Origin of the sequence: Terrimonas ginsenosidimutans, from assembly GCF_022012415.1 — a bacterium.
GTDB classification, from domain to species: domain Bacteria; phylum Bacteroidota; class Bacteroidia; order Chitinophagales; family Chitinophagaceae; genus Terrimonas_A; species Terrimonas_A ginsenosidimutans.
The window spans coordinates 173,015-264,880 of record NZ_JAKLTR010000011.1 but is presented as its reverse complement, the minus strand read 5'-3'; the positions used below and the strand labels follow the sequence as shown (position 1 = coordinate 264,880).

The window sequence follows — 91,866 nt, the reverse complement described above, 5'->3', positions numbered from 1 at the left end:
AATCCCTCGAAAAAAAAGCGCCCTTGCCCGCCCGGCAAAACTACAAACAGAGATTTCGTTGCAATCCGGCAACCCAGTACCTTTACCCTGAAACTGAACACTATGTACACCCAAGATGCAACCAAACAATTGCAGCAACAAACCGTCGCCCTATTAAAAAGCAGCGCTACACACCAGGTATCACCGATGGAGATCCGCGAACTTCGGGATGTTCTGCGGTTTCATGAATACCGCTATTATGTATTGAATGATCCATTCATCGCGGATGGCGAATATGACCAGCTGTTCAAAGAGCTGGAACGTCTCGAAAAAGATGATCCGGCCATTGTAACGGCAGACTCTCCCACTCAGCGCGTTGCCCGTGGTCTTACCAAAGACTTTCCCGCGGCTCAGCATCTGGTGCCCATGCTTTCGCTGGATAACTCTTACAATGCAGATGACCTGATCAGTTTCGACCGTAAAGCAAGAGAACTCACCGGACTCAATGAAATAGAATATTGCGTCGAACCAAAATTCGATGGCGGCAGCATCTCGCTGATCTATGAAGATGACCTGCTCGCCCGCGGCGCTACCCGCGGTAACGGCGTGGAAGGCGATGAGATCACGGCCAATATCAGGCAGATCCGATCTATCCCTTTATCGGCGCAGTTCTCCAAATACGGAATACAAACCGTTGAGATCAGGGGTGAAGTATTGATCAATAAAAACAATTTCGCAAAGTATAACCAGCAACTGGTCGATCAGGGCCTTGCCCCGCTCGCCAATCCACGCAATGCAGCTTCCGGAACATTGCGGATCAAGGACCCTGCCGAGGTGGCCAAACGCGGGCTGGAAGCATTCGTATATCATATCAGTTATTACACATCTTCCGCTACAAAAGAGCTTCCCTTTACAACACATGCTCAATCGCTGGACCTTCTCTGGGATCTCGGTTTCCGCAGCCCGAAACAGGAGAAACGCGTGTTCAGCGGCATTCAGCAGGTGATCGATTACTGCAATGAATACGAACAGGGCCGCGATGCCCTTCCCTATGAGATCGACGGAATGGTGGTAAAAGTTAATGATCTCGATCTGCAGGATAAACTCGGCATGACTTCCCATCACCCTCGTTGGGCTATTGCTTTTAAATTCAAAGCCCGCCAGGCAACCAGCAAACTATTGGGTGTAGAATTCCAGGTGGGACGTACCGGCTCCATTACGCCTGTTGCTAAAATCCAACCGGTGCCGATCGGTGGCGTAACTGTTTCCTCCATTTCTTTGTTTAATGAAGACGTGATCAAAGAGAAGGATCTGATGATCGGCGATACAGTACTGGTTGAACGAGCCGGTGATGTGATCCCTTATATCGTTAAATCCCAGGCAGAGCTTAGAACAGGCGAAGAAAAGCAGATCGCGTTTCCAAAAGACTGTCCTGTTTGTGAAAGCAAATTATTCAAAGAAGAAGGAGAAGCGGTTTGGCGTTGCATCAACATCGAATGCCCGGCACAGGTAGTTGAACGTATCATTCATTTTAACAGCAAAGACGCGATGGACATCCGAGGTTTTGGAGATGCTAACGTCCGGAAATTCTTTGATCTTGGTATACTGAAAGACATTCCCGGTATTTACCGGCTTGACTTTGAAAAGATCGGAACACTGGAAGGCTTTGGGAAAAAATCGATGGACAATCTTCAGACTGCTGTTGAAAAATCCAAAGCACAACCTCTTCACCGGCTGATCTTCGGGTTAGGTATACGCTTTGTCGGCGAAACAACAGCGAAAACCCTTGCGCATGCGGTAGAACATCTTATGGACTTCCGCAAATTCTCCAAAGAAGATCTGCTCAATCTCGAAGATGTCGGACCTAAAGTAGCCGGCAGCATTCATCATTTCTTCAGTAACGAAAGTAACATTCACATGCTCGAAGAACTGGAAACGCTGGGTCTGTCTTTAAAAAATGAAAAGAAAGGTCAGCCTGCGGGAGACGGGAATTTTACCGGACAAACATTTCTTTTCACCGGCACTTTACCTACACTTAAACGCGATGAAGCGGAAGCAATGGCGGAAGAACTGGGAGGCAAGATCGTAAGTGGAGTAAGCGCTAAACTAAATTATCTCGTTGTTGGAGAAGCAGCGGGAAGCAAGCTGGAAAAAGCAAAGAAGATCAATACGATTAAGATCATATCTGAAGCCGAATTCCTGCAATTGATTGGAAAAGGATAACAATATTCCTTCCCGTTTTAAAAAATAATCCTGGTTTTTATTGAATCATTTTATGTTACAAACATCAACACTTCAGTTCTTAAAAGGTCTCAGGAAAAATAATAACAAGCCCTGGTTTGACACGAACCGCTCAAAATATGATGAAGCAAAATCAGACTTTATAAAGTTCGTACAACAGCTGATCGATACACATGCGAAGAAAGATCCGTCTATCAGTCACCTTGTAGCAAAGGACTGTCTATTCCGTATCAATCGCGATATCCGTTTTTCAAAAGATAAGTCTCCCTACAAAACAAACTTCGGCGCATCGATCAATAAAGGTGGCAAGCAATCGATGAATACAGCCGGTTACTATTTTCACCTCGAACCAGGCCAGTCATTTACCGGTGGCGGGATCTGGATGCCGGCAGCAGAAGATCTTAAAAAAGTGAGACAGGAGATCGATTATAATTTTGACGAATTTAAAAAGATCATAGGATCGAAAAAATTTAAGTCCGTTTACGGAGATCTTTCTCACGAAGCTGAATATAAACTGACGCGTTTGCCAAAAGGTTATGAAGCAGATAATCCTGCCGGCGAATATTTGAAATTAAAAAGTTTTATCGCGCAGATCGCTATCAGTGATACAGAGCTGACAGACAAAGAAGGGATAAAAAGAACGCTGGCGGCATTTGAGGCTTTACAGCCGCTGATTGAATTTATTAATGAGAGTATGCAGGGATGATGATGGATAAGTCCATTCGTTAGGCTTCCGCTGAGTTAAGACTTGTATCTCAGGCTGAATGCCTGATGGCCGCATTGGCCTGATATGACCCAACCAAAGTCAGGGGGTTACCCTGACCAACTTGCTCTGATTCATTTCCAGATGCCCGCGCGCCTGGTTTTCAAAATGAAGTCGCTGAAGGTGGCATTTTGTCATGCCTGCCAACTGATGAATTCCCCAAGTATTCTTGATGTGTTGTTGTGGATGATCAGATGAAGATCTGATGAAGCTTCATGATACCGGTAGATAGCGACCTTAACAGAGTATGTTTTTCGTCTTCTATCCGGCTGAGTTCTAAAAACAGCCATTCAGACATGTTTTGCCTTCTTCCTTTCCCGGAAGAGCAGAGCAGTGCAGGTTGACGCAGGCAATCTCCACACACTATTCTCCTAATGAAATTGTCTCCCCCTTCCAGCGCGACGCTGATAAAATCCCCATCTGCCTTTTATTGGCCGTTCAAGAATACACCTGCTTGTATATAGTGCCCAAACACGATTGATGATCAATATATTAAAAAGGTTAACAATTTTAATTTGGAAGTATCAATGTTTAAACATTAAATTTGTATTCTAAATTCAAAAATCATGGCAACTTGGACTATTGACACCGCACACTCAGAGATAGGTTTTAAAGTAAAACACCTTGTAATCTCTACAGTATCTGGAAAATTCAACGCATTTGAAGGCAAACTCGAAGGCGAACCAGATGATCTTCTTAATTCAAAAATTTCTTTCTCTGCTGACATAGAAAGTATCCATACCGGCAACGAGCAGCGCGATGGCCACCTGAAATCAGGCGACTTCTTTGATGCTGCTGCACATCCTAAACTTACTTTCCAATCTACTTCGATTGAAAAGAAAGGAGACGACTATAAAGTGAATGGCAACCTTACATTGAAAGGCGTTACCAAACCTGTTACGCTGAATGTAGAATTCGGTGGTGTACAGAAAAGCCTTTACGGCCAGACTGTAGCTGGTTTCGAAGTAACCGGTAAGATCAACCGCCAGGATTATGGCCTTACCTGGAGCGCTGTAACCGAAGCAGGTGGAGTGGTAGTAGGTGATGAAGTGAAACTGGCAGCTAACCTCGAGCTCATCAAGCAAGACTAAGACGTAAGATTGTTTAAAAGTTTAAAGGTTTAATAGTTTTAAAGTTGCATTCAGCAATGAACTTCAAAACTATTAAACCTTTAAACTTTTAAACAACTATTACAGCAGGCCTTTGCCCGTCAGGTACTCCGCAATCTGTACCGCATTCGTTGCAGCCCCTTTACGCAGGTTATCCGACACGATCCACATGTTGAGGGTATTTGCCTGTGACTCATCTCTTCTTAAACGACCGACGAATACTTCATCTCTCTCATGTGCGTCTTTGGGCATTGGGTATTGAGCATTGGCGATATCATCTACCAATACTACGCCTGGAGCAGATGACAGCAATGACCGGACATCATCCAGCGTATAGTCTTTTTCAAACTCAACGTTTGCACTTTCGCTGTGACCACCCATTACAGGGATACGGACCGTGGTTGCGGTAACACGGATCGATTCATCACGCATGATCTTCATGGTTTCTTTCACCATTTTCATTTCTTCCTTGGTGTAACCATTTTCAAGGAACACATCTATCTGGGGTATCACGTTCAGATCGATCGGATATTTGTAAGCCATTTCACCGCTTACACCCTGGCGCTCATTCATCAATTGATTTACCGCTTTCACGCCTGTACCTGTTACGCTCTGGTAAGTACTTACCACCACACGCTTGATACCATATTTTTTATGCAAAGGATTCAATGCAACCACCATCTGGATTGTCGAACAATTTGGGTTGGCAATGATCTTATCACCGGCTGTTAGTATATCCGCATTGATCTCAGGTACGATCAATGGTTTTGAGGGATCCATTCTCCAGGCCGAAGAGTTATCGATCACCGTAATACCTGCTTCTGCAAACTGAGGAGCCCATTCCAGGGAAGTACTTCCTCCTGCTGAAAACAACGCTACGGCAGGTTTCGCTGCAATCGCATCTTTCAGGCCGACAATCTTGTATTTCTTGCCTTTGAACTCCACTTCCTTGCCAACTGATCTTTCTGAAGCGACCGGCACCAATTCAGTTACCGGAAAATTACGTTCTGCAAGAACCTGCAACATTTTTGTGCCAACCAATCCTGTAGCACCTACGACTGCAACTTTCATTTTTTTTGTTTTTGCCCCGGATTGATCCGCTTTTACATTGGACTTTATTCCGGATGTCATCCCGGACCTGATCCGGGATTGATTAATAATAAGGGTTAAAATAAAACAGGCCCTCCGTAAGGAAGGCCTGCTAAGTTTTTATGTTACCACACATAACGCTGCAAACCTTCCTAGGAACGTTTCTTAATGCGCTTTGTGTGTTTCATTAATTTCATATCTGATCGCTACACGTTTTTCGGCAGCGGAGCAAAAATAATCCCCGGTTTTATTAACTCCAAATAATGTTTTTTTCCCATTTCCAGGTTCCAACACCTGCCGAAATTCATGGAATGAAGGTCCTCTTACTTTTGTTATGCACCATTATCCCTGTCCTGGCTGACGCCCAAACCCGGTATTCCATAGTCATTAATGAAATAATGGCCGATCCGGCGCCACGGGTAGGTCTTCCTGATCACGAGTGGATCGAGATCCTGAATACAAGTGAGCACCCGATCAATTTACGGGGATGGAGGCTGGGAGATAATACAACCTTATCCGGCTATTTTCCTGACCAGACTCTTGCCGCGAAGCAGTATCTGATCCTCTGTGCATCATCTGCACGAACCGCCATGCAGCCATATGGGGAGGTTCTTGCTGTACCCTCTTTCCCATCATTGGATAATGCCGGAGAACAACTATACCTGCTATCTCCTGATAACAAAGTCATTCATGCCATCCGCTATGCCGATAACTGGCATGATAACACGCTAAAGAAAGAAGGAGGCTGGAGCCTGGAAATGATCGACGCGCAAAATCCATGCTCAGGCCAGTCTAACTGGAGTTCTTCCAACTCTCCGGCTGGCGGAACACCGGGTCAACCAAACACTATTGCCGGCATCAATACAGACAACTCAGCCCCTGTACCGCTTCGCAGCTATCACTCCACTTTAAACCGTCTCATAGTTGTTTTCAATGAGCCACTGGACAGCATTACTGCTGTGAACCTTTCAAATTACCGGCTTATACCCGCCATCAATATCATAAAAGTGGTATGCCGATCGCCGTTATTTGAGGAAGTTGAACTGGAAACAGATCAGCCGCTCGACAGCCTGACCGTGTATGAACTCATGATCAACAACGTCAGGGATTGCCAGCAAAATGAAATGCTCCGTCCCATCACAATCAAGGCAGGTATTTCCTCTTCTTCTGCTGCAGCAAAACCCGTCATTAACGAGATACTGTTTAATCCACGCCCGAATGGCTACGATTATGTAGAGATCTTCAACCCTGGCCCACTGATCATTGATGTGAATCAGCTCTATCTTGCAAACAGGAACGCATCGGGCCTCGTGAGCAACACAGTAAGAATCAGTTCAACGCCTTACACACTGTTTCCCGGCGAATATCTTGTTGCGACGGCAAACCCATCGGTATTAAACACTCAATACTTTGTCATGTATCCAAACAAAGTGCTTGAAGTGTCATTGCCCTCTTATCCCGATGACAGGGGAACCGTAATTCTCATGAGCCTACAGGGCGGGATACTTGATGAAGTAAATTATTCAAAGGACTGGCATTTCAAGCTCATTGCGGATCCCGACGGAGTGGCCCTTGAGCGCGTCGATCCGCAGATGCCTGCGGCGGCGGGGTCTAACTGGCATTCAGCCGCATCAACCGTTGGTCACGGAACGCCGACCTATCAGAACTCTCAGTTCATGACCACACCTGTGATGAATGCTGAAATAGATCTCTTACCCAAGGTCTTTTCTCCCGATAACGACGGCATTCATGATCAGGTGCAGATCATATACAGAACCGCAACCTCCGGATTGATGGCGAACGTGATGATCTTCGATATAGATGGACGGTTGGTCAGGGACCTTGTCAGAAATCAGTTGCTCGGTGCCAGCGGGTACTGGAACTGGGACGGCATCGATGACCGTCAGCAACTTTTGCCTGTTGGCAGGTATATCATACAGGTTGAACTGTTTACCCTGTCTGGAGAAAACCGGAGAATCAAAAAGGTTGTTGTATTAGCGAAGAGGTTACGCTAAATCCAGATATCTTAAATGGATAAACATTACGATCTGTCCGCAAGTTCATTAATGCCGCAAACACTGACGCCGTCGGAAGGAAAAGAGAAGCTGCCCGTAATTTAGGATTCCCTTTACATCAAATACTTTATCTTCCTTTCATGAAGCGCCAATACAATCTGCTATTGCACCCAGCTTTTATTATTAGCCTCTTTCTACTCCTGCTGAATGATATCAGCCTCAAATATCAGTTTGCTAATGCTTTTACCGGTAAGCTATCGGACTTCACCGGGTTGTTTGTGTTCTCTTTGTTCTGCTTGACATTTCTTCCTTTGTACAAAAAAAGCATCGCCCTTATGGCGGCTATTCTTTTTGCCTGGTGGAAGTCACCTCTGTCGACATTCTTTATTGAATGGTGGAACGGTTTGCCTTTTATCTCTATTACAAGAGTGATTGATTACAGCGATCTCCTCGCTCTGGTTGTTTTACCATTCGCTGTGGTTATTGCTGAAAAAAATGTCAACCCGGTAATAAAATACAAAAAGCTATTTATTCCATTGATCGGATGCATCACTATCTTTTCGTTCTGCTTCACTTCAATGTCCCGATACGGCTATCGCTCTTATGCCCCGGATGAAATCGCCTTCGACCATACTATCGATACGCCGCAATCGGAGCAACAGATATTGGATAACCTTCGCCAACAGAACATCCCTTTCACAGCAGATTCCCTCAGTTATTATCCTGCCCGCGAATTCGGTCCTCCCTACACCTACGTTATGCGGATCACTACTGCGGGGCCGGATAGCGTTAAGTGGATTCCGATAGATAATCGGGCAGACTCTGCATTATATGTTCGCCGGAACGAAGGCTTATACTATACGCTTTCGAAATATAACTTTGATGGCATAGAACTGGAAAACGTAAAGATCTTCATCTTTAAAAAGAACTTCGACAAAGACACCCGGATACGCATCGAGAGATTCCGGTGGACAAAAAGCCAGGAAGACTTTACCAATAAAGCCCGGCGAAAATTAAAAAAGCATTTTGAAAGGTTCTTTAAAAAATGAACCCTCAGATCTTGTTGACGCCGGGAACCTGACGGCGTTTTAATAACCACGCAATTGTAAAAGAGGGAATAAAGTCAGTTCCGGGTAAGATCTCTTCTATAAAGTTGAATGCACCACCCAGTATTCCCTTCCATCCACCAAAGCTGATCATAAAGATCACGGCGGATATGGGTGCCCAGAACAAGTCGCCAAACTCCCCCAGAACGGGGATCGTATAAGTGAGATAACCAGCCGCATCCATCAGCAGGCAAAAAGCAAGCGATGGTGAGTTGTGTTTGTTATTCATGCATGCAAGATCAGGGAAGTTTTGCAAGGGTTGCATTCGGTGGGAAACTTGCGGATCCGGGCAGGGTGCAGGTAGATCCTCACCGAAATGGCAGTTTGGGATCGTAGGACAGGGCCGGGGCTTGACGAACCCACCAGCGCAAACCCGGCTAACCGGCAGTGCCGGCCGCAGTTCGGCTGCGCTCTCAAACATATAGACAGAATCCTCGTAATCCCGGGACCGGGGGCGAAGAGAATTTGCTCTTCAGGTTCGAAGGAGGATAGATCGTACTGATCCAGGCTTTGCTGAAATGGCAAAGCACTTGTAAACTGATTATCATCACTCAGGTATACACTTTATCCTGCCCTCTTTTCAGGCTACTTTCAATTCTTATATTCCTTTCTTTTATCTATCCATATTTCTCATTTTTTAATTTCATCGGCCTCATGGCAATAAGAATTAGTGTTCTCCGCTTATAGCGGACAATCACCCCCTCCCCCTATCCGCTATAAGCGGAGAACACTAATGATGCAACCTGCTGGTTATAGCCTGATGGTTGATGATGTAAACCCAGAACGGGAAATGAGCCCATGCAATGAGCCTTAAAAGGATCAATAAGGCGATGGACCTTTCACTGAATGAACCCAGATCAGGCATCCGCCATCGTTTATCGGCCATCGAACAACGATAAACCTATAACCAGCAAATTGAGTTAAGTAAGATATCTCGATGTAAATATCGCCACTGGCGGAGCCAAACCCATGGGTAAAACACAAAACTTAAGGGGAAAATAACGCCGGAGATCAGTGAGGAAAAAGATCTGATAGAAAGGAGTCATGTTTGGTCATCTCTGGTCAGGAAACGATGGCGGGAATAGGTCATCGATACTAAGCAGTGGGCAACGGCATCCCCCGGGTACCTGCTGTTTCCGAACACGTTCAGCCCATTTAAGTGTAGGAAATAAAAAAGCGCCGGTTATTCCCGGCGCCTTATGATTATGTTAAAGGCACAAAGCCTTTAATGCTACTAAACCAGTTCAATCTCAAAGCTCACCAGCTGTCTGAACTGCTCGATCCTCCTGTCAATATCCTCTTTGCTCACTTCTTTTAACCTCGTAGGTCCAAATTTCTCGACGCAGAAGCTCGCCAGGGCTGAGCCCACAATGATGGCTCTCTTCATGTTCTCAAAAGAGATATCACCCGTTTTAGCCAGGTGACCGATAAAACCACCAGCAAAGGTATCGCCGGCACCAGTCGGATCGAAAACCTCTTCCAGCGGCAAAGCTGGCGCAAAGAACACATTATCCCCGTGGAAAAGCAGGGCTCCGTGCTCCCCTTTCTTAATGATCAGGTATTTAGGTCCCATCGCCATGATGGATTTTGCAGCTTTAACAAGAGAAAACTGGCCGCTGAGCTGGCGCGCTTCCGCATCATTTACCATCAGCAGGTCAACATGCTTAAGCACTTCCTTCAGATCGGGCATTGCCACTTCCATCCAGAAATTCATCGTATCCATTACGATGAGCTTTGGTCTTTTCTTCATTTGTTTGATCACACTGAGCTGGATGGCAGGAACAAGATTACCCAGCATCAGGAACTCCGCACCCTGGTACGAGTCAGGGATCTGGGGGTTGAAATCAGCCAGAACGTTCAGGTCGGTCACCAGCGTATCACGGCTGTTCATATCTTCATGATAGCGGCCGCTCCAGAAGAACGATTTTTTATCTGCGACGATCTCTACTCCTTCCAGTTGCACTCCCCGGCTTTTCAGCTCATCCATTTCTTCCTGGGGGAAATCATAACCTACAATAGAAACCTGTTGCACCGGCTGAACGAAGTTTGCCGCAGCATAGGCAACATAAGTAGCGGAGCCCCCTATGATCTTGTCGGTTTTACCAAAAGGGGTTTCGATCGCATCAAAGGCCATTGTGCCTACTGTAATTAAAGACATAGATTAAAATTAAGTTCTAAAAAAGCCGGAAAAGCCCTGCTGGCATAGCTGGGAGGTTATGAAACGGCGTGCAAACCTACATGAAATTTCAACATGAATTGCAGGAATAAAACCAGATCAGGGCTTATCTTTGGGTATGGCCAAAATACAGCGCAGAAAGGCATCTAAAAAAGACCTGATCCTGCAAAAAGCAGCTTTGATGTTCCGGGAAAAAGGCTTCGCCGCCACGTCCATGAGAGATCTTGCCGAAACGGTAGGGATCGAAGCTGCCAGCCTGTACAATCATATCCAGTCAAAATCCGAGATCCTTCAGGATATTACTTTTCGCATGGCAACCGATTGTAATGAACATCTCGCCAGCCTGGATAATAACGGGATGAACTCTACCCAGAAAATAGAGTCCCTCATCCGCTTTCACGTTCAGATGATGATCAACCGCTTCGAAGATTACTATGTAATGGTCAATGAATGGATCCATCTTTCCGAACCACACCTGACCGAGTTCAGCCTCCAGCGGCGTAACTACGTCCAAAAAATGGAGGATATCATCCGGCAGGGCATAGACAACAAAGAGATGAAAGCGGTCATTCCTTATGTGGCCGTACTCACCATCCTCTCTTCCGTTAGAGGATTGGAATTCTGGCACCGCAGCCGCCAACACATCACTCCTGTCGAAATGGAAGACAATATGGTCAACCACCTGATCAACGGACTTAAAAATTAAAAAGTAAAACAAAGACTCCCGAATCGAAACGTTCGTCTGTATTCAGTAAAGTACTTTTTACTTTTGATTTTGAATTTATGCACTTGCCACTTCGAAAACCCTACAACCCATGTCCATTCATTTTCATAAACTGCGGATAAAAGATATCCGTAAAGAAACGGATGACTGCATCTCTATCAGCTTTGCAATTCCCGAAGAGCTAAAGGATACTTTCGTTTTCCAGCACGGCCAGAATATTACACTGAAACATGATCTCCAGGGCGGGGAAACACGTCGTTCCTATTCTATTTGCACTTCTCCTTTTGACAACGAACTAAGGGTGGCTGTAAAAAAAGTAGAAGGGGGGCTTTTCTCTGGTTTTGCACACTCAACACTAAAAGCCGGTGATGTAGTGGACGTACTGCCACCAACAGGAAAATTCAATACAGGTCTTCATCCCGGACAGGCAAAAAAATATCTTGCATTTGCTGCCGGCAGTGGTATTACGCCGGTGATCTCGATCATTAAAACGGTATTACAGACTGAACCCGCCAGCACATTTACACTGGTATACGGCAACCGTAGCAGGCACTCCATCATTTTCTTCGAAGAACTGGAAGCGTTGAAGAATAAATATCTCCAGCGCCTGAACATCATTCATATACTAAGTCGCGAAGGCACGGATACCAGCATACATGCCGGCAGGATCGACGGCAACAAACTCAACGAACTTTCCCGCCTGATCAATTATCCATCAATGGATGAAATCTTTATCTGTGGACCGGAAGAAATGATCTTCACTATAAAGGATTTTATGGAGGCGCAGCAGATCGACAGTAAGAAAGTTCATTTCGAATTGTTTACTACCCCCGGTCAGAAAAAAAATACAAACCCCATGTTTTTTAGTAAGAAGAAAGCTTCGGACAAAAGTCATATAACCATTAAGCTCGATGGAAGAACGCTGGAGTTCGAGCTGGCACCTGACAGCGAAGATTCTATTCTTGACACGGCGCTCAAACTCGGTGCAGATCTCCCCTACTCATGCCGTGGCGGCGTTTGCTGCACCTGCAAAGCCAAACTCACTGAAGGAAAAGTAGAGATGGAAATGAACTGGGGATTGGAAGAAGAAGAGGTAAAGCAGGGATACATCCTGACCTGCATGAGCCACCCACGCTCCGCTAAGGTAGTTGTCGACTTCGATGTGAAATAAGTTTGCATGGCATAACGCAAAGGACGCAATGTAATTCCCAATGAATGAAGGATTACATTGCGTCCTTTGCATTCGTTAGGTTACGCCTGCGATTTACTTAAAATGGATCCGGTGCAGAAGTTTGGGGAGTTCTTCAGCTTATGTTACCGGTCGTTTACTCACCGTCATGCTTCCGTTATTTTCCCGGAAAATCCTGTCTTTTTCCCATGGATTCGCTTTTGCATAAAGCGATATTTACAACAGAGAAATTTCTTAGTCACCGTCATTTTCAGGACTGGTGGAGGAGGGCAGTCCTGAAAAGGGCGGTGCGTTTTTTTTCATTTATTAGTATGATCAAAAAAAGGGATAGTGAGATAGAAATTGTGGAATTATACAAATGAAAATGGGCAACGACAGTCAAACGCAGCAATGCGATTGCTGTCGTATGCCCATTTCCGGCCTGCGCGCGCAGCGTTCAATGAAACAAGCGCGCGGCGGCGGATGGATCATAGCGCGCGACGGCTATCTGACCCGAAGCCTATGGAAGACATACCGCCCGGACTTACTAACCTTTGCGCGATATCAACCTATGGAACCACCAAAACCAATGAAACCTCTGGAACCTATGAAACATTGGAACCTCAGAACCTTTGGACCCCATAAAACCTTCAACCTTTCACCCACCCAAACGCCCCTCTCTTGCTCCTGACCCCTAAAACACCAGTGTTGCAATAGAATGCGGCTTGCTAATGATCTCTACCGCCTTTCCGCCGATCCATAAATTGTATGGCAAAGACTTGCTGCCTTTATTCATCACCACCACGGCAACTTTGCCATCTTCATTGACAAACCCTGTCGTCAAAAGATCGGTTCTGTTTGAAGACGCAATGATCCTTCTTGCCCCGGGTTTAATGAACTTGGAAAAGTGCCCGATATAATAGTACGAATTTGTGTAATGAACCTTCCCGGTTTTTGTATCTCCATGCACGGGCGCAAAGCAGAAATTTCCCACATGATTCGGACCACCGATCTCATCAAGCAACACATTCCAGTCAGTCCAGCCCACAGTGCCTGCATTAAAATCATTGATCATTGACATGCCATACCTTTCACCCAATGCCCATGCTGACAACCGAGTCGGGTTAAAGCTTTCCGCACATCCTTCTGTAAACAATAAATGCTTGTCAGGGAAGGTCTCTGCCACGCGCTTCAGGTTCTCAAACATCATATCACTACCCGTCCAGGTTTCATACCAGTGGTACCCAATACCCCAAACATATTTCGCTACCTCAGGATCACTTAATGTGGTGCTTACCCGTTGATAGATCAGATCGCGGTTATGATCCCATATAATAACTTTCTTATCCTTCAGACCTTCTTTCTCTAAAATCGGCCCAAGACTTGTTTTCAGGAATTCACCTTCCTCTTCCGCTGTATAGATGCAAGACTCCCATGTTTGCTTCGCCATCGGCTCATTCTGAACGCTTACTCCCCAGATAGGAATACCTTCTTTCTCATATGCCTTGATAAACTTCGCGAAGTAATTCCCCCATGCCTGGTAATATTCAGGTTTCAATTTTCCACCCTGCAGCATATGTGTACTGTCTTTCATAAAACCGGGAGGGCTCCAGGGGCTCGCATAAGTGGTAAGCTTGCCACCTGCCAATGCGATTGCCTGTTTGATCATGGGAATGCGATATTGTTTATCATGATCAACGCTGAAAGATGCCAACTCCTTGTCACCTTCCTTAATATAAGTATAGCTGCCACTTGAAAAATCACAACTGTGGATATTCGTACGCGCAAGCGTATAGCCAATTCCATTAACCGGATCATAATATGCTTTCATGATCTCCTCCTGCTTGTCCTTCGGTAATTTAGCAAGCGTTTCTGCTGAAGCGTCAGTGATCGCACCACCAATACCAAGCATTGTTTGAAAGGTTTTTGTCGGATCAACGAATACGCAAACCTGCGTCTCCTTTGGTTGTCCAAAATCAGTAAACTGCAGGCTGCTATCCGTGCGTGAGAGGCGAAGATCGCTACTGTCTGCTGTGGTATAAACAGTAACAGTTTTGCCATTCACTGAATAAGACGAAGTTGAAGAAGCTGCACCTGTTGCCGGCGTCTCCTTCTTATCATTATTGCACGCAAACAAAACAGCGGCAAAAGAGGCAAACCATATTTTTTTCATTGTCTATTGTTTCGGTTTATAAAACAGATGTTGATTACCAGATATAGGTGCCTACACTATTTGCAGGCATCGTTGTCAATACCGCCTTGTCTTTAAATTTAAGATTGAATGTCGTGTTTGCATTTCCTTCATTCAATACGATCAGCACCTTTTTATTTGCCGGAGTAACAAATGCGACGGTGTATAGATTGGCTGCAGACAACTCATCACTCGCAATTCTGACAGAGCCAGCCGGCACAAACTTGGCTGCGTGAGCGATGATATAATAGGCTACGTTCCGGGAATAAGAGCTTCCATTGATCGTCAATCCTCCTTTACAGGTAGTGCAACCTCCTACAGTATGCGGGCCATAGGCGGGATCGTTGGCAAGGTTCCATTCCAACGCATTCCTGCTCCAGTTGCGCATTGATCCAATGATCACATTTTTGATATGCCATTTCAGATCACCACCGAAATCACCATTAGAGGCAGTGTACTGTTCCGTGAAATAAATATTCTTGTCGGGATATGCGGCATGAACGCCGGATAATGCGGTGATGTTCCCCGCATACAGGTGAAATGCAGAGCCATCAACAAAAGGGCGTGCGGCAGGATCATTCAGGATATCAAGTGGATATTGCGGCATATCGCAGTTATGATCCCAGATAATGATCTTTGTTGTTAACCCCGCCGTTCTGAAGGCCGGACCAAGATGATTTTTGATGAAATCACCCTGCTGCACAGACGTCATTTTCATGCTGGGGTTATTGCCATCATGCATAGGTTCATTTTGTGGAGTAACGGCATCGATCGTGATACCTTCCGCTTTCATTTGCTGGATATACTTCACAAAATAGTTTGCATACACGCTATAGTACTCCGGCTTAAGACTTCCTCCCTTAAAGTTGCCGTTATCTTTCATCCAAACCGGAGCACTCCAGGGTGTTGCCAGTATTTTGATTTTGGGGTTGATAGCCAGAATTTCTTTTAACAGCGGAATTAATCCTGTTCCGAATGCCCGGTCTCCATCAAGACTGAAATTAGCCAGGGGAAGATCTGTCTGGCCAGGGCTGATATCGTTATAACTATAGGTCGTCGAACTCAGATCAGACGCGCCGATACTGATCCGAAGATAGCTTACGCCGATGGGCGCGGCTTCATCACCATTACCAAACAACTCCTGCAGTAACGTTGATTTGGCAGCTGCCGGCAAACCAGAGATCAATGAAGCACTTCCACCCGTAAGAGTATAACCAAAGCCATCGATCGTTTGAAACTTCTGCGTACTATCAACTGTGATAGTTGAACTTCCATTCGCCGTTGACGTGAACGTAAGTACGGTTGATTGCTTTTGCAATAAAGCCGTCTGATCACCTTTGGTCAACCAGAAAGCCACATCGTTTGTACCCGTTACCGGGGGCGGGTCCGGCGGTGGCGGAGTGGTTCCACCTCCATCTCCACCCGATTTTTTACCACAACTGGTTTGGGCAATAGCCATCCAGGCCAGCATGACCAGCCATCTTTTTGATTGCATATTTTTAAGGTGTTAGTTTGTGTGATCTGAAATTCGTCTGCCCGTTGTCCGTTCACCGGCTGTATTCCGGCGAACGGTCAACGGACAACAATATCTATCCTTACTTCATCCACTTCACATTCGCTCCCTTTACATCCCTCGAATTCCCTCCGATCATGATCGTGAAGTCACCTGCTTCCCAATCATATTTAAGGTCATAATTATAAAACTTCAGGTCTTCAGGAGTGATGTTAAAGGTAACAGTACGACTCTCTCCTGCTCTCAACTCGATCTTCTGAAATCCTTTTAATTCTTTTATGGGACGGGTACTTGTCCCAACAATGTCACGGATATAAAGCTGAACAACTTCTTTCCCTGTTACCTGACCGGCATTCGTAACGGTAACGCTCGCTTTCAACGTCTGAGCACCTTTCAGCGAAGTGCTGCTTAACGTAATATCGCTATAAGTGAAATTTGTATAGCTCAAACCAAATCCGAAAGGATAAAGCGGATCATTACTTACATCAAGATAATTGGAACGGAATTTTGAGAACCATTTGCCTTGTTCCAACGGACGGCCTGTATTCTTATGATTGTAGAACAATGGGACCTGCCCAACATTCTGCGGGAATGTTGTTGACAGTTTACCTGATGGATTCGCATCACCGAACAATACGTCAGCGATGGCTGAACCCGCTTCTGATCCACCGAACCAAACATTCAAGATGGACGGAACATTCTCCTGCTCCCACTTCAATGCCAGCGGGCGACCGGTAAATAATACCAGTACTACCGGTTTTCCTGTTTTTAGCAAAGCAGCCAGCAGCTCCTTTTGTATCGCGGGAATTTCAATATTCGTACGGCTTGATGCTTCTCCACTCATTTCGGCAGATTCGCCCAATGCAGCAACGATCACATCCGACTGATTTGCGATTGCCAGCGCTTCCTGCAGAATTTCCGCAGCAGGACGACGATCACGATTCAAACTTTTTCCGAACAGAGTCGAGTTTGTTTCCAGCACACTGTCGGCATCCAGGTTAGAACCTTTTGCATACAGGATCTTCGCATTCGCCCCTGCCACTTCTTTGATACCGGCAAGCAGTGTTGTTGACTTGGTATTATCCGCAGCAACGCTCCATGTGCCCGTCATATTCTCCCTTGCATCCGCGAGTGGTCCGATCAGCGCAACCGTACCCGCTTTTTTCAATGGAAGAATATTGTTGCTGTTTTTCAGTAAGACAAAACTTTGTGCAGCGGTATTGCGTGCGATCTTGCGGTGAGCATCGGTGAAGATCTCTGTTGCTGCACGTTTTTCATCGCAATAACGATATGGATCATCAAATAAACCAAGCTTATACTTTGCCTCAAGTATTCTTCTGCAGGCAGCGTCTATCTGTGCCTGGGTAACTTTTCCTTCTTTGAGCGATTTTGCAAGCGTTGTCAGAAACCCTTCTCCGACCATATCCATATCAATCCCCGCTGCAAGCGCACGTCCCGAAACAGTTTGCAGATCACCCAGTCCATGGTCAACCATTTCATTGATACCGGTGTAGTCTGTAACGATAAATCCGCCAAACTTCCATTGGTTACGCAACACTTCCGTCATCAGCCACTTATTGGCAGTAGCCGGAACACCATCCACTTCATTGAATGAGGCCATCACACTTCCAACACCTGCATCAACCGCAGCTTTATACGGCGGGAAATACTCATTGTACATCCGTACCCGGCTCATATCTGTTGTATTGTAATCACGTCCTGCCTCTGCAGCACCATATAGCGCATAGTGCTTTACACAGGCCATGATGGTATTATTTTTCGAAAGATCATTTCCCTGGTATCCGTGCACCATTGCTTTGGCGATCTGTGAACCCAGGTAGGCGTCTTCTCCATTCCCCTCGGAGACACGACCCCAACGCGGATCTCGTGCAATGTCTACCATCGGGCTGAACGTCCAGTTGATACCATCCGCACTCGCTTCAATGGCAGCAATGCGTGCACTTTGTTCGATCAGTTGCATATCCCAGGTACAGGAAAGGCCGAGAGGGATCGGGAACACTGTCTGATACCCGTGTATAACATCCATTCCAAAGATCATCGGGATCTTTAAGCGGCTTTGCTCCACTGCAACTTTCTGCACGTCCCTGATCTTTGCAACTGATTTGATATTGAACAGACCGCCTACCTTTCCTTCTTTGATCTTTTTTGCGATATCTGAATTACTTGCCTGACCGGTAGTAATATCACCGGCACCCGGAAGATTCAATTGCCCAAGCTTCTCCTCTAATGTCATTTTCTTCATCAGTGTGGAGATGAACGTGTTCATCTTCGCATTCTGTGCCGTTTGTGCATTCAACTGCACAGACGCTACGACTGCCACACCGACCATTAATCTTTGTAACCTTTTCATTGTACTCTTCTTTTATTTTTTCATTAAATGAGGCTCCATTACTTTCTTCCAGATTGCATATCCCTTTGCATTCATGTGCAAATTATCGTCTACAAAAAGATCGGCTACCGGCTTTCCTTCATCATTGATCATCTCTTTGTACACATCGATAAAAGCGGTGCGTTTTTGCTTTTTTAAAAATGCTCTGATCAATGCATTTCCTTCTATCACCTTTGGCTGTATCAATTGCCTGCTCGGACTCGGCTTCATGGAAATGAAAGCAACAGGAACATTAGGCAATTTGCTCCTGATGAGGGTAAAGAGTTCCTTAAATCTTCTTAACACCACCTGTGCCGTCACACTGTCATGAGACGCCATATCATTTTCTCCGCAATAAATGATGATCTGCTTCGGCTTATAGGGAAAAACGATCTCATTCACATACCGGACCTGGTCTGGCAATTGTGACCCGCCAAATCCACGATTGAGGATCGGATAAGATGGAAAGTACGACTGCACATCCTTCCATTTCGTAAAGGAAGAACTGCCTATCAGAAGGATCTGGTTGGATGCCGGAAAATGCAGGCTATCCTGCCTTTTAAACTCCCTTATCTCCTGCGCAAATGGTTGTGCCTGCAAATTCGTTGCAGAGAAGAATAAGCTTGCTAAAAGAATAAAACAATTGAGGGTCTTTTTTACTTTCATATGCTGTTTTTGCGTCCGCAAATGTACACTACACATCCACGCTTCAGTCTGCCCTGGTCACATTTGTACGTTCGGAAACGCCGTTTTCGCTGATCGCTTCTATAGAGAAATAATATGATTTTTGTTTATCCATTACTTTGAACCAGTATTCAATCGCATCATGCACCATTACGCAATTGTATAATTTATCAGGCTCTGTGCCATAATAGATATTGTAGGCATATGCATTGTTGACCGGCCCCCATTTGATCCACGCGCTGCGCTTATCCTTTTCTGTCCGCAGAATGATCAATTGCTTTACCTGCTCAGGCTTTGGGCCATCGGCGTTTCCAAACACACGTAAGCCGCTGATCGCGAACATGCCTGTAGGCATGTGTACATTTTCCAGGCGGATAAATCGGGCCCGGACCGGCTTCTCCAACTCTACATAATCATGCGGAACATCGGTCTTATTAGCACTTTTGTCCTTCAGAATACTCCATTTCTTCCCGTCTATTGAATAAGACAGTTTATACTGGTGAAAAGTACCAAGCTGCTTCCCCAAAAATGCACTGTCAACGTCCTGGTCAGCATAATTGATCTGTACCGCCCTGACCGTCGAAAGGGTTCCCAGGTCCGTTTGGATCCATTCCCCCTTATTCCCGGTAGACGCACTCCAGTAGGATTTAATGTTCTCATCCACGGCATTATTGGCTGAATAACCGCCCATTGTGGAGGAAACCTGTACGGGTTTTTTATAATTGAGCAGCATCCACCCCGTGAATTCGCCCCGGCGCTGGTTTTTTACATAGGGCAAAGCAAAATACCGGGCCATCGGTAAATAATGAGGATAGTCGCCGAACGCCGTATTGGTATACATTACGCCTTCCTGGTCGAAACCGGCCGGCCAGATACCGATCCTCCTCTCAAAATTATTTTTCACCGCAACAACCATTGTTGACACATGCCAGTAATTTTTATAGCCATCCTGGAATGTTGCTCCATGTCCCGCTCCTCTTGCAAAACCGCCAGGCTTAAAGCTAAGGGGGTCCGACTGTGGAGAGAACGGACCAAGCGGACTATCACCCACCACCACTCCATCCGCGTACCCGCTGAACTCGGTCCCGGGTGCGCCATATTGCAGGTAATATTTCCCATTATGCTTTGTCATCCAGGCTCCTTCCATAAAAGGATCAAGGAATGTATCATCCATGTATTCACCAAAACGCTGCCAGCCGTAACGCCAGGAGTCCAGCAGATACATTTCCTTACGCGTACCAATTGGTTGCATGGTCTTGCGGTTCAGTTCGATTCCATATAAAGGGAACCGGTTGCTGCTGCCATTGTAAATATAAAAACGTCCGTCATCATCGGTAAAAAATGCGGGGTCCCATCCACCGATCTCAAATGAATCCACCAACGGCTTCCACTCATTTGCTTTCGGATTGGTACTCATCCAGATGGAGAACTGACTTGTATACGTTGATCCAAACACGAGCATCGTATCACCAATGATCCCGACAGCAGGTGCACATAATTCATCATAACCCTTATTCCAGGGGCGCAAAAACTTCTTCGAAACGAAATTCCAGTTGAGCATATCGCTGCTCCACCAATAGCCCCATTGATTAGTGCTGAAGAGATAGTAATCCCCTTTGTAATTCACGATCACCGGATCGGCGGTTGCACGGTGGCGGCCCCATTCGGAAAAGTTCGGGATAGGCGTGTATCCATAATCGATGTTGATCGGATTGCAATAGGTGTTCTGCTGTGCAAGGACAGGGCTTTTCAAAGGCGCTATAAATAATAATATCAGTAGAAACTTCTTTGGCATATATTCTTTTTTATCAGGAAATCAGCTTCTATGGTATCAACATTTGTTAATCTCAGGATGGCGTGGAAGGAACGCAACGGGCGCGGCGATACGCGGCGAGCGCAACGAAATACAATTTCTTCACTGGCTGTTTCGCCGCGCATCGTTGCGTCCGCAGCGTTCCTTCTACGCCAGACTATTCAGCGTTTATTTACCAAGCCAGGGACTGCTGAATCCCAACTTTTTTAACCCCTCTTTGATCTCGGGCGAACTCATAAACAACTTCCACAATAACCCCGTTCTGTGATTTTCCATCATCACTACCGCAGGCCCCTGATCGATTGCCAGGTAATGCGGCGGAAACCAGTTCGCCGTTTCACTGAACGCATCATAAAAACCATACTGCCCCCATATCTTACCTTTCAATTCACTATTGTACCAATGCTTCATCGCTGCCATTGATTGTTCCGGCGTATACGGGAAAGATGATAGTGCTGCTGTCGGAGAGATCACCCCCAGATCACTGGAGGAGTCAGGTGCATGCGCCGCATATCCATCAACAGAATAACTTGCCGTCAATCCCCAGTTATTCGGACCATATCCTTTATATTTTTTGGGATTGTCCACGCACCATTGATAATTGATCAATGCCTGGTTGCGTGTTTCCTCTTCATAGTTGCCATACTTGTCTTTCAATCCACGTGGATCGAGACCGAGATAGGAATAATGCGCCCAGAACAACGGGCCGCCATGAGGAGGATTGCCCTGGTAATGCATACCGAGTTTGTAACCACCATAGGAGCTTGAATCTTTTATTTTACCATTCTCCGCCCAGCCCTGATGATATACTTCAGCGGGCACACCATGCGTTGGCGAAGAGGCCGCCAGTACGTACATGATCAGACATTCATTATAACCATGAACCGCGAAATTCATCTTCCAGCCAAGATCAGGACTCCAGTGCCAGTACAATACGTTCTTCCCATTTCTGAACCAATCAAATTCCACCGCTTTCCATAACGCATCCATTCTCGCTGCCAGCAACTTCTCCGCTTCATTTCCTTCCGCGAAATATTGTCTGGCGCATAATAGTCCCTGCACCATGAACGATGTTTCTACCAGATCAGCACCGTTATCATTTGGACTGAACGGTCTTACTTTACCGGTTTCTCCATACCACCAGTGCGGCCAGGCCCCATGGAATTTATCCGCCTTTTCCAAAAAGCCAACGATCTTCTCCAACCGTTCACGCCCCTGATCGCGCGTGATAAAACCTCGTTCGATACCGACAAGCAATGCCATTACGCCGAAGCCGGCGCCACCACTGGTAACAGTGCTTTTATCATTCTGCGGATACTTATCATCTGTATGAAAACGTTCGCGCGCTAACCCGCTGACAGGTTCAGCCCCATCCCAGAAATACTGAAAGGTCTGTTGCTGCACCAAACGGAATAATGCTGTATCCGGTAAATTGGGCGGGCCGGACACCACCTCTTCGTTGTTTCCTGATGACGGCTCACCGGAATTACAGGATCCGATAAGAACTGCTGCGAATAATAAGAGACCTGCAACTTTCATGTTCTCTTGTTTAAGTTATAAATAGGGCGCTGTGAACCCGAGATTCTTCATTCCGGTTTTTACTTCCGGGCAACTCGTAAAAAGATTCCAGAGTAATCCTGTTCTGTGATTTTCGATCATTGTAATGATCGGCCCCTGGTCGATCGCGAGGAAAGAACTGGCGAACCAGGGATTGGTTAAAGAGAAGGCATCAATAAATCCATATTCCTTCCAAAGTTTGTCCCCTAATACATAGTAAAAGAATTTCAACGCCTTCATTGATTCAGTGGGCGTATAGGGAAAGGACGCAAGCGCCGCTGTAGGTGCAATAAATCCTGCATCATCAGAAGGCGAACTTGCTTTATATCCACCCTGTATATCACTTGCCGTAAGCCCCCACACTGAATCGCTGTACCCATAAAATTTCTTAGGATTTGTTACGCAGTAACTGAAATTGATCTGTGCATGATTTTTTGTTTGAACAGCATAATCTGCATAGACATCAGACAGACCATTCGGATTGATGCCGAGAAAAGAATACTGGGAAAGAAACATCGGTCCGCCAAGATCCGGCCCCAATGGTAATTGAATACCATAAAAGGTCTTGCCATTCTTCATACTGCCATTTCTCGCCCACCCTGTCTCATACACGGTTTTGGGAATGCCATGCGAGGTGGAAGACGCAGCGAGCACATAGGTTATCAGGCATTCGTTCCATCCGCGGATCGGAAGATTCAGCTGCCATGTTTTATCAGGGCTCCAATGCCAGTACAACTGATTTTCCGCAGTTTCTTTTCTGAACCAACTCCATTCCACACGATTCCAGATCACGTTGATGTCATCACGCAAGGTTGCTTCAGCCCCACCTGCAGTGAAATACTGACGGGCAGTTAACAACCCCTGGATAAGATAGGATGTTTCAACAAGATCAGCGCCGTTATCATTTGCGCTGAAAGGGATCACGGCTCCCGTTGTACCGTTCAACCAATGCGGATAGGCACCATGAAAAGTCTGCGCTGTGTTCTTAAGAAATGCAACGATCTTTTGCATCCGCGCAAAACCCTCCGCACGTGTTACAAATCCGCGTTCTATCCCTGTGATGATCGCAAGAATTCCAAAACCTGACCCACCGGAAGTAACAAGATTATTATCTCCGTTGCTTCTTTCACGTGCTAACCCGGAAACCGGATGACCGAAATCCCAGAAATACTTGAACGTCTGCTGCTGTACTTTGGTCAGCAATTCGTCGTCACTGATCGCAGGAAACTTCCGGGATGAATCAAGCGATGTTGCAAAGTCGATCTGTACATTCGTTGTTAATATAGAGCCGGCTTTGGATCTGAGATTCGCAGAAACAAGACTGGTGAATTTCGAAAGGAAAGGGATACTCGCCGACGGAGTGATAAGCACCACACTGTCACTTTTATCATACCCGATATCAAATGTATAAGACTGGGCATTCGCATCTTTTAGTGTAAAGGCAGAGGCAGTTGTGGCGCGATCCACCGGCGCGTTGAACGCAAAGCTTAATCTGAGATTCTTCGGATTGACCGATATAAATGTTGTGCCATTGGAATTATTCAGTGTCGTTGCCGTTACACGGAAGGGTGCGGGCGGCGGTGTTGGTGGTTCCGTATCTCCGGGGCTCTTGCCACACCGAACAGACAGTAAGGAAGAAACAAACAGTAGAGACAGGAGCGCGGTATTCTTATTGCACATTTTGATATTGGCTAAATCCATGATCACTTCTTTTCTTTCATTAAATTACCAAGGCTGACAACGGCTTTGGCTGTTTCTTCAGGATACACTTTTATATAATGTGTCCGCATTCTTATTGCAGCGGCAGCATCAGCTCCCTGCAAAAATACGGCTATTGCCCTTGAGGGCTGTTTTGGCATGTGACAATCTATACAATTCCCCGTTAAATCTGCCTTAACTTTACCTGCAAGGGTGCAAAAATTGTCGTGTGATTCACTATGACAAGTCATGCACTTCCGGGAAAATTCTTTTAAGTTATTTTTTTCGTTACCATGCGGGCTGTGACACGAACCGCACGTCATGTCACTTTGTTTGAAACATTCACTGGCTGAAAGTAATCCATACTGGTTGCCATGAACATCTATATCAGCCGCATTTCCATTTGCTGTGTCTAAGATGAAATGATCGGTGAGTTTCGCGCCGGATTGATAAGAAAAAGAGGGCTGTGTCTTCCTGAGGCGTCCGCCATGACATGAAGCACAAAGATCCAACTGTTGCTGACGTGAGAACAAGCCTGGCTTTATTATCTCCTGGCCCACTGTATCCGTTGGATGTGCCTGCTGAAATTTTATATGTTCAGCGCCCGGACCATGGCATTTTTCACAGCTGATCGTTAATACCGTTTGCATTCTGTCAAATTCTTCCGGCTCCTTTCCCTGTGGTGAAGTAACCTTCGCAAATGTTGCATGACATTCCAGGCAACGTGAAGTGATCGGCCGGTTAAAGACGATCCTGTTTGGAAACCCGGGACTGTTCGACCATTGCGATGCAGGAGTAAAGTAACTGATGGGAAGCTGGAACAAACGGTTCTCCATCCAATAAAGATATGTTTGCCCCTTATTACCCGAACCGATAGTAATATCAAACCTGCGGGCCTTCGTTTCCCTGCCATCTTCAAATGCCACCTGGTAAAAAGAAGAGTCTCTTTTCTGCATCTCTATCGCGGCATGACGGGTATAGACGAAAGAATTTGCACCCGCGTCGAAACTTCCTTTGATATTATCTGCGGAAGAGAAAGCTGAACTCGAAAAATGCGCACTCCTCAGATGTTGCTCATATACGTCCTTATGGCAACCTGCGCAGGCAGTGTACCCGGCAAATACCTCTCCATTATTGTCCGTAATTATTGTTGCATCATGTCTTGCCCCACCAGAGCATTTACAAAGAATAAAGATGCTGGCCGTCAGAATAAGAACAATAATAACAGATCGTCTATGCATGGAACAAGATTCATGTTTTCGTTAGTAAACATCTGAATGCATGAACAACTGAGCTGCACAACAGATGGTGTTGCGTAAGTTCCCGCAGATTACGCAGATGGTCCATTCATCAAATTAAAGGTTGTTCATTGCTGTATGGCCGGATAAAAAGATGTTTCGCAGGTTACGCTGATATCAGCGTAACCTGCGAAACATTCAATGTATAAGGAGGTACTTTGAATAAAGTAATATCAAAACAAAGGACGTATCATTTGCGTAATCTGCGGAAACTTACGCAAAACCATTATTTTGTTTGCTCCTGTTTTTTATTTTTTACTATCGAACAGGCTCTTCACTTCTGCAGCACTCAATGCGACACCGTACAATCTGAACTGATCGATCGCGCCGCCGAAATTGCCCATCCATCCATCAGGAGTTTTACCAACAGCAAAGTGTCCTGGACCACCCACTACTATACCTGCGCTTTGAGAAAAATCAGGTTTACCTCCATCATTGTTGAATTTGCCAAAACCAGCTGGCAACCCTGTCAGCTCTGCGCCATCAACATAAGTTGTCAGCATAGAAGTAGATGCATCAAAACTGAAAGCAATATGGTGCCATTGATTATTCAGAATGTTCGGAATTCTTTTGGCGCCGGTAAACTCGAACCACTGATCTCTCAGGTAAAATTTCGCTGAAGCCAGATCTGCACTACTGGGATTCCCTGCATCTTCAAATTCCAGGAACATATCCATTCTTGTCCAGATATCTTTTGTAGTAGAAAGACCGAATACAAAAGAAGTTCCTCCACCTGCCGGATTCGGACCATTTTTCTTGAGCCAGAATGCGACGGTCATACTCGTTGACTTCTTAAAGTCATTTGCGGAAGGATACACCACATATCCGTTTGCGCCTCCCTGTATGGCCATTCCAGTGATCCCCTGAGTGAAGGTGGTATTTGTTTCAGAACCAAAATTTGCACGTATGCTGTCAACGCTTGTATTTTCATAAGCGGCGTAGAATTTCAACGGACCTCCGGGAGGATTTGAATCCTTTGGATAATCACCCAATGCAGGGCGTTCTTCTTTTTGACAACCTGTACCCGCCAGTGCGATCATCAGGATCAGCAAAGCGCTTCCGGTAATTTTATTTTTAGTAAACATAACTATAGATTTTTTGATGAACAGAAAAAAGCGGTTCAAAGGATGAAATCAAAATTTCCTCTTGGCCATCAGATCGTTTTCAGGATCCAGGCTGTAAAATTTTAAGCAACAGGGCCTTTGAACTTTGTAACGTTCAGACATTTCTACCATTCAGGATTTTGTTTCAACACTCCTCCCGAAAGATCGATTGCCTTTTGCGGGATCGGATAATAACGGCAACGGCTGGTGTAACCGAGACCACCCAACACTGATTGTGCGTCACCCCAGCGAACAAGATCATAGAATCGATAGCCTTCCATGGCGAATTCAAATCTTCGTTCTGCCTTGATAGCGGTCCTCATTGCTTCTTTGGTTGTAAAGAGGATCTTGGGAACAACCGTTCGCGTAGCACCCAGGTTACCGCTCGCCCTGTTGCGGATCAATTCAAGATTTGCCTCTGCTGTTGGCCCGTCATTCATTTCATTGGCCGCTTCAGCGAGCATTAATATCACATCCGCATAGCGGAAGATCCGGTGGTTGATCCATCGCGCAGCTCCATTGTTATTGATCATACCAGTAAAGGAACGCATGGAAGGATCAGAATATACTTTCTTATTCCAGTACTTCTGTGCCAGCCCACCAGCTCCATCAGGATTTGTATACGCAGGCAGGGTTGCTCCATAGCCGCCTTGTGCAGGTCCACCATCAGACTGGCCGGAGTAAAGGATCGTTTTGCGTTTTCTTGGATCCGCATTATCCCATGCACTCTCCAGGTTATCGGTTGGCGTGTTCCAGCCCCAGCCGAGGTTCCATTCAACAGGCGCACCATTACGTCTTACCTGCTGACAGGTACCCCACTGATTTCCATTATCCACTTTAGAGTTGCTTTGGCCATTCTGGCCAACATTTGCCTGTGTTTCGAAAATTGATTCCGGCCCGTTCTTCCCAACACCATTTACGCCATCTTTCCAGATATCTTCAAAGTTTGGCGAAAGGGTATATACGTTGGACGCAATGATCTCTTTGCAAAGACCGGAAACACGTCCCCAATCTCCGCGGAACAAATAAGATTGTGCCCACAATGTGTTTGCAGAGCCACGTGTAACGCGACCGTCAAATCCATTGCCATACTCTTCCGAACGCAGCGGTAATAATGCTACTGCCGCGGTGAGATTTGAATCAATAAATGCATACAGCGTAGCTACAGATGATTTAGCCCTGATACCATCCGATGGGTTAACGATCTTGTAATTGATCAATGGTACTTCACCATATGTTTTCACCAGTTCGAAATAAGCATACGCTCTGAAGAACAGTGCTTCTCCGACGTTTCTCAGTGAAGCGGGATCGTTCACTTTTAAGGAGTCCGCAGTATGCAATGCATTATTAGCTGCATTGATCATCGAATAGTGGTCATTCCAGTAGGTATTGGGAGCCCAGTCGTCTTTCGCATACTGGAATGTCTCAAACTCGGTAACGATCTCTTTACCATCGTTTGCATCACTTCCTTTTTGTGCATCATCATCACGGATGCTGTGGAAGTCGAGCCAAACGAGTTCGGAAAATCCGGATGTCGTGCGCAGGATATTATAGATCGCAAAGATCTGCCCTTCAAGTGCACCCTGGTTAAGATCATCAAGTGTTGATTGTAACGGTTTGCGATCAAGGAATTTCTTACATCCCGATATACTGATCGCTACGGGAAGCGCTAACAGGAGCGTCCATAAAAATCTTCTTTTCAGTTTCATAATAAATCAGTTTATAGGATTAAAAGGTAATATTCAGACCTACAGTGCTCACAACAGGAATCGCCCCGCCCGCATTATCATATCCGAATGCAGTTGCATCACCACCAAACTCCGGTGTATAACCGAGGTTGTTCTTCCATGTTTTCAGATTCTGGACGTTCACAAAAAGACGCAGGTTCTGAATACTCCATTTGGATAGAAGTGATTTGCCGAAATTGTAGCCCAGCTGAATATTTCTCACCCTGAAATAACTACCATCTTCAATATTGTAAGTAGATCCATTATAGTTGATCCGATTGCCCTGACCTAATATTGGAGTCCAGTTAGATGTACCAGCTCCATGCCAGCGGTTCAGTTTTTCTTCCGGATAATTCACACGCTGGAACGGCGATTCAAGGGAACCCCATGTTCTGAAGACTTCATTACCATAAACACCGATCAGATCTATGCCAAGATTGAATCCTTTATAGATAAGATTAACGGATGTACCATAAGTAAAGTCCGGCGTCGGATTGCCTATGAATGTTCTGTCATCTGAGGTGATCTTCCCGTCAGGACCTTTACCGTCCGGTCCGCTGATGTCAGCAAATTTGAAGTCGCCGGGACCATAAGCACCCACAGCAGCCTGGTTAGGAGAACCAAGGATGTCTGCATAAGACTGGAAAATACCGGCAACCTGATAGCCGTAGAATGAACCGATCGGATGTCCAACCTGTGTACGGCTTTCTGCGCTACCATTATTCTGGAAGCTTCTGAACAGATAGCCTGTAGGAAGGTCTTGACTCAAACTAAGCACTTTGTTCTTCAGGAAAGTAATATTACCGCTTACTTCGAGGCGGAGATCGCTGCTGAATGTTTGTGTCCAGGCAGCTGAAATCTCAGCACCCCAGTTGCGGATGCTGCCACCGTTCTCCAGTTTATTTTTCAAACCGATAGAAGAACGATCCACATAAGTCATCAGATCATTCGTTGTTCTGCTGAAATAGTTTGCTTCAAAATGCAAGCGGTTCTGGAATGCACTCAGCTCAACGCCGATCTCTTTCGCATTAACAGTTTCCCATTTCAGGTCAGGGTTCGCGAGATAATCTTCTGTTGCAGCTGTATAAACATTCGTTCCAAATACTGCGTTTGAACCAGAAGTGAGATTGGGATAGAACGGATAGTTAAGCGGAGTTCCATCCAGCCTGGAAGCTGTCTGATTACCCAGCACACCGATCGAGCCTTTCAGTTTCAGCATTCCCAGCATGCTCTGTCCATCCATGAACCTTTCCCTGGTAAGATCCCATGCAGCGCCCAATGCCCAGAATTTCTGGTTACGGTTCTTTTCAGGGATTCTTGAAGAAGCATCATTACGGAAAGACGCATTCAGAAAATATTTGTTCTGATAGTTGTACAATGCACGTGCGAGATATGACACAGTGCTGTATTCACTTTGACTGGAAGTACTGGATGTCGTTGTCGGATCTTCGAAGCCATTAGACATATACCAGAAACGGGGATCATTCGGAATGGGAACGCCCGCCGGTCCGATATCCTGGCTCACTCTTCCGGTACGGTTAAAATTACCGAAGTAGTATGTTGTAAAGCCCCCGGTAAGTGTAAGACTATGATCACCGAATTGCTTTTTGAAATTCAACACGTGATCCTGCTGATATTTTCTCCAGGTCTGATCATCCTCCTGCACTCTTGTAACAGCACTGTAAAGTTCCGGTTGATCTGTTTTAGGATTGTACGCATAATAAAGCGGCGTATACTGACGCTTATTGAGGTTGCTGATATCTGCATAGAAAGTTGAACGGAAAGTGAAATTTTTCAGGAATGCGACCTCTGCGTATATGCTACCAACATTTCTGAACTCAATGCCTTTTACTTTATTCCATTCATTTTCGACACGCAGTAATGGATTCACCACACCGGAGTTTTGCAAACCCACATCCAGTGAAGAATAAAGATCCATATTAAGACTATCCGTACCATAAGGATTTCTGACATAGTAACGCTTTGTTCCGGAAGAAACCTGCGGCATTACTTTACGTGCATCATCCAGTACGGATGTGGCATCATATGGATTTTGTTGCCTGGAGGTATTGAAGATCACGCCGACTTTGATCGCCTTACTTACTTTCAGTTCATCGCTGAAAGAAAGCTGCATCTTTTGCAGGCGTTCATGACGGATGATGCCTTCATCGGAAATGTAGCCGAGACCAAGATTAAACCTGTTCTTTTCGGTGCTACCTGAAATGCTGAGGTTATTGTTGGTGAAATTTCCCCTGCGGGTAACAGCATCGATCCAATCTGTATTTGCCGACAGGCCGGTATAATCATACGGATCCGTGTTTCCGTTATTGGCTCTTTCCTCGGCGAAAAGTGTGGCGAACTGATCTGCGTTTGCAAGCTTGATCTTATCCACCAGCTTTTTGAAACCCCAGCTCGTATTGAAGTTCACCGTTACCTGACCCGCTTTTGCTTTTTTGGTAGTGATCGCGATCACACCCGTAGCACCCCTTACCCCGAAGATGGCAAGCGAAGAAGGGTCTTTAAGCACCTCAATAGATTCGATATCATTTGGGTTAAGGTAATCGATATTATCATTGAAGATCCCGTCAACAACATACAGCGGGTTTACCTGGCCGATACTGACGGTACCACGTATACGGATGTCAGGAGCCTTTCCCGGAGTTCCGTTGTTCACTACTGAAAGACCGGCCACACGTCCCTGGAGTGAAGCGATCGGGTTAGAGTTTGGCTTGTCAGCAACATCTTTACCAGCCACCTTGACGATGGAACCGGTAAGGTCTCTTTTGCTGGCTGTACCATAACCGATCACAACTACCTGGTCGATCAGTTTCACCGCTGGCACCAGCTTCAGATCGATCACCGGCCTGCCACTAACGGCTACTTCCTGTGTTTCATGACCAATGGCAGAGACAACGATCGTTGCGTTGTCTGCCACGGTGAGTGAGAACTCGCCATTGTTGTTTGTGGTAGTACCATTACTCGTACCCTTTTCCAGGATCGAAACACCGGCAAGCGGTTCATTCTCTCCGCCGGTGACCCTGCCGGTAATGCGGACGTCCACATTTTCAGCAGCATTGGTAGATAATACAACCACCAGGTTCTTGTTGACGAGCTTATAGGTAAGACTGTTCCCTGAAAAAAGCTCTTCAAGCGTTTCTTTAAGAGAACCATTGGCCACATTGATATTGACCCTGGCTTTCAGGCCTTTAAGGTCATAATTGTAGAGGAAGCGATAATCGCCACCCCGCTCGATCGCCTTTAGGACCTTGCGGATCTCCGTGTTTTTAGCACTTACATTGATGCTTTGCCCACGCCCTTCATGAGCCTGGACCTGGAAAGTTGTGAATAGAATTACAAAGATGGTGAGCTTCATTACCGTCAGGATTTTCAGAAGCGACCGTGTTGGGAATGCCCTCCCCAGAGGTACACTTTTTTTCATACATTTGGGTTAAGAGTTAACAATATGAAACCCCATCTACGCAGTTAGTTAGAAGGTTTCAGTTTTTTCTTGCCGGGAAATGTTGCCGCATTTTCCGGTTTTTTACTTTTTCGTTAGCTGGTATTGGTGCGTTTAGTCTGTGATTTCCACTTCATTATTATTTATTTTGTATTGGAATGGTGCGATGTACTGTAAAGCCTGTAAAGCCTCTTCCACGCTCTCCTTATCAAACGAACCACTGAGGCGGTATTTGGAGACCTTCTCATTCCGGAAATGAATGCGGGTATTGAACCAGCGTTCCATTTTTACCGCCACGTCCTGGAATGTATCTCCTTCAAAGATCAGCCTGTTATATACCCATGATGTTTCCACCAACGATGTATCGGCGATATGCGCCGGCAAAGCGGTGATCGCAATAGCGGCGGCGGCTGTACCCGTCCTGACAGTAAGATCCGCCCTATCTGCTCCTGCAGACTCTGCCCCGGCAAACTTGTTGAACACAAGTTTCTCCTTCGGCTTAAGAATGATCTTGGGCAGCTCCGGCTTCGTCTTATTCGTCACTTCAATCAGCCCGTGTATCAGGGTTGTTTCGATCGTTTTATCCTGCGAATACGACTTCACATTAAATGCCGTACCCAGCACTTTGATATCTATAGCTGATGTATGTACTATGAACGGATGTGCGGGATCTTTGACGACATCAAAAAACGCTTCACCTTCCAATTCCACTTCGCGGGTAGAATCACTGAACCCTGCGCTGTATTGGAGCTTACTGTCCGAGTTAAGCCACACCTGCGTTCCATCAGGCAAGACCATTTTAGAGCGGATGCCGCGGCCTGCCACCACTTCATTTACTTTGGGCTGCGCAGCGATCACATCATGCTGTTTCCGGGGAATTAGTGCCCATACCGTTCCGGCAATTGCTGCAACAATTGCGGCAGCAGCAGCGATCCTGAACATGCGGCGAAGAATTCCAGGCCGTGCAAACTCCTGCTCCGGTTGACCGGTAGCCATTTCAAGAATATGTGCAAAATGCTGGTCTGGTGTATGATCCTGTAAAGGTTGAACGGCCCGATGATGTTGCCAGTAGGTATGAAGGATCTCGGCAAAATACTGATCGCCGGGATGCAATTGCAGCCATTGCTGCAACTCCTGCACTTCTGCGTCAGTAGCTTCTCCCGCGAGGTTGCGGGACAGTAATTCAGTTAGCCGGTCATTCATCATATGGCAAAGCGATAAATGAATAGACCGGAATTCGAAAGGATGACCTTAAAAGAACTTTAACTTTTTTTAGGAAAATTTTTGCAATCGGTTTAAAGTAACGAATAACCAGCGTGGCATCTGCACCCGACACTGAAAGCATCGGTAGTGCTGGTCTTCTGTTGAACGCAACCTCAGGATTTCTTTGTCACAAACCTTGGCAGGAAATCAAAATGCCCTTTCACTTTTTCACTGATCTTCTTCACGGCAATCACCATTTGCGCATCAACTGTATTGACAGAGATATGGAGTATATCCGCTACTTCCTGGTATTTCAGGCCATCCTCCCGCACAAGTTTGAATATCATTTTACAACGTGGAGGTAATTCATCCACCGCCGCGCGGATACTTTTGAAGATCTCGGACGTGATCATCTGCTGATCAGGGCATTCCTCATCCTGCAGTTGAATATTGATAAAGTCAAACGAATCCGTGATCTGCTCATTCGCCTTCCGTGAAAGAAAATTCAGCGAGGCATTTTTTGTAGCTGTATATAGATAGGTAGTAAGATGCTCGATCTCTGTAATGGTCTCTTTATTCTTCCAGACCTTTACAAATACTTCATCCACGATCTCCGTGGCAGCGTCCTTATTTTTTAAAATGGAGTAAGCAAAACGCGTCAGCCTTTCGGCATAGAAATCGAACAATTGCCGAAATGCCCGTTGGTCACCAACGGCTATTTGCTTTTGCAGTAAGTGCAATGCTTGATCAGTCAAAACAATAATGTTGTTCATGCAGGCAATCGTCAATCGTTACTTAAAATTAGAACAACTTTAGAACTTGAAACAAATTTTGTTTTTTATGAACAGGGGAGACACGATTGTGCTAGCCGTGTTCGTTGACCGCTGTCCGTTGACCGTTGTCCGAAATACAGCGACGGGAACAATATTCTCTTACGGGTTAAGACGGTGAACGGTCAACGGGCAACGGACAACGATCCCGTCATTTCAAAAACGGCTTCAACGCCTTGTAAGGCTTTTGGAATTTGAAATGGTTTACATCCGCATACTTCTCTATCAGCTTTCGAGCCGGTTCCGACAGATACCAGCCGAGCGGGATGCGGTCTCCTTTGAATTTGGTGAGCCGGAAATTGATGCTGTTCAGATCCGGGTCGAGCTTGACAGACATGGCTTTCACGCCGTCGATCCAGCGGAATAAGGTATTGATCCCACCCGCAAGCGGCGCTGCTTCATAACCGGCCCCCATCGCCTCACGGTGGCCGCTCGTGTCAGAACCATAGGACAGTGAAATGATCACCGGTACGATCCTGCCGGCCGGCTTGATGCGTTTTACCACAGACTTTATCATCATCACCGTCTGCTGCGCAGTCTGAACGGCTGTGTTTTCAAAGTATCCTCCATCTACCAGGTGACCGAATTTCTCTTCGCGCCCGTTTACATTCTGCATCATCAGACCCGGCGGCGTAATAACCGGAAACCTTGCGGAAGACACCATCCCTTCTTTCATCGGCACCAGCATTTTAGTTGCATCGAGAATATCCAGCGCATCTTCGTAATACTCCTTTGTTATCCTGTAAGGAGAAAAAACGGCTTTCTGTCCTTCTTCCACATACAAACTATTAAAAAGGATCGCCGGGCGATGAAAAGGGTTGGCGTCCTTCAGCCATGGCGTGAGTATTGACTGATCCAGTAAAGTCGATCCGGCATCGTTCACGCGCGTATGTGCTGCAAAAACTTTCGAGAACCCTTTATTCAGGAACGCCGCACGGTCCCAGGATTGGATCGGCCAGGGCAGTACCCGTTGAAAAAGATCCGGGAACATAAAACCATACGTCACCCCTGTAAGAAAATCAGCGGAAGTGATCGTATCCAGTGGCGCATAAAATGCCGGATCACTCAATGCCGGAACACCTGCTTTCGCCCTTTCAAAAATATAGTTGTAGAAAAAACTCAGTCCTACTGTTCCTCCTGAAGCACCGGTTACCGCAAAAGTGTTTTCATACATTTCCGGATGCGCAATATGAAGCTTTTTCAAAACCTGTGCAGTCCAGTAACACGCACGGATGCCGCCACCTTCAGCCGCTATGATGAACACCGGGGTGATAGAATCTTTTTGAAACAGTGATCCTTTCTCCTTTTTATAGGTAAGCCAGCTTTCAAAATAGGTACTGTCCGGCAATCTCGCAGCGATCTGCTCTTCCTGGTGCTGATCCTTTACCTTAGCCAATGCATGGTTATTGTTGCGGGGAAGGAAAAACAGCAAGGCAAGAACAAGCACAAATGTGAAGAATGGAAAACGCAGCCAGTTGGAGATATACATCACAAACAAGCTGATGATCGTGTAAAAGATCAGTCCGCACAGGATCACTAACCCCGGTTTGCCATTCAGGGATGGAGTGCCGCTTGCAGTGATCCACGCATATACGAACGATCCTATAAAAGCCGCAGGTATAAAGAACTTTGTCGTGGAATGAAGATGCTGCATTTTCACCACCGTTTTCACATCCGTTTTTTCCGGCATTGCAAACCTTGCATCAGTTGGTTTGATGATCCGCTTATTTCTTACCAGCAGATCCGTACGATAACAGAGATAAGTGATATGAATGATGCCGATGAGTAATACAAACAGCACTTTGATCACCCGGCCATCATTAAAACCATTTACCGAAATATAAGCCCATATAAAGATGATGTATGGAACAGCACCGAGTATACGCGGAATTACCTTTGCCAGTACGCCGGTGGTATGTTCGTATGCACTATCGACTGTTACAACAATATGATCTTTCTTCAACCCGCAATCCCTACCGCAGTTTGGGTCTTCGAGTGAATCCGTAAGGCGAACTCTTCTTTCAACGATCCTCCCAAGATTGGAGATGGTCAGCGCAATTCTTGATACATACCATATCACCCCACTCCAGATCACCAGCAATCCGATGAACGCAAGCACGTATGGGTGGAACAGATCCATTGAACCAAAGGCCATCATCATATCCATCCCCTGGTCATTCACCTGGAAAGCAAAAAGCCCGAAAAAAAGCAATACCAGTAAAAATGGGATGCGGCCAAGGATAAAGAAACTACCGCGTATCCACAGCAGCAGACGCGTTTTGCGAAGAGTCTTTTTCATGCAGGAGGGTTTAATCGGTTTGAGGAGCGCATAATCCTTGTGGATCATGTGGTTGTGTTCCGGGAAACTGTTACCGAAAATATAGAATTAAACACAGCTTCGGTCTACCACATTAAGGGTATAGCGGTTCCGATGATCTGCGAAGGGTATCGGCCACTGTTCAATCAGATGAAAAAGACATTGAAAATCAACATATTAAAGAATAAGAACCTCACGATCACCGGCGTCCAAGACGGATCCCTGAATCGGCCGAAGGGAAGTATCACAAAGCGCGCAAAGGCCCCGCAAGGGACACTAACAATTTCTTTGCGTTCCTGGCGGAGCCTTTGCGTGCTTTGCGATACTGTTACGCCAGTCCCCAGGGCAATAATCCGCCAGACATAAGGAGCTATCCCGGAAACAGCCTTCCTGCAGTTTCCTGCCACAAAAGGCACATACACCCGTTAGTTTTTACTAGCTTTGTACCTATGTCCACAGCTCAACATAACGATACGCTTTTCCAGGAGAGGGTCGATCAGGAGATCAAGATCGAGCCCCGCGACTGGATGCCGGAAGCTTACCGGAAAACCCTGGTACGCCAGATCAGCCAGCACGCTCACAGCGAAATAGTAGGCATGCTGCCGGAAGGTAACTGGATCTCCCGCGCTCCGTCCCTGAAACGCAAAGCGATCCTGATCGCCAAGGTGCAGGACGAAGCCGGCCATGGGTTATACCTTTACTCTGCCGCTGAAACCCTGGGAACCTCCCGCGAGCAGATGATCAACGACCTGCATAGTGGGAAAGCCAAGTATTCATCCATTTTTAATTACCCCACACTTACCTGGGCAGATATCGGTGCGATCGGCTGGCTGGTGGATGGTGCCGCCATCTTAAACCAGGTAATGCTCTGCCGCACTTCCTACGGACCTTATGCAAGGGCCATGGTGCGGATCTGTAAGGAAGAAAGTTTCCACCAGCGGCAGGGTTTCGATATCCTCATCGCTTTATCCAAAGGAACAGACGCGCAGAAAGCCATGTGCCAGGATGCGATCAACCGCTGGTGGTGGCCAAGCCTTATGATGTTCGGCCCAAAAGACACCGAAAGCACCAACAGCGATCAAAGCATGAAATGGAAGATCAAACGAAAAAGCAACGATGAACTTAGACAAAGCTTCGTGGATATGTGCGTGCAGCAGATAAAAGTACTGGGAATGACACTGCCCGATCCCGATCTGAAATGGAATGAAGCAAAAGGCTGTCATGATTTTGGCGAAATAAACTGGGACGAATTCTGGAACGTTGTTAAAGGCAACGGCCCCTGCAACAAACAACGCCTCGATGCCAGGAAAAAAGCCTGGGCTGAAGGCGAGTGGGTGCGGGAAGCGGCCACGGCTTTTGCGAACAAAAGGCAAAAGTCAAAATTAGAAAGCCTAAATAACGATGCTGATATAAGAAAGGCTGTTTAAAAATTTTTACTTTTTACTTTTTACTTTTTACTTACCGCTATATGTCCATCCAGATAAGATTATTTTATTACGGTGATATTCCTGAAGACAAGGCCGGGGGAGGGATCGTAACGCAACAAACGAACAACGACTGGCCGCTCTGGGAGATCTTTATCCGCAGCAAACAGGGCCTCGACCATAAACACGTCGGCAGCCTTCACGCCGCAGATGCTCAGATGGCCATCGAGAACGCCCGTGACGTATACACCCGCCGCATGGAAGGCGTCAGCATCTGGGCCATAGAATCCAAACATATTCACGCCAGCAACCCTGACGAATCTGCCAGTCTCTACGAACCCTCCAATGATAAGATCTACCGGCACCCAACGTTTTATGATCTGCCGGATGAAGTGGGGCATATGTAGAAATCTGAACAGGCCAATTGTTGTCCGTTGTCCGTTCACCGTTCACCGGAATACAATTGAAGCACAGCTCCGGTCAACGGTCAACGGACAACGGTCAACGAACAACGAACAACTAAAGAATGTCTCTACTCAACTACTCCCTCTCCCTCGCCGACTCCACCCTTCTCCTCGGCCAACGCAACAGCGAATGGTGCGGGCATGGACCGGTACTGGAGCAGGATATCGCGATCACGAATATTTCGCTTGATCTGATCGGACAGGCAAGAAACTTTTATCAGTATGCTGCCATTATCCGGAATGACGGATCTACTGAAGATACACTGGCTTACCTGCGTGATGCAAGGGAATTCAGGAATCTTTTGCTGGTTGAACTGCCGAACGGAGACTGGGGCTCAACAATACTCCGGCAATTCTTTTTCAGCAACTATCAGCATCTGTTATACACAAAGCTGCAGCAAAGCAATGACGAACAGCTTGCCGCTATTGCCGCAAAAGCATTGAAAGAAGTAACGTATCATCTTCGCTGGAGCAGCGAGTGGGTGATACGACTCGGCGATGGAACAGCGGAAAGTCATCGCCGTATGAATGATGCATTACAGGAGTTATGGCCATATACCGGCGAAATGTTCATCCCCGTACCATTTGAAAAAGAAATAGCAAACAAACAAACAGCCCCTGATCCGGGATCTTTAAAAGACGCGTGGATGGAAAAGACAGCAGAGATCTTCCATGCTGCTACACTTGATCTCCCGGGAAATGTTTTCATGCATACCGGTGGCAAAGAAGGAAATCATACTGAACATATCGGATTCGTGCTCGCAGAAATGCAATTCCTGCAAAGGGCTTATCCCGGTGCCGAATGGTAATAAACTGATCCATCAAACACATGATCTACCCGGTAGACATATCAACCCAACCTGTCTGGACCATCCTCTCCAATATCATGGATCCGGAAGTACCTGTTTTGTCGATACTGGACCTTGGCATTGTCAGAAAGGTAACAGTGAACGATGATGACGTGGAAGTGGTGATCACGCCCACGTATACCGGTTGCCCTGCTATGGATATGATCAGTGCATCTGTCAGGATGGAACTGCTTGCAGCTGGCTATAAGAACGTCAGTGTATTGCAGGTGCTGTCTCCCGCGTGGACCACTGAATGGATGAGCGAACAGGGAAAAAAGAAGCTGAAAGAATATGGCATCGCTCCGCCGAATCCTCTTCAGCAGGTTTGTCATCATGACCTGTTCATGAATGATGAAGCGATTCAGTGCCCCCATTGCGAATCATGGCATACGCGACTGATCAGTGAATTCGGCAGTACAGCCTGCAAATCACTTTATCAATGCAAAGACTGCCAGGAGCCTTTTGATTATTTTAAATGTCATTAAACATATTACATGTCATCTATTCTTTTTGAGATCGATCAGCAGGTGGCCACTATCACGCTCAATCGTCCGGATAAGCTGAATTCCTTCAACCGTGAGATGGCCTTGCTGATGCAGGATAAACTTGATGCATGCAAAGATGAACAGGTGCGCTGTGTATGCATCACCGGTTCGGGAAAAGCTTTTTCCGCCGGTCAGGATCTTGCCGAAGTAACAGATCCCGAAGGGCCAGGCATGCAGCGGATCTTATCAGAACACTACAACCCCATCATTACGCGCATCCGCAACCTGGAAAAACCGGTGGTGGCAGCCGTAAACGGTGTGGCCGCCGGTGCCGGTGCCAACATTGCGTTATGCTGCGATCTCGTCATCGCCGCCTCCTCCGCATCATTTATCCAGGCTTTCAGCAAGATCGGCCTGATACCCGATAGCGGCGGCACTTACTTCCTCCCGCGATTGATCGGGTGGCAAAAAGCATCCGCACTGATGATGATGGGCGAGAAGATCACAGCCGCCGACGCAGAGAAAGCGGGCATGATCTATAAAGTTGCCGAAGACACGGCTTTTACTGAACAGATAAAACAAACAACCTCCTACCTCGCAGCCATGCCAACAAAAGGTCTGGCTTATACAAAAAAAGTACTAAGCCTTTCCTTCAGCAATACACTCGACCAGCAATTGCTTGCAGAAGACGATTACCAGCAAAAAAGTGCGCAGACCGAAGATTACAAGGAAGGTGTGAACGCCTTCCTTGAAAAAAGAAAACCATCATTCAAAGGAAAATAACAAGCTATGACAAGTACTCCCGCAAGTCCAGCACAGGTGGTCGATAAAATGATGAGAGATGATCTCTTCAGTCAGTGGCTTGGAATTTCTGTTATTGAAGTACGTGAAGGTTACAGTAAAATAAAAATGACGGTCCGTGCCGAGATGATCAACGGTTTTGGGATCGTTCATGGGGGCGTTGCCTTCTCTTTGGGTGATAGCGCGTTTGCGTTTGCTTGCAATAACCGCAACAATCTGTCTGTTGCGCTGGATACTTCCATCAATTTCACAAAGCCTGTTCATGTTGGCGATGAACTGATCGCCGAGGCGAAAGAGATCCATAACGGGCGATCAACAGGATTGTATCATATCACGATCATCAATCAGCGGGATCATATCGTGGCAGTGTTCAAGGGCACCTGTTTCAGAACGGGGAAACCGTTGCTGTAGCATGGAAATATACTTTTATTTATTTGGCTGTTTAAATTTAAAACTCTCTCCGAAGTATTGAATAACCGTCGCTTTTAAGAGCGTATAACCGTTCTTCATATTCTCTTCTGCACTTCTATCAGGAGCTGCAATGGCGAAAGCTTCGGTTACGCCAAGGTCTTCAAGCTCTTCCTTTGAAGCTTCCAGCAAACCACAAAAAGCAATGCAGGGGATTTTATACTTTTTCGCGAGAGATGCGATGGTGCCAACTACCTTTCCGGAACCGCTCTGATCATCGATACGCCCTTCACCTGTAATAAGAAGATCCGCATTGTGCAACTCGTCTTCCAGTTTATTGGCTTGCAAGACCAGCTCTACCCCTTTACTCATATCCAGCTTGAAGAAAGCGCTCAGCCCTGCCGCAATACCACCAGCCGCACCCGCACCAGGAAAAGAGGCGATATCAACGGACCGGCGGGCTTCGATCAGCTGCGCGAAATTACGCAAGCCATTGTCCAGCTGCTTCACCATTTCCTGATCGGCACCTTTCTGAGGACCGTAAACATAAGCAGCTCCCTTTGCACCGTACAAAGGATTTTCTACATCTGCCGCGATCTGAAATGAGATCTCCGGTAATCTATCGGGAGATACGATCGAATGAACCAGAGAAAGATTGCCTCCCGTTGGCTCAAGTTCTTTGCCGGTTTCACTGATAAAAGAAAAACCAAGCGCTGACAGGATCCCGATACCAGCATCATTGGTCGCGCTTCCTCCAAGCCCCAGGATAACGCGGGTGGCACCGCGCGTCAATGCATCTTTCAGCAGCAACCCTGTTCCATAAGTAGAGGTATGGAGCGGATTTCTCTCTTCCGGTTCAAGTAACACCAGCCCACTCGCGGTTGCCATTTCAATGATCGCCACCTTCGTTTCCGCATTCCACTGATAAGGCGCTTTGATCGGGCGGCCAAGCGGATCAACCGTATCCACTTCAATTGTTTCTGTATGGAAATAATGCTGCAGGACGATATTGAACCCATCACCTCCATCAGCCATCGGAAAACGCAGTATTTCCAGCGCTTCTTCTCTCACACTAACTATCCCTTCTTCAATTGCTTTACAAACATCTTCACTCGTTAAAGAACCCTTGAACTTATCCGGAGCAATAATGATCTTCATAGCTCAAATGTAAGACGCGGATTTTAAACGCGAATTCCGCGAATTGGAGTTCCTGAATCCTTGAAATCCGCTCTCATTGAAAAATAATTCGCGTAATTAGCGTATCATAATTAGCGTACCATGTTTTATACGTTCAATGGGCATACGCCCGTCTGTCATCCAAGTTCCTACGTCCACCCTCAGGCTGCAGTTACCGGCAATGTCATCATCGGTAAAGATTGTTATATCGGTCCGGGGGCGGCGCTTCGTGGCGACTGGGGACAGATCATCCTGGAAGATGGGTGCAATGTGCAGGAAAATTGCACGGTGCATATGTTTCCCGGGCTGACGGTTACTTTAAAAAAAGGAGCACATATTGGCCACGGTGCCGTGATCCATGGAGCGACTATAGGGCGTCACTGCCTGATCGGCATTAATGCTGTGATCATGGACCATGTTGTGCTGGGAGATGAATGCATCGTTGGCGCTTTGGCATTTATAAAAGAGGGAGGGCAATTCGCACGGCGTAGCCTGATCGCCGGCCTTCCGGCTAAATTCATCAAAAAGGTCAGCAATGAAATGATGGCCTGGAAAAAAGACGGCACTGCACTGTACCAGGCACTTCCTGCTCAGCTCCACTCGTTCAGCCATCCTTGCGAGCCTTTGCGCAAAAAGCCTGCAACAACAATCACTGCCAAAGCCAGTTATGAAACCTGGCGGAACCGGCAAAAGCAAAACAAAGGCAAACCCTGATCGCTCAGGTAATATTATCTTTTCCCGCAAAGCAGGAATTCCTTTCGCCTGCAAGGGAATAGTCGTAACTTTTATGCTCTTCCCGTTATGTATAACCAAAATACTGGTCTATGAAAAGATTTTTACCCTTTACACTTTTACTTTGCGGTAGCGTATCCCTGGTCTCTGCTCAGGATCGTTTTGCCTATGCCATCACCGATGCGGTGAAGGATGGCGCTAACTGGTCTTCCCTGCGAAAGCTGGATCTTCAAACAGGAACATTTGGAGACATTATGCTGAATGGCCTCGATGCATCAACCAAACCACATGATGCAGCTACGAAAAAACAAATGACGGAACCATTGCAGGACAAGCAATTCGGTGCTCTTGCCAATATTCCTTTCGGAACAGGGGTGGCAGCCATTGCCTTTGACCGGAAATCACAACGTCTTTACTACACGCCCATGCTGATGGATCAGCTGCGTTATGTCGATCTTAAAACAATGAAAGTTTACTTTGTAAACGATGCCGGTCTTACAGGCGCAACTGCAAAAGCAGCCGATCAAAGTAATATCATCACACGTATGTCGATCGCTTCTGATGGAAATGGTTACGCCCTTACCAATGATGCGAACAGCCTGATCAGGTTTACAACCGGTAAAAAGATCACCGTAACAAATCTCGGGATCGTCACAGACGACCCAACGAACACGCACGTTTCGATTCATAACTCCTGCAGCAGTTTTGGCGGAGATATGATCGCTGACGATGACGGCAATCTCTACGTTTTCTCCGCGCGCAATTATGTGTTCAAAATAAATATCGAAACAAAAGTTGCCACCCTTCTGGGACGGCTGAGCGAGATCCCTGAAGCGTTCACGGCAAACGGTGTAGCTGTTGCCGGTGATAACTCGGTATGGATCACGAGTGCGGTTGACAATTCAGCAGTATACAGTGTTGATATGAAAACGCTCAGGGCTACAAAGGTCACTGATGGCGCATGGAAGAGTGCCGATCTTGCAAACAGTAATCTGCTGGCAACGCACAGATCAGCCGCTATTCCGACCCTGATCGCGTCTACCAACGAGATCTCCAATAAACAGGTGCAGCTTTACCCTAACCCGGTAGTGGGTAAACAGTTTGCGGTGCGCCTGAATTTGCCTGAAGGGAATTATACGCTGTCCATGACAGATATGATCGGCCGTCAGTCACTGGTGCAATCCGTGATCAATATCAAAGGAACGCAAACGGAGAATGTTCAGCTGCCTGCGTCCACGCAAAACGGGATGTATCTTGTCAGGGTACTGGATGGGAATGGCAAGGCTATCTACAGTAAAAAGATCCTGGTGCAATAACTAATACAGCGTTCTGTATAAAAAAAGTCCCGGGGTTGATGTCCGGGACTTTTTTATGCAATGTAGCGTTCAGGATTTTCTTCCTTCAATATTGACCGGATTCGGGTAGTATACCGGGTGGAATAATGACTGTTGTAATTCGTTTTCCCGCATGACCGCCGGCTGAAACATATAACCGGGCGTTGCCGACCGTATCATTTTTTCCGAGATCTGACGCAGCGGGGAGCCTTCAACGGGAACGGATCCACGATGCAGATAGATATTTTCACCCGGGCCAGGCCCTTTTTTTATATGTTTCACCTCCATGGATGCTTTGACATCCACTTGCTTCGATGCCTGATTAAAGATCAGCGCATATATGGCGATAATTAGTAGTAACACTTTCATAAAAACAGTTGGAACGTAGGAGGATAAGGACGGAGTAACAATATTGCAAAAGATATGCCCCTTTGTTAAAGGGGCATATTATCAAAACAAAAACAATGTTTCGGATGTATGACTATTCCTGGTCCTGGAAGTTCTTGATCTTGTTATACAGCGTTTTTCTGTCAATATTCAGCATCTCTGCCGCTTTCTTTTTATTGAAGTTAACCTGTTGCAAAACAGCCATGATGGTTTCATATTCTGCACGGCTCGCTGCATCCTTTAGATCCAGCTCTTTTTTTGGAGCCGGTATTGAAATGGGCGAAGTCGTAGCGGCCGGCTTTTCAGGTCCTGCGGCTGCCGCAAGCGAATTAGCGTTGGTGATCTCCCAGGGAAGTGATGCAGCCGAGATCTTCTCTCCGGCAGGGGTCAGCAGCACTGCTCTGCGCACCACATTCCTGAATTCGCGGAGGTTTCCCGGCCATGAATATTGCAGGAAAGTTTGCATAACACTATCCTCGATCCCAGCTACTTCCTTGCCTAACTCTGTGCTTGTTTTGTCAAGGAAGAATTCAGCAAACGCCAGTATATCATCCTGCCGTTGCCTCAATGGCGGCAGGTTAACAGAAAACTCATTGAAACGGTGATAAAGATCTTCGCGGAACTTTCCTTTGCGGTAGGCATCCTGGAGGTTCTCATTTGATGCAACAATGATCCGTACATCCACATTCATTTCCTTATTGCCACCCACACGCTTGAACTTTCTTTCCTGGATCACCCGCAAGAGTGTTGCCTGAACATCCAGGGAGAGATTTCCCACTTCATCAAGAAACAGGGTACCGCCATCGGCAAGTTCAAAATGACCTTCTTTATCCTGTAATGCACCGGTGAATGCCCCTTTCACATGGCCGAACAATTCACTGCCTGCCAGCTCTTTAGATAATGTACCACAGTCCATTGCCACGAACGGCTTGCCGTTACGGTTGCTGCGGTCATGTATAGTTTTCGCAATTACTTCTTTACCGGTTCCGCTCTCTCCATATAATATAATACTGTAATTGGTTCCGGCTACGATATTGATCTGATCATATAATGCCCTGGTAGCGGAAGCTTTCCCGATCATGAATTCACCATCGGCACCACTCGTTTTTCCAGCCCTGACCTTGTTGCCAGAAGCAGTATTATCAACCGGAGCGGCGGCAACCGGAGCTGTTGACTGAATTGCCTTATTCACCACATTCAACACCTCATCAGGAATCAATGGTTTAACTATATAGTCATATGCGCCCATCTTGATCACTTCAACGGCCGTTTTTATGTCGGAGTAGCCCGTGATCATCAGCACCTTTACAGATGGATTTTCTTTTCGCAATGAAGTGAGCACATTTATACCCTCCATATCGCCAAGACGATAATCGCAGATAACAAGATCAAATTTGCCCTCGGTGAACTTTGTAATTCCCTTACTACCGGAATATGCCATTTCTACTTCGTAACCATTCTTGGTGAGAAACCTGCCCAGTAGGGTACATAAATCCATATCATCATCAATAATGAGGATTTTTTTGCTCATAACACGCAGATTGTTTAATAGATGAAATTAACGCTTTCTTTTGAGTAACGCTTTGTAATAAGCATAAAATCATGCCGGACTTAGAAAATTCGCTATCCGTGAATACCCTTAATTCGTTTGGCAAAAAAATTGTTTCATTGTTGCCGTGAATATGAAAAGTGTAATACCCAACACCCTCTCACCCGTTGTAATGGTTGATGAAAAAAGTAAGCCACAGGCTCTTATTATTGATGACGAAGTAGATATCTGTTATCTGCTAAAGGGCATTTTGCGCTATAAAAATATTCAATCGGAATACGTGACCAGCCTCACTGCCGCTAAAAACAAGGTAATAGAGCAGGCACCCAGCGTTATATTCCTTGATAATTACCTGAAAGACGGCTTTGGGATTGAAAATATCAGCTATTTCAAAAGCAAGTTCCCTAAGTGTAAACTTGTAATGATCACAGCGCACGATACCGCAAATGATCGTGAGCGGGCCTATAACGCCGGAGCTGATTTTTTCATCGGAAAGCCCTTTACGAGAGATATTATATTGAAAACCATTGAAAAGATCGGGCTGATGACTTCAGAAAACGGGGAAACATTTCCCCATTAGTCCATTTTTTCCTTTCTCGTACTCAGTGATACAATAAACGACGAACCCATTCCTTCTTCACTTCTGACATTTATATTTCCTTTATGATTAAGGATGATATTCTGCGTATTTGTCAGGCCAAGACCATTGCCTTTTGGTTTACCCGTAAAATAAGGTTCAAACAGTTTCTGCAGGGTATCCTCGTCCATACCCAACCCGTTGTCAGAGATCTCGACCACACATCGATCCCCTGCTTTACGCGTGGAAATAGTCAGTATCCCCCGTTCCTGCGGCATTGCCTCGATAGCATTGACGATGATATTCAGGAATGCCAGTTTCATTTTTTCCCGATCCATCAGGATGGTGCCGATCCCCGGCTCATAGGTCTTCTTGACTTTGATCTTATTAAGCTCGATCCTGTCACCAGCCAGTTCAAGCGTTTCGTCAAGAAGCTGATTGATGTCACCGGAAGTATATTCCAGTTGGGCAAATCTCGTTGAGTTCAGAAGGTCTGATACCAACTGGTTGATCCGTACGACGTTCCGGCTGATCATATCCAGCAACAGCTCAGACTCAGGATTATTTGTTGCGAAGTCTTTTAATTGCTCCGATGCCAGTGAAATATTCGTCAATGGATTTCTGACTTCATGTGCGATCGTACGTGCGATACGCCCTGTGGACGTAAATTTCTCCACGCTTTTAAGCACCTCAAGCTCTTCGTTCACCTGCTTCAATTCCTTTACCCGCTCTTCCAGTTCCAGGCTGTACCGCTTTGCCTTGTCATCTGACGCTTCTTTTTCCTTGCTGCCTCTGTTATAAATGAACAATGAGTAAAAGATAGTAACGAGTACTACAACCAATGAGCTGATAGAGATGATCTCGGTACCGGCAAAAAAGTTCTGCAGCCTGTCGTTACGTTCGCTTCGCAAAACCTGTTCTTCACTTTTGATCTTCGAGATCAGTGCTCGTATACTGTCCACGTTCAGCCTCGCAGATTCTCTTTTGGACAACAGGGAATCGGAAACAACAAGACCGTTATTCCGGAATACCGTGATCACTTTATCGAGATGATCCATTCTGCGAATGATCAGCCGCTGCAGCGTATCAAGTTCTTCTTTGTATGACTTATTATCTGATGTAAGATTTTTCAGTTCGCTGAAAAGAGGAATGACATTTTTCGAACCACTGATATAAGGGGAAAGAAAGCGCTCATCTTTTGTCAGAAAAAATCCTCTGACACCTGTTTCGGCATCGATTAGCTCTGCCTTGAGTGTTTCAAGATTGGCAATTACGAGATGAGAATGAGTTACCTGCCTTGTTTCGCTTTTCTGTTTGTATATCGTAAAAAAAACCAGAAAATAGGAAGTCAGCAATAACACGAAAGCGATGAAATAACCCCAACGGATCGTCCCTTTAGATAGCGGCATATGACTGGTTAATCTGTCTAATCTGTAAAGCATTACTAAAATACTAAATATTATTACAGATTTCTTCCAGATGCATAAATGAAAAGTACGATCATGCTGGTTTCGTCTTTGGTTCCATAAGTGCTTTTGGGGTCAATATGATTGCCTGCATACAGAAGATAGCTGCAATGATCAGGCAGATATGAATAAAGGTTCCTGCGTTCCAGACGAAAAACCCAAGTACCCAACTCAATATTAACAGGGCCGCTATAATAAATAATGCTCTTTTCATTTTCTCAGAATTATATAGTGTGTAAGGAAAAAATGATGCCAGTGGATTTCCGGATCGGGTCATTTTCTCAAAATGTTTTTTGCTTCCGGACAAAAAAAACCGGCAACGTTTTGTCGCCGGTTTATCATTCTGTTTTTCCATCGTTGTTAAACATCACTTCTAACCGAACGACCGAATATAAGTGAAAGAATAAACAGGATCAGAAAAATAAAGAATAAAATCTTAGCGATGGATGCGGCACCAGCTGCGATCCCACCGAATCCGAAAATTGCTGCAACAATGGCAATGATCAGAAATACTACTGTCCAACGTAACATAACAAATAATTTAAGGTTATAAACAATCATGTTTCCTGGCCTTAATGTACCTCACCGGTTGAACTGGCATAACTATCTTTCCAGGGCTTTGCGTCTTACTATGAATTTTCATCCGGTCAGCCGGTTTGGTTTCGGTAGTTCTCACTACCCGTAAATAAGGCTTTTTTTCTATTTTGACTTTTGCGTCCATGTATTACTCTTTAAAAAAACCGTGCCGCACCGATTCACGCCATAGCTTTAGATACCTGATCATTTTTTTGTGGAATATTCACCCCCGAAAGCGGGAAATGTGAAATGAATGGCCGTTGTTCGTTCTCCATTCACCGTTGATCTGGCAGCGGTGAATGGAGAACGGGCAACAGCTGCTTTCTCCGTATCTTCGCACATTCAAATTTTTTGACATTGGAGAAGAGCAATTTTGTAGACCAGATACGCATATTCTGCCGCAGCGGCCACGGTGGACCAGGAAAGAGGCATTTTATGCGTAACAAGTTGACCGCCCTGGGCGGTCCGGACGGTGGCGACGGCGGAAGAGGTGCCCATATCATCCTGAAAGGCAACCGGAACCTCTGGACCCTCCTTCACCTGCGTTATTACAAGAACGTGCTGGCAGAAGACGGTGAGGGCGGCGGAGATAATAATAAGACAGGCCGATTCGGAAAAGACATTGTCATCGAAGTGCCCCTCGGTACCATCGCTCGTGACGAAGAAACAGGCGCACAGGAAGTAGAGATCCTGAATGACGGACAGGAGGTGATCTGGATGCCTGGCGGTAAAGGCGGATTGGGCAACAGCAATTTTGCCACCTCCACCAACCAGGCTCCCGAATATGCACAACCCGGCCTTCCCGGCCTTGAAGGCTGGAAAGTACTCGAACTTAAGGTTCTGGCAGATGTGGGCCTCGTCGGCTTCCCTAATGCGGGAAAATCAACCCTGCTGTCCGTGATCACCGCGGCAAAGCCTAAGATCGCCGACTACGCGTTTACCACCATCACCCCTAACCTTGGAATGGTTGAATACCGGGACGGGAAAAGCTTTTGTATTGCCGACCTGCCTGGGATCATTGAAGGAGCTGCCGAAGGAAAAGGACTCGGACATCGTTTCCTGCGCCATATCGAACGGAACTCCATCCTCCTGTTCCTCATCCCCGCAGACAGCAATGACCACAGGAAAGAATTCGATATCCTCGTATCTGAACTGGAACAATATAATGCGGAACTGCTTCACAAACAGTTTGTGATCGCGATCAGCAAAAGCGATATGCTTGATGATGAACTGACGGCAGCGATCAAAAAGGAACTTCCGGAAGACATCCCGCATCTGTTCATCTCCTCGGTCACCAATAAAGGTTTGACTGAATTGAAGGACATGCTTTGGAAAGTATTGAATACACCGGTAGATCCTGAATAGAGCCTGCGTATAAGCACTGCAAAGCCCGCAAAATAACCCAAAAGGACGCCATGTATTACTTTGCGTTCGTTTCGGTTACTCCGCGGGCTTTGCGTTACTTCAATTCCAATATTCTTTCCCGAATAACTAAACCACCACCTGTTGCATCTTTCTGAGCCAGCTCTCGCTGATCGTTGCTCCCAGCCCCGCAACTTCCGGCACCCTCACCACGCCATTTCTCTCATAAACGATGCCTCCAGTGACAGGGTCTTCAGAAAACATCAGCGCCGTATCAAAATCAAAATGCTCGATCGCCGGACTGGAAAGTGAAAAATGCGCGAAAGCCGTCATTGCCAGTCGGGACTCCATGAAGGCCCCTACCTGCAAATGGATGCGCGCGGCTTCCGCCAGTTTCACCATTTTCAATCCTTTGAATATACCGCCTGACTTCCCCAGTTTGATATTCATATAATCGCAGGCTCCCAGTTGGATCAGTCTTTCCACATCATGATCATCGCCACAGCTTTCATCGGCCATGATCGGGATCGGGCTTTCCTGGCGCACCCAGGGCAATTGCATAAAGTTCCATCGCGCGATCGGTTCCTCGCAATGCTGAATGCCATATGGCTCCAGCGCCCTGAGGGTGGTGATCGCTTCATCTACACCCCAGCCCTGGTTGGCGTCTATACGAAGCGGGATTTCATTGCCAACCCTTTCGCGGATCGCGCGGATGCGCTGCACATCCGTTTCTCCGTTCTTACCCAGCTTGATCTTGATCGCAGGATATCCCTCTTCTTTTATCTTCCAGGCATCCTCCGCCATTTTCATTGGCTCACCGATACTCACCGTATAATCGGTGATGATCGTTTTATTCGTATTTCCTCCCAGAAACGCGTACAAAGGCAGTCCGGCTTTCTGAGAAGCGATATCATAAAGCGCCATGTCAAATGCACTCTTGATGCTTGCATTCCCATACATCAGCTTATCCATCGCGTCGATATGGTCTTCTATCTGCAGCGGATCTTTTCCTTTCAGTAATTGAGCGAAATACTGCCCCACCACCATCCCGGTATCTGCGCTTTCCCCGTTGATGCTCATGAACGGACTGCATTCGCCAAAGCCGGTAATGCCCTCGTTCGTCCGGATGATCACGATCACACTTTCCGCATTGTAGATCGGGCCCAGCGAGATCACAAATGGTTCCTTCAACGGAATGAATAACTTGTACAGTTCAATTTGTTCTATTTTCAGCGACATGAGTTATATTATTTATACTAAAAAATCAGGTCATCCTTTTTTCTCCGGTGCATTATCCTTCCAGCGCCAGAGATGCCTGCACGCATAGGTCCTGTAAGGTGTCCATTTGGAAGAGATCCGCAGCATATCCGCCCTGAACTTCTTTTTATCCTCCCTCTTCAGCTTATAGATCCCGATCATGGCATTCTGAATGCCGAGATCATCTATGGCAAATACATCTTCCCTTCCCAACGCAAACATCAGCAGCATTTCAACTGTCCACCGGCCAACTCCCTTGATCCGGGTAAGATACATGATCACCTCTTCATCCGTCATTTTTGCCAGCTTCCTGTGTTCCATCCCAAACTCTACAGCGAATGTTGCTACATTTTTTACATAACTCACTTTTGCATTACTAAGCCCGATGGCCCGCAAGGTTTCCGAAGGTGTATCGATCACCTGTTGCGGGGTAGGTTCTTCCCCGTCGAACAGGTTCAAAAACCGCTGATAGATCACATCCGCTACTTTAACAGACAATTGTTGGCTCATGATGGACGCACACAGGTAAAGAGGAATGTTCTTCCGCTTCTTCAGCTGGTAAGTGGTACCACCCGCAAACAACTTCTTCAGCCTTCTGTCTTTAGAAAGATGTTCTATATAATGCATGAGTGAAATTAAGGAAATGGCCCGGATGAACTACAACAATACCGATGACTTGCTAACTTTGCCGCATGCAACGGGAGATCTTTACTACAAGGGATGGTTCACACTCCATATCCATACCGGAGATGAATGTGATGTATCATTCCATCCATGGGGCTTTGCAGGAGTCGATACATGTATTTATCAGGGCAGGGCTGCATCATATACAGGAAAAGTTTCCGGATCAGGCGTTGAATATACTGGAAGTGGGATTCGGCACAGGCTTGAACGCATTACTCACTCTGCATGAATGCCTGCGGTCGCCCGTCGCTATCGGATACACCTCCCTCGAGCCCTATCCTCTCGAAAAAGAAAAGACTTCTTTGCTGAATTATCCTGCCTTACTGGAATCCCCGGAGCTGGAAAAGTATTTTGACCAGCTGCATAACAGTGAATGGGAGAAAGAGGTCCGCCTTCTCAGCAACTTTACTTTGTGCAAGAAAAAAATCCTGCTGCAGGACTTTTCCTCGTCACCGCAATTTCATGTGGTCTACTTTGACGCGTTTGCGCCTACAGCCCAGGCAGAGTTATGGACAACAGAAATGTTTGAGAAACTGTACAGGGCCATTATACCGGGAGGTATACTTGTCACCTATTGCAGCAAGTCGGTTGTTCGCAGGGCAATGGAAGCCGCCGGGTTCAAGGTAACCAAACCACAAGGGCCCTGGGGGAAACGGGAAATGTTAAGGGCGATAAAGTAACCGGATGCTCCGATACTTACCGCCCTTCTCCTACTGAAAATATGGTCGTCGATCTTATTCTACGCATCATTTGCGAAGAACAAATACTCTCTAGGTGATCAGTGTTGTTTGATAAATAGCCGGAGGTTCTGTCAAGTGATCGTTGACCAGGTCCGCGAATGCTTTTATGTAAGGCTGTTCATTGTGCGAAGCAAGTCCTTCAGCGCTTTTCCAGATCTCATAGAAAACAAAAACATTCTCCTCTGTAAGATCCTGGTGAAGCTGGTAAAGTTCATTCGCAGGTTCCTTACGTGTTTCTTCCACCATGTGGTGCAATACGGAAAGCACTTTTGCGCTGCTGCTTTCTTTTGCTTTAACGATCGCAGTTAAATAGATCTTCATGCTGCCAGTTCTTTAAGTTCAGCGGTAAAATGTTGTTCAAGGTGTTGACGGTACTTCGCCATATCCCTGTTCACATCTGCATTCTTCTCAACATCATGAAAATGAAAACTGGTCAGCGGTTTCATTCCTGTGAAAGCATTCATGCGGTGGAAGCCAAACAGCGGGCCCTCGTCTACACTCTTCTCATTAAAAAATTCACCGGGAAGAGTGAACGCAGTGTCGGGAGCATTCCAACTCGTCGTAAGCATGTATTGTCTACCATGCAACATACCACCCGTGCCATAGTTAATCTTCGGGTTATCCGATCTGCGGCCATCACTATGATAAATCCCTTTCTGATGACCAGCGGTAAACACTTCGTCAATATATTTCTTAAACCCATATGGTAGTTGAAACCACCAGATGGGTGTATGATAGACCACTACGTCCGCCCATACAAACTTCTCTACTTCTTCCACAGGATCGTAACCTTCAGAGATATTCGTTTGCTTTATCTCCGCCCCTTCCTGGCCGGCAAAAAATGAGTTCGTTTCAGCCGCTACGGTATCATTATACCGTCCGCCGGAGTGACCAAAATGCTGACCTCCATTGATTATAAATATCTTTTTCATTTGTTTTCATTTATTATAGACAGCAAAATTAAACCCGTTAGATGTATCATAGAAATAAGATGATTAATACATTTGTATTATAAAACTAATAGCAGTATGGTCAACCTGGAGTGGTATCGCACATTCAAAGCGATCTATAAAACAGGCACTTTAACCGGCGCGGCGGAAGCGTTGTTTGTCTCCCAACCCGGCGTGAGTTTGCATTTGAGCTCGCTGGAGGCTTATGTTGGATATAAGTTGTTCGACCGGACAGGACGTAAAATGATCGCCACAGAACGCGGGAAGATCTTATATAACGCCATCGCAGAACCGCTGGCAAAACTGGAAGATGTCGAAAAGAATTTTCAGCGGGCGATTGAAAAGCATACCCCAACGATCAGTGTCGGAATGTGCTTTGAGACATTTCAGATCACGCTGGAGCAATACGTTTCCTCATTACCCTTCAACCTGATCATCAGTTTTGGAGAGTATCCTGAAATGCTGGATCACCTGGAAAAGGGGATTCTTGATCTGATCATCACTCCTAAGAAAGGAATTTCTGACGCGATCGAACATGAAGCATTTTCTACAGAGACTATCGTTCTCGTAGGCGGAAAAGATGTAGATACGGCAGCCTTCAAAAAAGTACTGAAAGCAAAGAACAAACTACAGCTTGAAGACTGGCTGAAGCAGCAAAAATGGTATGGAACAACCGGCGATATGGAGCACCTGTTTCATTTCTGGAACCATAACTTCGGAAAGAAACCTGCGTTCCGGCCGAACTACATTGTGCCCAATCTGAACTCGATCGTTCGTTGCTTAAGTGGCGGAACAGGGCTGGCGGTCATACCGGATTTTCTTTGCTTCAGCGAAATAGAAGCCGGGCAGATACAATTACTTTGGGATGGTTATGAGAGATCAACGAATACATTGTACTTCGGCACACGAAAACTTACGTCTCATCAGCAGGAGATCGATCATATAAAAACACTGTTCCGTAAAGTGATGGGGAAGTTGAACAAGCGGGTAAAAGGGTGACAGTTGAGTGGCGAAGGAGTATCGCAGAGGATGGGAAAAATGCTAAGAGCGTTAAGCATATTTTGTATTCCTTAGCGCTCTTAGCAGTTATTTGCACGCGTATGCACTATTCAATTGTCCAGGACATTTCACCACCTTTTTCATCTTTCAGTGAAATTCCCAGTTTTGCCAGTTGATTCCTGATCATATCCGAAGTAACAAAGTCTTTTTTGCCTTTCGCATCCTTGCGGATGTCGATCAGCAATTGCATGATCCCCTGTAGTTTGTTGCTGTCAGCTTCCGTTACACTTTTCAATCCAAGGATATCTTCGATATACACCGTGAATTGCTTTTGCATCAGGTCGAATGTTTCTTTCGAGATGGACGAAACGGCGATCGCTTTATCCTTCATTGAATTGATCATACTGACCAGTTCGAACATATTTGCGAGCACCTTTGCCGTGCTGAAATCATCGTTCATAAACTCGTCGAACTCTGAAATAAGCCTGACTACCTTTTTATCCTGCTCATCATTTACCGGCGACGTCTCCTCCCAGTTCAGTTTCTTTAAGTGTTCGTATGCGTCCCAAAGTCTTCTCAATCCTTTTTCAGAAGCCTGCAGGGCTTCATTCCCGAAATCAAGTGTACTGCGATAGTGTGTTTGCAGAATAAAGAAACGGATCACCATCGGGTGATAGGCCTTTTCGAGAATAGGGTTATCTCCACTGAACATTTGCGTCAGGGTGATCTGGTTCCCATAACTCTTTCCCATCTTTTTACCATTGATGGTGATCATATTGTTATGGATCCAGTAACGCACCGGCGCTTCATGATTGCAGATCGTGCTTTGCGCAATTTCACTTTCATGGTGAGGGAACATCAGGTCCATTCCACCGCCATGGATATCGAATTTACTACCGAGGTATTTTGTCGCCATCGCAGAGCATTCAATATGCCAGCCGGGGAAACCAACACCCCACGGACTTTGCCAGCGCATGATATGCTCAGGCGCTGCATTTTTCCACAAAGCGAAATCCGCACGGTCACGTTTTTCTTCCTGCCCGTCCAGATCACGTGTAGTTTCCAGCAGATCATCGATCACGCGTCCGCTTAGTTTTCCGTAGTCATGGCTGGCTGCATATTTCTTTACATCAAAATAAACAGAACCATTTACTTCATAAGCATATCCTGCTTTGATGATCTCCTGAATCATTCCGATCTGCTCAACGATATGCCCGGTTGCGGTTGGTTCAATAGAAGGACGCAGTGTGTTGAACTGCTCCATTGCCCAATGAAAAAGATTCGTGTATTTCTGCACGAGTTCCATCGGCTCCAACCTCTCCAGCATTGCTTTTTTAGAGATCTTATCTTCTGCTTCCCTTCCTTCTTCTTCGAAATGTCCTGCATCAGTGATATTGCGCACATAACGGACTTTATATCCGAGATGACTGAGATAACGGAAAACGACATCAAATGTCACATAAGGGCGGGCATGTCCAAGATGACTCTCTCCGCTTACTGTTGGCCCGCACACATACATACCCACATGTCCCGGCGTGATCGGGGTAAATACTTCTTTTTGTCTGCTGTAAGAATTGTAAACTTTTAACTCGCTCATAAAATTCAAGTGAAGTGCAAAAATAGGTGAAATGAGGGAGAGCGGATGGACCTCACCCTTCGACAGGGTTAGATCGGCAGGAGTATCGCGCGCTCTGCGATACTTTGCGCGCTCTGCGATTCTTTGCGCACTCTGCGATACTCCTACGCCGGGCCTCCCTTCACTTCCCCAGCCCAATATCCGCCATGAGCATAAAATGATCGGAATACGGTTTCACAACCCTTTCAAAACCGCTTATCCGAAACAACGGATCTGCAAAAATGTAGTCGATCCTCAAGGTGGGCGCTAGTCCCGAAAATGTCCGGCCAATGCCGAAACCTTTTTTCAAAAAAGCATCCTGCATATCGCCGCGGATCTGTTTGTAAGTATAAGAATGAGGTATATCGTTCAGGTCTCCGCAAAACAGCACAGGATACGGGCTATCACCCAATACCTGTGCGATAATATCAGATTGGATCTTCCGGTTAGACATTGCCGTTCTCAACTTGCCAAAAATGGCTTTTGAGTTTGAAACCATCCCATCCTTCCCTTCGCTGATCTGCTGGATCCTCTCATAGTCGCCGCTATTGAACTGAAGCGACTGGAGATGCGTTGTATAAACGCGGATCGTATCCTTACCGACTTTTATATCTGCATGCATCAATGCATCAGGAAGCGTTGGCCTTGGATAACGGATCAGCCCGCTGTCAATGATCGGGTAACGGGAGAATATGACGCTGCCAGTGTAGTGACTGTCACCGTCATCATCATGTGAAAAGAAATAGTATGGGTAATTGAAATGACGGCTGATATAAGTAAGATTCGGATAATAATCGGAAGCCCGTGAATGAAAGAATTCCTGGAGGCAGAGGATATCAGCATTGCTTTGCTGTATCTGTTCCATCATGCGCAGACGTGTCTGGCTTCCTTTGTTGTTATTTCGTTTCATTTCAACAAACCGGGCTACATTCCATGTAGCAAGGCGAACTGTTGATGAATCCTTTGCGTGTGGAGGCAATCCGTTTGCGGATGAAACATGAAAAGCAAACAATGTGCTGATGCCGCGGATGCCGAATATCAATACGATAGCGGAGATAAGCGCGAGTCGCTTTTTTACAAACAACCAGCCGATCATAAACAGGATAACGATCAATAACAAAACAGGAAACCCGAGGCCGGTAAATGAAATGAACCACCATTTATCAGGGTCAAGCGAAGGCGCAATGCATGCCAGCAGAAAGGCAATTGCCGCCACCACGTTGAGAAAAACCAGGAAACCTTTTGTAAATACACGCACCTTACTGGCCATATGACGAATTTCCTGATTTCAAGCCAATTTGCAGTAATGTTTTTGCTAAAAAACAGTTACAGGCTGATCTGCGGAAATATGCGGGAGCTAAATATCTTCTTTGCTGGCCCGGCGAAGAAGTTCCTTTTCGTCATCTGTAAGTGCGCTGTAGCCTTTCTGACTGATCTTGTCCAGGATCTCATCCACCCGTTGAGAAGTTACATTAGGCGTCTTTTTATAGGGGCGTGTGCCTGATTTATAGAAAAGGTCCGTCTTTACGTTCCTGCCTTTTCTCGGCTTTTCAGGATCGAACAGATCATTTACCCAGTCAAATGCATTATTCATCCAGGCTCCGAGGTCATGCCCGCGGCGGAATGCCACTACAAAGAGGAAACCTGCGAGGGCGCCGGCCAGGTGAGCAATATGACCGCCGGGGTTTGAGATATTGATGGAGGCAAGATCTATGATCAGGTACAAAATAGTGATCACCCAGATCGGAATACCACCGTTAAGCATGGGAAAGATCCTGTAACCGGGAGCGATGGTGGTCACTGCTGCGGCAATCGCCATTACACCCGCGGAAGCGCCGAAGGCGCTTGTAACACCTAAAAACGGCTTCAATGTGGGAAGAATATTATACGAAAGGATAAAGGCCAGGGCTCCCAGCAATGCGCCATAGATATAGATCGGGAAGATCTTCCGGTTGCCGGTAAGGTCCTGCAGAATATAACCGAATGTCCATAACCAGAGCATATTACCCAATACATGCCAGGTGTCAATGTGAACGAACATATGGGTCAGGATCGTCCATGGTCTGCCCAGGATCTGCGCTGGCTCAGCCGGTAGCGCAAACCACTTGAGTACACGTGACTGGAATGCAACAGATGCACCATCCCCGAACTGAAGATAATAGATCGCCTGGATGAAGATGAGTATCACGAACAGCACAAGGTTTATGGCGACCAGCATGATCAGCGCATTTTTAGCCTGTGCAAGGGAAAGACGTTTTTGATATTCCTGTTCGTGGTATGCCATACAGCTTGTAATTAGAGCGAAAAAGGGTGAAAGGACTGGACAATTACTACCAGCTTCTAATAAAACGTCCGGCGGTTGTTTTTGTTCCAGATAAATACAATAATAAAGCCGGTTATTGCGCCTCCAAGGTGGGCAAAGTGGGCGATATTATCTCCTGCAATATTGGCTACTCCTCCGAATAGATCGATCGCAGCATATCCGAGGACCAGCCATTTTGCTTTGATCGGTACGGGAATGAACATCATATAAAATTCTGTATTCGGGAACAGATAAGCGAACGCCGCCATAAGTCCCATTACCGCACCCGATGCGCCCACGGCCGGAGCAAGGGCTCCAATATTGCTGATTATTGCCTGCTCATTGTTAGACTCTAACGCAGCCAGCAACGGTTCTGCCCTGAAATATTGAATGGTCAGGTGAAGCGCCGCCGCACCTACCCCACTGCAGAGGTAAAAGAAAAGAAACCGTTTAGGGCCCCAGATATTCTCCAGCGTTCGTCCAAACATCCACAGGGTGAACATATTGAACAGGATATGGAAAAACGACGAGGTAGAATGCGTGAAGAAATGGGTCGCAATCTGATAAGGCTTGAACGTCTGATCATCCGTAATAATACCCGAAAGTATCAATTGCGCCTTGAGTTGCTCAGGTATGATAGGCCACATTGCCAGCTTATGCGTAAGATTGATCTGGCTATCAAACAATAATTGCGCGACAAAAACCAGCGCATTAATGATGATAAGGTTTTTTACGATCGGGGGAAATTGCTCCGGCCGCGTATAACGGTAGTCATTCATGACAGCAAATTTAAGCTAACGGAATAAGAGGAGAAAGGATGTACAGCTTTCTTACGTTTTTTAGTCTTTCGTTTTGAGTTTCAGTTGCACCACATTCTCAATATGCAGTGTGTGGGGGAACATATCGACGGGTTGGATCTTTGTCACCTCATACTTTTCATCCAGCCAGTTCAGGTCGCGCGCCTGCGTCGCCGGGTTACAGCTCACATACACCACAGTTGGCGCAGCCATATCGAGGATCTTCCTCACCAGCTTTTCATGCATTCCTGCCCGTGGCGGATCGGTAATGATCACATCCGGTTTGCCATGTTTTTCAAAAAACGCATCATCACAGATATCGATCACATCACCTGCATAAAACTCCGCATCCTGAAGCTGGTTGATCGACGCATTCACTTTAGCATCCTCGATCGCTGCCGGGATCACCTCCACACCGATGATCTTTTTCGCACCGGGGCTAACAAAAATGCCAATGCTGCCCGTGCCGCAATAAAGATCATAGACCGTTTCCTTACCTGTCAGTTCTGCGAACTCGCTGGTAATGCGGTAAAGCTGTTCTCCCTGGCGGGTATTTGTTTGGAAAAATGATTTCGGTCCGATCTTGAAGAAAAACTCTTTTCCGCCATCAGCAATAGCCAGCTTTTCCATCACGTAGCCTTTGCCATGATATGCTACCGGCTCAAGATCAAACATGCTATCGTTCTTTTTCGTGTTGATCGTGTAAAGCAGCGTGGTGATGGAAGGAAATTTATCCAGTACATAGTTCAGCAAAGCCTCCCGCTTTTCACGATTGTCTTCACCAAACACAATGTTGATCATCAGTTCACCCGTCGTGCAAAGGCGGACAAGCATGGTCCGCATGAATCCCTGGTGATTCCGGATATCATAGAAGGAATAGTCATTCTTCCGGGCGAATTCCCGGATCGCGAGGCGGATCTGGTTGGTTGGCTCTTCCTGCAGATGACAGGTTTCAATATCTACGATCTTGTCGAACATCCCCCGTGCATGGAAGCCCGCCACATCCTGCATACCATTCACAGCCGGATCATTCAGTTCTTCTTTGCGCAGGTAGCGCTTGTTCCCGAAGGTATACTCGATCTTATTGCGGTAATATCTCGTCTCTTTCGCGCCCAGGATCGGTTGGATCACCGGCAGAGCCACTTTCCCGATGCGCTGCAGATTGTCTCTCACCTGCTTTTCCTTGTATTGCAACTGCTTTGTATATGGCAGCATCTGCCATTGGCAGCCCCCGCAAACGCCAAAATGCTGGCAAAAAGGCTCTACTCTTTCCGGCGAATAACTATGAAATTTCAGTGGGAATCCTTCCGCCCAGTCTTTTTTATTCTTACCCAGCCGGACATCCACTACATCTCCGGGTACCACACCCTCAATAAAAACCACTTTTCCGTCCACTTTGGCGAGGGATTTCCCTTCAGCCGCATAATCTTCCACCAAAACCTGGGGGAGAACGATATTTTTCTTTTTTCTGCTCACGGGCGCGAATGTACGAAAAAGGCGATGGCCGATGGTCGATGACCATTGGACGATCATCAATCATTCAAAGTAAATGTCTTGTCTTATCGAACCATTTTGTCTGCGAACGCGTCCGGGCAAGGTGATTTACCTTCCGCAGCCAGCAAACCGCGCAACAGCCATCTGTCATCGCCTTTTGCTGGCCGGAAAACTATTTCTAACTTTATCCGACTATTCATCTCTTATGAAGAAATTGATCCTCATTCCTTTAATTGGAGTAAGTGCCTGGGTGGCCGCTCAAAAAGGATATGAAATAAAAGTGACGCTGAAGCCCATCGTAAACCAGTATGTATACCTGGGGCATTATTCGGGTAAGCAGTTCCCGGTGGTAGACTCGGTGATGCTGAATGACAAAAGTGAAGGTGTTTTTAAAGGAGATAAAGCCCTTGGAGGCGGGATCTATATTATCGCCTATCCGAAAAAAGACCGTTTCCTTGAAGTACTCGTGGATAAACAACAGCATTTCAGTGTGATCGCTGATACAAGTGACCCGATCCGGAAGAGAAAGTTTGTGAATTCACCAGAAAATGACGCTTTCTCCCTGTATCAGCAGGAGATGTCCAACAAAGGAAGAAAGATCGATTCCCTCAATTCTTTGCTGAGAGCAACCCGGAATCCGGGAGATTCCGCTCGCTTTACTGCGGAAATGAAAAAAGCTACTGATGAGATCACCGCATTCCGCAAACAGGTTTCGTCTACAAACCCTAACAGCCTGCTCACGGTGCTGATGCACCTGATGGAGGAACCCAAAGTCCCTCCCGCCAGCCAGCATCCTGGTGGAAAATACGATTCGACCTTTGCCTATCGCTATTTTAAAGATCATTACTGGGACGGTATCGATTTCTGGGATGACCGTATCACCCGTACCCCGGCATCCCTGTTTGAAGAACGCGTCGACAAGTACTTCAACACACTTGTTTATCCTTCGCCGGACTCGGTAAATAAAGAGATCGACCGCATGCTGGCCTTTGCGAGCCCGAGCAAGGAAGTGACCCGCATCCTGCTCGTCCGCTTTGTGACCCGCTACCTGAATATGCGCTATATGTGGGAAGATGCCGTTTTTGTCAACCTGTTTACAAAATACTTTTCCCAGAAAGAATATGACTGGCTTACGCCTCAGGGGAAAAAGATGATCACTGACCGTGCGTACAGCCTGATGGCAAATATCATGGGCAATCCAGCAGAAAATATCTCCCTGCCGGATACAGCAGGTGTGGTAAAGAATCTTTATGGTGATACCGCACGCTTTACGGTTGTCACTTTCTGGGATCCTACCTGCGGCCATTGCCGGGAAACACTTCCCTTGCTGGACTCGATGTACCGGGCAAAATGGAAAGCTGCCGGCGTAAAAATGTTCTCTGTAGCGAAAGAAACAGACGGCACGAAGAATGACTGGCTCAAATTCGTCCGCGAACATCGCCTGGGCGAATGGACCAATGTCTATTATTCAAAAGAAGAAGAGGATAAACGTATATCGGCCGGTATCCCTGGCTATTCGCAACTTTATGATGCACAGATTGTACCAACCGTTTACCTGCTGGATAAAGAGAAAAGGATCGTTGCAAAAAAACTGACCTGGCAACAGACAGATGAGATCCTTCAGCTGAAATTAAAACAACCCTGAGTTCAGGCGCGGCTGACGGTGCCAAACGCCGGCACCACGCCCACCGTTCTATCCGCCATAGCACTGGTGAAGGCGGAAGCTTTACGACAGGAGGGCACTAACCCTGACCTTATACCGTTATACTCTTTTTGAAACCATCACTATGATCAAACACTGGCTGCACGCAACCCTGTTTTGCCTGATAACAGCATCGGCTTCGTCACAAACACTCTTTACCTACGGCTCGCATAAGGCCAGTTCAGAAGAGTTTATGAAAGCGTTCCACAAGAATAATCCGCCCGGCAACAGATCAAAGGCGGAGGCCATGAAGGAATATCTTGAGTTGTATATCAATTCAAAGCTGAAGATCCAGACGGCTTACGATCTTGGCTACGATACCCTTGCACAAATCAAGCTCGAAACAGAAAACCTGAGGAATACGATCGTTGATAACTATATGAGCGATCCTGAAGCCGTAACCCGTCTTTCCAAAGAAGCCTTTCAGCGAAGCCTCAAAGACATTCGCGCAGCACATATTTTCATCTCATTTACCTCTAAAGATGGCCTGTCAGATACAGCGGCAGCAAAAGCGAAGCTGACCGGCGCAGAGAAGCGGCTGGCAAAGGGTGATGACTTTCTTACAGTGGCACAACAACTTTCAGACGATCCTGCAGCTGCATCCAACAAAGGTGATCTCGGCTTTGTAACGGTATTCACCCTGCCTTATGAACTGGAAACCCTGCTTTACTCAACACCCGCAGGCCGTCATTCAAAAGTGTATACATCAAAAGCTGGTTATCATATTTTCAAAAACATCAGCGAACGAAAAGCCCTTGGGAAGATCAGGGTCCAGCAGATCCTGCTGGCTTTTCCTCCGGCAGCAAGTGATGCCGTAGACAGGAAAACCGCACAACTTGCGGACTCCCTTTATCTGCGCATTCTCAAAGGCGATGACTTTGGAAAACTGGCAGCTTCATTCAGCGATGACCATAACAGCGCTGCCCGCGATGGATTGACGCCGGAGATCGGTGTTGGTGAATATGATCAGCAATTCGAAAAAGCAGTATGGGCCCTTGCAAAGGACGGGGATGTAAGCAAACCTTTTAAAACATCTCATGGCTATCATATTGTAAAACGGCTTCGGCTCATCCCGGTTATAACCAATGCAGCTGATAAGGAAAACAATCAGCAGCTCGAAATGCGTGTTAGGGCCGATGACCGCTGGAAAACGGCAAAAGATTTCATTTACACCCGCGTAAAAAGCAAGCCGGGCATTCAGCAATCAGGCATTAAGGAGTCGACTATTTGGGCCGTTACAGACAGTATGATCGCAGGCCGGCAGGCACAGAACATCAATATGGATACGGAGGTATTTCATATCGGCACTTCAATATTCCGTTTTTCTGACTGGTTGCAACATGTGCAATCATACCGTTACATGCCAGGTGGCGCCACTGTCCGCCCTTATCCGTCGCTGATGGAAGAGTTTAAAAACAATGCGATGTACCAGTACTACCGCGATCACCTGGAGGACTATAATGAAGACTTCAGGAACCAGATGGCCGAATTCCGGGATGGCAATCTCTTCTTCGAGGTAATGCAACGCGAAGTATGGAACAAAGCGCAAACAGATACTGCTGAACTGGAAAAACTTTATGAGAAGAATAAAGCGCAGTATATCTGGCAACCAAGCGCTGATGCGATCGTATTCTTCTCCAATGACCAGGGCGTTGCCAAATCACTTGCGGAAGAGCTTAAAAAAAGCCCCACCGCCTGGAAGGCCCTCGCAGAAAAATATAATGAGAAAGTTGTGGGAGATTCTGCCCGTTATGAATGGACCCAGCTCCCCGGCCAAACCAAAGAAACGCCCAAAGCCGGCACCGTCACTTCCATGACCCTGAACCAGGCCGATAATACCGCCTCTTTTGCCTACATTATCAAAGTGTATCCGCAACAGGGCATACGGTCCTTCAACGAAGCAAAGGGTTTGGTGATGAACGATTACCAGACACTGCTTGAAACCGAATGGATCAAAAAGCTCAGAGCAAAATACCCTGTATCTGTCAATCAGCCGGCATTAAATACGCTGATCAAATAACGCGGATTTCACGAATTGGCACACGATAAAAAAGGATCCGCAATCAAGGCAGACAATTGCCCTGGTTGCGGATCTTTCTTTATAATGAGATTCTGATTCGTAAAATTCGTGGACTGGGTCAGCGGATCTCACGGACTACGTCTGCCACGATATGTGGCTTACCCAGCGTGTAATAGTGCAGTACAGGAACCCCGTTCTTCTTCAGGTCTTTTGACTGTTCCAGCAACCAGCGCTTGCCCACTTCTTCAACATCCTGATCAGTCTTGCATTTCTGGATCTCATTGGCAAGATCTGCGGGAAGATCGATATGAAAGGTTTTGGGAAGAACGGTCAGCTGCTTCTTGTTATAGATCGGCTTTAATCCGGGAATGATCGGCACATTGATACCGGCTTCGCGGCATGATTTCACAAACGCGTAATACTTCTCGTTATCGAAGAACATCTGCGTAACAATATAATCAGCACCGCAGTCGACCTTCTCTTTCAGGTAACGAAGGTCAGTCTGCATATTTGGGGCTTCAAAATGTTTTTCAGGATAACCCGCCACCCCGATGCAGAATTCTGTTCTTTGCTGGGTACCTTTCAGGTCCTCCTCGATATAGATCCCTGCATTGAGATTTGTCACTTGCTTCAGCAATTCGTTTGCGTAACGGTGACCTCCGGGTTCTGCATCAAACGTGGTTTCATTTTTTGCAGCGTCGCCGCGCAGTACAAGCACGTTATCGATCCCGAGGTAGCGCAGGTTGATCAGCGCATCCTCTGTTTCATTGATATTGAAACCACCACAGATCAGGTGCGGCACCGTATCCACATTGTATTTATTCATGATGGCGGCACAGATCGCCTCCGTACCAGGACGCTTGCGCACTACCACCTTCTCAAAACTCCCGTCCGCCCGCTTCTTAAAAATATGCTCACTGCGATGGTAAGTAACATTGATGAATGATGGCTTGAACTCCATCAGCGGGTCCAGGTGCTTATATAATGCCTCAATGCCTTTTCCCTTAAGAGGGGGTAATACTTCAAAAGAAACCAGCGTGTCCTTTGCCTGGTTAATGTGATCAATAACTTTCATAGATGTTTTATGACGGGTTTTCGCCGACCCACAAAGCTAAGCTAAGCGTCAAAAGAGGCAAAAGAGGAGAAGAAGTTATTTCATATTTTTTGAAGTTTTCCTCCGTTTGACACCTTTTCGACCGCTGCTCAGGATAAAAATGACAAAGATTACCCAAAACATCTCTTTCCCTTTTGCCTCTTTTGACGCTTAGCTTAGCTTTGCCGGATGTCAATAGCCATTTACGCAAAGGATCTCGTTAAGCGCTACGGTAAGCGAACTGTTGTTAATCATGTGAGTTTTGAGGTACAACAGGGAGAGATCGTGGGTCTGCTGGGCCCTAATGGAGCGGGTAAAACGACGTCCTTTTACCAGGTGGTGGGTCTTGTCCGTCCGGATGAAGGGCATGTATATCTGCAGGAAGAAGATATTACCGCACTTCCGATGTATAAAAGGGCAAAAATGGGGATTGGCTATCTTCCGCAGGAAGCTTCCGTGTTCCGCAAACTCAGCGTGGAAGATAATATCTCCGCGGTGCTGGAAATGACCAGCCTGAGCAAAGCAGAGCAAAGGGAAAGGCTGGAATCATTGCTTGATGAGTTCCGCCTCCACCACGTTCGTAAAAGCAACGGCGATGTGTTGAGCGGCGGGGAAAGAAGACGCACAGAGATCGCCCGGGCCCTGGCCGTGAGTCCGAAATTCATTCTCCTCGATGAACCATTTGCCGGTATCGACCCTATCGCGGTAGAGGATATCCAGGCAATCGTTGCACGGCTCAAATACAAGAATATCGGCATATTGATCACGGATCATAACGTAACAGAAACCCTTTCTATATGTGACCGGGCCTATCTCCTGATCGATGGCAAGATCTTCCAGCAGGGTACAGCAGAGGCGCTCGCTGCGGATGAGCAGGTAAAGAAGCTATACCTCGGACGAAACTTCGAACTGAAACGAAAAGATTATCTCCACGAAGAAGCTTTTAAGGCGACCACCGCCGGCAGACAGGCAACTGAACTGAATCCGGAAAAAGTAATCTCCTCGGTAGAAAATGCGCTGGCAATGATCAGCCAGATCCAGGATCGCGGGTTGAGCGTACAGGACTTCGCCGATCCCGAAAGCTTCGGACTGAAAGAACTATCAAACTTTCTCCCGGAATTAAAAGCCAGCTTATTGCAATATGCCGGAAAGAAAGATATCGGAGAGCTCAAATCTGCCGCGTCAACACTTCCGCTGGTGGATCTTTCCAGGTACCGCCCTGTAAAGACCGGCAAAGCCGCCGGAGACGATACACCAACCGACTTCGATGGATCTGTTATTGATCAGCTAAAAGAAGATCTCCATGAAATCGCCGGAAATCTCCGGCAAATTATTGTGATCGTGCAAAACACTGCGAAGGCTGCAGGCTGATGCCCTCAGGGTAAGATATTATAAGATTATTTTGGCGTAGGAGTATCGCAGAGAACGCAAAGCTCCCGCAGAGAACGCAAGGAATATTAGCGCCCTTTGCGCTCTCTGCAATGCCCCTACGCCAATACCGTGTCAGGCTGACGGCCATGCGGATATGGGCGCGTCCGACGTCCGCATAGACCCGTCTTAGGTGTATAGTCATAGTACCGGGTAGTTACCACCTGCCGCAATCCCAGCCCTCTCTGTTCATGGTATACCCGTTTTCGGAAGCAGTTATTGGTCAAACCCGTTTGCTCCTGACCGGCTCAATACAAATTGAAAGGGTCTCCAACTTTTAAACTTTTGAACTCTCAAACCTTTAAACTCCCAGGCAGCCATCCCCAACAATTGCTCCGGTTTGTTTTCACCTGAAAGCAACCTGACAGAACTAAACGCTTTTAGTTCATCGAAAAACCATTTTCCTTATCTTGCCGGGCGATGAGCCTGCTTAGTCCAGCCATATCATCCCTTGCCCGTATGCGCCAGTGGCGCATAGAAGGATGGAAAACGAATCCTGCGGATGCACAACGCGAGGTCCTGCAGGACCTGGTAACCTCTGCCCAGTACACAGAATTCGGTCGCAAGTATAACTTTCATGAACTGTTCAATATACGTTCCTTCAAACAGTCTGTGCCCGTACATGAGTACAACGACCTGAAGCCCTATATCGAACGCATTATGCAGGGAGAACAGAATATTCTGTGGAATACGCCTGTTTACTGGTTTGCCAAGAGCAGCGGTACCACAAGCGATAAAAGCAAGTTCATTCCTATCAGTGAAGAAAGCCTGGAAGACTGTCATTTCAAGGCTGCAAAAGATGTGCTGACAATGTATTATCAGTTCAATCCGGAGTCTGCTTTGCTTACGGGAAAAGGACTGGTGCTCGGCGGAAGTCATAATATCAATCCGATGAATAATGATGCCCAGTATGGCGACCTTAGTGCCGTGTTGCTGCAGAATACACCATTCTGGGGGCATTGGTTACGCACGCCGGATCTCAGCATCGCATTGATGGACGAGTGGGAAAGCAAGATCGAAAAACTCGCTGCAAGTACTATACACGAAAACGTCACCTCCATTTCCGGCGTACCTACCTGGACGCTTGTTCTTTTCCGCCGCATCCTGGAGATCACCGGCAAATCCACCATGGCGGAAGTATGGCCATCTCTGGAATTGTACATGCATGGAGGCGTTTCCTTTACACCATACCGTGAACAGTTCAGAAAACTGATCGGCAAAGACATTCATTATCTTGAAATGTACAATGCCAGTGAAGGATTTTTCGCCGCACAGGAAAAACCGGGTGATGACGGCATGCTGCTGTTCACTGACCATGGCATCTTTATGGAATTTATGCCTGTCAGCGAATACGGAAAGAAATTCCCAAATACTATTGGCTTGCAGGATGTGGAGTTGAATAAGAACTACGCCCTTATCATCAGTACCAATGGCGGCCTCTGGAGATATCTGCTGGGTGATACCATCAGCTTTACCTCTCTTTCTCCCTATCGTATCAAAGTATCCGGGAGGCTGAAACATTATATGAATGCCTTCGGCGAAGAAGTGATCGTAGACAACACCGATAAAGCAATTACCAAAGCCTGCGAAAAAACAGGCGCTGTAGTAAATGATTATACAGCCGCACCGGTCTATTTTTCCAGCGACTCAAACGGTGCACATGAGTGGCTGATCGAGTTTGAACAGGAACCCGCCGATCTTGATGCTTTTATTTATGAACTTGATGCCGCACTAAAAAGTATCAATAGCGATTACGAAGCGAAACGTCACAAAAATATGGCGCTCCGTTCTCCCATCGTTCATGCAATGCCCAAAGGAAGTTTTAAAGAATGGCTGAGAAGTAAGGGGAAACTGGGAGGGCAGCATAAAGTGCCGCGATTAAGCAATGAAAGAGAGTATGTGGATGCGATACTTGCGATGAAGGAAATTGCAGCGAGATAAGTAAAAAGTCAAAGTAAAAGAGTGACATTCTATACGATGCGGTTTGACGGTTTTCGCAGAAGCTTTTTTACTTTTGAATTTTTACTTTTGACTTATTTTGACTTTTGTCTTACAACTAAAATAACTAAATGAAACTGGTAGAAAACAAAGTAGCGATCGTAACAGGTGCAGCCCGCGGGATCGGCGAGGCTATTGCTTTAAAATTTGCACAGCATGGCGCGCACGTTGCGTTCACATATGTTAGCGACAGCAGCAAAGAAAAAGCACTTGCGCTGGAAGAGAAACTGAAAGGGCAGGGAGTGAAGGCGAAAGCTTACCAGAGTAATGCAGGCGATTTTGCGCAATGCGAGGCATTTGTAAATGACGTGCTAAAGGAGTTCGGAACCGTTGATATCTGTGTAAATAATGCGGGGATTTCAAAAGACAACCTGTTGCTCCGCCTTTCGCCTGATCAGTGGGACGATGTGATCAAAGTGAACCTGAACAGTGTATTTTATATGACCAAACAGGTGATCCGTCCGATGATGAAAGCAAAATCAGGAAGCATTATCAATATGAGTTCTGTGATCGGTGAAATGGGAAATGCGGGCCAGAGCAGCTATGCGGCAAGCAAAGCAGGCATCATTGGTTTTACCAAAAGTGTGGCTAAGGAGTTAGGTAGCCGCAATATCCGTTGCAATTCCATTGCTCCCGGTTTTGTTGAAACGGATATGACCAGTTATCTGAAAGAAGGTGAGGCTGGCGATAAGTATAAGGCGGGAATTCCTTTGGGAAGATTTGCTTCAGCGGAAGATATTGCGAATACGACTTTATTCCTGGCGTCTGACATGGGGTCTTATATCACGGGACAGACGATCAGTGTGTGTGGCGGGTTGAATATCTGACGTTCATAAACTAATATAAAAAAAGCCGTGGATGATCCACGGCTTTTTTTATGGGGAGAATTGCAATTATTATCAAAACATATAGGAAACAGATAGACCGGCGTGTAGCTGATTTACATTAGTATACACTTCCTCGCCCGCTGCGTCATGCTGATACCTCCACTGGTAATTGAAGGAACGGACAAATGAAAGATTCGCTGAGAATAAAAGGCGTTTATAATACCAGTCTTTATACGCATTCAACGACATGTCCACCCAGTGAAAACGTGGGTTCTGAAGCCGTTGAAAAGCGCGATAATAGTAATCATTATTTCTTACCACCCGCTCAACGGTAAAGCCAATCTTTTCGATCCCTTTTAACCAACTGATCCCGATGGTCTGACTATTGGAGCCGGGTCCGATACCCGCTCCGATCACCTGGCCGCGATGAGTGTAACCATGTCTAACCTGGTAATGTGTATACCAGCCTTCCTGTGCGCGAAGCCATGCCGTTGGGGAATTTTCCAGCTGGGTGAGTTCAAACATTACTTCAATATCCAGATTCTTTGGAGTTGTGATGATTTTCCTTCCGCCGACGATATAAGCGCGTGCATGCTCAGGTTCAAGCACTGCATCAGTAAAGTTTTGCGAATGATCGTTTCGGCCAAACTCTGCATAGAATTCTGCTTTCTCTTTCGGGAGTACGAGTCTGGCAAATAATGACAGGAGTTGGTCCCTGCGCTTTTCATCTTCCCCGTTGGTGGCGCCTTTGAAGAAAGTACCGAAGATAGGGAGATAGCCATCAAACGACTTATCTACATCAGAGTTGTAGAGATAGAACATTCTTGAGAAACCAAGGTAGAGACCTTTTGTCCATTTAGGTTGCCAGGTTATCGTCATCCCGTTCATATATCGCTTGCTGTCTTCCTGTTTAGGCTGGTAGAGCGATAAGCCATCGAAAGTTCTGGCCGTATCCTGTGGAAGAATACCTGAGCCTTTGGTCATTCCACTTACGATCTGCCATTCGAATGAGCCGATGCCTGTTTTTACCGGGGCCGTTGTGTTGAACGTAATATGAGGAAAGCCTGGCGCCGTATTGCTCATCAGCAGGGAATTACGTATACCTGGGCCCCACCAGAGATTCTCAGTTGAAACCCCAAGTGAAAGCTTTTTATAGTTGAACCGGACACTGGATTGGCCAGGAAACACTTTTGTGTAACTGCCATTTCCGAATTTTTCAGGATTATCTATCCTGTTCAGGATGTAGTAATAGTCGCGCCATAAACTATCATTCTGCCATCCGGGAAATTGTTCAAAGTTTGCGTTCTGTGCATACACAAATTCTGGCCTGAATTGAATGCTGAGCGGGCCGAGTTTTGTGTAAATCCCCGCAGATATCTGTGTTTGATATCCTTTTGCCTGGATCATGGATCCGTCATTCCAGCCGTAGGGATGGTGCGAATTGAATTGCTGGCGGATGGTTGCGGGAAGAATGACCAGGCTGCCTTTTCCGTGGGCGAAATTAGCGGTTTTAGGCCCATTGCCTCCTGCCCACTGCAGAAGATTATATATAGAATCGGCATCACCGGCAGCATATGCAGAAACCGGTCTGATAGTGTAGGATATATCTGTTGGCCTTTCTCCCGTGATCTGCAGCCGGCGAAGGGCATCTTCTAACACTTGACTACCAACAGGAAGGTTTTGGGAATATGAATGACCTGCTGCCATTATCAACAGCAAGCCGAATGCGACACGTTTCGGCATTTCGATTGGGTTTATATAGGAGACGAAGGGGAAAAGCGGTGATTAATAAGCGTTCTTTTCAGTTTTCACCATATTGACGAGAGTTTGAAGAATGATCTGGAGATCGAGCCAGAACGTCCAGTTCTCCATGTACCAAACGTCAAATTCAACCCTTTTTTGCATTAGGTAAGGTTTGCGCGTTTCACCACGGTATCCGTTTGTTTGGGCCCAACCTGTGATGCCGGGTTTGACCCAATGGCGCATCATATAATTTTCGACACTGTCTTTAGATTGTATATTTAGTGGAACCGGATGGGGGCGTGGGCCTACAACAGACATCGAGCCCAGCAGCACATTGAGGAACTGAGGCATCTCATCAAGACTGGTTTTCCGGAGAAAAGCGCCGATTTTCGTGATCCGGGGGTCGTTCTTTTTAGCCTGCTGGTACTTGCCACTTTCATCAAGATCACGGCTGTTATGTACCATGGTCCTGAATTTATAACAAACAATCGGCTTGTTATTTAACCCCCAACGCTCCTGTTTAAAGAAAACAGGCCCTTTGGAGGTAAATTTTATTGCCAGGCTGATGATGGGGATCAGCCAACTTAGGATAAGGATTGTTACCAGGCCCGCGAAAATGATATCAAAAGATCTTTTATAAACCTTGTTATCGGTTACATCCAGCGGGAGTGAGCGAAGGGTAATGATGGGGAGAGAACCTAGGGTGCCCACATGAATTCTACCCGCGCTAAATCGTTGGTAATGAGGTATAATCTTAACCCGTTTACCTTCCCTTTCGCCTGCTTTGATGATCTTGCTGAGTTGAATATCATCGTTGATCGGCATGGCTACGACAATATCATCGAGTTCATAGTTCGCAATGATCTCGTCTATATCAGCGGTTTTGCCAAGATAATGACCGTTTACAAGTGGATTTGTGGTATCGTCAATAAACCCGGTCAGCGCATAACCATAATGATTATCCTTCACATATTGCTGATAAAAGTTCACTCCCGAATCTCCGGCTCCTACAATCAATACCTTTCGTCTCACCTGCTTACTGTTTCGAAGTCTTTTGAAAAATACCCGGATCGCCAATTTCTGAACTGGCAACAACACGAATATCCAGGCACAATGAAAAGCCAATTGAGAAAGTCCGAAACGATATGCTGATACAAGTTGCGAAAAAATGAAAGAGGTGAGAAGAAAATAGATGATCATGGTTTTCAGGAAGACTATCCACTCATATGAGAAGGGCGTGGCCCGGTAATCCTTGTAAAGTCCCATTGCCCGTCCGCAGAAAAACCAGCAACCAGTCGTGATACAGGTCAGTAATACATGCGTGCTGGAAAGAAACTCATTTGAAGGCACTTTAAACCCATTCTGTAAAAAAACACAGATCAAGCTGATGAACAAAAAGTCCAACGTGATTTTCGCCCTGGTGGAAGGGTTATAGATTTTTTGCATCAGATAAAGGTTATGTAAGGTTTAATAATTGGTCTTCACCAGCGGGAATCATGACAAAGTAACTGAATTATTCGTTGCTTTATAAATAAGAATAAAATCGGGAATTATTGTTCGCGCGGTTCCGGTGGTTTTTACGGGAACATTAAATGGTTTCTACGTCAAATTATTTTTGCGATGTATACATCTCTTGAAATAAGTCGAAATATTGGCCAGTAATCTTCTCCCAAGTATAATTTTCTGTAATACGTAAACGTGACTTTCCCTTCAAAGTTGCAAGTTTTTCAGGTTTTTTTTCAATCTCACGGATCAACTGACAAAGGTCATCCTTATCTTTTGAGAAATAGACACCATGCTCTTCACTTTTCAATACCTCCCGGCTGAATTTCGTGTCCAGTGCGATGACCGCGCAGCCGTAAGCAAGGGCCTTCAACAAAGTCGGGTTGGTTCCGCCAAACTCATGCCCATGAAAATAGGCAAAACAATTATGATATAGTTCAGCCAATTGATCACTGCCATTAACATATCCTGTAAAAATCACCCGGGCATCTTTTATCGCCTTGATTCGTGTCGCATACTCATCCTGATAAGGAACATCTCCGACAATAACCAGTTTTTTTCCTGAGTCTGACCTGATGAACTCTTCCAATATCAGCAATGCGTTGTTATCAGGGATAAGACGTCCAACAATGAGATAATAGCCGTCTTTCTCTAACTGCCACTGACTGATAAGTTCTGGCTGACGGGAATAACGAATATTGGCGCCGTAGGCAATAACAACAGATTCTGTTTTAAATTCTTCGATATAAACATCCTTCATGGCATCCGCATCTGTGATAATCCTGTCCATCCAACGGGTAGCCATTTTCGACGAAAGGTAAAATACTTTTGCTCCGAGTCCTTTCCATTTCGGCCGCAGCCATTCCAATCCGTCTACATTGATCGCGGTACGTTTGCGAAAGATCCTTGTCAGCGGGCCAAATATTCCATTGGCAGAGTTAACATATAATATCACATCGTACTTTGAGAATACCGCATGCATCGTACAAAGAAACGTGTTAGACCATTGGCTAAGGCTTTTGGATTTGATTGAGGAGAAATAATGAAGCCTGATACCATTGACTTCTTTTGGTCGTTCCTTGAATAACTTCTTGTGACAGTACACATGCACTTCGACTCCCTTAGCGACTAAACGCGGTGCCACCTCGGAAACAAACGTTTCATACCCACTGTATACATAAGGATAGCCTCTTGATCCTATAATTGCAATTTTCATCCTTTTACTTCTTTTCTTACATAGTATCTAAGCACACCTCCGCGGCCGGTCAGGCTGCTGAACCATTCCAGTATAAAAGCAAATGGCAGTGCTGCCATTAATCCGGCCATGAGTCGTATATTTTTTTTTGCCTTTAGATCACCAATAAGGAATCCCCGGTAGCCGAATTTTGACATGATCGTTTGGATCATTCCGATAATTCCCAGGTGAAGGGAAAAGGTATCTTTTCTTATTATTTTATAGCCTAGTGAATCAAGCAGCCGTGTTAAAGATTCACTGGTAAAATGGCTGACATGCCTTGGAATATCAATATGCAACCAGCGTTCGCGGCCCCATTTTGATTGCCAGCTACCAAAATTCGGGACTTCTACAACTGCCACACCATCATTATCAAGGTTGTCGTTCAGCAGGTTTCCAAGCAGTGATTTTGCATCGGGTATGTGTTCGAGAACATGGAACATTGTGATAACAGGAAACCTTTTTCCGAACACCACTCCCCCGCTATAGAAATCCGAGCTTATCTGTACGTCGAATACTTTTCTAGCATATTCAGCCCGCGGAGTGGAGGTTTCCACTCCTGCAACCTCATAACCCGCATTTGCGGCGAAAGAAAGGAAGAGGCCTTTCCCTGCACCAAAATCGATCAGCGCCCTTTCTTTGGGCGCCAGCTGCTCAAGCCTTTTCAGCACTTTCTTATACTCAGCCTCCTGAATCTTATAGAAAACTGAGTTACGGGTGTCTTTGACCGTATAGTCCTTTTCGTCATAGTACTTATCTATATCGACCGGCACATTGAAGAAAGTGAAATAGTGTCTGCATTTTTTACAACGGACGATCTCGTAAGACAGCGAGTCTACAACGAATGGCTTGTACAGATTCTTTTCTGCGTCAGAGCTTCCGCAAACCGGGCATAAAACAATTTTCATAAACTATGGATATACTTTCTTGCCAGAGACGGCGCTATAAAACAAATGCTGCACAATGACCACATCAGCGATTGAACACGTATGTTAAGGCCGCTCGCATTTGTCAGATCTGATAAAAGCCAGCAAACAATAATCACATTCAGGATCAGAATGAATGACAAATATAGACTTAGGTCAGCAGAAGGTTTTATCTTATACTGCTGCTTCAGTATTTTAAAGGCTTTGATGCCTCTTCTGATGGTGGTGAAAATAACACTATAATAGATCATGACGCAAATAAGCCCCATTTCCGATGCATATAAAAGATAGCCGTTGTGTGGATCGAGAATGGATGTCATCCACGGAGGCATGGTGCCAAAATAGTCTTTTAGATAATTCCACTGGCCTGGCCCCACACCAAGAAAAGGATGTTCAACAATCATGTTGTAGCTCAATCCCCATACCACAAACCTTGCCTGCAATTCTTTTACATCTTCCAATGCATTCTCGCCACTGACCAGCTGAAAAATACCGAAGATCCGTTCAAAAAGATCAGGCTTAAAGACAAAAAAAACACCTACGCACATCACGAGACCTGTCAGCATAAAAAAAGCAAGACGCATCTTTTTCCGAAAAGGTATCGGAAGGTATAGATAATAGATGCCCGCGCCCATAAGAAGCAATCCAAAGCTCATACGGTTAGCCGACATCAGCTGGAAAGTAAAACATATCACGAGGGAGCCGAGCGCAAGCAGAAACATCATATACCGCTTACTTGCATAAAAATGTGAAATGAAAGGGATACACAATAGAGAAACAAATGTAAGCAAATGGCCAAATGTGTTTACGCCATAGGTTGCCACAGACAAACGGTTACCACCTTCATAATTATCCGATGGAGATAAAACAGCGAGTAGTACAAAACCCAGCGTGATAATAAATATAGCATAAGGCATCTGCCTGACATAGGAGATGTCCTTAAAAAAAAGCTTGACCCATGCAAATACCAGCAGGAACCTTATGCTGTAAAAGATCCCACGCAAAGCCATTGGCAAATAGAACGTAGAAGAATTAAATGCGGAAAAAATTGTTGAAATGCAGGCTAAGACCGTAATAGCCATCAGACAAAGCGTAAGATAGTTTACTGTTGCGTCAAAGCTACCTTTCAAATTTCTTTCGTATGCAAAATGGATAACAATTGAAAGAAACATCAGTATATCGATCACCGAAAAAAGCCCATACGGATTATATCCTTCTTCCGGTGTCAACTGCACTGCAATCAGCGTACGATCCAGCGGACCCGGTAACAGGATAATGAGTCCGATTATCAACGGCACCCACCACCCTTTCAACTGTATAAATACCGGAATCAACAATAAAAGGAACATTCCAAGGTACATACCAAGGAATGCACTGGTGGAGAGATGTGCAACGATGGCAAGACCGAGCAGTAAAGCGATAAGGATCAGCAGTGTGCCGGAAACTTTCATTCCAGTGTTTGCAGAAATGTTCATTTAGAGAAAAGCTGTTTTCGTAAGGGTATGTAAAGCACAATAATGTACAAAACGCTGCTAATAATATAGAACGAGCTCATCTGCTCAATGGACGGGCGTATCCTGCTGAAAAAGATAATGCCCAACAATAGCCCTGCATTCAGGACACAAGCGATTACCAGCAGTATATTATACACCCTCTGCCTTCCCACAATCAGGTAATAGTTACCGGCTGTAAGACCAAGCTGTTGTATAACATACGCGATCAGGATATTGCGTATCACCGGTAGGGCTGCTACATAGTCGGTGAGATAAACCGGTAAAACATAATATGCACCTGTAATAAGTATAGCTGCCAGTATCACAAGTCCGGCCTGAACCAATAATGAATACCGGAGCAGGAACCGGAATATCTGGTTATTGTAAAATTCACCTGCATAGCGGCTTGCCGCACGCTGCAGAATCAACTCTGAAGCCAGGCTTACTATCAGATTTAAAGACATGGCAAGTAGCCATGCAAATGAATAGAATCCAAACTCTTCTTTCAAATAGTAGCGGGAAATGATCAATCTGTCTGTTGTCTGGAACAGAAAGTAGATCAATCCGGCAATCATAATGGGAAACCCGATATATATATTGTCACGGACTATCTGGCTATCGAACGAGAAACGGACCGGCGCCTTTAGAAAGAAACGAAGACTTGCAAAAAGAAAAGCGCCTGAATATGCCAGCAATAAAATCAGGTAGTCCGAAAAGAATAAACTCACCAGCGCCCCAACTAACAACAGGCCGCAGGTCAACTGCAACTTGAACAAATCCTTCCAGCTTGCGGTCGCAGTGAAATATGTCTGTACACTAAAATAAACATTAACGGAAAGCGAAAGCAATACCAGGACAGCACAGGTAAATATATCGTAGTCCGTGCGCAATAACAGTATGCCTGCCACTACCAGCGACACAACAAGTGTGCTTACGATATTAAAATTGAAGACCGAATAGAAGGCGTCGCGGGCAACATTTTCTCCTTGTCTTGAATAAGACACAGGAATCTGTCTTTTTAATCCGTTGACGGCTCCAAAATTAGCATTCATCAGATAGCTACTGATCATTATCAGCAGGCTTACAATGCCGAATTCTTTCGGACCGAGTTGCTTTGCCGCCATATACATGATGATGAACCGAAGACATTGCTGAAAGATATTCGCGATGAAGTTAGTGCCGTACTTTTTCGTAATTGACGCGATCCTGATTACTAGACTCATAAATTCGATGTGGCACCTTTATGCGCAATTAGCATATCAGCAATAACAGATGAAGATTCTGCACCGACAAGAGATGCGGATCCGGCCATTGGCGCATTCAGAATATCGTATTCTTTTATTAAAGAAACACCTTCGTTCAACCCTTTCAATAAAAGTGATTTTTCGATACGCGGAAAGCCATATATATCAAACTTGTTCTGAGTCCCCGAAAGTATATATACACTTCTACCCAAACCCACGGTTTCGAATACGCCCGTCGAAACATTACCGAAAACAACGAGACTGGATTGGTTTATCGACTGCAAGAATGGGTCTTCATCCAAGACTGCATTGTCAATCTGTTTCGTTTTAAAATAAGAAACTGCCAGGTCTTTATAATACGGATGCGGCCTTACACGGATCTTATACCCTGTTTTCAACTGACTGCCAATATCCCTTATCTGATCTATCTGATCATATACATCCTGCGGGATACCCGGGCAAATAACAAACAGTAGTTCATCTGCACTTTTCGGATCAGTTTGCCCTTGCAACCAGCTTGTATTTTCAAACCTCGGAGACCCGGCAACAAATAACCGTTCAGAGGACACGCCTTTTCTCTCAAAGAACTTTTTTTCGTAAACTGACCAGCAAAACAAATTATCCGCAATAAGAGGAAGGTAGCCATTCTGCGAATCAATAAATCCGTGTTGTAGTACGCATGTCTCTATTCCTAATTGCCGGGCAGCAAAACAGATCACCCTTGAAACAGAAAAACCATCACTACCAAGTACGATTTTTTCCGGTTTCAATTCATCCAACTGGTCGTAGAATAAGTCATAATAATCTGTAAGGATATTGAGATTGGCTTTAATGATATTGCGCATTTTTGCCGCGAGATAGCCAAACTCCTTTTCGAGGATGGGATAAACCTGAAGCTCAAGATCCTGAACGGCCTGCTTTTTAGCAGCTATATTTCTTCGTTTTGATTTTCCGCCAAACAGAATTACAGGATAATTTGCTCTCTTGTTTTTTTTTATGTAAGAATATGCCCGATAATCTGAAGTGCAGAAAGCTACTTTCCGGCTATCCATTTTCACGATCACTTTCAAAAAGTCGTCCAGTATCCTCGGCACGAAATTATCTGCAAAAAAAACGATTCTTCCTCTAATATTCCCGTGAGAAGAGCTTGCAATTGCCCGATTCATAAGGAACTTGATCCGGTGATCCCACCCATATGTCCGAACCTTAAACGCAAGTCGCTGAAATAACGAGCCACGTGATTGGGCTGCGAAAACAAAACGCCTGAAATAGTCATACAAATTGTGCTGCAGGGCAAGCCCTACCGGCGCATCCCTGTAGATCACTTTAGAAAAAGCGTTATCTTCTTCAAGAAACAATTGAGCAAAATAATTGTCTACCTCAGAAAAATGATCAAAATTTCTCACTGTCCGGTTATATCGATTTATATCTTTTCTGCTCTTCAGCATTTAAATGCACTTTACCATAGCATCCCGGAATTCCGGTGATATCATTTTTATACCACAGTCCCTCCTGGATCCACCACACCCGGGGGTCCCGGAAACGGTCAGCCTCATAGTCAAATTTCTCTTCACTCCAGCCGACATATTTTAACCAACGTTGCAGATCTCTTGATTTCACCGGGTCTCGCTCCTGTATGATCTTAACCCCTTCCTCCCTTGTCATCAGACCAGCTCTTATATCCTTACAAACATGATCTGATGCACGTCCGTACCCGAACTTTACAAATTTCATATAATCATGGATTCCGTTTTCATGCATATCGTCCAGATTGGACATTGTACGGTAAGTTCTTTCGAAAGGTTCCTCGGCCTCCAGAAAGCCATATTTTTCTTTCATTAATGGCCCATGTGAATTGGCATCCCACTTGAAAAAATTAGAAATATAAATACCCCTTACTCCTACTCTTTCAATCTCTTCATCAGAAGGATACATCCAGGTGAACATATCTTTCTTTTCAATCTTCTCGCCGTATTTCGCGGCAGCGTCAACAAAATCTGTCCATTCATATCCTCTGAGACAATGTTCATGCCGGTACCGGTAAGTAAACTCAACAAGATCATTGTAAGAATGCATTCCTCCCAAATCCATAAAACCATGTTCGCCCCAGATCATCAGGGGAACATTTTGCTGCACCGCTACTCTGATCGGATAAGTGAAAATACCCGCGTGGGCATGCCAATTCATATCTCCCATGATCACCTGGCCCAATCTGTTCATTGCCTTCAATACATCAATGCTTGGTGTAAAAAAGATATGATCACATCCGAATGCTTCCCGCATGTTAAGCAGGTTTTTCATCCCCGTTGGAGTGTAATTATTTCCATGATAAGTAACAAGCAATGGATTCAGCCCATAGGACTTGATAATATGTATCTGCCAGTAACTGTCTTTCCCCCCACTAACAGGAATGATACAATCATAGTTGGATCCGTCTTTCGAACGATAGTCTTCGATGAGTCGCTCAAAAAGCTTCTGTCTCCGATTCCAATCGATGCTGATGCTTTGACTTGAGGTACGGCAACCTGAGCATATTCCGTCTTCATCAAATGCCAATGGCACGGCTGAACTGGCGGGATAGACACATTTCTTGCAATACCGCATTTTTGGAAGAGCAAGCGCTGCTTCTGAAATTTCTTTATCTGACATTTATGTTGCTTTTTTTAAGTAATTGCTTTGCTCGTGGATAGCTTCGCTCAGTGAAGTGAAAAATATTCCCTGCCGCAATGCCTGATATTTTTACTTCTGATGCGAGGTCTACAAAATCATAAGGATCGCCGGCCCCTCCACATGCAATAATTGGCAGTGATGTTTCTTTCGCAACCTTTTTTATAGTTTCAGTATCATATCCGTTCGCCATACCATCTCTGTCGATGGCATTGATGAAGATCTCTCCTGCACCCGCTTCTTCACAACGGCGGATCCATGTCAATAAATTAATACCGGTGTTTTTTTGGCCATAATGTGAAAACACAACAGGTTCATTGTCGATTATTCTGTAATCAACAGAAATAACTACACATTGATTACCGTATTTCAGAGATGCTTTTTTAACTATATCAATATTTAGCAACGCCTCTGTGTTAATGCTGATCTTATCAGCACCATTCTGAATACGCAGATCAATGTCCTCAATCGTCCTGATGCCCCCTCCAAATGTTAAAGGCATGAAGCAGATTTTTGAAATCTGTTTTATAATTTCTTCGATTGAGGAATATGATTTTATTTTATGATCATCACGCCTGAGATCATACTCTTTCTGATGACTGATATCTATATAGATCAACTCATCAACATCCCACTCATTATACCGGCTGGCCTGATTAATTATATTTCCGATATTCTGGTGATATTCAAATCCTTCACTGCGAACGATTAGGCCGTTCTTTATGTACAGGACAGGGATCAACCGGGTCTTAAGCATTGATCAAAGCGAATTAAAATTCTTAAATATACACAGGCCTTTTTGCTGACTTTTTTCTGGATGGAACTGACAACCAAAAATATGGCCACTCTCAATACTGCTGTGGAAATTAATGCCGTAGTCCGTTACTGCTGCAACATCCTCATGTCTTTTCAATGCGCAATAATAGCTATGAACAAAATAGTAGGAAGATGGTGATTCAATTCCATTAAACAATACAGCATTATTTTTCACTTCTACATCGTTCCAGCCCATATGTGGAATTGGCTGATCTTTTACTACCTCTCCGAAAAACAACACTTCGCCGTTTACGATAGACAAGCCATTGTGCACACCGTGCTCGACACTCTGATCAAGCAACAACTGCATACCGAGGCAGATCCCAAGAATCGGCTTCTTTTTTACCAGCACAAGTTCACGTATTTCATCTGAAAGACCTGATCGGTTCAAATTATCCATTGCCATCCCAAAAGCGCCGACACCGGGGAGTATAAGTTTATCCGCCTCTCGCAGCTCCGTGGCGTCTGTCACTATTTTGCATGGGATAGAAAGATGTTCCAGCGCATTCCTGACGGAGGCGAGGTTGCCCATACCGTAATTAATAATGCCGATCATAAATCATTTATTATTCTGTATTTCATTTCCGCGATCTGCCAATCGCTCTCGTTATCTATGTCCTGCGCATGAAGTTCATCTAAGATAATCGGTACAGTGCTGTCCGTAAAAAAAATACCCTCTTCATTGAATGATGCCGTCTTTACAAAATAGAACTGACCAGAATCATGATAGGCAGGCGGGATATCCTGTGAGCGTATAAGGTTGTATTCCGGCCAATTGAAGAATAACCGGTCGTTCTCTATCTTGAAGGATCGCATAATTGGAAAGCTGAATCCCACGACCGGCACAACAGACTTTACAGAGTCTTTTGTCAGATAAGAATACGCTTCTTTCAATTTGGCCGCAGTAACAAAAGGAGCTGTTGGGTAAATACAGCTAAAGGCATTAAAAGAACGCCTGAAGTTGATCTCATAATCTCGCAGAACCTCAGAAACAACGGCTGCGGTTGTTGCATGATCATCTGCAGTTCCTTTACTTCTTAGAAAAGGGACTATGGCGCCATACGCCTTAGCAACTTCAGCAATCTCTATATCATCTGTAGAAACCATCACTTCATCGAAGCAGTTTGAAGTTAAGGCTGCTTCAATCGAATACGCGATGATGGGCTTACCAAGAAAATGCTTGATATTCTTTCGCGGGATTCTTTTGCTTCCTCCCCTTGCCGGAATAATTGCAATACAACTCATGCGTTTGATAACAGCCCCCACTGAATTGGCGTACCTTTCTTTATGAAACCAGTAGCTTTTTTGCCGAGCACCTGGTCGTAATAACGTGTGTGCAATCCCAGTGCCGGTCGCTTTGACTGCACATTTTCAGTAGTGAATAACTCCCCCTGTTGAATATCCCTGATAGCATACAAGGATCTTTTGAACTGAATGTTTTTTTCTTCGGATTTCTGAATGCCATATTGAATATTGCCGAGCGCCAGAAATCCTGTTTTTGTCTCCGTTACCAGTGCCTTCAATTCTTCAGGCTCCAGAGAGAAAGCTGAATCAACACCGCCATCTGCCCTTCTTAGAGTAAAATGCTTTTCTATGACGCGGGCACCAAGTGCAACAGCGGCAACAGCAGCGCCAATACCCATCGTATGATCAGATAAGCCAACATGACAATTGAACAGATCAGCCATATGCGGAATGGTAAGGAGATTGGTATTTTCCGGCGTAGCGGGATATGTGCTGGTGCATTTCAATATCACCAGATCTTTGCAACCATTTCCTTTTAAAATTCTTACGGATTCATCAATATCGGAGATTTGCGAAACGCCGGTTGACATGATCACCGGCCTTCCGGTTTCAGCCACCTTCTTCAACAACGTCCAGTCCGTGTTCTCGAAAGACGCGATCTTATAAGCCGGCACGTTCAACGACTCAAGAAATTCAACCGCTGTCTCGTCAAATGGCGAGCTGAACGCCATCAACCCTCTTTTCGCAGCATGCTCAAAAATCGGCTTATGCCATTCCCAAGGGGTATACGCTTGTTTATACAGGTCATATAACTCCCTCCCATTCCATAAAGAGTTCTCATCATGGATAGTAAATGCGCCTTCCACTGTAATCGTATCAGCCGTATAGGTTTGAAGCTTGATAGCATCAGCACCAGCGTCAGCTGCTGCATCCACAATCTGCAACGCACGTTCAAGTGATTGATTATGATTACCACTCATTTCTGCTATGATGAAAGGCCTGTGTTGATCGCCTATTGTTAATCCTCCTATTTGGATATCGTGTTTCATTAACTCTTTTTTTCCAGTATATAACTTAATATTCCTTTCTCAAGCTTTTTTTCAATCAATTTGTACCCGGCTCTAAGAAAGCTTTTGTACGAAGCCTCATTTGACACAAATACATATGCGTGAATTGAGTAGCCGGCATTCTTACTTAAGAAATCAGCTGTAGCAATCTGCAACATTTCTGCACTATATGCTTTCCCTCTCTGCTCACTGTCGACACTCAAACCTATGACTGCCATGCCCGCATCCGGGCCCTTACTCCTCTCAATCCTTACCTGGCCGATAGCTATATCCTGTTCATTCAAAAAAAGATACATATACGCATCGTCAGATCTGATTCTTTCCTCGAACCATTTTATATGAGATTCATAAGGGATAACGTCCTGATTGTATGAATTCTGCCTGGTCTGCTTTTCATTAGACCACCTATAATAAAGATCTGCATCATTCAATTCGGCTAATCTGAATCTCAACATCAGGCAAACGCTTTGAATTCATTAAGTATTCGATTTCCGGACTGACCGTCAATAAATCTTGCCTGCTTATCAAGCAGCTCATTCACCAGTTTTGTATCATTCATGGCCGCCAGTTTTAAAGAAAGTTCATAGCTGTCAATGTTGTTAAAATCACCAACAGACACCGCGCAGCCAGATTCTGTGATCATGTCATGAATGGCCAGCTGGTTATCGACAACCATTCCTGTCATTAGCCCACATTTAACGCTTATTACTTCCAGCGAAACCGAACTAGCCGGGCAAACTGCAATCTGCGCATCATGGATCAGGCTCACCATTTCATCTGCACTAATACTCTTCCTGATAATTATTTCCTTATCCGTTTTCGATCTTTCAATGATCTGTTGCATTTCATCGCCAAATGAATAGGCACTTCCTGTTACCACGATTATCCTCTTGATAAAATCCACCTTTATGGAAGAACAGAGAACTTTATTTGTAGCATTGAATGGATCCGCACCGCCCATGCAGATAAAAATGGTATCAATCACCTCTATCTCAGCGCGGACTTCGCGTGCTGCCCTCATAAAAGGTTCTCGCAGGATTACATAATCGGCGCCGGTTAACAAACGTGTATAGGCCTCGGTTTCATAACGTTTCACCCGCTCACTGTGACCATGGTTGATAACAATATCAGCCCAAAAATGCGTGTGCGCCAGATCATCAATACAAACCATTTTTTTTACTTCGCGTTTTAACGCTTGCTGATATTCGCTGTCAAACTGGTAGCCGTCCAATACAAGTATATCATCAGGCGTCAGTTCAGACGGGATTTCTTCAATCTCTTGCCTGTTATTGGCAAAATCGAAAACCCTGACATCATAAAAAGGAGTGATCATATTGATGATAATATCATCTGGTCTGTTTAGCCAGAAAACAGGTTTAAAATCGTACTTAACCAGGTCCGCAACGGCCATGCTTCGTACAATATGACCTAAACCAATTTTGTTACTTCCTACGGTACGGAATATCACCCGGCCTTTATCACTTTGCTTATGCATAAAAATCTCCTGATCTCCCCGTAATGACAAAGTTTTCGTTTAGCTCGCCGGGGGTGATGATCCTACCCTTTGCCAGGAATGATTGAACAATGCCAAAAAGAAGTTCCTGACCGGCAAGAATTTCTTCAGCTGTTACAATACTTACTTCAGAATCTGAGACCACTGCATTTTTTAAGGCTGTAAAAATTCTTTGTGTTCCGCTTAATAACGGATCAACAGTAATGATCTCTGATTTGTGGAAGTAATTAGGAAAGTTTCCTTCTCTGGATATCTCGATGTGGTGGCCGTCCCCATTAACTGTTAGTATCCCTTTGGAACAGAATATGCGGACATTCAGCCCATCTCCCGGAATCATAGACGCCGATATGCCATTGTCAAAACTGAAATATGCATTATTTACAATTGGGTCATCATCCAGCTCATCACGATCATGCTTATAGCTTGCCTGGTTTATCCGGCAATTCCCTTGAACTTCTTTCCATACATGTGAATTACTGAAAAAAAGGATAAGATCGGTAGCATGCGGTAGTGTCCATAACAGTGCCGCGCGTCCAAATTCCGTACTGATATGCTGAACATCTCCCAACTCGCCAGACCAGCAGATCTTTTTTGCTTTCCTGTAAATATCCATTGCTCGCCGCGTGGCACCATAAACAAGTTTAACGTTTCCAGACCGGATGGCAGAGATAGCGTCTTTGCAATCTGCCACGCTTCTGCTGATCGGCTTTTCAGCATAAATGCCTTTTACTCCGGCAGACACGGCTTTACGGATCACATCACAACGAATATCCGTCCTGGTGGCGATTGATAAAATATCCGGTCTGATTGCACCAAGCATTTCTTCATAGTCCGCGAATATATTCTTTACATTGTAATACGCACTATAGGTGTTTCGTCGTTCTTCATCATTATCACACATCGCAGAAAGCGACAGTCCGGGAACTGATAAAATTGCTTCTGCATGCGACACCGGGAGCCAGCCAGCGCATATTTTTCCTTCAAGCCTGATGGATGGCTGAGCACCCATACGGCCCAATCCAATAATGGCCGATCTTAATATCATTCCCATTCAAGTAAAGAGGTAAAAAAAATACCGTCCCTTTTCAACATTTTTTTATACTCCGCATCCAGTTCGCTGAATGGCGAAACCGACGAAATGATGAAAGATGGATCCAGTCTGTTTTCGGTGATCAGGCCTGCGAGATACTGCATATTTCTTTTTACCGTAAACCGGAGGTCTGAAGCACTTATATCCAGGTCAGGCATATGCCCTGTACTTTTGATCGTTATCTGCTTATCATACAGATAACGTGAATCAAGTGGATTGAAATCGGGAATTGGCTGGTCTCTGCCAGGAAACCCGAGATTGATTACACTACCTGATTTTCTGACAATCTGAAGCGCGAGTAGCCAATCATGCCATGAATTGGATGTATTAATTACAATATCAAAACCATCCGTATTTAAATTCTTCAAAGAAGATGAAACAGCTTCATTATCTTTCAAGCATCCCTTTATACCATTGTTTTTGAACGTGCTGACCAATTCCTTTTGTGCTGAAAAAATCACCGTATTAAAGCCACATGCCGCTGAAAGCTCATAAGAAGTATACCCTAAGGTACCGGCTCCGATGATCCCGACTGTATAGCCAGGCTTTGCTTCACCTGAAAGAAGCGCAGCGTATCCTAGATGATACAGATATGTTGCTGTCAACTTCTTTAAAGGAGATCCCTGATCAAACTTCAGAATACATTCGCTTTCGTTTATTTTAAAATAAGTCCTGTGCGACTGGAATGTAAGTATATAGTCCCCTGAAGATACACTGGAAACACCCGTTCCCGTAAACTCCACACGTGCTATATTGCAATAACCCACCACACGCGGATATACTTTCATGGGGCGTAAAGGCGATGCACCTGAATAAGCAGCAACCTCAGTACCGGGAGATACAACTGAATAAACTGTTTTGGCGATCAGCTCCGTCGGTCCTAATTGTGAAGGGTCAATGATCTGCTCTTCCATTATCAGCTCGAAAGGAGCCTTTAATGTATACACATCTGCTTTTATCATTTCCCGAAAGATTTTACCTCATTGATAACAAATTCCTGTTCTTCATGTGTCAGCGTCGGATACATTGGCAGGCTGAGACACTGGCTGTAATATTTCTCAGCCACTGGAAAATCTCCCTGTTTGAATCCCAGTGATTGATAGTAAGGCAATGTATGCACTGGGATATAGTGAACCTGCGCAAATATGTCTTTGCGCCTGAGATGGTCGTACAATCCTTTTCTATCATCTACCCTGATCACATACAAATGATAGGCATGCCCATCCTGTGGATGAGGCTGTAACGGCCGTATCGTTGTACCGGCAAACGCTGCATCATATTTTTTGGCAATCGCCTTTCTTGCTGCCAGGCCGTTATCCGCCCTTTTCAGTTGTGAAGACCCAAGCGCCGCCTGAAAATCGGTGAGCCTGTAGTTATACCCAAGATCCACCATTTCATAATACCAACCTCCGTCATTCTCCTCCATGATGCTGGGATCTTTTGTGATACCATGTGTACGCAACAACTGAAGTTTTTTGTACAATTCTTCATCATTGGTAGTGATCATCCCACCTTCACCACAGGCGATATGCTTTACAGGATGAAAAGAATATATAGCCATTTCAGAGAACCTTCCGTTACCACTGATCTGCTTTTCGCCGTTCTTATCTATAAAAAAGGCGCCGGGGGCGTGACAGGCGTCCTCAATGATCCATAAACCGTATTCGTCTGCCAGGGCTCTGAACTGTTCTGCATTGATGGGATATCCTGCAAAGTCAACGGGAATGATGCCACTATACGTTCCCCTGGGCGAAGCTTTTAACAGAGCTTCCAGCTTATCGATATCCATCAGTGCGGTCTCTGAATCAATATCCACAAAGGAAACTTTTCCTCCGCAGTATCTGACACAGTTCGCAGAAGCAGCAAAGGTGACAGGTGTTGTGATGACATGGCTGTTCTCATTCACTCCAATCGCAAGTGCGGCAAGATGAAGGGCAGCGGTTCCATTGTTAACAGCAACAGCAAACTTACATCCTATATAGGCCGCAAATGCTGCCTCGAACTCGGGAATGGCCGGGCCTTGTGTCAAAAAATCAGATTTCAGGGCATTGACAACTGCAGCAAGGTCTTCCTCCGTAATGTGCTGCCGGCCGTAAGGAATTGGTTTCATTGTATAAAAGGCTATCAGTTAAATTGGTATTGATCGTCGATATGTTCATTTATAAGATTTCGGATAGATTCCACATCTAACCATTCTGTATTGGTCCCAGAGTTATAGAAAAACCCATTCTCTACTTTTGTCGCCTTGAAATGAGCAAGAAAATCCGAAAGATCCCAGATTGGCAACTGGGGAAGAATCGCATAATACTTACCAAGGTCATATGTCACAAATGAATCGGAAGAAGTGATCATCTCTTCATGTATCTTTTCACCCGGCCTGATACCAATCACTTTGTATTCTGCGTTTGGAGCAATCGCTCTCGCAACATCCATAATCTTATAGGAAGGAATTTTTGGCACGAACAATTCTCCTCCCCATGCCGTTTCCAGCGCATGAAGTACCATTTCCACACCTTCTTTCAGGGAAATATTGAAACGGGTCATATGCGGATCAGTGATCGGGATCAAGCCTTCTTTTGCCTTTTTCATAAAGAATGGCATTACAGACCCGTTTGAGCCCATCACATTTCCATAGCGGACCACTGAGAAGGTAAGTTTTTTATCCCCCTTTATATTGTTTGCAGCTATAAATAATTTGTCCGAAGCCAGTTTTGTAGCACCATACAAATTGATTGGCGCACAAGCTTTGTCTGTTGAAAGCGCCACGACCTTTTCCACACCTGCTTCAAGCGCAGCTCTGATAACATTTTCCGCGCCACCGATATTGGTTTTCACGCATTCATCAGGGTTGTATTCAGCAATATGGACATGCTTCATTGCCGCGGCATGAATGATATAATCTATCCCGTGGCATGCTCTTTTTAAACGGTCAAGATCCCGAACGTCCCCGATCAAAAAGCGTATCTGCGGATACTTTTGTATCGGAAATTCAAAAGCCATCTGAAACTGCTTTTGTTCATCGCGTGAATAAATTACCAACCGCTTGATATTCGGCCATTTTGTTAAAACATATTTCGCAAAAGCCTTACCGAAAGAGCCCGTTCCTCCGGTGATCAATAATGTCTTATGATCCAGGTTCATTATTCTATTGAATTTAGTGTTTGTATCTTATTAAGTATTGAACAAAGATTGTAACGAAGGCTAGAAAACTCAGCGCAAACACACCTATAAAGCAAGTGACCACCGGCGATACCAGGTTGTCTTCAGTCGATATACTTGGGTAGTCTATGATCTCTATAACAGGAGTTTGCTGAGAAAGCAACATTTTACTCGCCTCAAGATTCTTAACCACTTCCGAATACAACGTCGATATCACTCCCCGGTCCCGTAAGGCAAGTTCCGCAGGCACTCGGGAAGAGGCAATACCAGGGTTCGCATCAAGCGTCTGCGCAACTGCCGCGGAATAATATTTGCCATTCAACAACATCAGCAAAGAATCCGCACGCACTTGCATTCTCGAAATATTCATCTTTGCATTCCCGACTTTAATATGTACATAAAGACTCATTGCCTCTTCAACAATTCTTTGAGACATCAGGATGGCAAATTTGCGGTCTGAGGCATCGATCTGCACCTTCGTCAGGTTTCCTCTTTTACTTACGCGGTCAACAATCAGGCTCTTTTTTACTATCTTATTATAAATAATATTTAGAACAGTATCCTGCAATGGAGTGAGAGAAGATGCCACGCTATTGAAATTGACGGAAGCAAGCTGCGGCTTTTTTCTGATCTTCTTCCCTTCATCAGAAAAAGTGAGATAAAGATCAGCCAGTGTCATACCTGCAGGCTGAACTGAATCAACTTTCGATAACAATACTTTGTTAACGATTCTTTTTGAACGAAGAATTTCAAAAATATTTTCCCCCGAGAAGAGGCTTCCACCACCGCTAAGGCCTCCGAGATCGAATCCGAATTGGCTGGCAATTCCGCCAAGTCCTCCCATTGATGGCTGCTTGTCTTCTATCATGAAGGTGCAGACAGATTCGAAACGGGGCTTTTGTTTATAATAGTACACTAGACCTAACCCTATGCCTAATGCGATTGCAAGAAGCATCAAGAGCAAGCGTGACAGGAAAAATCTCAGAAAAGGTTTGATATGCCGGAACAGATCACTTAACCGGATTTCCTTTTCAACCGTATTGTCCATTTATTATTTATTAAATTTCATTACCGGCAGGATATGGCTTCGCCACCTGAGTCACAAAAGATCAGCACACTATCCTTGCTATAAAGTCAACCCTATCGGGTTATTAGTGTAGCGGCCGTAATTAAGGCTGTAATTGCCGAAATAAAAATGCCTGCCTTGCCGACATCAAACCCTTCTCTCTTCGGTTTCTGCGGCACAAAAATGCTTGCACCCGGAGTTATTTTCGGATAACTCCTGAAAATACCCAGCGGCTTCTTGATCTTCGCTGCGCTGCCATTCGCATATATCACAAATGCACGCTTCTTACTCCCTGATGGAGTATTTCCCCCCGCCGCACTGATATAATCATCCATCGACTTTCCCTTCTCATACATGATATCCAACGGCTTGAACACTTCACCACCAATACTCACAGTATTATTGATGCGAGGTACTATCAACTCATCCCCTTCTTCCAGCGTAATATCATCAGCACTACCCGGATGTTTCAGAATGTAAGCCAGGTCGATTGCTACATCAGTAGCTTTTTTCATCTCAAATGCAGAAGCGGATTTCGTAGAATCATTTTCGAGAGAGCGGAAAAGGCGCTTCAGATCTGCGGAATCCGCTAAATCTTTCTTCTGTCTAACCAACTTTGCCCCCGCAATATTTGCGGTATATAGCAAACCGCCGGCGCGATTAATCAGTGAACTAAGCCGCTCTTCACGGCTTTGAAGTGAATAGGTCGAAGGTGATAGCACCTCACCCGATACTTTTACGCTGATCTGTGGCTGATAAAAAGGATTTTCTTTAACCGCCACGATATCAAAAGGCATTAACGTAATATCCGCAGCAGAACTACTAAGATCAAGTGTGTCATTCACTTTGATTATCTGAACGATATCGCTGCCTGCTGCATTTACGTTTATATCACGCTTCCTCCGTGATATCTCTATCCCGGTACCGGTAGCATCGTCTGCAAACCCTTCTGCTTTCATGATCAGTGACTTTAATGTCAGGCCTTCCTCAAAGCGAAAAATACCCGGCTTGCGAACAGCTCCATTGATCGTTACAATTGCAGTATCTCTCAGGTCGAAAATGGATGCGACGTGAATACTATCCTCCCTGAATAAAGTCAGCCCATTCTCTCGCCCATTCAAAATCGCCTTCAGGTCAACCGAAATATATTCCTTCACCAGATCCAGCCCCTTGCGTACCACTATCGCTCTGCCATTATAAACATCTTCACGTAACCCATATGCTTTAGATATCAGCTGTTTTAATGACATCCCATTCTCCAGGGCATAAGACCCCGGCTTAAACACCGCTCCGGTGATCTGAACCCTGTTCTGAAACCTGTTGATGACCGAATCAACAACAAATTCATCCCCGTTATGCGGCTTGAAATAAGCAAGTGAATCTCCTGATACATCAACGATCCTTCTTTCATATCCCGTAATTCTGGAACCGGTTAAACGTCCTCTGAATGCATAA

79 protein-coding genes (1 of these 79 running past the window's edge) are annotated in these 91,866 nt (G+C 45.6%); 24 read left to right on the top strand and 55 right to left on the bottom strand.

Going from position 1 to position 91,866, the window contains the following annotated elements; translation table 11 throughout:
• The first annotated feature begins 102 nt into the window (after positions 1-102).
• The gene (gene ligA, locus LZZ85_RS17730) at positions 103-2,202 is read left to right on the top strand and encodes an NAD-dependent DNA ligase LigA (RefSeq protein ID WP_237874679.1); all 2,100 of its coding nucleotides are present in this window, start codon (positions 103-105) and stop codon (positions 2,200-2,202) included.
• Between the two features lie 52 nt (positions 2,203-2,254).
• On the top strand, positions 2,255-2,926 hold the full coding sequence (locus LZZ85_RS17725; protein WP_237874678.1) for a DUF2461 domain-containing protein: 672 nt from the start codon (positions 2,255-2,257) through the stop codon (positions 2,924-2,926).
• A gap of 191 nt (positions 2,927-3,117) precedes the next feature.
• Here LZZ85_RS17725 and LZZ85_RS17720 read toward each other — a convergent pair whose 3' ends face one another.
• A complete protein-coding gene (locus LZZ85_RS17720; protein WP_237874677.1) occupies positions 3,118-3,273 on the bottom strand; it encodes a hypothetical protein in 156 nt (51 codons plus the stop codon).
• 276 nt (positions 3,274-3,549) lie between these two features.
• On the opposite strand from LZZ85_RS17720, the gene LZZ85_RS17715 reads away from it, so the two are divergent.
• Positions 3,550-4,074 (top strand): YceI family protein, encoded by a 525-nt coding sequence (locus LZZ85_RS17715; protein WP_237874676.1) that lies wholly within the window; start codon positions 3,550-3,552, stop codon positions 4,072-4,074.
• Between the two features lie 99 nt (positions 4,075-4,173).
• Here LZZ85_RS17715 and LZZ85_RS17710 read toward each other — a convergent pair whose 3' ends face one another.
• On the bottom strand, positions 4,174-5,163 hold the full coding sequence (locus tag LZZ85_RS17710; protein ID WP_237874675.1) for an aspartate-semialdehyde dehydrogenase: 990 nt from the start codon (positions 5,161-5,163) through the stop codon (positions 4,174-4,176).
• Between the two features lie 329 nt (positions 5,164-5,492).
• On the opposite strand from LZZ85_RS17710, the gene LZZ85_RS17705 reads away from it, so the two are divergent.
• A complete protein-coding gene (locus tag LZZ85_RS17705; RefSeq protein WP_237874674.1) occupies positions 5,493-7,196 on the top strand; it encodes a lamin tail domain-containing protein in 1,704 nt (567 codons plus the stop codon).
• A gap of 140 nt (positions 7,197-7,336) precedes the next feature.
• The gene (locus LZZ85_RS17700; protein WP_237874673.1) at positions 7,337-8,245 is read left to right on the top strand and encodes a hypothetical protein; all 909 of its coding nucleotides are present in this window, start codon (positions 7,337-7,339) and stop codon (positions 8,243-8,245) included.
• A gap of 4 nt (positions 8,246-8,249) precedes the next feature.
• On the opposite strand, the gene LZZ85_RS17695 is transcribed toward LZZ85_RS17700, so the two are convergent.
• Both LZZ85_RS17695 and LZZ85_RS17690 read right to left on the bottom strand, forming a co-directional pair.
• Positions 8,250-8,531, bottom strand: coding sequence for a hypothetical protein (locus tag LZZ85_RS17695; RefSeq protein WP_237874672.1), 282 nt, complete (start codon positions 8,529-8,531; stop codon positions 8,250-8,252).
• Between the two features lie 1,005 nt (positions 8,532-9,536).
• Positions 9,537-10,460 carry a PfkB family carbohydrate kinase gene (locus tag LZZ85_RS17690; RefSeq protein ID WP_237874671.1) on the bottom strand — a complete coding sequence of 308 codons (924 nt, stop codon included), beginning with the start codon at positions 10,458-10,460 and terminating at the stop codon, positions 9,537-9,539.
• Between the two features lie 136 nt (positions 10,461-10,596).
• Here LZZ85_RS17690 and LZZ85_RS17685 point away from each other — a divergent pair, with 136 nt between their 5' ends.
• Together LZZ85_RS17685 and paaE are read left to right on the top strand one after the other, a co-directional pair.
• Positions 10,597-11,184 (top strand): TetR/AcrR family transcriptional regulator, encoded by a 588-nt coding sequence (locus LZZ85_RS17685; protein WP_237874670.1) that lies wholly within the window; start codon positions 10,597-10,599, stop codon positions 11,182-11,184.
• A gap of 109 nt (positions 11,185-11,293) precedes the next feature.
• Complete coding sequence (paaE, locus tag LZZ85_RS17680; protein ID WP_237874669.1) at positions 11,294-12,373, top strand: 1,2-phenylacetyl-CoA epoxidase subunit PaaE; 1,080 nt, start codon at positions 11,294-11,296, stop codon at positions 12,371-12,373.
• A gap of 691 nt (positions 12,374-13,064) precedes the next feature.
• Here the strand turns inward: paaE and LZZ85_RS17675 are convergent.
• The 14 genes from LZZ85_RS17675 to LZZ85_RS17610 all read right to left on the bottom strand — a co-directional run bounded on the left by LZZ85_RS17675 (position 13,065) and on the right by LZZ85_RS17610 (position 36,132).
• Positions 13,065-14,543 (bottom strand): glycoside hydrolase family 30 protein, encoded by a 1,479-nt coding sequence (locus LZZ85_RS17675; protein ID WP_237874668.1) that lies wholly within the window; start codon positions 14,541-14,543, stop codon positions 13,065-13,067.
• Positions 14,544-14,577: 34 nt separating this feature from the next.
• Positions 14,578-16,056, bottom strand: a complete 1,479-nt coding sequence (locus LZZ85_RS17670) for a glycoside hydrolase family 30 protein (protein ID WP_237874667.1) — start codon at positions 16,054-16,056, stop codon at positions 14,578-14,580.
• A 100-nt stretch (positions 16,057-16,156) separates the two neighbouring features.
• On the bottom strand, positions 16,157-18,445 hold the full coding sequence (gene bglX / locus LZZ85_RS17665; RefSeq protein WP_237874666.1) for a beta-glucosidase BglX: 2,289 nt from the start codon (positions 18,443-18,445) through the stop codon (positions 16,157-16,159).
• 12 nt (positions 18,446-18,457) lie between these two features.
• Positions 18,458-19,129, bottom strand: coding sequence for a GDSL-type esterase/lipase family protein (locus LZZ85_RS17660; protein WP_237874665.1), 672 nt, complete (start codon positions 19,127-19,129; stop codon positions 18,458-18,460).
• A gap of 43 nt (positions 19,130-19,172) precedes the next feature.
• A complete protein-coding gene (locus LZZ85_RS17655; RefSeq protein ID WP_237874664.1) occupies positions 19,173-20,942 on the bottom strand; it encodes a family 43 glycosylhydrolase in 1,770 nt (589 codons plus the stop codon).
• A 186-nt stretch (positions 20,943-21,128) separates the two neighbouring features.
• Positions 21,129-22,499: a glucoamylase family protein gene (locus LZZ85_RS17650; RefSeq protein WP_237874663.1), complete on the bottom strand. Its 1,371-nt coding sequence runs from the start codon at positions 22,497-22,499 to the stop codon at positions 21,129-21,131.
• Between the two features lie 15 nt (positions 22,500-22,514).
• On the bottom strand, positions 22,515-24,218 hold the full coding sequence (locus LZZ85_RS17645; RefSeq protein ID WP_237874662.1) for a glucoamylase family protein: 1,704 nt from the start codon (positions 24,216-24,218) through the stop codon (positions 22,515-22,517).
• Positions 24,219-24,220: 2 nt separating this feature from the next.
• On the bottom strand, positions 24,221-25,456 hold the full coding sequence (locus LZZ85_RS17640; RefSeq protein ID WP_237874661.1) for a multiheme c-type cytochrome: 1,236 nt from the start codon (positions 25,454-25,456) through the stop codon (positions 24,221-24,223).
• A gap of 305 nt (positions 25,457-25,761) precedes the next feature.
• Positions 25,762-26,598, bottom strand: coding sequence for a LamG domain-containing protein (locus LZZ85_RS17635; RefSeq protein WP_237874660.1), 837 nt, complete (start codon positions 26,596-26,598; stop codon positions 25,762-25,764).
• Positions 26,599-26,741: 143 nt separating this feature from the next.
• Positions 26,742-28,325, bottom strand: a complete 1,584-nt coding sequence (locus tag LZZ85_RS17630; protein ID WP_237874659.1) for a RagB/SusD family nutrient uptake outer membrane protein — start codon at positions 28,323-28,325, stop codon at positions 26,742-26,744.
• A 19-nt stretch (positions 28,326-28,344) separates the two neighbouring features.
• Positions 28,345-31,782, bottom strand: coding sequence for a SusC/RagA family TonB-linked outer membrane protein (locus tag LZZ85_RS17625; protein ID WP_237874658.1), 3,438 nt, complete (start codon positions 31,780-31,782; stop codon positions 28,345-28,347).
• Between the two features lie 132 nt (positions 31,783-31,914).
• The gene (locus tag LZZ85_RS17620) at positions 31,915-33,006 is read right to left on the bottom strand and encodes a FecR family protein (protein ID WP_237874657.1); all 1,092 of its coding nucleotides are present in this window, start codon (positions 33,004-33,006) and stop codon (positions 31,915-31,917) included.
• 170 nt (positions 33,007-33,176) lie between these two features.
• Complete coding sequence (locus tag LZZ85_RS17615) at positions 33,177-33,758, bottom strand: RNA polymerase sigma-70 factor (protein ID WP_237874656.1); 582 nt, start codon at positions 33,756-33,758, stop codon at positions 33,177-33,179.
• 226 nt (positions 33,759-33,984) lie between these two features.
• A complete protein-coding gene (locus tag LZZ85_RS17610; RefSeq protein ID WP_237874655.1) occupies positions 33,985-36,132 on the bottom strand; it encodes a hypothetical protein in 2,148 nt (715 codons plus the stop codon).
• Between the two features lie 467 nt (positions 36,133-36,599).
• On the opposite strand from LZZ85_RS17610, the gene paaA reads away from it, so the two are divergent.
• The 6 genes from paaA (at position 36,600) to paaI (ending at position 40,583) form a co-directional block, all read left to right on the top strand.
• Complete coding sequence (paaA, locus tag LZZ85_RS17605) at positions 36,600-37,577, top strand: 1,2-phenylacetyl-CoA epoxidase subunit PaaA (protein WP_237874654.1); 978 nt, start codon at positions 36,600-36,602, stop codon at positions 37,575-37,577.
• A 41-nt stretch (positions 37,578-37,618) separates the two neighbouring features.
• Positions 37,619-37,981 carry a 1,2-phenylacetyl-CoA epoxidase subunit PaaB gene (paaB, locus tag LZZ85_RS17600; RefSeq protein ID WP_349291746.1) on the top strand — a complete coding sequence of 121 codons (363 nt, stop codon included), beginning with the start codon at positions 37,619-37,621 and terminating at the stop codon, positions 37,979-37,981.
• A gap of 119 nt (positions 37,982-38,100) precedes the next feature.
• The gene (paaC, locus tag LZZ85_RS17595) at positions 38,101-38,847 is read left to right on the top strand and encodes a 1,2-phenylacetyl-CoA epoxidase subunit PaaC (protein ID WP_237874653.1); all 747 of its coding nucleotides are present in this window, start codon (positions 38,101-38,103) and stop codon (positions 38,845-38,847) included.
• Positions 38,848-38,867: 20 nt separating this feature from the next.
• Positions 38,868-39,371: a 1,2-phenylacetyl-CoA epoxidase subunit PaaD gene (gene paaD, locus LZZ85_RS17590; RefSeq protein WP_237874652.1), complete on the top strand. Its 504-nt coding sequence runs from the start codon at positions 38,868-38,870 to the stop codon at positions 39,369-39,371.
• Between the two features lie 9 nt (positions 39,372-39,380).
• On the top strand, positions 39,381-40,154 hold the full coding sequence (locus LZZ85_RS17585; protein ID WP_237874651.1) for an enoyl-CoA hydratase-related protein: 774 nt from the start codon (positions 39,381-39,383) through the stop codon (positions 40,152-40,154).
• 6 nt (positions 40,155-40,160) lie between these two features.
• Positions 40,161-40,583, top strand: coding sequence for a hydroxyphenylacetyl-CoA thioesterase PaaI (paaI, locus tag LZZ85_RS17580; protein ID WP_237874650.1), 423 nt, complete (start codon positions 40,161-40,163; stop codon positions 40,581-40,583).
• Positions 40,584-40,598: 15 nt separating this feature from the next.
• On the opposite strand, the gene LZZ85_RS17575 is transcribed toward paaI, so the two are convergent.
• Positions 40,599-41,738 carry a glycerate kinase gene (locus LZZ85_RS17575; RefSeq protein ID WP_237874649.1) on the bottom strand — a complete coding sequence of 380 codons (1,140 nt, stop codon included), beginning with the start codon at positions 41,736-41,738 and terminating at the stop codon, positions 40,599-40,601.
• A 120-nt stretch (positions 41,739-41,858) separates the two neighbouring features.
• Here LZZ85_RS17575 and LZZ85_RS17570 point away from each other — a divergent pair, with 120 nt between their 5' ends.
• Together LZZ85_RS17570 and LZZ85_RS17565 are read left to right on the top strand one after the other, a co-directional pair.
• Positions 41,859-42,470: an acyltransferase gene (locus LZZ85_RS17570; RefSeq protein ID WP_237874648.1), complete on the top strand. Its 612-nt coding sequence runs from the start codon at positions 41,859-41,861 to the stop codon at positions 42,468-42,470.
• A gap of 110 nt (positions 42,471-42,580) precedes the next feature.
• Positions 42,581-43,804: a T9SS type A sorting domain-containing protein gene (locus LZZ85_RS17565; RefSeq protein ID WP_237874647.1), complete on the top strand. Its 1,224-nt coding sequence runs from the start codon at positions 42,581-42,583 to the stop codon at positions 43,802-43,804.
• 69 nt (positions 43,805-43,873) lie between these two features.
• Here the strand turns inward: LZZ85_RS17565 and LZZ85_RS17560 are convergent, their stop codons facing one another.
• Together LZZ85_RS17560 and LZZ85_RS17555 are read right to left on the bottom strand one after the other, a co-directional pair.
• Positions 43,874-44,191, bottom strand: a complete 318-nt coding sequence (locus LZZ85_RS17560) for a hypothetical protein (RefSeq protein WP_237874646.1) — start codon at positions 44,189-44,191, stop codon at positions 43,874-43,876.
• A gap of 112 nt (positions 44,192-44,303) precedes the next feature.
• Positions 44,304-45,740 carry a sigma-54-dependent transcriptional regulator gene (locus tag LZZ85_RS17555; RefSeq protein WP_237874645.1) on the bottom strand — a complete coding sequence of 479 codons (1,437 nt, stop codon included), beginning with the start codon at positions 45,738-45,740 and terminating at the stop codon, positions 44,304-44,306.
• Positions 45,741-45,891: 151 nt separating this feature from the next.
• Between LZZ85_RS17555 and LZZ85_RS17550 the strand changes: the two genes are divergently transcribed.
• Complete coding sequence (locus tag LZZ85_RS17550; RefSeq protein WP_237874644.1) at positions 45,892-46,338, top strand: response regulator; 447 nt, start codon at positions 45,892-45,894, stop codon at positions 46,336-46,338.
• Here LZZ85_RS17550 and LZZ85_RS17545 read toward each other — a convergent pair.
• From LZZ85_RS17545 to LZZ85_RS17530, 4 genes are all read right to left on the bottom strand, one after another.
• Entirely contained in the window at positions 46,335-47,744 is a 1,410-nt protein-coding gene (locus LZZ85_RS17545) for a CHASE3 domain-containing protein (RefSeq protein WP_237874643.1), read from the bottom strand. The genes LZZ85_RS17550 and LZZ85_RS17545 overlap by 4 nt on opposite strands.
• A 91-nt stretch (positions 47,745-47,835) precedes the next feature.
• Positions 47,836-48,015, bottom strand: coding sequence for a DUF5670 family protein (locus tag LZZ85_RS17540; RefSeq protein ID WP_237874642.1), 180 nt, complete (start codon positions 48,013-48,015; stop codon positions 47,836-47,838).
• Between the two features lie 146 nt (positions 48,016-48,161).
• Positions 48,162-48,332, bottom strand: a complete 171-nt coding sequence (locus tag LZZ85_RS17535) for a DUF1328 family protein (protein WP_237874641.1) — start codon at positions 48,330-48,332, stop codon at positions 48,162-48,164.
• 249 nt (positions 48,333-48,581) lie between these two features.
• Positions 48,582-48,719 carry a hypothetical protein gene (locus LZZ85_RS17530; RefSeq protein ID WP_237874640.1) on the bottom strand — a complete coding sequence of 46 codons (138 nt, stop codon included), beginning with the start codon at positions 48,717-48,719 and terminating at the stop codon, positions 48,582-48,584.
• A gap of 9 nt (positions 48,720-48,728) precedes the next feature.
• Here LZZ85_RS17530 and obgE point away from each other — a divergent pair, with 9 nt between their 5' ends.
• Entirely contained in the window at positions 48,729-49,742 is a 1,014-nt protein-coding gene (gene obgE, locus LZZ85_RS17525; protein ID WP_349291745.1) for a GTPase ObgE, read from the top strand.
• Positions 49,743-49,868: 126 nt separating this feature from the next.
• Here the strand turns inward: obgE and LZZ85_RS17520 are convergent, their stop codons facing one another.
• Complete coding sequence (locus tag LZZ85_RS17520; RefSeq protein ID WP_237874638.1) at positions 49,869-50,978, bottom strand: mandelate racemase/muconate lactonizing enzyme family protein; 1,110 nt, start codon at positions 50,976-50,978, stop codon at positions 49,869-49,871.
• A gap of 30 nt (positions 50,979-51,008) precedes the next feature.
• The gene (locus LZZ85_RS17515; protein WP_237874637.1) at positions 51,009-51,623 is read right to left on the bottom strand and encodes a DNA-3-methyladenine glycosylase family protein; all 615 of its coding nucleotides are present in this window, start codon (positions 51,621-51,623) and stop codon (positions 51,009-51,011) included.
• Positions 51,624-51,688: 65 nt separating this feature from the next.
• On the opposite strand from LZZ85_RS17515, the gene mnmC2 reads away from it, so the two are divergent.
• Positions 51,689-52,360, top strand: coding sequence for a tRNA (5-methylaminomethyl-2-thiouridine)(34)-methyltransferase MnmC2 (gene mnmC2 / locus LZZ85_RS17510; protein ID WP_237874636.1), 672 nt, complete (start codon positions 51,689-51,691; stop codon positions 52,358-52,360).
• A gap of 90 nt (positions 52,361-52,450) precedes the next feature.
• On the opposite strand, the gene LZZ85_RS17505 is transcribed toward mnmC2, so the two are convergent.
• Together LZZ85_RS17505 and LZZ85_RS17500 are read right to left on the bottom strand one after the other, a co-directional pair.
• Positions 52,451-52,741 (bottom strand): putative quinol monooxygenase, encoded by a 291-nt coding sequence (locus LZZ85_RS17505; RefSeq protein WP_237874635.1) that lies wholly within the window; start codon positions 52,739-52,741, stop codon positions 52,451-52,453.
• Complete coding sequence (locus LZZ85_RS17500; protein WP_237874634.1) at positions 52,738-53,352, bottom strand: NAD(P)H-dependent oxidoreductase; 615 nt, start codon at positions 53,350-53,352, stop codon at positions 52,738-52,740. The genes LZZ85_RS17505 and LZZ85_RS17500 overlap by 4 nt, the downstream gene beginning before the upstream one ends.
• Before the next feature lie 96 nt (positions 53,353-53,448).
• On the opposite strand from LZZ85_RS17500, the gene LZZ85_RS17495 reads away from it, so the two are divergent.
• Positions 53,449-54,369: a LysR family transcriptional regulator gene (locus tag LZZ85_RS17495; protein ID WP_237874633.1), complete on the top strand. Its 921-nt coding sequence runs from the start codon at positions 53,449-53,451 to the stop codon at positions 54,367-54,369.
• Between the two features lie 106 nt (positions 54,370-54,475).
• Here the strand turns inward: LZZ85_RS17495 and cysS are convergent, their stop codons facing one another.
• The 5 genes from cysS to rlmD all read right to left on the bottom strand — a co-directional run bounded on the left by cysS (position 54,476) and on the right by rlmD (position 60,559).
• Positions 54,476-55,966: a cysteine--tRNA ligase gene (gene cysS, locus LZZ85_RS17490; protein ID WP_237874632.1), complete on the bottom strand. Its 1,491-nt coding sequence runs from the start codon at positions 55,964-55,966 to the stop codon at positions 54,476-54,478.
• 160 nt (positions 55,967-56,126) lie between these two features.
• Positions 56,127-57,254, bottom strand: coding sequence for an endonuclease/exonuclease/phosphatase family protein (locus tag LZZ85_RS17485; RefSeq protein ID WP_237874631.1), 1,128 nt, complete (start codon positions 57,252-57,254; stop codon positions 56,127-56,129).
• 87 nt (positions 57,255-57,341) lie between these two features.
• Entirely contained in the window at positions 57,342-58,268 is a 927-nt protein-coding gene (locus LZZ85_RS17480; protein WP_237874630.1) for a rhomboid family intramembrane serine protease, read from the bottom strand.
• A gap of 56 nt (positions 58,269-58,324) precedes the next feature.
• On the bottom strand, positions 58,325-59,065 hold the full coding sequence (locus LZZ85_RS17475; protein WP_237874629.1) for a rhomboid family intramembrane serine protease: 741 nt from the start codon (positions 59,063-59,065) through the stop codon (positions 58,325-58,327).
• Between the two features lie 60 nt (positions 59,066-59,125).
• Entirely contained in the window at positions 59,126-60,559 is a 1,434-nt protein-coding gene (gene rlmD / locus LZZ85_RS17470; RefSeq protein ID WP_237874628.1) for a 23S rRNA (uracil(1939)-C(5))-methyltransferase RlmD, read from the bottom strand.
• A gap of 223 nt (positions 60,560-60,782) precedes the next feature.
• Between rlmD and LZZ85_RS17465 the strand changes: the two genes are divergently transcribed.
• Together LZZ85_RS17465 and LZZ85_RS17460 are read left to right on the top strand one after the other, a co-directional pair.
• Positions 60,783-62,222 (top strand): TlpA family protein disulfide reductase, encoded by a 1,440-nt coding sequence (locus LZZ85_RS17465; protein ID WP_237874627.1) that lies wholly within the window; start codon positions 60,783-60,785, stop codon positions 62,220-62,222.
• A gap of 142 nt (positions 62,223-62,364) precedes the next feature.
• Positions 62,365-64,299, top strand: a complete 1,935-nt coding sequence (locus LZZ85_RS17460; protein WP_237874626.1) for a peptidylprolyl isomerase — start codon at positions 62,365-62,367, stop codon at positions 64,297-64,299.
• A 118-nt stretch (positions 64,300-64,417) separates the two neighbouring features.
• Here the strand turns inward: LZZ85_RS17460 and metF are convergent, their stop codons facing one another.
• Positions 64,418-65,374: a methylenetetrahydrofolate reductase [NAD(P)H] gene (metF, locus tag LZZ85_RS17455; protein WP_237874625.1), complete on the bottom strand. Its 957-nt coding sequence runs from the start codon at positions 65,372-65,374 to the stop codon at positions 64,418-64,420.
• Positions 65,375-65,581: 207 nt separating this feature from the next.
• On the opposite strand from metF, the gene lptB reads away from it, so the two are divergent.
• From lptB to fabG, 3 genes are all read left to right on the top strand, one after another.
• Positions 65,582-66,763, top strand: coding sequence for an LPS export ABC transporter ATP-binding protein (lptB, locus tag LZZ85_RS28845; protein ID WP_237874624.1), 1,182 nt, complete (start codon positions 65,582-65,584; stop codon positions 66,761-66,763).
• Between the two features lie 477 nt (positions 66,764-67,240).
• Entirely contained in the window at positions 67,241-68,761 is a 1,521-nt protein-coding gene (locus tag LZZ85_RS17445) for a GH3 auxin-responsive promoter family protein (protein WP_237874623.1), read from the top strand.
• 128 nt (positions 68,762-68,889) lie between these two features.
• Positions 68,890-69,645: a 3-oxoacyl-[acyl-carrier-protein] reductase gene (gene fabG, locus LZZ85_RS17440; protein WP_237874622.1), complete on the top strand. Its 756-nt coding sequence runs from the start codon at positions 68,890-68,892 to the stop codon at positions 69,643-69,645.
• Between the two features lie 72 nt (positions 69,646-69,717).
• Here fabG and LZZ85_RS17435 read toward each other — a convergent pair whose 3' ends face one another.
• From LZZ85_RS17435 to LZZ85_RS17340, 20 genes are all read right to left on the bottom strand, one after another.
• On the bottom strand, positions 69,718-71,388 hold the full coding sequence (locus LZZ85_RS17435) for a capsule assembly Wzi family protein (protein WP_237874621.1): 1,671 nt from the start codon (positions 71,386-71,388) through the stop codon (positions 69,718-69,720).
• Positions 71,389-71,430: 42 nt separating this feature from the next.
• Complete coding sequence (locus tag LZZ85_RS17430; RefSeq protein WP_237874620.1) at positions 71,431-72,834, bottom strand: undecaprenyl-phosphate glucose phosphotransferase; 1,404 nt, start codon at positions 72,832-72,834, stop codon at positions 71,431-71,433.
• Positions 72,835-72,997: 163 nt separating this feature from the next.
• The gene (locus LZZ85_RS17425) at positions 72,998-74,107 is read right to left on the bottom strand and encodes a glycosyltransferase (protein WP_237874619.1); all 1,110 of its coding nucleotides are present in this window, start codon (positions 74,105-74,107) and stop codon (positions 72,998-73,000) included.
• The gene (locus tag LZZ85_RS17420) at positions 74,104-75,033 is read right to left on the bottom strand and encodes a class I SAM-dependent methyltransferase (RefSeq protein ID WP_237874618.1); all 930 of its coding nucleotides are present in this window, start codon (positions 75,031-75,033) and stop codon (positions 74,104-74,106) included. Before LZZ85_RS17420 ends, LZZ85_RS17425 begins: the two co-directional genes overlap by 4 nt.
• The gene (locus LZZ85_RS17415) at positions 75,030-76,526 is read right to left on the bottom strand and encodes an O-antigen ligase family protein (RefSeq protein ID WP_237874617.1); all 1,497 of its coding nucleotides are present in this window, start codon (positions 76,524-76,526) and stop codon (positions 75,030-75,032) included. Before LZZ85_RS17415 ends, LZZ85_RS17420 begins: the two co-directional genes overlap by 4 nt.
• Positions 76,523-77,767, bottom strand: a complete 1,245-nt coding sequence (locus tag LZZ85_RS17410) for a lipopolysaccharide biosynthesis protein (protein ID WP_237874616.1) — start codon at positions 77,765-77,767, stop codon at positions 76,523-76,525. Before LZZ85_RS17410 ends, LZZ85_RS17415 begins: the two co-directional genes overlap by 4 nt.
• Complete coding sequence (locus LZZ85_RS17405) at positions 77,764-79,194, bottom strand: hypothetical protein (protein WP_237874615.1); 1,431 nt, start codon at positions 79,192-79,194, stop codon at positions 77,764-77,766. Before LZZ85_RS17405 ends, LZZ85_RS17410 begins: the two co-directional genes overlap by 4 nt.
• A 7-nt stretch (positions 79,195-79,201) precedes the next feature.
• Positions 79,202-80,437, bottom strand: a complete 1,236-nt coding sequence (locus LZZ85_RS17400; RefSeq protein WP_237874614.1) for an N-acetyl sugar amidotransferase — start codon at positions 80,435-80,437, stop codon at positions 79,202-79,204.
• Positions 80,427-81,212: an imidazole glycerol phosphate synthase subunit HisF gene (gene hisF, locus LZZ85_RS17395; protein WP_237874613.1), complete on the bottom strand. Its 786-nt coding sequence runs from the start codon at positions 81,210-81,212 to the stop codon at positions 80,427-80,429. The genes LZZ85_RS17400 and hisF overlap by 11 nt, the downstream gene beginning before the upstream one ends.
• A gap of 3 nt (positions 81,213-81,215) precedes the next feature.
• Entirely contained in the window at positions 81,216-81,827 is a 612-nt protein-coding gene (gene hisH / locus LZZ85_RS17390; protein ID WP_237874612.1) for an imidazole glycerol phosphate synthase subunit HisH, read from the bottom strand.
• Positions 81,824-82,516 (bottom strand): pseudaminic acid cytidylyltransferase, encoded by a 693-nt coding sequence (gene pseF, locus LZZ85_RS17385; RefSeq protein WP_237874611.1) that lies wholly within the window; start codon positions 82,514-82,516, stop codon positions 81,824-81,826. Before pseF ends, hisH begins: the two co-directional genes overlap by 4 nt.
• Entirely contained in the window at positions 82,513-83,565 is a 1,053-nt protein-coding gene (gene pseI / locus LZZ85_RS17380; RefSeq protein WP_237874610.1) for a pseudaminic acid synthase, read from the bottom strand. Before pseI ends, pseF begins: the two co-directional genes overlap by 4 nt.
• A complete protein-coding gene (locus tag LZZ85_RS17375; RefSeq protein WP_237874609.1) occupies positions 83,565-84,038 on the bottom strand; it encodes a GNAT family N-acetyltransferase in 474 nt (157 codons plus the stop codon). The genes pseI and LZZ85_RS17375 overlap by 1 nt, the downstream gene beginning before the upstream one ends.
• A complete protein-coding gene (gene pseG, locus LZZ85_RS17370; protein WP_237874608.1) occupies positions 84,038-85,078 on the bottom strand; it encodes a UDP-2,4-diacetamido-2,4,6-trideoxy-beta-L-altropyranose hydrolase in 1,041 nt (346 codons plus the stop codon). The genes LZZ85_RS17375 and pseG overlap by 1 nt, the downstream gene beginning before the upstream one ends.
• Complete coding sequence (locus tag LZZ85_RS17365) at positions 85,071-86,147, bottom strand: Gfo/Idh/MocA family protein (RefSeq protein ID WP_237874607.1); 1,077 nt, start codon at positions 86,145-86,147, stop codon at positions 85,071-85,073. Before LZZ85_RS17365 ends, pseG begins: the two co-directional genes overlap by 8 nt.
• Positions 86,138-87,148, bottom strand: a complete 1,011-nt coding sequence (locus LZZ85_RS17360; RefSeq protein ID WP_237874606.1) for a zinc-binding dehydrogenase — start codon at positions 87,146-87,148, stop codon at positions 86,138-86,140. The genes LZZ85_RS17365 and LZZ85_RS17360 overlap by 10 nt, the downstream gene beginning before the upstream one ends.
• Positions 87,145-88,296 carry a UDP-4-amino-4,6-dideoxy-N-acetyl-beta-L-altrosamine transaminase gene (gene pseC, locus LZZ85_RS17355; RefSeq protein ID WP_237874605.1) on the bottom strand — a complete coding sequence of 384 codons (1,152 nt, stop codon included), beginning with the start codon at positions 88,294-88,296 and terminating at the stop codon, positions 87,145-87,147. The genes LZZ85_RS17360 and pseC overlap by 4 nt, the downstream gene beginning before the upstream one ends.
• 14 nt (positions 88,297-88,310) lie before the next feature.
• The gene (gene pseB, locus LZZ85_RS17350; RefSeq protein ID WP_237874604.1) at positions 88,311-89,327 is read right to left on the bottom strand and encodes a UDP-N-acetylglucosamine 4,6-dehydratase (inverting); all 1,017 of its coding nucleotides are present in this window, start codon (positions 89,325-89,327) and stop codon (positions 88,311-88,313) included.
• A gap of 13 nt (positions 89,328-89,340) precedes the next feature.
• Complete coding sequence (locus LZZ85_RS17345) at positions 89,341-90,393, bottom strand: hypothetical protein (protein ID WP_237874603.1); 1,053 nt, start codon at positions 90,391-90,393, stop codon at positions 89,341-89,343.
• Between the two features lie 92 nt (positions 90,394-90,485).
• On the bottom strand, positions 90,486-91,866 hold the 3' portion of the coding sequence (locus tag LZZ85_RS17340) for a polysaccharide biosynthesis/export family protein (RefSeq protein WP_237874602.1). The gene runs 1,061 nt beyond the window's last position; the window shows 1,381 of its 2,442 coding nt (coding positions 1,062-2,442); its start codon lies beyond the right edge, outside the window; the stop codon is at positions 90,486-90,488.

Coding starts and splice junctions, on each gene's coding strand:
- paaB (WP_349291746.1), top strand. CDS start 37,619: ATGTCCATCCAGATAAGATTATTTTATTACGGTGATATTCCTGAAGAC.
- LZZ85_RS17670 (WP_237874667.1), bottom strand. CDS start 16,056: ATGCAATCAAAAAGATGGCTGGTCATGCTGGCCTGGATGGCTATTGCC.
- pseF (WP_237874611.1), bottom strand. CDS start 82,516: ATGAGTTGTATTGCAATTATTCCGGCAAGGGGAGGAAGCAAAAGAATC.
- LZZ85_RS17565 (WP_237874647.1), top strand. CDS start 42,581: ATGAAAAGATTTTTACCCTTTACACTTTTACTTTGCGGTAGCGTATCC.
- LZZ85_RS17555 (WP_237874645.1), bottom strand. CDS start 45,740: ATGAGCAAAAAAATCCTCATTATTGATGATGATATGGATTTATGTACC.
- LZZ85_RS17425 (WP_237874619.1), bottom strand. CDS start 74,107: ATGAAAATTGCAATTATAGGATCAAGAGGCTATCCTTATGTATACAGT.
- LZZ85_RS17420 (WP_237874618.1), bottom strand. CDS start 75,033: ATGAAAATTGTTTTATGCCCGGTTTGCGGAAGCTCTGACGCAGAAAAG.
- LZZ85_RS17690 (WP_237874671.1), bottom strand. CDS start 10,460: ATGTCTTTAATTACAGTAGGCACAATGGCCTTTGATGCGATCGAAACC.
- LZZ85_RS17505 (WP_237874635.1), bottom strand. CDS start 52,741: ATGAAGATCTATTTAACTGCGATCGTTAAAGCAAAAGAAAGCAGCAGC.
- LZZ85_RS17445 (WP_237874623.1), top strand. CDS start 67,241: ATGAGCCTGCTTAGTCCAGCCATATCATCCCTTGCCCGTATGCGCCAG.
- paaE (WP_237874669.1), top strand. CDS start 11,294: ATGTCCATTCATTTTCATAAACTGCGGATAAAAGATATCCGTAAAGAA.
- paaA (WP_237874654.1), top strand. CDS start 36,600: ATGTCCACAGCTCAACATAACGATACGCTTTTCCAGGAGAGGGTCGAT.
- LZZ85_RS17700 (WP_237874673.1), top strand. CDS start 7,337: ATGAAGCGCCAATACAATCTGCTATTGCACCCAGCTTTTATTATTAGC.
- LZZ85_RS17695 (WP_237874672.1), bottom strand. CDS start 8,531: ATGAATAACAAACACAACTCACCATCGCTTGCTTTTTGCCTGCTGATG.
- LZZ85_RS17480 (WP_237874630.1), bottom strand. CDS start 58,268: ATGGCATACCACGAACAGGAATATCAAAAACGTCTTTCCCTTGCACAG.
- LZZ85_RS17725 (WP_237874678.1), top strand. CDS start 2,255: ATGTTACAAACATCAACACTTCAGTTCTTAAAAGGTCTCAGGAAAAAT.
- LZZ85_RS17430 (WP_237874620.1), bottom strand. CDS start 72,834: ATGCAAAAAATCTATAACCCTTCCACCAGGGCGAAAATCACGTTGGAC.
- LZZ85_RS17475 (WP_237874629.1), bottom strand. CDS start 59,065: ATGAATGACTACCGTTATACGCGGCCGGAGCAATTTCCCCCGATCGTA.
- paaD (WP_237874652.1), top strand. CDS start 38,868: ATGATCTACCCGGTAGACATATCAACCCAACCTGTCTGGACCATCCTC.
- LZZ85_RS17530 (WP_237874640.1), bottom strand. CDS start 48,719: ATGTGCGAAGATACGGAGAAAGCAGCTGTTGCCCGTTCTCCATTCACC.
- hisF (WP_237874613.1), bottom strand. CDS start 81,212: ATGCTTAAGACCCGGTTGATCCCTGTCCTGTACATAAAGAACGGCCTA.
- LZZ85_RS17575 (WP_237874649.1), bottom strand. CDS start 41,738: ATGAAGATCATTATTGCTCCGGATAAGTTCAAGGGTTCTTTAACGAGT.
- LZZ85_RS17630 (WP_237874659.1), bottom strand. CDS start 28,325: ATGAAACTGAAAAGAAGATTTTTATGGACGCTCCTGTTAGCGCTTCCC.
- LZZ85_RS17710 (WP_237874675.1), bottom strand. CDS start 5,163: ATGAAAGTTGCAGTCGTAGGTGCTACAGGATTGGTTGGCACAAAAATG.
- mnmC2 (WP_237874636.1), top strand. CDS start 51,689: ATGCAACGGGAGATCTTTACTACAAGGGATGGTTCACACTCCATATCC.
- LZZ85_RS17500 (WP_237874634.1), bottom strand. CDS start 53,352: ATGAAAAAGATATTTATAATCAATGGAGGTCAGCATTTTGGTCACTCC.
- ligA (WP_237874679.1), top strand. CDS start 103: ATGTACACCCAAGATGCAACCAAACAATTGCAGCAACAAACCGTCGCC.
- LZZ85_RS17585 (WP_237874651.1), top strand. CDS start 39,381: ATGTCATCTATTCTTTTTGAGATCGATCAGCAGGTGGCCACTATCACG.
- LZZ85_RS17410 (WP_237874616.1), bottom strand. CDS start 77,767: ATGAGTCTAGTAATCAGGATCGCGTCAATTACGAAAAAGTACGGCACT.
- LZZ85_RS17715 (WP_237874676.1), top strand. CDS start 3,550: ATGGCAACTTGGACTATTGACACCGCACACTCAGAGATAGGTTTTAAA.
- metF (WP_237874625.1), bottom strand. CDS start 65,374: ATGAAAGTTATTGATCACATTAACCAGGCAAAGGACACGCTGGTTTCT.
- LZZ85_RS17360 (WP_237874606.1), bottom strand. CDS start 87,148: ATGATAAAAGCAGATGTGTATACATTAAAGGCTCCTTTCGAGCTGATA.
- LZZ85_RS17485 (WP_237874631.1), bottom strand. CDS start 57,254: ATGGCCAGTAAGGTGCGTGTATTTACAAAAGGTTTCCTGGTTTTTCTC.
- LZZ85_RS17720 (WP_237874677.1), bottom strand. CDS start 3,273: ATGGCTGTTTTTAGAACTCAGCCGGATAGAAGACGAAAAACATACTCT.
- LZZ85_RS17705 (WP_237874674.1), top strand. CDS start 5,493: ATGAAGGTCCTCTTACTTTTGTTATGCACCATTATCCCTGTCCTGGCT.
- hisH (WP_237874612.1), bottom strand. CDS start 81,827: ATGATCGGCATTATTAATTACGGTATGGGCAACCTCGCCTCCGTCAGG.
- fabG (WP_237874622.1), top strand. CDS start 68,890: ATGAAACTGGTAGAAAACAAAGTAGCGATCGTAACAGGTGCAGCCCGC.
- LZZ85_RS17675 (WP_237874668.1), bottom strand. CDS start 14,543: ATGAAAAAAATATGGTTTGCCTCTTTTGCCGCTGTTTTGTTTGCGTGC.
- LZZ85_RS17545 (WP_237874643.1), bottom strand. CDS start 47,744: ATGCCGCTATCTAAAGGGACGATCCGTTGGGGTTATTTCATCGCTTTC.
- LZZ85_RS17365 (WP_237874607.1), bottom strand. CDS start 86,147: ATGGGAATGATATTAAGATCGGCCATTATTGGATTGGGCCGTATGGGT.
- LZZ85_RS17620 (WP_237874657.1), bottom strand. CDS start 33,006: ATGATGAATGACCGGCTAACTGAATTACTGTCCCGCAACCTCGCGGGA.
- lptB (WP_237874624.1), top strand. CDS start 65,582: ATGTCAATAGCCATTTACGCAAAGGATCTCGTTAAGCGCTACGGTAAG.
- LZZ85_RS17465 (WP_237874627.1), top strand. CDS start 60,783: ATGAAGAAATTGATCCTCATTCCTTTAATTGGAGTAAGTGCCTGGGTG.
- pseI (WP_237874610.1), bottom strand. CDS start 83,565: ATGAAACACGATATCCAAATAGGAGGATTAACAATAGGCGATCAACAC.
- pseG (WP_237874608.1), bottom strand. CDS start 85,078: ATGCATAAGCAAAGTGATAAAGGCCGGGTGATATTCCGTACCGTAGGA.
- LZZ85_RS17610 (WP_237874655.1), bottom strand. CDS start 36,132: ATGAAAAAGACTCTTCGCAAAACGCGTCTGCTGCTGTGGATACGCGGT.
- cysS (WP_237874632.1), bottom strand. CDS start 55,966: ATGAGCGAGTTAAAAGTTTACAATTCTTACAGCAGACAAAAAGAAGTA.
- LZZ85_RS17650 (WP_237874663.1), bottom strand. CDS start 22,499: ATGAAAGTTGCAGGTCTCTTATTATTCGCAGCAGTTCTTATCGGATCC.
- pseB (WP_237874604.1), bottom strand. CDS start 89,327: ATGAACCTGGATCATAAGACATTATTGATCACCGGAGGAACGGGCTCT.
- LZZ85_RS17535 (WP_237874641.1), bottom strand. CDS start 48,332: ATGTTACGTTGGACAGTAGTATTTCTGATCATTGCCATTGTTGCAGCA.
- LZZ85_RS17570 (WP_237874648.1), top strand. CDS start 41,859: ATGTTTTATACGTTCAATGGGCATACGCCCGTCTGTCATCCAAGTTCC.
- LZZ85_RS17515 (WP_237874637.1), bottom strand. CDS start 51,623: ATGCATTATATAGAACATCTTTCTAAAGACAGAAGGCTGAAGAAGTTG.
- LZZ85_RS17660 (WP_237874665.1), bottom strand. CDS start 19,129: ATGAAAGTAAAAAAGACCCTCAATTGTTTTATTCTTTTAGCAAGCTTA.
- paaI (WP_237874650.1), top strand. CDS start 40,161: ATGACAAGTACTCCCGCAAGTCCAGCACAGGTGGTCGATAAAATGATG.
- LZZ85_RS17640 (WP_237874661.1), bottom strand. CDS start 25,456: ATGCATAGACGATCTGTTATTATTGTTCTTATTCTGACGGCCAGCATC.
- LZZ85_RS17520 (WP_237874638.1), bottom strand. CDS start 50,978: ATGTCGCTGAAAATAGAACAAATTGAACTGTACAAGTTATTCATTCCG.
- LZZ85_RS17375 (WP_237874609.1), bottom strand. CDS start 84,038: ATGTTGAGATTCAGATTAGCCGAATTGAATGATGCAGATCTTTATTAT.
- LZZ85_RS17345 (WP_237874603.1), bottom strand. CDS start 90,393: ATGGACAATACGGTTGAAAAGGAAATCCGGTTAAGTGATCTGTTCCGG.
- LZZ85_RS17625 (WP_237874658.1), bottom strand. CDS start 31,782: ATGAAAAAAAGTGTACCTCTGGGGAGGGCATTCCCAACACGGTCGCTT.
- LZZ85_RS17635 (WP_237874660.1), bottom strand. CDS start 26,598: ATGTTTACTAAAAATAAAATTACCGGAAGCGCTTTGCTGATCCTGATG.
- LZZ85_RS17685 (WP_237874670.1), top strand. CDS start 10,597: ATGGCCAAAATACAGCGCAGAAAGGCATCTAAAAAAGACCTGATCCTG.
- LZZ85_RS17540 (WP_237874642.1), bottom strand. CDS start 48,015: ATGAAAAGAGCATTATTTATTATAGCGGCCCTGTTAATATTGAGTTGG.
- bglX (WP_237874666.1), bottom strand. CDS start 18,445: ATGAAAAGGTTACAAAGATTAATGGTCGGTGTGGCAGTCGTAGCGTCT.
- LZZ85_RS17550 (WP_237874644.1), top strand. CDS start 45,892: ATGAAAAGTGTAATACCCAACACCCTCTCACCCGTTGTAATGGTTGAT.
- LZZ85_RS17415 (WP_237874617.1), bottom strand. CDS start 76,526: ATGAACATTTCTGCAAACACTGGAATGAAAGTTTCCGGCACACTGCTG.
- paaC (WP_237874653.1), top strand. CDS start 38,101: ATGTCTCTACTCAACTACTCCCTCTCCCTCGCCGACTCCACCCTTCTC.
- LZZ85_RS17495 (WP_237874633.1), top strand. CDS start 53,449: ATGGTCAACCTGGAGTGGTATCGCACATTCAAAGCGATCTATAAAACA.
- LZZ85_RS17655 (WP_237874664.1), bottom strand. CDS start 20,942: ATGCCAAAGAAGTTTCTACTGATATTATTATTTATAGCGCCTTTGAAA.
- LZZ85_RS17560 (WP_237874646.1), bottom strand. CDS start 44,191: ATGAAAGTGTTACTACTAATTATCGCCATATATGCGCTGATCTTTAAT.
- LZZ85_RS17460 (WP_237874626.1), top strand. CDS start 62,365: ATGATCAAACACTGGCTGCACGCAACCCTGTTTTGCCTGATAACAGCA.
- LZZ85_RS17645 (WP_237874662.1), bottom strand. CDS start 24,218: ATGGATTTAGCCAATATCAAAATGTGCAATAAGAATACCGCGCTCCTG.
- LZZ85_RS17435 (WP_237874621.1), bottom strand. CDS start 71,388: ATGCCGAAACGTGTCGCATTCGGCTTGCTGTTGATAATGGCAGCAGGT.
- pseC (WP_237874605.1), bottom strand. CDS start 88,296: ATGAAACCAATTCCTTACGGCCGGCAGCACATTACGGAGGAAGACCTT.
- LZZ85_RS17400 (WP_237874614.1), bottom strand. CDS start 80,437: ATGTCAGATAAAGAAATTTCAGAAGCAGCGCTTGCTCTTCCAAAAATG.